Genomic DNA, 115343 nt, shown 5'->3' with positions numbered 1-115343 from the left:
GCGCCGACGGCCTGCCGGCGCTGACCGGCACCGACCAGGTGGTGCTGAAGCCGACCACCTGACGATGTCCGGCGGGGTCGGGACGGTCCTTCCCGACCCCGCCCGTCCCGGCTCGAAGGGAGCAGCATGGCGGCGCGAGCTGCTCGACCCGGGGACCACGCGTGGGTTCGCGGTTGCCGATCATCAAGTGGCGCACGTCTCCGTGCGCGGCCCGCCGATATTAAGCGGGTCCGCGAGGTGTGCGCCGAGTTGCCTGGCGTCGACGGGGTCCTGGACACCGGTGGCAAGGCGCGCCACGGCCTCGACTACGAACGGGCCGGGAACCTGGTCCTTGTGGCCGAGCGCGGCGCGTGGTTCACGTACCTGCTCTGCTCCGACCGGCTGCCGACTGCGACTCGTTCGCGACGACTGAGGCCAGAGCCCTGATGCTGCAGCTCGCCGGAGTCGGCGAGCGCGGTAAGAGACCCAGCACCTGAGCAACACAGAAAGGCCCCTCGTGTCGACTTCCATACCCGCACGCGCGCGCAGCCTCATCGCCGGCCTCATAGCCTGCGCCCTCTTCCTCGGTCAGCTGGTGCTCGGCCAGGCCGGTTATGCCGACACGGTCTTGGACGAGCCTCCCGGTGAGGACAAGTTCGAGCAGATCACACTGGCCCTGGGGCCGGATCAGGTCGGTGAGGCGCTCGCGCTCGCGGTACTGCCCGACGGCCGCGTTCTGCACACATCCCGTGACGGGCGGGTCTTCCTCAGCGAAGAGGGCGTCGGCACGGCGGGCGCTGCGCGGATCCCGGTCTACAAGCACGACGAGGAGGGACTGCAGGGGATCGCGGTGCCACCCGACTTCGCGCAGTCGCGGTGGGTCTACCTCATGTACGCGCCCCAGCTGGACACCCCGGCGGACGATCCCACGACGCCTGGCGTGAACGAGGGTGATGCCCCCGCCGAGGGCAGTGCGGAGGACTTCGAGCGGTACAAGGGCGAAACGTACGTGTCGCGCTTCCGGCTCGAGGGAGACACCCTGGATCGGGGGAGCGAACAGGTCGTCTTGAAGATCCCCGCCGATCGTGGCCTGTGCTGCCACGTCGGTGGAGACCTGAACTTCGACCGTGCAGGGAACCTGCTGATCTCCACCGGAGACGACACTAACCCCTTCTCCTCTGACGGCTACACGCCGATCGACGAGCGGCCGAACCGCAACCCCTCGTACGACGCGCAGCGGACGTCGTCGAACACCAATGACCTGCGCGGCAAGATCCTGCGGATCCGACCGACGGCAGACGGCGGTTACACGATCCCGGAAGGGAACCTGTTCGGGCCGAACGGGAAATACCCCAACGCCGACTCCGCGAAGGTGCGGCCGGAGATCTATGCCATGGGTTTCCGCAATCCGTTCCGCTTCAGCATCGACGCCAAGACCGGCTGGCTCTACGTCGGTGAGTACGGCCCCGACGCCGCCAGCGAGTCGGACACCCGCGGACCGGGCGGCCTGGTCGAGGTCAACCAGATCCGGGAGCCCGGCAACTACGGCTGGCCGTATTGCAGTGGGCCCAACCTGAACTTCAACGACTACGACTTCGCCACCGGGCAGTCCGGCCCCAAGTTCAACTGCGACGCGCCGGTGAACGAGTCGCCCAACAACACCGGCCTGCGCGAGCTGCCGCCTGCGAAGCATCCCTGGATCTGGTACGACGGCGGCACCGTGCACTACGACGGTAAGTCCACCGACGAGTTCGGCAACGGTGGCGAGGCGCCGATGGGTGGACCGGTCTACCGCTTCGACTCGGAGCTGGTGTCGGACACCAAGTTCCCCTCCTACTTCGACGGCCACTTCTTCATGGGTGACTGGAGTCGCGGGTGGATGAAGGAGATCGAGATCGGAGCCGAGGGCCAACCGACCCGGATCCACCCGTTCTTCGACTCCGGGACGATGGCGGCGCCGATGGACTTCGAGTTCGGCCCCGACGGGTCGCTGTACGTCGTGGACTACGGCAGCGCCAGCTACGGCGGCATGTACGCCGGCGGGAGCCCGGACGCAGCCATCTACAAGATCAATTACGTGGATGGTTCACGTGCGCCGATCGCCCGCGTGTCGGCCGACCGCACCAGCGGTACCGCACCCCTCACGGTCTCCTTCTCCAGCGCCGGCAGCCGGGACCCCGAGGGCGATCCGCTGACCTACGCCTGGGACTTCGACGGCGACGGGAGCACCGACGCCACCGAGGCCAACCCCGCGCACACATACAACAGCAACGGCACCTTCACCGCGCGGCTGACCGTCACCGACAGCGCGGGCAAGACCGGGACGGCGACGGAGACGATCATCGTGGGCAACGACCGTCCCACCGTGACGATCAAGCGGCCCGCGGATGGCGGCGTGTACGACTACGGCGACCGGCTCTCGTTCGAGGTCAAGGTCACCGACCCGCAGGACGGGCCGATCGACTGCAACAGGGTCCGTGTCGAGACCGCGCTCGGCCACAACGAGCACGCACATGGGGACCAGAGCTTCACGGGCTGCTCGGGCACCGTGACGATCCCCGCGGCGTGGGAGCCGGACACCCAGTCGAGCTTCTATGTGGTCTCGGCCAGTTACACCGATGACGGCGGCGCCGACGGGACTCCCTCGCTCACCGGCAGTGACGCGGCCGTGCTGCAGCCGCGGATCAAGCAGGCCGAGCACTTCTCCCACCAGAGCGGCGTGAAGGTGGTGGAGGCTTCCGATCCGAAGGGCGGTGGTATCCGGGCCATCGGCGAGCTGGAGGACGGCGACCATGTGTCGTACAAGCCGGTCGACCTGACCGGCATCGACCGCCTCGACCTGCGGATCGCCGCCGGCTCACTCGGCGGCAAGGCCGAGGTCCGCGCCGACGCACCGGATGGTCCGCTGCTGGGATCGGCCCAGGTGCCGGGCAACCTCGGTGCGCAGAGCTGGACCACGGTCGAGATCCCGGTGCGTGACCCGGGCGGCCCGCACGAGGTCTTCCTGGTGTTCCGCAATCCGCTGGTGCCGCCGACGCCCGTCGACGCCGACAGCATGATGGTGGTGAACTACATCGAGTTCGTGGGCACGGGGCTGAACTCGCCACCGACGGCACAGGCGTCCGCGACCCCGACCAGCGGTGCCGCGCCGCTCACGGTCGAGTTCACCGGCCGCGGCAGTGACCCCGAAGACGACGCACTGTCGTACCACTGGGACTTCGGGGTGCCGGGCGAGGGCGCTGACACAGCCACGGCGCGGTACACCTACACCGAGCCGGGAAGCTACACGGCGGTCCTGACCGTCACCGACGCGAAGGGGAACGCCGAACGCGACATAGTGAAGATCTCCGTGACCGAAGGGCCGGACACGACGCCACCAGTGATCAGCGACGTCACACCGGCCGGCGGATCCGAGACGTCGGACAGGCAACCGGCGATCGGAGCGACAGTGCAGGACGACCGCTCCGACCTCACCACCGCGCACCTGACGATGTACCTCGACGGGCAAGCCGTGGAGTTCACCTACGACAAGGACACCCACCGGATCACCCACATGCCCGCCAAGAAGCTGGCCACCGGCACCCACCAGGTGCGCGTGATCGCCGAAGACCCGTCCCGCAACACCTCCACCCGGACGTGGAGTTTCACCGTGGTCCGTTGAACGCAGGAGGCTCCGACGGAGTATGCAGCGTGCTCCGCCGGACCCCGGTCCCAGATCAATGAGCACATGCGGACATCGAAGCCTCGGCGCGAACCCAAGTGAGGAAACTATGTGCACCGGTTACGGTAACGAAAGGCCCGCGGACATGCGGGAGCTGGTCAGCCGCCGCGGATTTCTGAAGGCGGGCGCCGCCGCGGCGGTGCTAGGCACCGCCGGTGCAGTCGGCACTCCGACCGCATTCGCGGCCTCGGACTCCGCGCCGCAGCAACAGCGGCCCCAGCGAGACAAGCACCGGGTTCCGCACGAGGCCGTCAGTATCCAGCTGTACACCATGCGCGACCTCATGGACGCCGACCTCGAGGCGACGTTCGCCGGGCTGGCGGCCATCGGCTACCGCAAGGTCGAACAAGCAGGCTTCCACGGCCGCACGGCGCGGGAGTTCAAGGCCGCGCTGGATGCCTACGGACTGCACGCCACCTCCGGCCACCAGTCGCCGTATCCCTACGACGAATCGCGCTGGCGGAAGATGATCGAGGACGCCTACATCCTCGGACAGCGGTACATGGTGGAACCGCTCCCCGCATTCATCGCGACAGGACTGTTCAGCCCGCTGGTCCCGCCGTCGCTCGCCTGGGGTCAGTATGCCCAGGACCTGAACAAGGCGGCTGAACAGGCCAGGATCTTCGGCATCGAGGTCGGCTACCACAACCACAACCCAGAGTTCCTGCCGCTGCCCGACGACCCCAGCCGAACCGGCTACGACATCCTGCTCGCCGAGACGGACCCCGGCCTGGTGCACTTCGAGTTGGACATCTACTGGGCATGGCGGGCCGGTCAGGACCCCGTCGAGCTGCTGGAGGCCCATCCGACACGGTTCCGCCAGTTCCACGTCAAGGACATGGACGAGAACGGCAACATCACCGCCCCCGGCACCGGCGTGATCGACTTCGCTCGCGTCTTCCAGGCCGCGGCGGACCTCGGCATCACCGAATACATCATCGAGCAGGACAACGCCGGGCAGAGCGCCATGGAAACCGCGCGACTCGGCTTCGACCTTCTGTCCACCATCCGTTGGTGATTGCTCGCTGAGAAAGGAGACGCTGATGCCACGCCCCGTCACGTTGTTCACCGGCCAGTGGGCCGAGGAGGCACGGCCGCGGTCAGCGGCGGTCTGGCTGGTTCTCGCCGCCATTGTCGGCCTCCTACTCGCGGGAGTTCCGGGCAGTGCGGAAGCCTCAGAAGCGAGCGGTGAATCCGGCCGGCGATGGGTTGCTTCGTGGGCGACGGCCCAGCACACAACAAAAGGGTCGCTGGAGAACCAGACGGTCAGGACAATCGTCCATCTGACGCAGGGTGGTGACTTGGTTCGGGTGCGGATCGGCAACACCCTCGGCACGGAGCCGATGGAGATCGGTGCCGTGATGGTAGGGCTGCGTGATTCGGGCGCCCGGCTGGTCAAGGGGACCGTGCGCGCCGCCACCTTCGACGGTTCTCGCAGCGTTGTTGTTCCGCCAGGAGAGTACGTCGTGAGCGACCCCGTGCGTTTTGCAACGACTCAGCAGCAGGATCTCGTGGTCAGCATGCATGTGCCCGGCAACGTGGTTCCGAGCGCGCATGACGCCGCCTTCGACACCAACTACCTCACCGCGGCCGGAGCAGGGGACCATACTGGTGACCTCGACGACGGTGCCTTCACCACCACCACGACGTCGCACCTGATGCTCATGGCGGTCGACGTCTCGACTACGAGTGCCCGCGGAACCGTCGTGGTGACGGGTGGCTCCGTGACAGATGGCGCCGGCAGCCGGACCACCGGGTACATGGGCACCGGTCCCGCGGCGCCCCCGAACTCGCGCTGGAGCGATGTGCTCGCCCGGCGCATCGTTGCCGAGCTCCCTGGCAATGCGCAGTTCGCGGTGGCCAACGCGGGCATCGGGGGCAACACCGCCTCGAGGGAATGTGCGATCGCCAGCGGACCCTACTCGAACGTCGAGGATCGGTTCGCTCGTGACGTTCTCGGCCTGAGCGGGGTGAGCCACGTGTTCGTCTATGCGGGCACCAACGACCTGGGTTTCGGATGTGGGGCGGACCAGATCATCGCCGCCTTCACAAGGCTCGTAGAGCGAGCGCATGCACGCGGTGTCAAGGTGGTGTTTGCGACGATCACACCTCGTTTGACCTACACGGCGCTTCAGAACGAAGAACGGTTCGAGGTCAATTCTTGGATCCTCCGTGGTGGGAACTGCGGTGGTGTGTGCGACGGTGTGATGAACTTTGACGCCGTCGTCTCCTGGTCGGCCAACCCGAACGCCATCGATCCGCGGTATGACGCCGGAGACATGATCCATCCCAACGCAGACGGCTACCGGCGAATGGGGCAGGTCATCGATCTGGGCTTCCTGGCTGGCGAGTCATCCCCGGGCCGGTGAGCAGCCGGGCAGTTCCCACCTCTCTTCTCCAGGTCTGTCACTTCCTGCTCGCTTAGGCCGAGCCATTCCCGGTAGACGAGATGGTGTCGGGTACCCCGCCGTGATGGCGGCCCCGTCGTTGGCCGCAAGCGGCTGGTTTCGCAGCTTCCTTGCTGCGGAACCAGCCGTTCGCTGTGCGGTCGCCAATAGTCAGCTACCAGTTGACGAGACAGACCTCATCGCGCGGGACGGGCGATCTGCCCAGCTCCTGTGGGTGCTGACAACTCTCTTCACCCCTACACGACTTGCGCGTGTCCGGACCATCCCACGCTGCCCGGGCCTCATCTTCGTCCGACCTCCGCCCGGCTGAGCAGGTCGCGAGCCTGGGACACCGCCTGCTGGGGATCGCGCAGGCCGGTGTAGACGCAGACGGTGTACTGCACGTCCTCCAGTCGCCGCCGGGCGTTCGATTCCCTGCTGAGCAGCGGTGTGAGCGTATCGAACTCGTCGAGCAGGTCACGAAGTACGGAATAGTTGATCAGCGGCATCTCGGTTTCCTTTCCCGCACCGCACGGGAGCGTGATCCCGTTTTCCTGTCGTTCGGCTTGCGCTGCTCTAGTGGTCGAGGCTCAGGTGGCCGAACCCCCGACGAGTGGGGGCTCAGCTCTCCGCGAGCAGGTGCAACAGCTCCGTTTCCTGGTCGTAGTGAAGGTGCTCGGTGTCGGGCGGCACCGCTGCATGGGTCCGCTTCAGGAACGACTCGTGGGTCCGCTTCAGGAACGACTCCACAGCGTGCGCCGGGGCCTCAAGCAGGGCCTGTCCGTCGGGGGCGCTGAGGGCGATACACAGCACTCCCCGTCCGCGATCCCGTGCCGGCCAGACGCGGATGTCGCCGGTGCCGGCGGGGCCGTGTAGGCCCTCGGCCAGCAGAGGTCTCGGGCGAAAACTCACTCGACCGGCTGTTCGGGGCCGGTGTGGAAGGTGGCGTGCACGGCGTAGGGGCCGGCCGTGTCGTACCGGAGGCCCGTGGTCACCGGGCAAGACAGGTCACTCATGTACACGAGCCGCAACTGCAGCTCACAGTGAACCGTGGTGTTCATGGCGCCCAAAGCCTTTCGCTCAGCCCGCATTCACCGGGCGACAGTCCGTTCAGCTCGGACGAAAGGGGAAGCGGCTCGAACCGAACCGCAGAGCTGCTGTGCAGTGTGACGGCTATCGGTGTCCCAGCGCCGACGACAAGGCGGCCTCGGGCGCAGGGCATTCACGGTTCGTACATCGCTAAAAGGTGCCTTCGCAGGGCGATGGGCCTGTCGCATGCGTGGAACAAAGCCGACTCCCTCCCCGGACAGCGAGGCCGGTACGGAATCCGTGAGAGTCCCGACCGGGCCGTTGAACACCCCGACGCACACCGCAAGGCGGCGCAGGGGCAGGGATAGCTGAGCAGCTCGTAGGCCAGGCGGCGGTGCGTGGGCCGGGTCTCGATCCAGCACCGTCGCGGCGTGACGGCGCTCACACTAGTTCAGGTGACGGCGGTGGAGAAGACCTTGTAACGCTATCTCCTCACGTATTGCAGTTGATCTCACACACTGTGCCACGGCCCGGGGTCGGAGGCCCCGCACTCGGGCTCTGCGGCGCCAAGGTTCACCAGGCCCTACGTCCCGCTTCGCGCCGCGCTAAGGCCCGGGTCGCACCGGACGCAGTGGTATGGAGGACGGGTCCGCCGACAGCGAGACAGCGGTGGCGAGGCGTACGCCGAGCGAGCGGGTCAGGCGCTCTGCGCGGCCGACCAGCTCCAGCACCAACGGCGCGATCCGCTCCAGCCCGTCGGGACGAAGCGCCGCCGACGCGTTTCCGTCTTCAAGTGCGTCTGACGAGCCAGTGTCGGAGCGGAAGGAGTATCAATGGCAGCTAACCAGCTATGACTGCGCCCTCGGGCGCGGAATGGCTGCAAGAGTCTTCATACCAAGACCATGCACTTGACTGGGGGTCAAGGGGTCGCAGGTTCAAATCCTGTCGTCCCGACTGTGATGTCGGATGTTTTTGCAGGTGAGGGGCTCTCTTTGGAGGGCCCCTAACGTTTGTTTGGGAGCGGATTGGGAGCCCTCTTCTGCTCCCCGTGCTCCCATCGCTTCCAGTCGCCGTCGGCGATGTCAATTCATGTTGACCGCCTATCGCCCGATCCGGTCGAGTTGGCCGTGCTCTCAGAGCGACGGGCCTGCTGCTCCCAACGGCCGCGGCGCGCTTTACAGCCGCACCTGCAGTTCGCGCCCGGGACTTCGAAGGCGCCTGCCATCAGGTGCAGTCTGCCGTCGTCGACGCGCTGACCGGCGGCGTGGCGGTCAGCGCTGCTGCCGTCGTCGCCACAGCAGCAGGCCCCCGTAGGCGACGACGAACGCCGCGAGGGCGCCGGTGACGCCCCACGCGACGTGGTGCCCCGAGGCGGTGGAGGACGCGTACGCGGCATCGAGATCCACGGTCACCGCGGCCGTGTGGTCGGACGTGTCGGGGTCCTCGGGCGGTTCGTCGCCCTTACGCTCCTTGAGCCGGACGGCACCGTCACCGGCGTCCTTGCCGAACCTCAGCGTGAACGGGAGGGTCTCCTCGGAGCCCGGTTCGTGCACGCGCAACGGGCAGGTGTAGACGTTGTCCTGGTGCCGGCACGACGGCTCGAAAACGTCCTCGTCGATCTCCTCCATGGGCTCCTTCAGCACCTCGGCTCCGCGCGGCACCGTGAAGACCAGGTCGTACGCTCCGCCCTGTCCCGGGTCGCCGGGCCCGTCCGTGCGGGCGCCGACCCGCACCTCCTGCTTTTCGCCCGGGGCCGCCCGCACGTGGGCACCGATCGCCGCGTAGTCGGCGGGGTTGTCCGTGCGCACCTCGGTCCACGCCTCCCGCTCGTCGCTCCACTGCCCGCTGCCGCCCGAGCGCACCTGCGTTCGCAGCGGCGGGCCGTCGCCGGGCTTACCGCCGTCGGGCACGCGCACGTCCTCGTACGGGCCGAGGTCCAGCGGCCAGGCGGATTGGCGCAGCGAGCCGTGGTCCAGTGTCCTGGGGGTGCGTATCCGCAGACCGGGGCTGAACACCACCGTCTGTCCGGGGCGCAACCGCAGGTCCGGGAAGGTGCAGTAGGCGTTTCGCGGTGCGTCGTCGCCTTCGGTGTAGCGGCAGTTGGCGAAGCGTTGCGTCAATGTCAGCTCGCTGCCGGCCTCGACCATCAGGGCCACGCCGTCGGCCGTCGTCTCGCCCGTGTTGCGGACGGCGAGGTCCAGGCCGGTCTCGGCGCTGGGCCGTACGCCGGCGATGGTCTTGGGGCGCCGGACCTCCAGGATGGGCCCGCCGACCACCACCGTGGTCGTCGCGGTGGAAACGTGGCCGTCCGGGGCCCGGTAGCGCAGGTGCAGCTCGCCCCGGTCGCCGGCCTTGCTGCCGGGCGCGGCGTAGGGAAGCGCGCCCGCCCAGTCCGCCCAACTGTTGTAGCTCGCGCCGACTTCGCACACCACGGTCACCCCGCCGGTGCTGCTGCAGCCGTTGCCGAACTGCTTCAGCCGCAGCGTCTCCTTCGAGCCGCTGACATCCATCGTGAGGCGTCCCGTTTTCGCGCCCACTCCCTCGCTGCCGCCGCGTCTGTACTGGATGTGGATGCGCTTGTCCCGCTCGGGGCGCTTGCGGCCGCCGGGCGGCTTCACGTGATACGTCCTCGGCGCCACGAGCCCGGAATCGGGGGTGGGTTCCGCGGAGGCCGTCACACTGCCGGGCAGCGGCGCGGCGAGCACGGCGAGCACCAGGGCGACGGTACAGCGGACGACGGCGCGACGCCGGCCGCTCAGGAGAACGGGGCGATCCGTGGGCTGTTCAGGCATGCGTGCCAGTCGAACACAGGCCTCCCGAGCGGCCAAGGGTCTGCAGTCACGACTCGGGAACAGCCGCGCCCGACACGACGAGTTCGGACAGCAGGCCGGGACGCCGGTGGGTGGCTCAGGTCTGCACGCTGCAGCCTGCCGTGAAGGCTCTCCTCGGGCCTCACCTCACCGCAGTCGCCACGGTCTACCGCAAGGGCTTCGAAGACGGCAGTCACTCCTCCGGCGCCGCCGACTCTCCGCAGCCGGTGACGTCGGCAATGCGGGAATCACGGCCGCAGCAAGAGGTGCAGGAGCGTAACGACGCCGACGCCCACCAAGAGAGCCGTGCCGAACGCGTGGTGGAGAAAGGCTACCGGGATTCATTCGCGGTGTTCCGGCCTTCGGGCCGGGGGTGAGGCGAGTCTTGTGGGGGCGACGCGGAGCGTCGCCGTATCGTTCCAGTGGGCTGGATGCGGCTGATCCGTCCCCGGATTGTCAGTGTGCGGTGTTAGCGTCCGGATCACGCGGCTTCGGTACGCCTTCAGGTTGTACCCGAACGCCGTCCAGCAGACCACGTTGGCACGGGCGTTCGGATGCGCCCGTGTCGTGTTCAACGGGCATGGTCGACCTCGTCGTCACCTCACCGCCCTACGGCGCGAGCGCACACGGCCAGGTCCGCTCCTCCCGCGAGACAGGCGAACGCGGCGTGGTCAAGAAGGACTACCACTACAGCCACGACCCCGCCAACCTCGCCCACGTCGGCCTGGAACAGCTCCTTCAGGCCTTCACCGAGATCCTCATCCAGTGCCGCCACATGCTCCGCCCCGGCGGCCACGCCGTGATCACCACACGCCCCTGGCGCGAGCGTGGGGAACTCATCGACCTTCCCCTCTTGCGCCCGCCGCCGGAGCGGCGGACCGACCCAGCGGCTCCGCCCCCGCTTCCAGCTCGTCGACGCCCTTGCGGACGGTGGTCTCGCTGACCTCGGCCGTCTGCGCGACGGCCCGGATCCCGCCGTGTCCCAGGATCCGGGCCTCGGCCCCCATCAGCAGACGACGCTGGCGCTCGTCCAGGTGCGGGAAGAATACCGCGAATTCCACGGCGAGTTGATCACGAGTCTCCTGTGATACGCCCATACCACATCAACGAGCCAGATCCACGGAAGCAACACCTTGATCCTCTGCGAGCCCTTAGACGTTTCACCGCTGGGCGCAAAGCGCCGTAGGGTCCGGCGGCCGCGCTCGATGCGGTCACCACGAGGTCGTAGATACGGCGGTCACGTGGGGCTGCTGTCTCCGATCACGGTGTCCGGCGCAGCTCCGCCGGTGGTCTCGACCGCAGCGGCGGCCCGGGACAGTTCGTTGCCCGAGAGGGCGATGTCCCTGGAGCGGGCGCCGCTGACCCGGAGATACACCTCGGTGCCGTTCGGGGCACGGGAGCCGCTGACGAAGGCAACTCGGGTGTCCCGCAGATCCAGCAGGGGGGTGTCCGGGCCGGGGGCCGTACCGTCCAGCGCGTCCACCGAGAGCTCCTCCACATCGTCCGCGACCAGCAGCGGGCGCGGATCGGGCACCGTGGAGCGGATCTCGGTGCCGGAGATCCGGACCCCGCGGGCATGGCGGACGTAGAGGCCGTAAGCGGGCAGGCGGCCGAACATCCGGGCCTCCGGATACTCCGCGACCTCTTCGGGGATCTCCCGTTCCACCCACTCGCGCCGACCGCCCTCGTCGGTTTCGATGCGGATGCCGGAGAGGGTGACATCCTCGACGTGCTGCTCCGGAAGCCCAGTGATCGAGGACGTGAGGATCGCTCCGGTGGCCTCGATCCCGGAGATGCGCACCCTGCGCAGCCGGCCTGGCACCGGGGTCGGCTGCCCCCACCCCCGGTTGCCGAGCCGCACGAAGATGGGGGTACGGGTGTTGCGCATCCGGATGTCGGAGATGCTGACGCCGTCGACCCAGCCGCCGTCGACCATCTCGATGGCGATGCCCGAGATGACGCGCTCGTTGAGCGGCACATCGCGGTTGTAGATCACCGAGTTGGTGAACGTGATGTCCTCGAAGCCGCCCTGGGTGGCGGTGCCCAGCTTGAAGGCGTTGCAGCAGCAGGACAGCACGCAGTTGGTGACGACGACGTTCCGGGTGACCCGGAGGTCTCCGTAGGGGTTCTCGCTCTTCAGGCAGATGGCGTCGTCGCCGGTGTCGATGTCGCAGTCGGCGATGAACACGTTCTGGCAGGCGGTCGGGTCGATGCCGTCGGTATTGATGCCGTCGACCGGGTTGCGGATCACGATTCCGCGGATCATGACCGTTTCGCAGGCGATCGGGCGCAGCGTCCAGCCCGGGGAGTTGCGCAGGGTGACACCCTCGATGCGCACATTGCGGCACTCGGCGAGCTCGACCATGGGAGAGGGGCGGTCGTTGTTGCCGACCGGCTTCCAGTTGTGGGTGACGACATCGGCCCAGAGCCGGTCCGGCGGAGTGGGCGGGCGCCCGGAAGGCTCCCAGAAGGCCGGCCCCTGCCCGTCGATGGTGCCCGCACCGGTGATGGCGATATCGGTGGCGCCCCGGGCGAAGACCAGATGCCGCTGGCCCGCGTCGCAGTCGGCGGGCGGCCCCTCGTGCGGTGGATAGTCCGCGAGGTCCGTGGAGCCGAGGAGGGTTGCCCCGGCCTCCAGGTGCAGGGTGACCCGGCTCCTGAGCTCGATACCACCGGACAGATAGGTGCCGGGCGGGAGATGAGCGACGCCGCCGCCCGCCGCGTGCGCGGCGTCGATCGCCGCCTGAATCGCATCGGTGTCCTTCGTACGGCCGTCGGCCACCGCCCCGAAGCGGTCCACGGCGAACACTGGTGGCCCTCCGATCCGCAGGGATTCTGGCGCCGCGCTCTGTGCCGTTCCGGCCGTGTGGGCAGTTCCAGGGGTTGCGGTCACCGTGCCACCGCCCGCGCCACCACGGCCCCGAACGGCTCCAGCCGGATCTGCTCGGTGAGGTCCCGGCCGTCCAGCGCATCGGTCAGCCGGACGGCGGCGTCGCCCGGCTCCGCGTGCGTGGTGACCGTGTCGCCGGAGACATTGACCAGCCATACGTACCTCTGCCCCGAGGCGTGCACCAGGCCGTCCACATGGACCCGCGGATCGTCCACGGTGACCAGGGGGCGCACACCCGCCCGCAACGCCAGGGCGCGGTAGAGGCGGTGCACTTGGTCATCGCGGTGCGCGTCCGGCGTCACGGACCCGAAGAACTCCACCGGGTACGTGGCCAGATACACCGCGCCCTTCCCGTGGTCGCGCCGCACCAGCGCCGGGCGGCCCCGGCCGTCGCAGGCGAGCACCACGCAGTCGGCCGAGTCCGCGTCCAGTGGCAGCATGGCCTGTGCGTCAGGCGGCCCGGAGACCGGGAAGCTCAGTTCGTCGCCGGCCTTGAGATCACCCAGCGGCTCGGTGAACTCCCAGGTGACGACCGGGTCGACGGGTTCGTTCAGACCGTACCGAAGAGTATGCGAGGCGCCGATCAGCCGCTCGATGGGAGGCCACCAGGCTCCACGGTGGGAACCGCTCGCACCGGCGAACCAGGACAGATAGACATGGCTCCCCTCGCGCGCCCAGTCCAGCAGCAGATCGAAGGTCGGTGCGGTCAGCAGCTTGTTGGACGGGACGAGCACCAGCGCGGTGCGGTGCGGTGCGTCCAGCTCGCGGGTGAGGCCCGGAGCGAGATCGGCGGCCTTCGCCGCGAGATAGGCATGGTGGCTCACTGCCGCGATCGCGGTCCGCTCCGCGACCGCCACCCGAGGGTGCTCCTCCAGATGGGACGGGATCAGGATCGAGGTGTCGGTGTCGGCCCGCGTGCAGTTCTCGAAGTCGATCTCGTCCAGGATGCGCCGGAAGGCGCCGATCTCGGTCAGGGCAGGCTTCGGCGTACCGTCGGAGCGGGTGATCCCGAACCCCAGCTCAAAGGGGCGGTGCCGATACGGATCGACCGACTCCAGGGCGAAGTCGGTGTTGTTCCAGGCGAGCCAGCCGGTGGCCCCGGCCAGCAGCGTGTGGTGCAGCACCTGTCGGTAGAAATGGGCGGCGTTCCGCTCCGAGCACAGCGCGGCGGAGACCCCGAACTCCTCCATCACCACCGGCTTGCCGAAGTGGCTCATCTCGCACGCCCAGGCCGCCGCGGTGTGCACCCGCACCTGGTCATCGCCCATGGGATAGGCGTGCGGGCCGACGAAGTCGACCAGGTCCTGCTGGCGCCGCAGCCGGAAACCGTTGTCCTTGCCAGTGGTCTCCATGGTCCAGGCGCCGTCGCCCAGCGACACCGGAAGCCGGGAGCCGCCTGCACGTACGGCATGGGTACAGATCAGGCCCCAGGCCCGGACCTCGTCGGGGGTAGCCGGTCCGGCGAAGATCGGAAACTCGTTGCTGATCAGCCAGCCGGCGACCGCCGGCTCCGCGCCGATCCGGTGGACGATCTCCCGGATGAAGAACGCCTGTTGGCCCAGCATGAAGCCGTCCGTGTAGAGATTGCGGCCCTCCCGCCACGGCACATCCCAGTCCTCGCCCGACATGTGCCCGACCAGGAATGTGGGAATGGTGGGCAGGCCTACCTCCGCGCTGGTGCGCAGAAAGCGCCGGTACCGCTCGACGAAACCCTCGTCGATCCGATCGGGCTCCGGGTGGAAGTCCGGCCAGAACAGAAACGACCGGGTGACGTTTGCTCCGTGCTCCCGCAGGGTCTGCAGTTCCTCTCGGACGACCGCATCGTCGTAGTCCCGCCACATGAACAGACTGCCGTGTCGTGACCAGTAGTTCGCTCCGAGCCAGGGGCCGGAATCGAGCTGGGGAGCCGGCCGGGACAGAGCCGTGCTTCTGTCGGCTCCCGAGGTGGGGAGGGAACTGGGGTCGGTCATCTGCTCTCCGTTTCGTTCACTGGATATCCGGCCGGGTCCCCGCGGCGGGGAATCCGCCACGGGACCCGGCCGGATCGACGAGGGCGGGGTCAGGCCGGCGGGGCCTGGAGATGGACCGCTTCGATGCCGCGGTTCACCTGCCGCATGATGTCGGTCATGTCGTGGTACGGCTGGTCCTGCTGATTGGTCAGCCCGACGTTGAACGTCTCGGTGGCGCCCGGTTTGCGGGTCACCGCCTGGTCGTAGTAGACGAACCAGGCGAAGCCGACGAAGGCCCGGCTCTTGGCCTGCGCCTCGACGAAGGCCCGGTACTTCTCCCCTCGATCGGCCTGACTGGTCGCCGTCACCGAGGGGTTGTGGGACGTCAGCCCGCGGTCCGGGTACATGAAGGCGAATTCGAGATTGAGGATCGGCTTGCCGTAGCCCTCGTATTGCTGCAGGTACTGGACGCTGGTCGAGTACCAGTCGAAGGAGATCGCGTCGAGGTAGTCGCGCCCGCCGACATTCCACTCCGGGCTGGTGCGCCAGGTGGGCACCAGCGAGGTACCGAGGAACAGGTGGTGCGGATCCTGCTTCTGTATCGCATTCCGCACCGCCCTGAAGTACGTCTTCGAGGCCAGCGTGATGAACGCCTTGATGTCCTTGTCGGGCACCCGGGCGATGCTGATCCGCGTGTCCGCCAGCGCGGGGAATGAATCGGCGTCGGTGCCGAGCAGTTCATTGACCCGGTCCAGGTCGTCGTCGTAGGCCTCGGCCAGATAGCGCACGAAGGCGTTCTTGGCCGGAAGGGCGGAGTCCCGCTGGACCACCCCGGCCACCACGTCGCGGTTCCAGCCGCGCTCGTTCTCGAAGAAGTACCCGATGAGCCACGGGTCGGTGCGGTAGGGGCGCAGATCGAAGGTGCGGTCCAGCTTGGCCGAGAAGTCGGGGTCGAACGGGTCGATGCCCCACAGCACCCGGATCACATCGGTGGGTGTCGGCGCCTGGGCGATATAGGGCATGACGACTTCGGTGTCGCGGTGCCACTTGCCCTGGGCGTTGAAACCCCAGTCGATCATGCGCTTGCGGGAGATGTCCCGCCACTTGGGCAGGTAGTCATCCCCGTACTTCCGCATGAGGTTGGCCTTGAGGAAGCTCACGATGTAGCCCTTGTCGCCCTCCGAGTAGCAGGACGCGAACCGCTCCGGGTCCGGCAGTTCCGCGAAGAGGTCGCGGGGCGTGCCGTCCGGGTTCTTGTGCCAGGTGCCGTAGCCCCACTCGTCGGCGGAGAAGGCGTCCACGGCCTTGAGGAAGAACAGATGGCCGTCCGGGGTGACGAACCACCAGCGGCCGTCGACCTGCTGCAGCCGGAAGTAGCCGGTGGCGTCGTACTTTCCGAGCTTCCTCAGGCCGCCGTACTTGTCGTATGTGACCAGGTCCGGAGCGATATCGGCCAGTCGGGTTGCCTCCTCGGCGTACTCCCGCCTCAGCTGCTCGTCGGAGGTGACCTTGTCGGACCAGTCCTGGTGGAGGTACTGCCCGTAGCGGTCCACCATCCAGCTGTCGCTCCCCGCCTGTACCTGTGCCTGGGCGACCCCGCTGAGCCGGGGGAGGGCGAGCGCTCCGGCGAGGGCGGCGGCGGGGACACCACCGATCAGGCTGCGTCTGGAAATCATCGGTCGAACTCCTTTGTCCGGGCTGCGCTCAGGGGAGGGCCGGGGCTCTGGTGGATCAGCTCCAGGCGCCGGTGGGTGTCCCGCATGACGTCGGTCATCGCGGAGTAGGGCTGGTCCTGCTGGTTGACCAGGCCGAAGTTGTAGTTCTCGCCGTCGCTCGCGCGTCCGGTGACGGCCTGGTCGTAGTAGATGAACCAGCCGGAGCCCACGAAGACGGGGCTGCGGGCCTGCTCCTCGGCGAACGCCTTGTGCATGTTGCCGCGTTCGGCGATGCTCTCGGCGCGGGTCGCGGCATTGATGGCACGCAGGCCCCGGTCATGGGTGCTGAAGGAGTACTCCAGGTTCAGCACCGGTTTGTCGTACGGCTCGTAGTCCTTCAGGTAGCTCGCGCTGTTGCTGTAGACGTCAAGGGAGATCGCGTCCAGGTAGTCGCGGCCGCCCACGTTCCACTCCAGGCTGGAGTGCCAGGTGGGCACCAGAGCCGAGCCGAGGAACAGATGGTTGGTGTCCTGCTTGCGGATGGCTGCCTGGATGGCCGAGTAGTACGCCTTCGAGGCCTCGGTGACGAATGCGGTGCGGTCACTCACGGGCACCTTGGAGAATATGATCTTGGTGTTCTCCAGGTCCTGCCATGTGGCGGCGCTGGTCCCCAGGATCGTGTTGACCTGGTTCAGGTCTCCGTCGTAGGCATCATTCAGGTAAGCGACGAAGGCCCGCTTGGCCGGTTGGGTGCTGGTGCGCTGCAGCATGTCGGTCATGACGGCGTCGTCCCAGCCGCGTTCGTTGTCGAAGAAGTAGCCGATCAGCCACGGGCTGCCCGCGTTTGCGGCGATGTTGAGGGCCTGGATGTGCCGGTCGAGTTTCGCACCGAACTGCGGGTCGAACGGGTCGATGCCGTACTGGATGCGCATCACATCGGACGGCGCCGTGATCTGGCCGATCCAGGGCATGGTGAGCCCGCCGTCACGGCTCCACTTGGACTGCGCGTTGAAGCCCCAGTCGATCAGTCGCTTCTTGGTGATGTCGCGCCACGGGGTCTCCCAGTCGGCGGTGCCGTATTTGCGCATGAGGTTCGCCTTGACGAAGCTCACCATGTTGCCGCTGTAGGCGGGGCCGTAGGTGCCGGAGTCGGGTAGTCCGTCGAACACGTCGCGGAGGCTGCCGTCGGCGTTCTTGTAGAGCGTGCCGTAGCCCCAGTCGTCCGCGGATGTGGCGTCGACTCCCTTGAGGAAGAACTTGTGTCCCTCGGGGGTGATGAACCACCACTTGCCGTCGACCTTCGCCAGCCGGAAGTAGCCGGTGCCGGTGTGCTTGCCGAGTGCCTTGAACCCTCCGTACTGGTCGTATGTCGTCAGGTCCTGCTTGACATTGGCCAGTTTCGTGGCCTCGTTCGCGGCGTCCTGCTGCAACTGCGCGTCGGAGGTCACCTTGCCGGCCCAGTCCTTGTAGAGGTACTGGCCGTAGCTGTCGACCATCCGCGTGTAGCGGGACAGCTCCTCCTGCATCTGACTCACCGTCAGTGGCGGCGCGGGATTCTGGCCGATGGAGCTGGAGCCGATGGCGAAGTCGACCTCGGAGAGCGGAACGTGCAGATACTGGTTGGTGCGGGTCATCTTGACGCGGACGAACCGGGCCTGCTTGTCCCCTATCGGGATGTCGAGCCGGTAGTCCAGCTCGCTGCGGTCCCGGGTGGCGCTGCCGGCGATGCGGTACGTCTCACTGGCTTCCGGCCGGTAGGTGACTTCGATCTCGTCGAAGGTCCAGAATTCGTTCTCCGCCTTGCTCTGGATCATGATGTTGCCGATCGGATGGTCACGTAGCAGGTCGAAGACGAGGGTCACGGACTTGGGCGCGGTTGCGTTGCCCCGCCATCCGACCACGTCGGTGTGGTCACCGTTGAACAACTTGCTGTTCTGGAAGGGGACCAGGCCGCCGGCGGAGTCCGGGGTGCCGTCCGTGGGGGTGACGCCGGCGTAGTAGTTGCCGGTCTCGATCGAGTCGGCGCGGGTCAGCTCCTGCTGCATCTGGCTCTCGGTCAGCGCCGGCGCCGGGGTGGGATCCACGGTGCCGGTGCCGATCGTGAAGTTGATCTCGGAGAGCGGGATGTGCAGGTACTGGTTGGTGCGCGTCAACTTGATGCGGACGAACCGGGCCTGCTTGTCGCCCATCGGCACGTCAAGCCGGTAGTCCAGCAGCCCGCGGGCCCGCGTGGCGCTTTTGGCGGTGTTGTAGGTGGGGCTGGCTTCTGGCCGGTACTGAACTTTGATCTCGTCGAAGGTCCAGAATTCGTTCTGCGACTTGCTCACGATCGAGATGTTGCTCAGGGGGCCGTCGCGAAGCATGTCGAAGACGAGTGTCACGGTCTTGGGCGCAGTTGCGGAGCCTCGCCATCCGACGGTGTCTGTCTGGTTGCCGTTGAACAGGAGGCTGTCCTGGAAGCGGACCAGGGCCCCATGGGAGTCCGGATTGCCGTCCGTGGGCTTCGTGCTGGCGTAGTAGTTTCCGCTCGTGACGGATGCGCTGTGGGCGTGCGGGGCGTTGATCAGTTGGGTGGGAAGAAGCACTAGGAGCACCGCCAGGGCCATGTGTAACAGCCGGTGTCTCCATGCCGTCATGGGATCACCCCTTCAGACCGGTGAAATTTATCCCGCGGACGATATGGCGCTGGAACACCAGGAAGAGCAGCAGCGGCGGGATGATCGTGATGAGCATTCCGGCGATGACCTGGTTCTGTTCCGCGCTGTCAGCCAGCCGCGGCAGTGCGACCGACAGCGGCTGTGCATCGGTGTCGGAGATGACGATCATGGGCCAGAGGAATTCCTTCCATGCGCTCATGACCGCCAGCAGGGACACCACTGCGACGATCGGGCCGGACATCGGCAAGACGATCTGCCAGAACAGCCGCCATGGCCCCGCCCCGTCGACCTGCGCCGCCTCATGGAGCTCACGGGGCAGACCGTCGAAGAACTGCTTCATGATCAGCACGTTGAAGGCGTGCGCTCCGGCCGGCAGCCACACCGACCAGGGGGTGTTGGCGATCGATCCGCCGGTGAGCGGCAGATCGAGGACCACCAGATAGAGCGCCACCAGTGAGGTGGTGCCGGGAATGAACAGCGTGGCGAGCACGGCGTAGTAGACGATGCGGCCTGAGCGGGGACGCAGCACCGACAGGGCGTACGCCCCCAGTGTCGCCACCAGCAGCTGGCAGAACCAGGAACCGCCGACCAGCACGACCGTGTTGAACAGGAAGCGGCCGAGCCTGAGTTCCTCCCATGCGGAGGCGAGATTGGACCACTGGATTACGGACGGCCACAGCCGCAGTGGGTCCTGGAGCAGTTCCTGGGTGGGTGACAGCGCACCCTTGGCGGTCCACAGGATCGGCCCGAGGCCGGCGATCGCGATCGCGGTCAGGATGACGGGGTGGGAGATCCCGAGGAACCAGCGGACGGATGTGCGGCGCCGGTCGGCCGGCGAGATCACGCCACGGGAACGGTCGTCGTCGCTCATGATGTGCTCCACTTGCGGGTCACGCGCAGATAGACGGCGGACAGTACGGACAGCACCAGGGCCAGCAGCACGCTCAGCGCGGCAGCGGTCCCGTAGTCACCGTTGAGGAACGCATACCGGTAGATCAGCAGCAGGATGGTGACGGTCGAGTCCTCGGGTCCGCCGTCCGTGAGGATGAAGGGCTCGGTGAAGATCTGGAAGGTGCCGATGATCTGGAGCAGCAGCATGATCAGGATGACGCCGCGCATCTGAGGCAGCGTCACATGCCAGATCCGCCGCCAGATGGAGGCGCCGTCCAGCTCAGCGGCCTCGTACAGATCCGCCGGCACGCTCGACAGCGCTGCCAGATAGATCAGTGTGGTGCTGCCCGCATGGGCCCAGGTTGCTGCCAGCACCAGACTGGGCATCGCGGTTGCGGTCGACTGCAGCCAGGGGTACGGGCCCAGGCCGACATAGCCGAGGACCTGGTTGAAGAGCCCGAAGTCCGGGTCGTAGAACCAGCGCCAGAGCATCAGTGCGACCACCGGGGGGACGACCACGGGCAGATAGATCAGCACTCGGAACACCCCGCCGAACCTCCGCAGCTCCGACACCAGCAGCGCCAGCAGGATGGGCACCGGGAACCCGAAGAGCATCGCCAGAACGACGAACCAGGCGGTGTTGCGCAGGGTCGCCCACAGCAGCGGGTCGTTGAACAGGTAGCGGAAGTTCTCAAGACCGACCCATTCCGGATCGCTGACCAGGTTGGTCTCCTGCGTGCTGAGGATGACGCTCTGGCCGATCGGCCACCATGCGAAGTAGCCGAACATCACCAGCAGCGGAAGCAGGAACAGCAGCGATGCGAGCCCCGAGCCGCGGCGTGCCCGCCGGGTCCGGCGGGCACGCCGCGGGTGGCGGCGGGCCTGCCGGGGTTCCGGATCCTTTGTCGGCGAGGGCGCGGTGGTGGTGTCACCGGACGGGTGGGCGGTGATCATCGCTGAGCTCGCTCCAGCGCGGGGACGACCTTCTTCTCCGCCTTGTCCAGTTCGGCCTGGGGGTCGGCACTCTTTCGGGTGAGGACGGCAGCCACGGCGCTGTCCAGGGCGGCGTAAAGGTCCTGGGCGGCCACCGAAGGCTCGGTCACGAACTCCTGCTCCTGCACGCCCTGGAGGTAGGGCTCGAAGTTCCGGAGGGGGACGGTGGCGTGCTTGTTGGTGGCCTCCCGGACGGCCCCGTCGACGGCGGGCTGGTAGAACGGAACGTACGGTGTGCCCACCGGCACGCCGTCAACGGCCTTTGTCTTCGCCCGCGCCTCGGCTTCCTTGGGGTCGTACTTGTACCTGAGGTAGTAGTAGTCGATCCACTTCACCGCGGCCTTGCGCTCCGCGTCGCTCGCCTTCGGATTGATCACGGCCATCTTTCCGCCCAGCAGTGTCGCGGAATGGGTCGCGCTGGGCAGTGCTGTGACACCGAATATCTTCGGGTCGCCGTTGTACTTGGTGATGTGCTCGTCGAACACACTCGGCGTCGCCATCGTCATGCCGATACGGCCGGCCGAGAACGACTTGTAGATTTCGGCGGCGTCGCGCAGATGCTGGGTGCCGATCGAATTGTCCTTCCAGCGCACATCCTTGAGCCATTGCAGGGCCTCGCGCATCGGTGCGTCGTTGAAGGCCGCGACCTGTTTTCCTCCCTCCTCCTTCTCGGCGCGGCCGCCGTAGGTGTACGTCATTGCGGTCAGCGTCCAGCCGCCGGTGTTGTTCGTCGCGGGGTGCGCGTAGCCCGGCAGTCCGGTCTTCTCCGAGATCTTCTTGGCGGCCTCGCGGACCTCGGCCCAGGTCTTCGGCGGGTTGTCCGGATCGAGCCCCGCTTTGTCGAACAGCTCCCGGTTGTAGATCAGGGAGAGGGCGAACTCACTGGTCGGCAGGCCGTACATGCGACCGTCCGCGTCCGTGCCCGGTGCCAGGGCACGCCTGTCGAACTGGTCGGCGTTGGGCAGCGCCTTCACGTCATCGGTGATGTCCGCGATCTGGCCGCGCTTGATGAGCCCCTGGGGTTCGGTGAGCGGCACGATGAACGCCGTCTCGAGCTGGCCGCCGGCCAGCCGGGCGGTGAAGGTCTTGGGGTCCCACACTGCTTCGCTCGGCTTGATGTCGATGTCCGGGTTGGCGCGTTCGAAAGCGGCCACCCGGTCGGTGAACTCCTTGCGCGATGCCTCCTGGGTGGTCGGCGGCATGTCCGTCACGGTGATCGTGACCTTGCCGCCGGCGGCATCACCGGAATCCGAGCTGGAGCAAGCCCCTGCCGTGGCCACGAGTATTCCCGCGGTACAGCAGGCGGCAACTCTCGACAATGGTGTCCTCATCTTGTTGGCTCCTTGTCCTCGGCGCGGGGATTTTCGGCAGGCAGTGCCTGCGGCGCACATGCGCAAAACGGCTGTGACGAAGGCGTAAATGGGGGGGCAGTGGCCTCTTGAACGAGACTCATCTGCCCGTCGGCTCCGGGGGGCGGCTGACAGGGCGTTACCAGTGATGTGGCTCCAACATGCCCCGGAGGTAAACCGGTTGAATTTGGAGAGTAATGAGTGGGTCACTGGGGGTCAATACGTTGGAGCCGTGGTTCTCGAAGCCGCTGATGACAGAGTTCTACGGCAGCATATGTGCGCTTTTGGGTGATTCGCCGTCGTCTTGACGGGGCTCGGCGGCGATTGCGTTGGGAAACCGGTATACCTACTCGGTTCCGTTCACCTGGTTTGGAGCTAACCTGGGCGTGTGACTGAAGAGCAACGGAGCTCACATCGCCGGCCGACGATCTCCGATGTGGCCATCCGTGCCGGGGTGTCCAAAGGCGCCGTGTCCCGGACGTTCAACGGAGGGAAGGGCATCAGCCCCGGCACCATGGCGAGGATCCGGGCCGCTGCCGCCGAGCTCAACTGGACGCCGAGCACCGCCGCCCGCGCCGTCAGCGGCGGCCCCGCGCACGCCGTGGGGCTGGTGCTGCGCCGGCCCGCGGAACTCCTCGAACTAGACCCGTTCTTCCCGGCGTTCCTGGCCGGAGTGGAGAGCGCGCTCACCTCGGTGGGGTACGCGGCGGTACTGCGGTTCGTCGGCGACTCCCACACCGAGCGCGAGGGTTACGAGCAGCTGGTCGGAGAGCGCCGGGTCGACGGATTCCTGCTGACCGACCTGCGCCACCGCGACCCCCGCTTCGAGTTGCTCAGCCGGCTGGGTGCCCGGGCCGTGGTGGCCGGATCACCGGGCCGCACCTGTCCGTTCCCCTGGGTCAGCACCGGCAGCGCCGGCCAGGTCCGCGAGCTGATCCGCCATCTCATCGCCCAAGGCCACCGCACCATCGCCCATGTCGCGGGCACTCCGAGCCTGCGCCACGCCCGGCGGCGCCGCCAGCTCTGGCAGGACACCGTGGTCGAAGCGGGACTTGAGCCCGGCCCCGTGGTAACGGGCGACTTCACCACCGACGGTGGCGCACGGGCGACTCGCGAACTTCTCGACCAGTCCCCACGCCCCACGGCGATCTTCTACGCCAACGACCTCATGGCCATCGCCGGATTGTCCGTACTCGCCGAGCACGGAGTGAAGGTCCCCGACGATATGGCCGTGGCCGGGTTCGACGACATCAGTCTGGCCAGTTACGTCACCCCGGCCCTGACCACAGTCCGCTGCGACTATCGCCGGATGGGGCAGATCGCCACCCACACGCTGCTGGCGCAGCTGCGGAACGAGGATGTGGCGCCCCAGTTCACCATCGGTGGCGAGCTGCGGCTGCGCCGCTCCACCGGCGCCTGACGGCGCCCCTGACGCCGGGACGCACCTGTGCCGCGTCGTATGCCCGGTAGCGGTGCCGTCGGCCGCAGCCCTCGCTGTCACCGGTCCCGCTCCCGGCGGTAGCAGGGAGTGGGCGGGCCGGGAACCTCCACCTCGACCCTGAACACCGCGCCCTCGTACGGCTGGGCCGGGTCGCGCCCGACCGACGCGGAGGTGATATGGAGGACCCGGCCGTCCCTGCCGCCGAGACAGACACTGGTGGGCTGAGGGGCGGGCAGGCCGATGACCCGGTCCAGCGCACCGTCCGGCCGATAGCGGTGCACGGCACCGGCACCCCAGATGGCGATCCAGACGCCCCCTTCACAGTCCACGGTCATGCCATCCGGCTTGCCCTCCCCGGCAGCCAGCGTGACGAACGCCTCCGGGCGGCCGAGGGCACCCGAGGAGGCGTCCACGGGGTAGCGGTGGACGGTGGAGCGGGCGCTGTCCGCCAGGTACATCAAACTGCCGTCGCCGTTGAAAGCCGGGCCGTTGGGGACCGTGATGCCGTCCAGGACGCGGGTGACGCCGCCGCCGGGGTCGACCCGGTAGAGGCAACCGGCACCCGGAGTGACGTCGTACGCCATGCTGCCCGCCCAGAAGCGCCCGGACGGGTCGGCGACACCATCGTTCATCCGGCTCTCCGCCGGGTTGTCGTCTTCGGGCCGGGCGAGCCAGTCAATGCCCCCATCGGGGGACAGCAGACAGATTCCGGTGCCCGCGGCAGCAATCCAGCTGCCCGGGGCGTCGGCGACTGGGGCTACGGCGCCGAGATGGAAGGGCAGTTCGGCGATCGTACGCAGAGCGGCGGGTGACTCCCCGAGCGCATCGGCCGCGGCGCCGGCTCGGTCACCGGCGGGCGCTTCGAGGAGGCGTCCGGTGAGGATGTCGACGAGGACGAGACGGCCGTCGACCCAGCGGGCGCCCTCACCGAGCACAAGCCGGTCCGACCATGGCGAGACGGGGCGGGCATCGCCGGTCATCGCGGCCGCTCCGCGAGGCTCTTGAAATGGTCGCGGGCGCGCTCGCGCAGCCGGGCCGGATCGTCTCCGTCGGCAGGGCCGCCGGCCAGGGGCGAGCCGACACCCACAGCGGTTGCTCCGTAGGCCGGACCATGGCAGGCCGCCTCTGCGTCAACCCAGGCCTGTACCTGGTGGCGGCTGCCTGCCGTGGCCGCCAGGATGCGTAGGCGATCACTGTCGTAGAGCAGAACGTTCTGTTGCACGCAGTCGGCTGAGGGGCGATCACGCGGATCAGTAGCCTGCTCGACCGGTGTACCGAAGTCGTCGGGATCGCAACCGGCCTCGGTCGACCAGGTCCGGGATCGTGCAGCGGTGAGGGACACGATGGTCCTTTCCAGTAGGGACAGTTTCTGTCAGGTTCGTGAATTCAAGATCATCAATCGATCAGCAGACACTCTTCAGGGATCCCCTGTGGTCCCTCCCGCCGCCGCTCCATGGGCGTCGGCTTGATGGCCGGCGTGCGGTTGAGCTGCGGCCCGTCGAGTCGGATCTCTGGGCGATGTATCATCCACTATCTGGATGGACCTTCTAGATCGGGATTCGTATGGGAGCGCGCACGAACGTGAGCACCACCATGAACACGGCGGGCGCGGGCACGCAGAGTGTCGAGCGGGCGCTCTCCTTGCTGTCGTATTTCACCGATGAGCAGCCCGAGCGCCGGATCGCCGAGCTCGTCGAGCTCACCGGCCTCGGCCAGTCCACCATCTCCCGTCTGGTCGGTGCCCTCGAATCGCTGGGCTACCTCGCACGCGACGAGCGCAGCGGGCTGCACCGGCTCGGCCCGCGCGTCGTCACACTCGCGGGTATCGCGCTCAACCAGTCCCCGGTGCACCGGGCCGCCCGGCAGATCGCCCAGAACCTGGCCCATGAGACGGGTCTCGGCGCGAACGTCGCCGAACGGCATGGCAGCAGGATGTTCTACCTCTGCCACTTCGAGGGCCCACAGGCCCCCCGCTCCTTCACTCTCACCGGACGGTACGCCCCGCTGCACGCGACGGCGATGGGCAAGGCGCTGATCGCCGGTCTCTCGGAGGAGGAGATCCGCGGCGTGATGAGCCTGGACTTCCCGGCCTACACACCCCAGACCATCACCACCATCGGCGCGCTGCTGACCGAGCTCGACGAAGTGCGCTCGCGCGGCTATGCCACCGAGGTCGAGGAGCTGGCCTTCGGCCGGGCCTGCCTGGCCGTGCCGGTACGGGACCGCTCCGGTGAGATCGTCGCCGCGCTGTCGGTGTCCGGCTCGCTGTCCGCGCTCGACCTCGGTGGCAGGCAGACGGAGCTGGCCCGTCAGGTGATCGAGTACGCGGACCAGGTGTCGACAGGGCTCGGCTACCTCGCGCATGCCGTCTGAGCGGCCCGCGGAACCGCCAGCGACGTGGCCGTGTGAGCGGTGCAGTCGGCGATGAGCGCGCGGCCCCCGGTCGCGGCGAGGGACCGGTCTCAGTCCTCTATCAGCGCGGTGACCTCCTCGCCGGCGGCCCGCATCGCCTGCTTCGCCGATGACTGGCCGATCAGCACGGACTGCACTTGTTTCGCGATGGCCTCATCGATCTGCGCAGCCTTGGCGTAGCGCCAGAACGGGTTGCCCGTCGCCGTCTTCGTGATGCGCTCCGTCCAGTCGGTGATGAAGGTGTCCGCGGTGACCTTTGGATCGGTGAGCCCGGCCGTGGTGGCCGGCGGCAGCCCGAGATCCTCGAAGTACTCCACAACGGTGGCCTTGTCGGCGGTGGCGTGCAGGGCGAAGTCCGCGGCGGTGTCCGAGCCCTCTCCCCGCGCGACGACGAGCAGATGCCCCCACAGCAGGGCCTGCGGGGTGTCTCCGGAGTGGAGCACCGGCCGCACCACCGGCTGCATCGCGTCAGGCAGCCCGGCATCCTTGGCCTGGGCGGCGATGACCGCCTTCGCAACCAGCGCGTCGTCGTAGAAGCCGGCCTTGCCCTGGGCGAAGAGGGCACGGGCGTCGAAACGGTCGACGTCGGCGGCGATCAGCTTCGCGTCGTAGAGCTTCTTGTACCAGGTGACGGCATCGACCGAGGCGTCGTCACCGATGGCGACCTTGCCACCGGAGACGCCCTCGCCCCCTTCGAGGAGCGGGCAGCCGAAGGTCTGCATCCACGGCAGGATGTCCTTGAGCTGGGCGACCTTGGTTGCCGCCGCGTACGGTATGACTCCGCCACCGAGGTCCTTGACAGCACGCAGTGCATCCTCGAACTCCTGGGTGGTGACCGGGTCCTTCGTGATGCCGGCCTGATCCAGGAGCCGACCGTTGGCGATCAGTCCGATGGAGCCGGTGGTCCACGGCAGGCCGTACTGTGTGCCGTCGTACTGGCCGCTGGTCAGGGCCACTTCGGTGTAGCCGCCCGTCTTCGCCTGGGCTTCGAGGTCCACCAGCCTGCCCATCGCGGCAAGGGTGCCGAGCCAGGCGATGTCCAGTTGGATGACGCCGGTGGTCTCGCCACCGCGCAGCTTCAGAATGAGCTGGCTCAGATATTCGTTGTAGGGGTAGGAAGGTGTCCTGATCTTCGACTTCTCCTGCTTCTCCCAGGCCTCCACGATCTTCTGCACGACGGTCTTCGAGGGCTCCTCGTTGAGCGACCAGGAGGTGAACGTGAAGTCCTTGGCCGCGGCGTCGCCACCGGTCGTGCCGCTGCCGCTGGAGGGTGCGCAGGCAGTCAGTCCGCCGGCGACGGCGGTGGCACCGAGGGCACCCAGGGCGCCGATGCCCAGCATTCTGAGGGCGTCGCGCCGGGTACGGGTTGGTCCGATGCTGTTCATTGCGGATCTCCTACGGAGTGGATCAGCGGGAAAGCGGATCAGCGGGAGACGGGTCAGCGGGAGACGGGTCAGCTCTTGACCGCGCCGGCGGTGAGACCGCCGACCAGATAGCGCTGGAGGAACATGAAGGCGACGACGACCGGCAGGGAGACCACCAGGGAGGCTGCCATCAACTGCGGCCAAGCCGTCTGGAACTCGCCTATGTAGGTGTTCACCAGACCGGGCGGCAGTGTCTGCTTCTCCTTGTCGGCGAGGGTCAGGGCGAAGATGAAGTCGTTCCAGCCGCGGACGAAGGCGAAGAGAGCAGCGGCGACCATGCCGGGTGCGGCGAGCGGTGCGACGATCGTGTGCAGGGTGCGCCAGCGCGAGGCCCCGTCGATCGCCGCGGCTTCGAGCAGGGCGTCCGGGATGGTGTCGAAGATGCCCTTCAGCATCCATACGCACAGCGGCATGGTGAACGTGGTGAAGGACAGCACCAGCGCGGTGTAGGTGTTCAGCAGCCCGAAGCTGCTGAACACGGTGTAGAGGGTGATCAGCAGAACTGCCTGCGGGAACATCTGCGATGCCAGAACGAGGTTCATCAGCGAACGACGCCCTCGATAGCGGAACTTGGAGAACGAATATGCCATGTAGGTGGCGACAACGACGCTCAGCACCGCGGTGATCAAGGCGACGAGCAGGGAGTTGACCAGATAGCGGAAGAGCTGGTTGTTCTGGGCGAGGGCGGAGAAGTGCGCGAGGGTGAGCTCGGTGGGGAGCAGCCGCGGCGGGAACCGGAAGACGTCCTCGGCCGGGGTGAAGGCGGTGATGAGGAGCCAGTAAACGGGCGCCATGCCGAAGAAGCCGAGCACAGCGATCGCGGTCCAGGCGGCGACACGGGAGCGCAGAACGTCGGGCCTCATTCGGCTCCGGCCCCGGCTGCCGCGTCGGCGGCGGAGCCGGACGCGGAGCGCGGTGCGGGGTCGCCGAGCGTCGTCCTCAGCCGTGGCAGGGCTGGTGGGGAGCTGCACGGTGGTCATCGCACGCTCTTTCGCTCGGAGATCCTCAGATAGACGGCGACCAGGAGGAGCAGAAGCAGCATCCACAGTCCGCCCAGAGCGGTGGCCCGGCCCAGGTCGAAGCCCTTGAACGCGGTCTGGTAGACGGCGACGGCGAAGGTCTCGGTGGTCCCGGCGGGGCCACCGCCGGTCAGCACGAAGATCGTGTCGAAGTGCTGGAAGTTCCAGATGAACTCCAGCAGCACGGCGATGGCGGCAACTCCGCGCACCTGCGGCCAGGTGACGGCGAAGAAGCGGCCCACCATGCCCGCGCCGTCGATGGCGGCAGCCTCCTGCAGTTCCTTGGGCACCGTCTGCAGGCCGGCGAGCAGCATCACCATCATCCAGGGGAAGCTCGCCCAGGTCTTGGTGATGATCACGGCGAGCATGGCGGTGGCCGGTTCGCCGAGCCAGGTCACGCTCTCATCGATGAAGCCGGTGTTGATCAGGATGCCGTTCAGGACACCGTAGTTCGCATTGAAGATCCACATCCAAAGGAAGGAGACCACGACTCCGGGAATCACCCAGGGGAAGAGGAAGAGGCCGCGCAGAAAACTGCTGCCCTTGAGGCCCGAGTTGAGCGCGAGGGCCAGCGCGAAGCCGATGAGGAACGGCAGGACGGTCGCACCGACGGTGAAGACAAGGGTCTGCTGGAGGATCGTCCAGAAGTCGTCAGCCAGCACCTCCCTGAAGTTGTCCAGGCCGACGAAGGTACGGCCGGGGACCACCAGCGACTGCTTGAAGAAGCCGGTGACCAATGCCGCGATCAGCGGGTAGACGATGATCGCGGCAAAGAGGGCCACTCCGGGCCCGGTCAGCAGCAGGGCGAACGCGCCGTCGGACAGCCCGGACTGTCGCCGTCCGTATGGTCCGTACTGTCTGTGCTGTTCGTGCTTTTCTTGTCTTTTGTTCTGTCCGCTGCGAATGCCCGATCGGGGCGTAGTCGTACTCATGGCCGGGTCCTCTCCAGCGCGGTCGGTGCCGACTCGCCGTTCACGGGGTCGACATGGCCGCCGGGGCCAACGAAGGTGCCCCCGGCCGGGCCGGTATAGCCGAGGCCGACACTGATCGAGTCGGCGGCCTCGATCACGGCACGCGACAGCTCCTCCTCACGGCGGTCGAGGGCGACGGCCGACAGTGGACCCGAGATGGAGATCGCGGCGACGATCTCGCCTGAACGGTCCCGGATCGGGGCCGCCACGCACGAGCGGCCGTGCGCCAGTTCCTCGATCTCCATGGCGTAGCCGCGCTGCCGCACGGTGGCGAGTTCGGCGTCGAGGCGCTCGTGCGAGGTGATGGTGTGCGGGGTGTAGCCGTGCAGCGACTCACCGGGGAGCAGCGCGCGGCGCTCGGCGCCATCGAGGCTGAGCAGCAGGCACTTGCCGAGGCCTGTGGCGTGGAGCGGCTTGCGCTGCCCGGTGAGGACGGTGGACCGCGGAGCGAGCCGGCCTTCGAAGTTGAGCAGATAGAAGAGCGCGGCGCCCCGGCGCACGGCGACATTGGCCCCGAGCCCCAGCCGGGCCGAGAGTTCCTGGGCGAGCTGTCTGGTCTCCCGGTGCACAGGGTGGTTGTTGACGGCGACCCCGCCCAGCGTGATGGGTGCCATGCCGAGGCGGTAGAGACCGCTGACCCTGTCCCGCTCGACGAAGTCGAGCGATTCAAGGGTGGTGAGCAGCCGCGACGTGGTGGAGGTGCCAAGTCCGGTCAGGCGCACGACATCGGACACCCGTAACTCGGGGTGGCCGGTGACGAACGTCTGCAGTACCGACAGCGCCCGTTCCACGCTCTGGTTGTTGCCCTGATCGGAAGCCATACCCACGTCCTTGAATATCGCTTGCAATATGCGGGATCGTTGCCCACGTCGCTCCTCACGTCAAGACTTCCTGCGGTGGGTGTGCAGCTGAACATGCAAGAAGGGTTGACGTGACTGCAACATATGGCAACTCTTCCTGCAATGTAGATGTCGATTGCAGAGGATCGCTGCTGCCCGATGCGTCTCGATTCATCGAGATTTCCTGAAAGGAAGTTCTCTCATGCGCAGACCGCTGCGCCCCTTCCTGGCCGTCGCGCTCACCGGGCTCCTCGTGGTGCTCTCCGCACCGGCGGGCGCCACGGCCGACGGGCGCTCTGCCCCGGATGCCCCAGTCCCCGACTCCGACGGGCCCGGGCGCCAGGTGCCCGCCGGACAGCGCATCACCGACCTCGGCGGGATATGGGAGTTCACCACCGACCCCGATGCCGCGACGTGGGATAAATTGCCCGTACCGGGTAATTGGGATATGCGTGACAAGTACGCCAATCATCAAGGGGATGCCTGGTACCGGCGGAGCTTCGACACCCCCCGTCTCGGCGATGACAAGATCGCCCGCCTGCACTTCGAAGCCGTCAGCTACACCGCGACGGTCTGGCTCAACGGCACCCGGCTCGGCACCCACATCGGTGGATACACGCCCTTCGAGTACAACGTCACCGAGCTGCTGAAGACCGACGGCGGTCCCAACACCCTCATCATCAAGGCCAACAACGACGAGGCCATCGGCGCCACTTGGCCCTGGGGCGGCATCTCGCGCCCCGTCACCCTCACCGTCGACCCGGCAGTGCGCATCGAGAGACAGCACGTCACCGCCGAGCCCGAACTGGAGGGCGGCACCGCTGAGGTGGCCACCAAGGTCACCCTCTCCAATGCCTCCGACCGCGAACGGACCGTGCGCCTCAGCGGCACGCTCACCGATAGAGCGGGCCGTCCCCTGCACTCCGGAGCACTGCGCCCCGAGGCACCTGCCGGCCCGGACGTGACCGTGCCGGCCGGCTCCACGAAGACGGTCCGGCTGACGACCACTCTGCCCAAGGGCTCGCACGAACTGTGGTCCACCGACCGCCCGACCCTCTACCGTTCCACCCTCACCCTGACCGACGGCGAGGAGCTCACCTATGCTCTCTCGGACCGCTTCGGCGTCCGCAAGATCGAGGTGTTGCCCGACGGCCTGACACTCAACGGCGAACGCATCCGCACCGCGGGCTTCAACCGCGTCCCCGGCGACCGCGTGTACGGCGCCACCGAGCCGCTGTCCGTCATCCGCGCCGAGATCGACCGTATGAAGCAGGCAGGGGCGGACATGACCCGTATCCACCATGTCCCGCAGTCGCCCGATCTCCTTGACTACCTCGACGAGGTCGGGATGCTCAACATCGCCGAGATCTCCGTCTGGGGGAAGGGCGCCTCCCTCGATCCCGAGCGCTGGAAGCCCGAGTTGCGCGAGATGGTGCACCGGGACGCCAACCACGCTTCTATTTTTGCGTGGTCCGTGGCGAACGAGATCAAGGGCACTGAGGAGGTGGGCCGGAACTTCGTCAGGACGTTGATCGACTACACCCGCGCCGAGCTCGACGACTCGCGCCCCCTGACGTATGTCAGCAACACCTTCAGCGAGATCGACGGTCCGGAGGACGAAGCGCTCCAGTACACCGACTTCATCTCCGTCAACATGTACCGGGACTACACCCAGAGGCTGCAGCGACTGCGCACGTACTACCCGGACAAGCCGGTCTTCGTCAGCGAGTTCAGCAGCGACGGCTACGCCTTCACTCCCGACCGGGAGAGCGTCGAGTACGCCTCGCGGTACGACGGCCAGATCCCCGCGGAACTGTCCGGTCTGCCGTGGGTGATCGGTGCCTCCCGGTGGACCTTCGACGACTACCGCAGCCGCTTTCAGGGGACCTCCGTCAACCAGCTGCGCGGGTGGGGTGTGCAGACCGAATGGGGTGGTCTGAAGCGCAGCTACGACCAGATGCGCGCCGCGTTCGCCCCGGTCCGGGGACTGTCCCTGGCTCCGGCGGACGGCGGCACCCGGATCACGGTCACCCCACGGAGCGCGGGTGAGCTGCCCAGCCGCGTTCTGCGTGGCTACCGGCTGGACTGGCGCGCGGTGAACGCCGACGGCGACACGGTCGCCGAGCGGCGCATCCCGCTGCCCGACGTCACCCCGGGGGACACGCCCGTCAGCCGGGACGTCGGATGGCAGACGAACGGGTGGCAGGAGAAGGAGGCCATTACCGAGTACGTCGGGCTGGTCGATCCGCAGGGGTACGAAGTCGCCGTCGCCGACCGCCGTCTGGCCGCCCCGGCCGCACCCCGCGTCAGCCAGACCGTTGCGGCCGACGGCGCCGTACGGGTGGTCTTCGACCATGTCGCGGGAGCCGACTCGTATCGTGTCGAGGCGACGCAGGAAGGCACAGACACGGGGACCCTCTCCCGCACCGTCTACAAGGATGACCACGGCGACATCACGGGACTGGTGAACGCGACCAGGTACAAGGTGCGCGTCGTCGCGGTCTCCGCGGCGGGCGAGACCGCCTCCGAGTGGACGGCCGGGCTCATTCCCGGGGCGGATGCCGGGCCGCTGCCGCCCGACGCACAGGTGCTCGTGCCGGTGGCGGACGGCGCGGTCTTCCAGTGGCGTGGCGGAGGGGCGGACCATGCATACGCCATCGAGGTCGCCGACGCCCGCAGCGGTGAGCTGATCCGCTCCTGGACCACCTCCATCCGCGGTTTCAGCCGTATCGAGGACCTGGGCTCCGGCCGCCAGGTGCGAGTCCGCATCCGCGGCCTGCGCGCCGACAACACGGCGAGTGCCTGGTCGGAGTGGGTGGAAGCAAGGACCAAGTAAGGAGGGGCTTGACCGGGACCGTGCCGTGGACTTGCCCCGCGGGCAAGTCCACGGTCCTGTGCCTGACCGGTCGGACACGTGCGACAGGCGCGGTCAGGCATAGGCGCGCAGCGCCACGATCCGCGCCTCCGGTGCGCCGTTCGTCGCCTCCGCCACCACCCGCAGCGCGCCGGTACGGACTGGGGCGAACCGGTGTGTCCGGTGGCGGTGGCGGTTGCCGGTCTCCTGGGCGACGACCGTCCAGTTGCCGCCGTCCGTCAGCGCCTCGACGCGGTAGTCGCTGACCAGCTCCGGCATGACCTCGAACTCCGTACGGTGCCGGTGCAGATTGTTGAGGTACTCGTCCACGTCGTCGTCGAGGACGAGGTGCACCGTGCCGATCTCCACCGGGGTGTCCCAGTCGAGCCGCAGCCATGCCTCACCCGGCTCGCCCGCGTGCCACATCTGCGGTCCGCCGAAGGGCCGCTGGTAGCCGCCGACTGCCTTGTCCGGGGCGTAGGCCCGGGTCGGCCCGGCGCGGAAGCAGAAGCTGCGGCGGCGCAGGCCCCGGGCGACCCAGTCGGCGACCGGCTGGCCGTCCTCCTCCGGGATGTCGTGGTCGACTCCCGGCTCTCCCGCGAGCTTGCGGGCCAGGCAGAGCACACCGGTGCGCCGCTGGTCGACGAGGTGTAGATACGCGTGCGGATCGGCGCGTACGACCACGACGGCGTTGCGCGGCTCGTCCGGCTGCCAGGTCAGATCGGCGGACACCCACTGATCCTTGCCCTCCGGAACGGGCACCGTGCGGGAGACCAGACGGTGGGCGGGTACGGCGTTCTCGCCGCGCAGGGTGTCCCAGAGCTCGATGTTCAGCTCGGTGCCGGCGTGTGCGTCGACCAGTAGTTCCACGCAGTCCAGCCGCGGATCGACGGGCAGTATGAGGCCGAGGTCGCGGTCCAGCGGCCACGGCGTGGTGGGAGTGCCGGGCCCCGGCTCCACGGTGAGCCTGGTGAGTGTGCTGGAGGCGGTGACACGTGCCGCACGGGCCAGGTCGTCGGGGTCGGTGTTCCGCACGCCCATGAGCGAGGCGTCCTGCCGGAGCAGGGTCTGCTGAAGGAGCGGGAGCCGGCGGTCCGCCAGTTCGCGCGGGGTCACGCCCTGTGCGGCACACAGGGCCGCGCCGGTGCCCGCGGCCTCGCCGATGGTGGCGCAGGTGGCCATGACCCGGGTGGAACCGAAGGCGATGTGCGTGGCTGAAATATTGCGGCCGGCGAAGAGTAGATTTCTGACATTGCGTGAATAGAGGCTGCGGAAGGGGATGTGGTAGACCCCGTCGGAGTAGCGCTGGCGGGCACCGGGCTTCTCGGCGTACATGCCCTCGACCGGATGCAGATCCACCGACCAGCCGCCGAACGCGATCCGGTCATCGAAGGGCTTCTGGGTCATCACTTCGGTCTGGGTGAGCACATGGTCGCCGAGGAAGCGCCGGTACTCACGCTTGCCGGGGACGGCTCCGACCCACTCCAGGGTGAGGGTGTCGGCGTCGAATCTGCCGCTGTTCTTGATGTGGTCCCAGATGCCGTGGATGACGGACCACAGTTCGTCGCGGATGTGCTCGTTGTCGTGCACCGTGTCGAGTTCGCCGCCCCATTCCACCCACCAGTAGTCGCAGCCGTTGTCGCCGGTGCGGATCAGTCGGTGCTCGGGGATGGGGGTGTCCAGGATGTTCTTGGCGAAGGACGGAGGTACGTACTTCACCGGGTGTCCGGCGTCCTTCGTATAGAACAGGATGGTGCTGCCGAGCAGTTGCCCGTCGGGCTCTGGCGGCGCCCACTCCTCACCGTGCTCCGCTCGGGATTCGCGTCCGATGCGGTAGTCGGCTCCCGCGAGATGGCCGATCAGGCCGTCGCCGGTACAGTCGACGAAGACCGGCGAGAAGAACGTGATCAGCTTCTCGGAGCCCATGGTCCAGCCGGTGACGGACTCGATTCGCTTCCCGTGCTCCGCGGCGACGTCACGGACGTCCGTGTTGAGGAAGAGCCGCAGATTCGGTTCGGCGCGCACCGCATCGAGCACAACCTGGTCCCAGTAGTAGGGATTGCCATCCGGGTTGCGGTACTGATTCTCCAGATACAGCTCACCCATGATGCCCGTCTCGCGGGCCCAGCGGTGCACGCCATGGGCGGTCGCCCCGCACACCCACACCCGCACTTCGCTGCTCGAATTTCCTCCCACGACAGGGCGGTTGTGCACCAGAGCGACGGTACGGCCGAGCCGGGCGGCAGCGATCGCCGCGCACACTCCGGCCAGGCCACCGCCTATGACGCTGACATCGCTGTGGACGGTCTCCTCACGCATGAGGCGGTGGGTCCTCTCTGTCCAGAAAGCGCGCCCGCAGATCCGGGCGCAGCCAGGCGGCTGGGGAGGAGATGCTGAGTCCGCCGTCGACGGGCAGCACGGCTCCGGTGATGAACGAGGCGGCTGGGGAGGCGAGGAAGTGCACCGCTGCCGCGACCTCCTCAGGGGTTCCGGTACGGCCCAGCGGATATCCCTCGGTGACGTTCCGGTACTTTTCGCCGCCGATCATCCCGGGAGCGACGGCGTTGACCCGGATTCCGCGCGGCCCGTAGTCGAGGGCGAGCTGCCGGACCAGACCTTCCACGCCCGCCTTGGCAGCTGCGTACGCGGCGAGACCCGGAGCGGCCAGAAAGGCGTTCACCGAGGAGACGGCGACGATTGCCGAGCCCCTGCCGAGGTACGGCAGTGCGGCGCGCACAGGGTAGAAGGCGCTGTCGAGCGTGGCGGACTGGGCGAGCCGCCACTGTTCGTCGGTGGTGTTCGCGGCCCGCGCGATGGGCATGGCGGCGGCCGCGAGCACGAGCACGTCCAGCCGCTGGAACGCGTCGAGCGCTCCGGCTACGGCGCCCCTGGCCCCGTCCGGCTCGGCGCAGTCCGCGACGAAATATGCCTGGTACGCCTTTGACGGCTCGTGTGCAACGAGGCCGCACCCGGCGACCTGGTATCCATCCGCGGTGAATGCCTGTGCGATGGCCTCACTGATCGGCGAACCACCGCCCACGATGAGCACGCCAGGTGCCCGCGAAGCCGCACCTGGCAGTCCGGCGGCCACGGCAGCGGGCCCGGAATCCGCGTCGTCGCTGGTGCCTGCACCGCGTCCGCGGTCTGCGTCCCGTTCGGTACCTGCACCGTGTCCGGGACTCGCACCGGTTGCCGGCATGGACGGCCTGTTGGGCGGGAGCGGGGTCACCGGGGGCTCCTGACGGCCGGGGCGGGGAGCCGAAGCCGCCGCAGTACTCCGTCCAGATCGCTCCGTACGGAGGGGGGAAGGTCCTGTGCCGGCAGCCGCACCGTGGCGGAGGCGATGATGCCGCGCCGCATGAGAACCTCCTTGTGCACGGCCCAGGCGAGGCCGGGCTGCATGCCGAAACGGATCAGCGGCAGCAGTCGCTCGAACCGCTCGTGCGCCTCCTCCGCCCGCCCGTTCCTCCAGGCGTCCAACAGTCCGCCCAGCAGGTCGGTGAACTCGCAGGCGGGCATGGTGCCGACCGCTCCGGCTGCCAGCTCCTCCAGGACGAACAGCGCATTCTGCCCGCCCAGCACATCGAAACCGGACGGCGCGGCGGCGACTACTGCCGCGGTCTTGGCTGCAGTCGGCGGTGACTCGACCTTCACCATGTCGACGCCCGGCAGCGCGGCGAGCTGCGCGATGAGCGGTACGGGCATCGCAACGCCCGTGGTGGCCGCCGCGTCCTGGACCATGATCGAGCTCCCTGTGCGCTCACCGAGAGCACCGTAGAAGTCGACGAGCTGCTGCGGCGACGGTTTGGCCAGGTAGGGCGGCAACACCATCAGCGCGTCCGCTCCGCCGAGGACGGCCTGTTCCGCCTGTTCGAGAGCGGTGGTCAGACTGGTCGGGCTGACGCCCGCGACGACTGGCACGGCCCCCGCGACCACGTCGGTGACATCAGCGAGGATGTGCCGCCGTTCCGCGGCGGTCAGGGCGAAGCCCTCGCTGGCCATACCGAAGACGGCCACCCCCTCCGCGCCGCTGTTCAGCTGGAATTCGGTGAGGCCGCGCAGCGACACCCGGTCCAGCGTGCCGTCCCCGTAGAACGGGGTGGCCAGGATCGGGACCAGCCCTTGCACGGGGCACCGGGATCTCGCGGGGTGGTCCCCGGGATGGTTCAGCACGCTGTGACCTCCTGCGCGTTGCGGATGACGAAGTCCTCATCGACATCGATGCCCAGGCCGGGACCCGCGGGGAGCCGCAGTCCGCCGCCTGGGATGCCGGGATCGCCGGTCAGCGGGGCGCGCAGAATGCGGTTCGCCACGGTCCAGGTCGTGGGTTGGTACTCGAAGTACGGCATATCGGCAACCACTGCTGCGTAGTGCAGTCCGGCGGCCATGGCGACGCCGAGCCCCACCGAGTGGTGTGGGGCAACCGGCACATGGTGGACGGCCGCGATCTGGGCGATGGCCAGCGCTTCGGTGAGGCCGGTACGGCCGACGTCGGGCTGCGCGAGGGACAGCGCGCGCCGATCGAGCCAGTGCCGGAACTCATAGGCATTGCGCAGGGTCTCGCCGATGGCTATGGGCAGGTCGAGGCGGCGCTGGAGGTGCCGGTGGCCTTCGACGTCCTCCGGGGCGAGCGGGGCTTCGAGGAACTCGGTCCGGCCACGGCGCTGCAACTCGCCACCGAGCCGGGCGGCTTCCTGAACCCCGTACGCCCAGTGGGCGTCGACCGCCACCCGCAGCCGTTCGTCGGCGGTAAGGACGGCGTCGACGGTAGCCAGGTCCGCCTCGACGCCGCGCCCGAGGTGCAGCTTGATCAGCCGTATGCCCGCGTCGGCCCACTTGGCGGCGAGCTCGGCGCGCTCCGCGTCGCTGGAGCGGGGCAGGCCGGAGACGTAGGCGGACACCGTGGTGCGGAAGGCGCCGCCGAGGAGTTCGGCGACCGGCAGCCCGGCGCGACGGCCGGCGAGGTCCCACAGGGCGATGTCGACGGCGGCGAGGGCATCGGCCTGGTGCCCGGCGAGGTGGCCGCGCTCGCGCATCAGATCGCGCAGCCGATGCCAAGTGGGGCGCACAGTCCCGACACGCAGGCCGATCAGAGCGGGGCGCAGCAGGGTGGCGACGATCTGGCAGGGCACCTCCGGGCCGACCGGGGCCAGGGCCTCACCCCAGCCGCAGCTTCCGTCCTCGGCAGTGACCTTCACCAGCATCGTCTCGAACCGGGCGGAGTAGAGACTGCGCCAGGGCTCCCGTACGACATAGCCCCGGTCCTCGGTGAGCGTGGACCCGTCGTCCAGCCCGCCCAGATACGCCTCGTCATGCCGGATCTTCAGCGCATAGGTCCGCACATCGGCAATGCGCATATGGCTCACCATCCACAACGGGTAGCGGCGTAGCTTTCTGGGCAGCATTCCATATAGTGCAAGCCCCATGCAATACGTGCGCTCCATGTTCAGATGTGCGCCGTGCTGGGCGTCCACTCCCTCTGGTTCGCGGAAATGCGAGACGAGGGGGGCGGAGTACGGAGGGGCACCGATCGCGGTCGACGGCGAGGGGCCGGGGGAGAGTCCTGGTCAAGCCGGGCGAGCGGACGGTATTGATCACGGAAGCGCTCGCTGCCTCAGCCGAACGGCTCACGCTGGGGCAACTGCAGGACCTCACCGGCTACCTCCGATCCAACCTGCACGCCCTTCATCATGCGGCGGCCGACGGGTCACCGTGGTCCCACGGATAGGCGGCCTCACCGCCCCAACGGCGCGAGGCCGCCCCGCAACCCCGCCGGCGCGGGACCGCCTTCCGGCTCGGCGACCGTGTCCAGCAGATCTGCAACAACCCCCACCGCGGCGAGACGGGCGTCTTCAACGGCAGCAGCGGCACCATCACCGCCGTCGACCTCGAAGTCCATCAGCTCACCGTCACCTTCCACGACGGCGAAGCGGCAACCTACCCCTTCACCGACCTCGATGAGCTGGTCCACGCCTACGCGCTGACCGTCCACCGCTCCCAGGGCAGCGAATACCCCTACGTCATGGTTCCCATGATCAGCGCTGCCGGAACGATGCTGCTTCAGCGCAACTTGCTCTACACCGCCGTCACCGCGCCCGCAAAGGTGTCATGCTCATCGGCCAAAGCGAAGCCGTTGAACGGGCCGTCGCCAACAACCGCACCCGGCGCCGCAACGCCGCGCTGAACCATCGCGTCACCCACACCCGCGGCCGTGCGGAAGTTGCGGCCGACCCCGGGGCCAAGCCCGTGGTAGTGGCGGAAGTTGTAGATGAGCGGGGGTCCAGACATCGGGGTCGATGTGGTGGGTGCCCGGTACGACGATGCGCTCATCGGCGTGTACGCGTACCACCTCGCACTCGACGCTGATGAACCGGCCTCCGCCGCCCGGCGTCGTCCCCACTGCCTTGGCCTCCAACTGGAGGGCACACTCCGAGACCCGCGGAGGCCGTACGACCTCGGAGTTCCGTTGAGTGAGCCCAGCAGCCGAGAACTTGTCGCGCTCGTGCCGGTACACCGCCCGCTTGCTCTCCGGGACCGGATCGGCTCCCGTCGTCGGAGCGAGGCGTTCCACGTGCTCCCACAGGTCGGGCGAGGCTACGTTGATCACCAGGTCCGGCCGCGCGGAGAGGTTCCGGGCGGTGTGACTCTCGCGGAGCAGGCCCAGGACTACGTGTTGTCCCAGCGCCCACGCCGAAGAGATCGGGGCGAGATTGCAGGTGCCGTCCTCGTTCTCCGTACTCAGCAGGACCACCGGTGTCCCGAAGTAGAGAATGCTCGGCCGGACCACCTTGTGCGTATCAGTCATCACGGCGGCCCTCAGAGATCCAGTACCAGCCGTGGGCACGCCGCGCGGGAGACGCAGACCATCATCGTGTCGTGAGCGGCCTGCTCCTCGGGGGTGAGCACGGAGTCGCGGTGGTCCACGACGCCCTCCAGGACGTCCGTCTCACAGGTGCCGCAGGTGCCCTCCCGGCAGGAGGTGGGGACCTTGATGCCGGCTTCCTCGATGGCTTCGAGCACGGACGCGTCGGGCGGTACGTTCACCGTGATGCCCGACTTCGCCAGCTCGACCTCGAACGTTTCGGTCACGAGCGGGGCTGTCTGCTCTTTGGCGGCGAACCGCTCGATGTGCAGAGTGCCGTCGGGCCAGGCGGCGCAGCGTACCTCGACGGCCTTGAGGAGGCCCTCCGGACCGCAGCAGTAGACGAGGGTGTCCGGCTGCGGGGTACCGAGGAGTGCGTCGAGGTCGAGGATGCCGTGCTGGTCCTGCGGGAGGAGGCGTATCCGTTCCGGGTACTCCTTGATGAGCTCCTCACGGAAGGCCATCGACTCCTCTGTGCGTCCGCCGTAGACCAACGCCCAGTCAGAACCCTGCCGTTCGGCCTCCTCCAGCATGGGGAGGATCGGCGTGATGCCGATGCCGCCGGCGATGAACAGGTGACGCTCGGCTCGGCGGAGGGGGAAGTTGTTGCGCGGTCCGCGGACGCGCACGGCCGTTCCTTCGTGCAGGGTGCCGTGCACATGGCGGGAGCCTCCGCGGCCGTCCGGTGCGTCGAGGACGGCCACCCTCCAGGCGTGCGGGTCCTGGGGGGCGGAGCACAGGGAGTACTGGCGTACGAGACCGGTTGCGAGGATCAGGTCGATGTGGGCGCCGGGTGTCCAGGGGGAAAGCGGGGTGCCGTCGGGTCGTTGCAGTTCGAGGGAGACGACCGCGTGGGCCTCGTCAGTGCGACGAGCCACCACGAGATCGAGTTCCACCTCGGTGTTCGCTGTGGTCATCAGGGGGTCAGGGTCCTCTCGCGGCCGCGCCGGCCTCCGGTGCCGGCGCGGTGGCACAAAGCCGTGGTGGAGCGGCGGTCAGGAGGCGGAGGCGTGCGGGTTGTGGGCGCGCACCGCTGCCGCGACCGCCGAATCGTCGCCTTGGCCACGGGCCTCCAGGCCTGCGATGACGCCCTCGACGTTCTCCTGCGGCTGGTTCTGGCTGAGCTTGAACTTGGCCTCGATGCGGCTGATGACCACCTCGACGCCGACGACGGCCCGCAGCTGCCGCTCGATGAACTTCGCCGGGGCCTGGTCGACGGACCAGGGCTCGGCGTAGCTGGTTTCGTGTCGGTCGGTCAGGCGGCGGATCTGTGCTTCGATCCACGCCGGGTCGTCGTGCACGACCAGCTGCCCGTACACGTGCGCGATCATGTAGTTCCAGGTCGGCACCACTCGGTGGTGCTCCTCCTTGGTCGCATACCACGACGGCGTCACGTACGCCTCGGCGCCGCGGACGATCACCATGGCCTCGCCCTGCACCGATCGGCGCCACTGATCGTTGCCGCGCGCCATGTGGCCGATGAGGGCCCCGTGTTCGCCGGTGTCCGGGTCGAACTCGAAGGGCAGCAGGGTGGCCTGAAGGCCCTGCGGGGTCATGGTGATCAGGTCGGACGCGCCGTGGTTGCTCAGCAGCTCACGGACCGCGGCCTCGCCGGGCATGAAGGGTTCGGGGACGTACATGGGCAGCCCTTTTCTCTCACATGGTGATAAATGGGGTGTCTGTGGGTGTCGCGTTGCAGGAATTCGACGGATGTCGGTCCGTGCGACGCCCTACAGGGGGTTGTCGCGCAGCCAGGTCAGGACCTGCTGGGCATGTGCGTTCGGCGGGAAGATCGGATAGAAGGCGTGCTCGATCACGCCGTCCCGGACGATGAGGGTGAGCCGCTTGAACAGCCGCATCCCGTCGACCTCGAACGTGGGCAGGCCGAGGGTGTCGGCCAGGACGAGGGTCGGGTCGGAGAGCATGTCGAAGGGCAGCCCGAGCCGTTCCACGATCTCGTTCTGGTAGTCGGTGTCCTGGCTGGACAGTCCGTACACGCGGCCGGCGCCGGCTTCGAGGAGGTCCTGGAAGTGGTCGCGGAAGCCGCAGGTCTCGGGGGTGCAGCCGCGGGCTCCGGGGATGGAGTTCCAGCCGTCGGGCAGATCGGTGCCGGGGCGGCCGGTGAGGGGGTAGATGTAGATCACGGTGCGGCGGGGGCCGAGTGCGTCCAGTCGGATCTCCTTGCCCGCCGTGTTGAGCAGTGGGATCTGCGGAGCCTTGGTGCCGGGGAGGTGGTCCGCGGCGCCGTCGGCCTCGGGAGCGGGCAGGTCGGCGGGAAGCGTCAGATAGTCCTCGCTGTCTGTCGCGGTCTGCTCAGGTGCTTTGCTGCTGCTGCCCCGGTGGGCGGCGGCGTTCAGGTTGGTGACCAGCGTTGCGCGGCGGGCGGTCAGTGCCTCGATGCGCTCGCTTAGCTCGTCGATGGCTTCCCGGTAGGTCGCCAGCGAGGCGGGGCAGTCGTCGGCGTGCGGGCGTCCGGCGGCCAGGCAGTCGAGGAAGGGCCGGGTGCGCTCGACGGGGATCCCCAGCTGGTGGAGGGTCCTGATCTCCCGCACGAGGCGTACGTCGTCCTCGTTGTAGTTCCGGTAGCCGTTGGCGAGGCGCTCGGGTGTGATCAACCCCAGCGATTCGTAGTACCGCACTGCCTTGGTCGTCACGTCGGCCTGACGCGCAAGCTCACTGATTTGCATGCCGTTCACCTCGCTTAACGCTAAACCTTGCCCTCAGGGGTAAGGTCAAGCGCTGGTTCGGCCGGCCGTCTCGCGCCGGCCATCTCGCGCCGGCCCTCACGCGCCGGCCCTCACGCGCCGGGCGTCACGGGGCGGGTTCACCGTGAGCAGCGCCGTGATCGCGCCGACCACGGCGAACGCGCCGAGGACCTGGAAGGTCAGTGCGTAGCCGGAGGCCGGGGAGGCCGCTGTGTCGACGATCCAGCCGGCCAGGTACGGCCGCACGATGCCGCCGGAGCTCATCACCGCCAGGAACACGCCGAGCGTCCCGGCCAGGCTGTTCCTTCGGACAGATCTCCGAGACGGCCGCATTCAGCAGGGGGAAGAATGCCGAATGCGTTCGGGGCGGATGGGCTGCGGAGTGCGAGGTCAGCCGGCCCCGGGTCAGTACCCAGCCGAACAGCGCTTCCAGCGCGTCCGGCTGTGCCCCGTCGTCTCCGGCGCGCCGCATGTTCCAGTGCGCCGCGGTGGCCCACGCGTCGATCCAGGCCCCGGCTCCCCATGCACCGTCCCGCCACGGTAGTCCGTCCAGCCGCGCGACGAGTTGACGCGCCGTCATCTGCTGTACGGCGCGTACGGATGAGGGAAGGGAGGTCCGACAGATCGAGGGCGTAGCCGACGGGCAGGATGTGGTACAGCGCGGCGCCGTCGCCGATGAAGCCGTCGTCGTCGGGCGTCGGCGTGGCTCGCCGACCTCGGGCGCCAGTCCGGTATCCGGGTCCTGAGTGGCACACAGCCGCTCGCCGTGTTCGTCGGCGGTCAACTGCTCGGATATTGAGCCCAGCAGAAGGTCGGGTATCTCCACGGCGTCGCAGTGCGCCCGTATCGTCGGGGTCGCCCTGGGGCGGTCGACGTACCGGGCGCTGTGGCGGCGGCCTTCGGCGGCGGGGGCGCCTCCCCAGCCGCTCGCGGTCCACAGCTGGCCGCCGCCGCAACCGACCGCAGGCTAGAGGCGGGACGCTCCCGAACGGCTTGGCGAGGCTAGTAGGTGGCCCGCCCGCGGCCACGACCCGCCTCGGGCCGTCGTCGGCGCGGGGACGCCTGGCTACTACGCGGCCCGCACCTCGTGGGAAGCGATCGCCGTACGCCACCGGCACTCTGCACCGCCCTTCTCCCGCGCAATGCTGCCGCTCGGCAGCAGGAACCCTTTGACGACGGCGTCAGAGCGCGGCAGCGATACTGGGCGGACGTTCGAACGATCGGGGGCTGAAGTGGCAGGGTCGACGGAACTGTACGGTCTGGCCGTCGGCCTGATGATCGCGGTGGTGACCGCGCCTGTAGGGGTCTCGGGTGCGGTGTTCCTGCTGCCCGTGCAGCTGAGCGTGTTCGGCGTGCCCAGTCCGGCGGTCACCCCCACCAACCTGTTGTTCAACGTGGTGGCCGGGCCTGGCGCCCTGCTGCGCTACCGCCGTGCGGGCCTGCTGAACAGCCCGCTGACCCGCCGTTTGGTGATCGGCACTCTGCCCGGCGTGGTCATCGGCGCAGTGGTGCGTGTCTTCGCCGTCCCCGGAGCCACCGTCTTCCGCCTTCTGGTCGCCGGATTGCTGATGCCGCTGGGCCTGTGGCTGATCGCCCGTACCTTCCGGCCTGCCCGGCCGTCCGCCCCGGCGGCGGAACCCTCCCGCCGGATCGTCACCGGCCTGGCCTTGGCCGTCGGGGCCGTCGGCGGGCTCTACGGAATCGGCGGCGGCTCCATCCTCGGCCCTGTCCTGGTCGGCCGAGGCATGCCGGTGAGCCAGGTCGCCCCCGCCGCCCTCGCCTCCACCTTCGTCACTTCCGTGGCCGGTGCCGCGGCCTTCGCACTACTGTCCCTGACCGGCTCCGGTGACGTCGCCCCCGACTGGTACCTCGGGCTGGCCTGCGGCTTGGGCGGGCTGATCGGCGGTTACCTTGGGGCGCACCTGCAGCCCCGTCTGCCCGAGACCGCCCTGCGCGTACTGCTCGGCGCCCTGGCCGCCGCCTTCGGGACCCTCTACGCCGTTCAGTCACTGCGATGACGCAACGGGTCCCGGCTCCGGAATACAGAAGGGAGCCGAAGTGTGGCGTTCGCCGCCGCCCTCGGGCCCACGCCGCCCGTGCACACGTTGTACCCGACGCGGTTGACGTCAGAGGCGCCGCTCAGTCGGGGCCGGCGGCACTCGCGCCTACCCGGTACTCTGCCCGCCGTCCGCGCCCGTGTCCCCTTCCGCTTCGTCGCTTTCCTCTACTGGCTCGCCGGCGGCCTCCTACCGCCGCGACCCAGAGACCAGCGGCGCCGGGTGACCGTCGCCGCCGCGCAGCCCGCTGTCCACGAGCCCCTCGATACCGATGCCTGCCAGCGCCCCCGCGCAGGCGTGAGCGCCGAGGTCCGGACGTCAGCCGTTTCCGGAGGCGCGCCGTGCGAGGTTCTCCCGCAGACGGGTGAGCCGGTCGATCTCGCCGTCCAGGGTCGCGAGTCGGCGGTCGACGACCTCGGAGAAGGCGCCTGGGCGGCCGGAGGAGTCGCACCGCGCCTGGGGGTTCTGGGCGAGCAGGTGGAGGCGGTGGGCGCGGCTGCGCAGGTCCTCGACGGTGAGGCCCAGAGCCAGCAGTTCGCGGATGACGCGTACCAAGGCGACCTCGCCCGGCCCGTACTCCCGCTGACCGGAGGAGGTGCGGGCGGGCGGGGGGAGCAGCCCGCGCTGCTCGTAGAACCGCAGTGCCCTCGGGGTGGTACCGGCTGCCGCCGCCGCTTCGCCGATCCTCATCCGCCCTCCCGGCTCCGTACGGCGGCATCGCGCCGTAGCCGCTCCTGCCCCCGTGGACGGCGACCTGCCGTGCGCCGCTCCTACAACTCCACTATGGCAGCACCGAAGTGCCGTCCGCCGATGAGATCCGGCAACGCCTGCGAGGCACGATCGATGCCGGCGATCGGCGTGTAGGGGAAGCGGATCCGGCCGGAGCGCAGCCACGCGCCGAAGCGCTCGGTCCACTCCTGCTCCACGTCGGGATGGTCACCGCCGCTGTAGCCTCGCAACGAGATGCCCTTGACGACCAGCCGGTAGGAGTCGATCTCCACGGGTGCGCTGCCGCCGGCCCGCCCGGCCGACAGTTGCCCTGCGAGCGCCCCGATGAGGGCGAAGCGGGCGCCCTGCCGGGCCGCACCGAGGGCGGCGGCCAGTTGCTCGCCTCCGACCGTGTCCAGCAGCACGTCGATGCCTTCGGGCGCCGCATCGTCGAGCTGGGGAGCGATCGGGCCGGCCCCTCGCAGCACGACCGCGTCGTACCCCAGCTCCGACACGAGCCGCTCGGCCTTCTGCGGCGAGCCGGTGCTGCCGATCACCCTCGCGGCACCCAGGAGCCGGGCGATCTGCCCGGCCAGGGAGCCGACCGCTCCCGCCGCTCCGGTCACGAAGACGACGTCCCCCGGGCGGACTTCGGCAAGCCGGGTCATTGCGCCGTAGGCGGCCGATCCCTGGGCCAGGTAGGCGACCGGGTCGGGTAGCGAGCCGTCCAGCAGGGCGCAGTCCGCGATGGCCACCTCTGCGTACTCGCGCCAGCCGAGCATGTGCAGGACGGCGTCACCTGGGCGCAACGGACTGCCGTCCGGCGCGGTGACGACCTCTCCGACGGCAGGACCGAACAGCGTGTCGCCGGTTCGCAGTGGCGGCAGGGGCACGTCGTCCGTCTCTGTTCCCATCAAGGTGCGCAGTCCGGGGAACACCAGGAAGTACCGGTTCCGGACGAGCAGCCGGCCCGGTCCGGGCTCGGGCAGCGGCGTCTCGACGACGGCGAAGTGTTCCGGCGAGGGCAGCCCCTCGGGGAGGGCGGCGATCCGGACTTCACGCGCGGTACGGGGGAGAGCAGCGGGCATCTTCGGGCTCCTGGCAGGTCGAGGCGGTGGCACACATGCCGTGCAGGTGCGGCGAAGCTAACTCTTGACCCGCACGTCAGGGGCAAGTCGGCCCAGGTGCGGCCGCTCTCGGCTCCCCGTGCGAACGCCCAGGCCGCCACAGTGAAGGCGCGCATGACGTGGACCCGCGCCGCCGGTCTCGGATCACGAGGGACTGGTCGTCCCGCGTGCTCCCGTGCGCCGGCCCCGCTCCCGGACGTACTCGCTGACGGTACGCGCCCTGGGCCCGCTGGTGCTGCTGGCCCTGTGGTGGGCTGCCTCCGCCACCGGCGTGCTCACCTCCGACGTCCTCGAGTCGCCCGCCGGCGTCGTCCGGGCCGCAGGCGAACTGTGGGGCAACGGCCAGCTTGTCGGAATGCGGGATCCCACCGGCCAGGCTCCGGACGTGACCTGCCGGCGCAGCCGGGCGACCACGTGGTCGAACAGTTCGGTCGGGCGCGGGACTCGACACAGAGTCATCCCATGATTATACGATCCGTGGGTGTCTTCTGATGATGAAGCGGTAGAGCCGGGCCGCACAGGGCCGCAGCAGGACGCGCTCCGGTCTGTCGTCTGGATACGTCGCCTCGCGCCCCTCGCCCTGATGCTCGCCGCGGTGAACCTGCGGCCTGCGGTCACCAGCGTCGGCCCGGTGCTCGAAGAGGCCCGTGCCGGCCTGGGCATGAGCGCCACCGCCGCCGGGCTGCTCACCTCCATGCCGGCGGTGTGCTTCGCGCTGGTCGGCTTCACCGCCCCCCGTCTTGCCCGCCGCTTCGGGCCCGACACCGTCCTCGTGACCGGCATGGCGGCGATCGCGGCGGGCCTGGCCCTGCGCCCCCTCTCGACGAACAGCGCCCTGTTCGTCGCACTGAGCACTCTCCCGCTCGCCGGAATCGCGGTGGCCAACGTCCTGCTGCCCGTCGTGGTCAAGGAGCGCTTCCCGCATCGGGTCGGCGCGATGACCGGCTTCTACTCCGTGGCCCTCAACGTCGGTGCCTCGACCGCCGCAGCCGTCACCGTTCCGCTGGCCCGGGCGTTCGGCGGCGACTGGCGGGTCGGCCTGGGCGCCTGGTCGCTGCTCGCCGCGGTCGCCGTACCGCCCTGGCTCTTCCTGGCCCGTGACGGCAATGGCCGTGACCCCGCCGGCACGGCCAACCGGTTGTCGGCAGCGGAACCTTCCGTACGGGGCTCGGCCACCCACCCGCACCTCACCCGCAGCCCGACCGCCTGGGCGCTCGCCGTCTACTTCGGCCTGCAGGCCACCGCCGCATACGTCATCATCGGCTGGCTGCCGCAGATCTTCCGCGATGCCGGACTGTCCGCCGAGACCGCCGGCCTGCTGTTCGCCGTCACTTCGGTGCTCGGCATCCCCCTGTCCTTCGCGCTGGCCGCCGTTGCCGGGGGGCTACGCAAACAGAGCGGGGTGGCTGTCACGATCGGGCTGTTCGGCCTTGCCGGATACGCCGGACTGTGGGCCGCCCCGGCCGCGGCACCGTGGCTGTGGGCCTGCCTGCTCGGCGTCGCCAACTGCTCGTTCCCACTGGCGCTCACCATGATCGGAATGCGCGGGCGTGACAGCGCGACCGTGATCCGGCTGTCAGCCTTCGCGCAGAGCACCGGATACCTGCTGTCGATCCCCGGACCCATCCTGGTCGGCGCTCTCTACGAGCACAGCGGCGGCTGGAAGGTACCGCTGGTCTTCATGGCCCTGCTCATGCTGCCGCAACTCGCAGCCGGCCTCGTCGCGGGCCGCGACCGTCAGGTCGGCTGACAATTCTCCGCCTCTGCCTGCTGCCTCTGTCTTCTGCCTCTGTCCATGATGCGGTCAACGGTTTGACCGGTAACAGTGGTTCCGCTACTTTGCGGCCCATGCAGCGATCCGCACACCTGACGACTCGAGGTCATGTCGACCTGAAGCGTGTGTGCTCCGCGGCGTGTCACCGGGCCTGAACATACCTGCCCGCGCGGGCCTGCCATCGGGACAGCTCCCACTCGGCTCTTCGCGGGGTGCCCTTTCCGTCGGGAGAAGCGACATTCTCCGACCGCCCACCGTGCGTTCTGCAGGTTCTGTCCTGAGGCTTCGTAGAGGAGCACGCACCGCATCGCCCGCTGCCACCGAGCCTGGAAGACATCTGTGATGAGTCTCTCTGTGTCTGCGCCTGCACGACGTGGCCGCACCTCGGTACGTCGCTCGGACATCCCTGCCGCCGGACCGGTCCGCCGTCTCTCCGGCGCGGGATCCGTTCTGAGCGCCATCCTCGACCACGGCCCGGTCGCCCGCTCGACCGTCGCCCGGCTCACCGGCCTCTCACCCGCGTCCGTGACCGGACACACCGGCCGGCTCATGGCCCGTGGTCTCGTCCGCGAGAGTGAGGAGTCCACAGGGCCGAAGGGACTGGGGCGGCCCCACATACCGTTGGAGATCGACACCGGCCGCCATGTGGTGGCCGGCGCACACATCGCCGTCGCTCACTCGACCGTCTCCCTCATGGACCTGCGTGGCCGGATCCTGGCCGAGGACCGGCAGCCGCACCGGGGCACCGACGCGCAGCGGATACTCGATGACCTGGCAACTCGCCTTCCCCGGCTGGTGACGGCCCATGCGGCCGGCCGGGCCGTGTTGGCCTTGGGCGTGGCCACCGGACACCGGGTGGACCCGGAGGCCGGCGTGGTCATCGAGCATCCGCAGCTCGGCTGGCGCGATGTGCCGGTACGCGACGTCCTCGCTGCGGCGACCGGGCTGCAGGTCCAAGTGGACAGCCACGCACGGGCGTTGGCGCGCGCCGAGCAAATGCTGGGCGAGGCCACCACCCGGGCCAGCACGGTGCTCCTGTTCGTCGGCGCGGTCGTGGACGCGGCGTTCGCCACCGCGGGGGCCATGCACCTCGGGCCCCGCTCCGGGGCGGGGAGCGTGGCTCATCTGCCGCTCGGGTCGGCCGGGTCCGGCGGTGCCGAGCCGTGCTCGTGCGGGCGGAGGGGGTGCCTGCAGTCCGAGGTGTCGGAGCGCGCCATGGTGCGGCAAGCCGCCGAACAGGGCCTGTTGGTCGGGTCGTTCACCGAGCTGCTGGAGCGGGCGCTGGTCGGTGAGGCACGGGCGGTGGCGCTCTTCCGCCGTCGGGCGCGGCTGGTCGGCCAGGCAGCGGCACTGCTCCTGGACATGTTCGACCCCGAGGTCCTGGTGGTCGTCGAGCCCGGTGCGGGCCGGCTGCCGCAGTGCCTCGCCGATCTGCGGACGGAAGTGGCAGAGCGCTCCTGGGTCTGCGACGACCCGGAACGAGCCGTGGTGCCGAGCAGTTTCACGGGATCGGTGCTGGCCACCGCCGGTGGCGCGGTGGCGTTGGGAGCGCTGTACGCCGACCCACTGGGCCCGTGGCCCGCGCTACCCGCCGTCTCCTGAGCGGTATTTCAGTTCCCGACTTAATTCAGAAAGTTGCTTTGTTGACCGGCTCCCGGCCGGAACGGGAAGATGGATTCATGACCGGTCGACAGTGGATTCCCCAGCGCCTGCCCTCAGTGGCATGCCGCTGCCGGGCGACCGTGCCGGTCGGCGTCTTCGCCCGGCCTTTCTGTTGTCGCTGCTGTCCGGGCCACCGATAAACCAGCGACCGATTCACGCGAGTGCGCCGCACCTGAGTGCGTATCTCTGTACGCCTGCACGCCTCGTCTCTTCGGCCTGCCCGTTCTGAGTTTCTCGTTCGCGCGCCGAGTCCGCCTTTTCGATGCTCCATCCCAGGAGAGAAGATGACTGTCACCGTGTCTTCGTATTCCGAGACATCCTCCGATGCAGATGCCGTCGCGGGTATCGCGCCGAAGCGTTTCAAACAGGCGTTCCGAAGGTATCCCGCCGGCGTCGTGGTCGTCACCGCGGACGCCGGCCTCGGGCCGGTCGGCTTCACCGCCACCTCGCTCACCTCCCTGTCGCTCGATCCGCCGCTGGTGTCCTTCGCCATCGGGACCACCACCTCCTCCTGGCCGCACATCGAGCGGGCCGCCACCGCGGTGGTCAACTTCCTCGGTGCCGACCAACAGGCACTGGCCACCACATTCGCCACCAGCGGCATCGACCGTTTCGCGGCGCCGACCGACTGGCGGCGACTGCCTCAGGGCGAACCGGTCCTCAACGACGTGGCCGGCTGGCTGCGGCTGGACATCGAGCAACTCGTCCCGGCGGGCGACCACCGGATCGTCATCGCCCGGGTCGTCGACTCCTGGCTCGACGAGGGGCGCAGCCCGCTCCTCTTTCTCGACGGCGCCTACCACTCCATCTGACCACTCGCCACATCCACCATAAGTCAGGAGAATTCACCATGTCATTTCATGAAGCCCGGAAAGCCGTCGATCGCAGGACATTCATCGCCCTCGCCGGCGGGACGATACTCAGCCTCGCAGCATGCGCTCCGCAGACCAGAACGGCCACCACCGCGGCAGAACCCTCCGGAACACTGCCGACCGGGTCACCTCCGCCCGGTACCAAGCTATCGATCGCAGTCCGCTCCACACGTCTCCAGCTGGGACCCGCAGGACTGGAGAAGGACCTGACATTCACGGTCTCGGAGTGGCCGAATCTGAGCGCGGGCCCCGACATCATTCAGGGCTTCCGCGCGCATTCCATCGACCTGGCCACCAATGCCGGAATACCCCCGATCCAGGCCCACGCCATCGGTGTCGACGCCAAAATCGTCGCGGTGCAGGTGCGGCCCAACCCCTCATACGTCTTCGCCACCGCCCCGGGCTCCGACATCAAGAAGATCGAGGACTTCCGCGGCAAGAAGATCGGCTTCTCCCAGGGCCAGGCGCAGGGTGTCGTCGTACTTCGGGCCCTGAAGGAGGCAGGCCTCAGCAACAGCGATGTCGAACTGGTCGCCCTGCCCAGCACGCAGTTCCTGACCGCTCTTCAGTCCAAGCAGGTCGATGTGGCCCCGCTCGGCGAGCCGACGCTCACGAAGTACCTCGGCCAGTACGAGAAGGACGGCGCCCGCGGTGTGAAGACGGATGTCGTGGACCTGCTGACCGTGTTGTGGGCGCCCACCGAGGTGCTGAACGACGAGGCGAAGGCCGCGGCCGTCCGCGACTTCATCCCGCTGTGGTCCCGCGGACTGGTGTGGGCGTGGGAGAACACCGACGAATGGATCGGCACGTACTACGTGAAGGACCAGGGCGTCACCAAGGAGGACGGCAAGCGCATCGTCGCCTCCCTCCACAAGCCGCAGTTCCCGGTGAGCTGGGACAAGGCGATCAAGTGGGAGCAGGAGACCGCCGATCTGCTGGCCGACGGCGGCTTCGTGCCCAAGCAGGACGCCTCCGAGCTGTTCGACCGTCGCTTCGAGGGGCTGGCGGCGAAGGCCGTGTCGGCCAAGTACCGGGAGACGTCATGACGGAAGTGTTGTCGAACGCACGCCCGGAGAAACTGGTAGCAGCCACTGCCGAGGCCACGAGGAAACCCGCAGGAGACGCGGCCTCCCAAGCCCCCCAAGGACCCCGCAGGCGGCTCGGCCCCGGCCGGTCCCTGCCCTTCGGCCGCCTGATCGGCCCGGCACTCCTGATCGCCGTATGGTGGGCCGCCTCGGCCTTCGGCTATCTCGACCCCCGCATCCTGTCCGGTCCCGGCAGCGTGCTGTCCACCACGGCGGACCTGGTCTCCAGCGGTCGGCTCCAGGACAACGTGCTCATCTCGCTGCAGCGCGCCGGACTCGGTCTGTTCTTCGGTGTGGCGGCCGGGGTGATCCTGGCCGTGGCGGCGGGGCTGAGCCGCTCCGGGGAGTACCTCTTCGACGGCACACTCCAGGTCAAGAGGGCCATTCCGTCCCTGGCCATGCTCCCGCTGCTCATCCTCTGGCTGGGCATCGGCGAGCAGATGAAGGTCACCGTGATCGCCCTCGGCGTCGCGGTGAGCATGTACATCAACACCTATGCGTCGCTGACCAGTATCGACAGCAGGTATGTGGAGCTCGCCGAGGGACTCGAGCTGAGCCGATGGCAGTTCATCCGCAAGGTCGTCGTCCCGGGCTCGCTGCCGGGCTTCTTCGTCGGCCTGCGCCTCGGCGTCACTTCGTCCTGGCTCGGCCTGATCGTGGTCGAGCAGATCAACGCCACCAAGGGCATCGGCTACATGATGTTCCAGGCCCAGCAGTACGCCCAGTCCGACGTCATCATCGTGGGGCTGGTGGCCTACGGGATCTTCGGCTTCGCCTCGGACGCGGCGGTACGCGCAATCGAGAGGAGGGTGCTGTCATGGCGACGCACTCTGGCGGGGTGACCGAGGTAACCGAGGTCCGGCCCGAGACCGCGGCCGCAGCCGACCCCGCGAGCGAGGAACACGGCAGCGACAGACCCGCCCTGCGGACGACGCGGTTGGTACGCAAGTTCGGCGACCGGATCGTCCTGAAGGAACTCGATCTGGCCCTTGCGCCGGGGGAGTTCACGGCACTCCTGGGCCGCAGCGGCTCGGGGAAATCCACGCTGCTGCGCGCTGTCGCCCGCCTCGACCACATGGTGGAAGGCTCTGGCGAACTGATCGTCCCCGAGCGGGTCTCGCTCTCCTTCCAGGACTCCCGGCTGCTGCCCTGGCTCCGGGTACTGGACAACGTCGTCCTCGGTCTACGCGGCCCCGGCGCCCGGGAACGCGGGCTGACCGCCCTGGCCGAGGTCGGCCTTGAGGGCCGCGAGCGCTCCTGGCCCCATGAACTGTCCGGCGGCGAGCAGCAGCGCGCCGCACTCGCCCGCGCCCTGGTCCGCGATCCCCAACTACTCCTGGCCGACGAGCCGTTCGGCGCCCTGGACGCTCTCACACGGATCAAGATGCACGGGCTGCTGCGCGAGCTGTACGAGCGGCACCGCCCCGCCGTGCTCCTCGTCACCCACGACGTCGACGAGGCCGTGGAACTCGCCGACCGGGTGCTCGTACTGGACGAGGGCCGCATCTCCGTGGATCTCGCCATCGACCTGCCCACGCCGCGTTCCCCGCGCGACCCGCGCTTCCAGGAACACCGCGACACGCTGCTCGCCGCCCTCGGTGTGGCGCAGCACCAGCCCACCGCTTCTTGAGGAGACGACAGCCCATGTCACGCAAGGCCGAAGACCGCACTGAAGCACACACGGAAGCCGAGACGCACACGGGACGCAACGCCGGCCGCAAGCCGCTCCACCTGAACGCGTTCCTCATGTCCACCGGACACCACGAGGCCTCCTGGCGGCTCCCCGAGAGCCCGGCAGAGGCGAACGCGGACATCGAGCACTACAAGAACCTGGCCCGGATCGCCGAACGCGGCAAGCTGGACTCGGTGTTCCTCGCCGACAGCCCCGTCCAGATGGGCGACCCTGGCCGACGGCCGTCGGCCAAACTCGAGCCGACCATCCTGCTGACCGCGCTCGCCGGGGCCACCCAGCACATCGGCCTCATCGCCACCGCCTCCACCAGCTACAACGAGCCGTACAACCTGGCCCGCCGGTTCGCCTCGCTGGACCACGTCTCCGGCGGCCGGGCAGGCTGGAACATCGTCACCACCGCAGGAGCCGACGCAGCCCGCAACTTCGGCCTCGACGACACGCCGCTGCACAAGGACCGCTACCGTCGGGCCTCGGAGTTCGTCGAGGTCTCCACCAAGCTGTGGGACAGCTGGGCGGACGACGCAGTGATCGCCGACAAGGAGCGCGGCGTCCACGCCCTGGCCGAGCGGGTCCGCCGCATCGACCACGTCGGCGAGTTCTTCCGGGTCGACGGACCGCTGAACGTGCAACGTCCGCCGCAGGGCTACCCGTTGCTCGTCCAGGCAGGTTCCAGTGAGGACGGCAAGGACTTCGCCGCCCGGTACGCGGAAGCGGTGTTCACCGCGCAGCAGACCCTGGAGGAGGGCATCGCCTTCTACAAGGACGTCAAGCAGCGCGCGCAGCTGCTCGGCCGGGACCCGGACGGCATCAAGATCCTGCCCGGCATCGTCCCCGTCATCGGCGACACCGAGGCGGAGGCGCTGGAGCTGGATGCCGAGCTCGACCGGCTGATCGTCCCCGAGTACGCCAAGCGGCAGCTCGCCAAGACGTTGAAGATCTCACCCGACGCGCTGGACCTCGATGCGGAGCTCCCCGAGAACCTGCCCACCGAGGACGAGATCGAGGGCGCCAAGAGCCGCTACACGCTCATCGTGGAGCTCGCTCGGCGTGAGCGACTGACAGTGCGTCAGCTTATCGGGCGGCTCGGCGGTGGCCGCGGTCACCGTACCTTCGCCGGTACGGCGGAGCAGGTCGCCGACACGATCGAGCACTGGTACGACAGCGGCGCGGCCGACGGCTTCAACATCATGCCCGCCGTGCTCCCCTCGGGCCTGGAGCTCTTCGTGGACCGGGTGGTGCCGATCCTCCAGGAACGGGGCCTGTTCCGCACCCAGTACACGGGCTCCACGCTGCGCGAGCACTACGGGCTCCCGCGCCCCGCCAACCGGCTGTTCGACACCGTCAACACCGGCGAGGGCCACACCGGCATCGCCCTGGCGGCGACCCGGTGACGGACTGTCCACCCCAGGAAGCCCGTACGTCGCTGGAAACCAGAGCGCCCCAGCAGCCGTCGGCCCGGTGGGCCCGGCGGCTGCTGGGGTACTGCCTGCGCCACCGCGCCGACCTCCTGCTCGCCTTCGGTGCCGCCGTCGTGGGCGCCGTCGCCACCGCCGTACTGCCTCTCGTCCTGCGCCATGTCGTGGACGGCGTTGCGGCGGGCACCACCGCTTCTCTCGTCCCCTGGACCATTCTGCTCGCCGGACTCGGCGCGGTCCGCTTCGCATGCGGTTTCACCCGCCGCTACCACTCAGGTCGGCTCTCCCTCGGTGTGCAATACGACCTCCGCAACGACGGATTCGCGGCGCTTCTGCGGCTCGGCGGTGCACAACAGGACGACCTGCGCACCGGACAGGTGGTGAGCCGGTCCATCTCCGACATCACCCTGATCCAGACCCTGCTGCAGTTCCTGCCCAACCTCACTGGCAACGTGTTGATGTTCCTGTTCTCGCTGGTCTGCATGGCGTTGCTGTCGCCGCTGCTGACCGTGGTGGCCCTGATCATCGGACCGCTGCTCTGGCTGATCGCCCTGCACAGCCGCCGCATCCTCTTCCCCGCCAACTGGCATGCCCAGCAGGAGGCCGCCGAGGTCGCCTCCACCGTAGAGGCGGTCGACTCGGCCGACCCGTACCGAACCCGACGGCACGTCGTAGAAGCGGGGAGCGACCGAGGCCCTGGCCCGGCGGCGTACGACCGTCGTCGTCGCCCACCGGCTGACCACCGCCGCCCGCGCCGACCGGGTGGTGGTCCTCGATGCGGGAACCGTCGTGGAGACCGGCACCCATGCCGAACTCCTCGCCGCGCGGGGCCCGTACCACCGTCTGTGGCAGGCCTTCGAACAGGGCGGCCGACCGGCCACGGTCGATCGACTGAAGATCAACGAACTCGTCAAGGAGAGTGCACGATGACGGAGTACCGCAACCTCGGACGCACTGGCGTCAAGGTCAGCCCGCTGTGCCTGGGCACCATGATGTTCGGCGCCCGGGGCAACACGGACCATGCCGACAGCGTCCGGATCATCCACCACGCCCTGGACTCGGGCATCAACTTCGTCGACACCGCGGACGTGTACTCCGCGGGTGAGTCCGAGACCATCGTCGGCAAGGCCCTGTCCGGCGGACGGCGCGACAACGTCGTCCTCGCCACCAAGTTCCACGGAAGCCTCGGGAGCGACCCCAACGAGCAGGGCAACAGCCGCCGTTGGATCATCCGCGAGGTGGAGAACAGCCTGCGGCGGCTGAGCACCGACTGGATCGACCTCTACCAGGTGCACCGCCCCGAGCCGGACACCGACTTCGACGAGACTCTCGGCGCGCTCACCCACCTGGTGCAGCAGGGAAAGATCCGCTACATCGGCACCTCCACCTTCGAACCCTCCGCCATCGTCGAGGGCCAGTGGATCGCGGAGCGCCGCGGCCGGGAACGCGTCGTGGCCGAGCAGCCCCCGTACTCCCTCCTGACGCGCGGCATCGAACGCGAGGTCCTGCCCGTGGCGCAGCGGTACGGTCTCGGCGTGCTGTCCTGGAGCCCGCTCGCGGGCGGCTGGCTCTCCGGCCGTTACCGGAAGGGCGCCGAACAGCCCGCCTCCAGCCGTGCCGAACGCCAGGCGGCCCGCTTCGACATCGCCGCACCGGAGAACGCCGCCAAGCTGGAGGCCGCCGATGCCCTCGCCCGGCTGGCCGAGGAGGCCGGCGTCACCCTCGTACAACTGGCCTTGGCCTTCGTCCTGGAACACCCCGCGATCACCTCGGCGATCATCGGCCCGCGTACCTTCGAACAGCTGGAGAGCCAGCTGGGCGCGGACAAGATCCGGCTGAGCCGGGACGTACTCGACCGGATCGACGAGATCGTCCCACCCGGCACCAACCTCTCGTCCCGCGACGCGGGTTACACCCCGCCCTCGCTCACCGACTCCGCCCTGCGCCGCCGTCCGTAGAACTGTCTCAGCGCCGTCCGCCGGCCTTCCGGGGCTGGCGGACTCAGAACCTCGCCACGCTCTAGGGCGGCATCCAGGGACTCCGACTGGTTCGAAGAGGCTGGCCCGGGTGGTGGCAGTGGCGGCAGGGGCTCCGCACCGCCCTCGCCGGGACGGAGGTAGGGCATCTGCAGCCGCACAGCGGTCAGCGCTGGTACTGCTGTGCCCGCTCCAGCAGGGTGTCGTGCAGATCCCGTGCCGCGCGGGGGTGGGAGGCGGAACGGCGGCGCTGGACGACCATGAGCACCTCCGTGCCGGTGCCCGTCTCGCCGTCGGCGAGCGGGCGCCAGGTGATGGCGCCGCTGCGCTCCAGCGGATCGCCGATGACGCTGAAGTCGGGCAGTACGGTGGCGCCCAGCCCTTCCGCGACCATCAGTTTGCCCATCTCGGCGCCGTCGGTGGAGTACGAGAAGGCCGGGCTTCGCCCGCGCAGCAGCCGGTGCACGTAGCGGTGCATCACATAGCCGGCTCGCATCACGACGAGGGGCTCGGAGAGCAGGGCGTCGACGGTCACGGCGGAGTGGGCGGCCAGTGGACTGTCCGGGCGTATGCATACCACCGGTTGGCCGCGTAGCAGGCCGGTGGACTCGACGTCGGGCGGGAGATCGTCCCCGGTGAGGTAGTTCACGAGACCGAGGTCGAGACCGCCCTCGGACAGCATCCGGTGGATCTCGGTCTGTTGGGCGGTGACCACCTCGACCTGGGTCTGCGGGTGTGCGGTGCGGAAGTCGCGGACCGTGGGGACGAGGAGGGGGACGGTCGCGGCGTGCACGGTGCCGAGTCTGACCATGCGGCTGACCTGGTGCTGGTGGTCGGCGGCCTGGCGCAGCCGGTCCACGGCCTCCAGGACAGCGGCGACATGCGGCAGCAGCTCGCGGCCGGCGTCGCTGGCCCGGGCCCCGGAGCGGCGGCGGTCCAGCACTTCGACGCCGAGCTCGCGTTCCAGATTGCGGACGGTCTCGCTGAGCGCGGGCTGCGAGAGGTGCAGCTCCTCGGCGGCACGTCGCAGGGAACCGAGGCGTGCGACGGCCTGGAGATACTCGAGCTGTTCGATCCGCATGAAAGGGAAACCCTATCAACCCATCGCGGATCCGTGACGGGAGCCCGCTCGACCAGTCGGCATACCACCTGGTTGAATCATGCTCATGATCAAGCGCAATGACCTCACGCGGCGACGCCACGTCGACCTCGTGCGTGTGTCCAGCGCTCTGTGTGCGTGCTGTTGTTGCGCCGCGCGCTGACCCGGCTCACCTTCGCGCTTTTCCCTCGCCAACGGCTGACGTGCTTGATGTGTCCTGACGCTTCCTGACGCTCCGTCATTCCTGGCGAGCTCCTCGCCTTCCTCCCTGGCTGGGAGGCGTATCCGCCTGCCCGGCCCTCTTCCGGAGCATCCCCGTGTCTTCTATCGAGACCAACGCGCCGCCACCGGCGCCGACCTCGGCCTCGCCCTCGGCGCCGCCGTCCTCGCTCGCGTCCAATGCCCTCTCGGCGCTTGAGGCGTTCGGACAGTCGCTGGCCGCCACCGGGCCGACCATCGCCATCGCGGGCACGGTGCCCGTGATCTTCCTGAGCGCCGGGACCGGCACACTCTACGCGCTCCTCGCCGGCACGGTGATCGTGCTGCTGGTGGCCGACGCCCTGGCCGTGGACGCGCTGGAGCGCGACCGGGCAGGGCAGGACCCGGTCGCCGAGCTGCGGCTGCTGCGTGAGGCCGGGCTGCCCGCCTTGTTGATTCCCCGCCGGTTCGGCGGCGCCGGGCAGGGCTGGAGGACAGCGCTCGCCGTGGTACGCGAGATCGCCCGCGCCGACGGATCCATCGCCCAGCTGCTCGGCTACCACTACGTCAACCTCGACAACCTCTGGCTCGCGGCCGGCCTGGAAGCCCAGGAGCGGTACGGTCGCCCGTCCGCCGATGCCCAGTGGCTGTGGGGCGACGCGGTCAACCCCATCGACCCCGACCTCAAGCTCACACCGAACCCGGACGGCGACGGCTACCGCCTGGACGGCACCAAGACCTTCGCCACCGGTGCCAGTACGGGAGACGTGGTCCTCACCTCCGGCGAGGTGACCGGCACCGGAGAGCAACTGCTGCTGGTCGTCCCGCACGACGCGCCCGGGCTGACCTTCGGGCAGGACTGGGACAACCTCGGCCAGCGCCTCTCCGCCAGCGGCGGCGTCACCTTCGACGGCGTGGAGATCCTGCCCGAGCAGGTGATCGCCTCACTCGGCAAGGAGGACACCACCCCCCGCAGCTCCCTCATCACGCCCGTCATCCAGGCCGTCTTCGGCCACCTCTACCTGGGCATCGCGGAGGGCGCCCTGGCCGCCGCCCGCGCGTACACCCGCGGTACCTCACGCCCGTGGGTGCTCAGCGGCCTGGCCTCGGCCACCGAGGACCCGTACCGCCTGGCCGACTACGGCGACCTCGCCGCGCGCCTCACCGCCACCGCGGCGCTGGCCGACCGCGTGGCCGGGCATGTCCAGTCCGCCGCCGACCGCGGGCCCGAGCTGACCTGGGAGGAGCGTGGCGAGCTGGCCGTCGAGGTCGCGGCGCTGAAGGTGGTCTCCACCGATGTCGCCCTCGACACCACCGCCAAGGTCTTCGAGCTCACCGGCGCCCGGGCGACCGCCAACCGCCATGGCTTCGACCGCTTCTGGCGCAACGTCAGGACCCACACGCTGCACGACCCGGTCTCGTACAAGCGCCGCGAGGTGGGCGACCACTACCTCAACGGCACCCTGCCCGAATTCACCCTCTACACCTGACCGGAGCCTCCCAGCTGTGGCCACCACCGCACCCTCCACCGCCACGGTCATCCGAACCGATGACGAAGCGCTTGCCACCGCCCGCGCCCTGGCCGCCGAGTTCGCCGCCGGAGCCGAGCGCCGCGACGCCGAACGCATCCTCCCCACCGCTGAACTCGACCGGCTCTCCGCCAGCGGCCTGCTGGGCATCACTGTCCCCGCCGAGTACGGCGGTGCCGATGTCTCGATCGCGACCCTGGCCGAGGTCTTCCGCCTGCTCGCCGCGGCCGACCCGAGCCTGGCTCAGATCCCGCAGAGCCACTTCGCGTACGTCAACGTGCTGCGCGCCCAGGGCACGCCGGAGCAGCAGCGCTTCTTCTTCGCGGAGATCCTGGCAGGCAAGCGTTTCGGCAACGCCCAGTCCGAGGCCGGCACCAAGCACGTACAGGACTACCGGACGCGACTGACAGCCGACCCCGACGGCGGCTACGTCCTCACCGGCACCAAGCACTACAGCACCGGTGCACTCTTCGCGCACTGGGTGCCCGTGCTGGCCCGCGCCGAGGACGAACTGCTGCAGGTCGCCTACGTCCCCCGGGACGCCCCCGGGCTCACCGTGGTCGACGACTGGGACGGGATGGGCCAGCGCACCACCGCCAGCGGCACCGTCAACCTGGACGGTGTCCGGGTGCCTGCCGAGCACGTCGTTCCGCACCATCTCACTTTCACCGGCCCGCAGTTGCACGGTGCGGTGGCGCAGCTGCTGCATGCCGCGATCGACGTCGGTATCGCCGGGGGCGCGCTCGCGGAGGCCGCGGAGTTCGTCCGCACCCGCACCCGCCCCTGGTTCGAGGCAGGGGTCGAGCGCGCCACAGAAGACCCGCTGCTCGTCCAGCGCTTCGGCGAGCTGGCGGTGCGGCTGCGTGCGGCCGAGGCGCTCCTTGAACGCGCCGCACGGGAGGTGGACGCGGCCCGCGCCGACCTCACCGATGCCTCAGCGGCATCCGCCTCGATCGCAGTGGCCACCGTGAAGGCCTTCGCCGACCCGGTGGCGGTGGAGCTCTCCGCCGCGCTCTTCGAGGTCTCCGGCACCCGCTCCAGCCTGGCGTCCCTGAACCTGGACCGGCACTGGCGCAACGCCCGCACCCACACGCTGCACGACCCCTCCCGCTGGAAGGTCCAGCACATCGGCCGCTACGTCCTGAACGGCACCCCGCCGCCCCGCCACGGCCTGCTCTGACCCGCTCGCCCCACCGCAACCGCAACACCCAACCGAGGATCCCGTCATGTCACTCACCTTCCACTGGTTCCTGCCCACCAACGGCGACAGCCGCGACATCGTCGGCGGCGGCCACGGCGTGCGCACCGGCGCGGCCGGCGGCGACCGCCCGCCCACGACCGCCTACCTGGGCCAGATCGCGCGCAGCGCCGAGCAGTTGGGGTTCGTAGGCGCGCTCACGCCCACCGGGGCCTGGTGCGAGGACGCCTGGCTGAGCACCGCGATGCTGGTAGAGGTCACCGAGCGGCTGAAGTTCCTGGTGGCCTTCCGGCCGGGCCAGATCTCACCGACCACCTCGGCCCAGATGGCCGCCACCTACCAGCGCCAGTCCAACGGCCGTCTGCTGCTCAACGTGGTCACCGGCGGTGAGTCGCACGAGCAGCGCGCCTACGGCGACTTCCTGGACAAGGACGCCCGCTACGCCCGCGCCGACGAGTTCCTCGGCATCGTCCGCGCGCTGTGGCGGGGCGAGACGGTGGATCACGCGGGCACGCACCTGCGCGTCGAGGGCGCGCAGCTGCACCGGCTGCCCGAGACGGCCCCGCCGATCTACTTCGGTGGATCGTCGGCCGCGGCCGGTCCCGTCGCCGCCCGCCACTCGGACGTCTACCTCACCTGGGGTGAGCCGCCGGCGCAGGTCGCGGAGAAGATCGCCTGGATCCGGAAGCTCGCCGCCGAAGAGGGCCGCGAGATCCGGTTCGGCATCCGCCTGCACGTCATCACCCGGGACACGGCCGCCCAGGCCTGGGCCGAGGCCGAACGCCTGCTGTCCCCCGTGGACCCGGGCACCATCGCCCAAGTACAGGCCGGGCTGGCCCGCAGCGAGTCCGTGGGTCAGCGCCGGATGCTCGCTCTGCACGGCGGATCCACCGGCGATCTGGAGATCTACCCCAACCTGTGGGCCGGTGTCGGCCTGGTGCGCGGCGGCGCGGGCACGGCCCTGGTCGGCAGCCACACCGAGGTCGCCGAGCGGATCGCCGAGTACCACGCGCTGGGCATCGAGGAGTTCGTGCTTTCCGGCTACCCGCACCTGGAGGAGGCCTACTGGTTCGGCGAGGGCGTCCTCCCGCTGCTCGCCGCGCGCGGCCTGTGGCAGCACCCTGCCGGGACGCGGAGGACAGAGCCCGGTACCGTCCCCTTCGCGGGCCGCTGAACAGAGCCGGCGACTCTGCGGGTGCCGGTAAGTCATCCGGCCTGGTCATGCGGCATGTTGCCCGTGGAGGGTCCGCAGAGTGTCGGTCCGAGGATGCCGTCACAGGGCGTTCTGCGCTGACGCCGTATCAACTCACCAAGGTAGGCGGCCATCGCTCGCCGTCGCGGTCCTTGTCGGGGATGCCGAGCAACTCACAGATGACCAGCACCGGCACCGGGCCGGCGAAGGTCTCGATCAGGTCGGCGCCGGGACCGGCTTGTCCGAAATTCTATGCTCGACTCTGACCCCGCGGGTCTAACGTGAACGATGCCACAGTCCGCAGGGACGGGTCCGGGCGTCGCCATTCCGCGACGGCCGAGCGACACCTCCGGGAGATGTTCCCGGACAGGTTTGCCGGTTATTCACCGACGGCGGTGAAACTTATTCGGTAACACCGGTGACACTTATTTCGGACATCGGGGACGTCTGTTCGGAAGCATCGGTCACGCTTATTCGGCGACATCGGTGACACTTGTCCTGCACATCGGTCTCCGTCCGTGCGCCCGTCGGGGAATCTGCTACATCGGCGCATTCCCGGCCGCCACGAGTCCCGCGACCGGTGCCACGTACCGGCGGCTGATGAGCCAGCGGCCGTCCTCCTGCTCGAAGTCGTCCTCGACCAGGCCCACCACGGTCCAGTCCGCCGGCCGGTGCCGGCCGGCGACCGTGCGGGTGGCGCTCCAGTGCCACACCGTCGCATAAGCCTGCAGGTGAGGCCTGCCGTCGGTCCACTCGATGAGCGTCTGGCCGAGGACGTGCGCGACCGTACGCTCACGCTTCCCGGGTCGGCCGGCCGACATGAACGCGGTGAACTCGTCGCGCCCGTGGAAGCGCTGGGTGGGCCCCGGCATCACGTCGTAGGCGATCAGCGCGTCCTTCGTGAAGCACTCGACGAGCTGCTCGTACTGGTTGGTGTCCACCAGCCGGAAGAACTTGTAGAAGGTCCGGTAAATCTCCCGCTCCGCTGCGATGGTGGCCAGGAGATCGTCGTTCGAGGAGGCCATGTCGTTCCTTTCCGGGCCGCTGGGGGATTTCTTTTCATGATGCCACGGAGTTTCCCGCTCCTCGAGACCACGCCATTGACTGCCCTTGCTGTAACTCGCCACGGTACGACGGTCATTGAGTTTCACCAATGCCGGTCCACGGGACGAAAGCGGTCATGCGTGCATCGCTTTTCCCCGTCCGTGTCGCCACGTTCGCCCTTGCCCGCTTCATCTTCCGCCTACGCTCCGGGGCGACCTTCAGCGACGGCACGTCCGTCGACGCTGAGGCGGTCAAGAAGAACTTCGACGCCATACCGAAGCTCGGCGGCCTCGCGATCCTGGCGCAGGGATACCTCACCGACTATCGCGGTACGGAGGCCGTCGACCGACTGACCGCCAAGGTCATCTTCGACCGGCCCGACGCCGAGTTCTTGCAGGCCACTTCGACCGCTGCGCTCGGCCTGGTCTCGCCCGCCGACACGGCCAGCACCCCGGAGCGACGGTGCGCGGACGGTGTGCACGGCTCCGGGCCCTTCACCGTGTCCGGGTACCGGCAGAACCAGTCCCTCACGCTGCCACGTACGTATCGGGGGCGCTGCTCCCGGCCCACCCCGTGACGTGCGGCGCCACGGGGCGCACCGGCATGTGTTCCGGCTCGGTGAATGGTTGCCGTAACTGGCTTCCGACGACGCGGTGTCCGTTGTCGGCACGGACCTGGTGGTCGACGGCCGCGGCTCGCTGCAGCCCTCAGTCGATCCCTGACCGTTCCACCCCTGCCACGATCCACCGCTGGAAGCAGAGGAACACGACCAGCAACGGCAGGATCGACACGGCCGCCGCGACGAACAGCTCGTGCAACTTGATGACCTGGGACGTGGTGAAGGACGACAGCGCCACCTGCACCGTCCAGGCGTTCCGGTCCTGTCCGATCACCAGCGGCCACAGGAAGGAGTTCCACGCGCCGATGAACACGATCGTCCCTACGGCGGCGAACACGGGCCGTGCGTTCGGCACGACGATCAGCCAGTACGTCCGCCAGTAACCCAGCCCGTCGACCTGCGCCGCGTCCTCCAACTCCCTGGGGAATCCGAGGAAGTACTGACGGAAGACGAAGCAGGCGAAGGCCGAGAACAGCGTCGGGATGATCAACCCCCGGAGGGTCGAGATCCAGCCCAGCGACGACACGAGCACGAAGCTCGGGACGAAGGTGACGGCGGCCGGAACCATCAGGGTGCCGAGGATCGCGTAGAAGACCTTGTTCGCGTGCCGGTAGGGGATGCGGGCGAGGCCGTACCCGGCGAGCGAGGCGAGCAGCAGCGTACCGAGCGTCGTTGCGACCGCGATCAGCGCGGAGTTGAGCAGCGAGCGGGCGAAGGGGACGGAGGTGTCGGCGAAGAGTTCCCGTACGTTCCCCCACCTCACATCCGAGGGGAAGAAGGTCCACTGCGGCGAGGTGATGTCCTGCTCGCTCGACAGCCCGTTGCGCACGAGGAGATAGAAGGGGATGAGGAAGAGCAGAGCCAGCGCGATCAGCAGGACGAGCCGCAGGGCCCGCCCGACCCGTACCACCGCGTCTTCCATGGTCACTCCTCCCTCCTGCCCAGACCGAACCAGCGTGCCTGACCCACCGTCACCACCACGATGATCAGCGCGAGAACCACCGCGCCCGCGCTGCCGAGCCCGAGGTTCTGCCCCTGGCCGAGGGCGATGTAGTAGAGGTAGACGAGCGGCGGACGGGCGTACGGCGGGTACCCGCGGGCGTCCGAGAGGAGGTTGTAGAACTCGTCGAAGGCCTGGAAGGCGTTGATGACGAGGAGCAGGACGACCGCGATCGACGTGGCGCGCAGTTGCGGCAGCGTGATGTGCCGCAGCACCTGCCAGCCGGGCCGGGCGCCGTCGACCGCGGCGGCCTCGTACAGCCCGGGATCGATCCGCTGCAGCCCGGCCAGGAACAGGATCATGTAGAAGCCCGCCTGGAGCCACAGCCGTACCGTCACGATCACCAGCCAGTACCAGGGCGGGTCGGTGGTCGACAGCCAGGCGATCGGGTCGCCGCCGAACCAGCCGAGCACGGTGTTGGCGAGCCCGAACCGCACCCCGTTGAAGATGGACATCTTCCAGATGAGGGCCGCGACGACGTAACTGCACGCGGCCGGAAGGAAGAACACCGACCGGAAGAACGCCTGCGCCCGGCGCACCCGGTTGACCATCAGGGCGAGGGCGAGCGAGAGGACGTACGTCGCGGGCACGATGAACGCCGTGAAGACCAGGAAGGTGCGCAGACTGTCGGTGAAGGCGTCGTCCGACAGCACTGCCTGGTAGTTGTCGAGGCCGACGAACTCGGTGGGCGTGACGGTGTTGTGGGCGTCGAAGAAGCTGAGGCCGACGCTCCACAGCAGCGGGACGTACGTGAACAGACCGAGCCCGAGGGCGAACGGCCCGACGAAGATCCAGAACCAGAGAGTGTGGTTCCGCACTCTGCGTTCGGCCGTCACGACTTCTTCTTCACCCGGTCCAGTTCGGCCGATACCTTCCGGACGACCGTCCTCAGCTCGCTCTCCGGGTTGGCTCCGCTCTTGATGATCCGGCTCAGCGCGTCCTGGTAGGCGGTCTGGCTGGCGGGGGTCCACAGCAGCGGCTGGGCGTAGCCGTGGTCGGTGGTGAAACGGACGGCCTCGGCGGCCGCGCCCGTCTTCAGCTTGTCGGCCTTCTTGGCGAGAGAGATACGGGCGGGGATGTGGAAGCCGTAGGAGAGCGCGAAGTCCTCCTGGTAATCGGCGCGTTCGACCCACAACCACTTCACGAAGTCGCTGGCCGCCTCCTTGTGCTTGCTGCGGGCGCTGACGGCGGCCCCGAACGCGCCGACGGGGACGGCGGGACTGCCCGATCCGTCCTTGGGGAACGGCAGCACCCCGAAGTCGTCGCCGAGTTCCTTCTGTACCTGGGGCAGCGCCCACAGACCGGACCACTGCATGGCGGTCAGGCCCTGGAGGAAGGCGGACGGGTCCGACCAGTCGGTGGGGGCGCCGAGGAGCAGGGACTTGTCGGCGTACAGCTGGTAGATCTTGGCGAGGGCGAGGGCGGCGGCCGGGTCGTCGAATCCGACCTTGCCGTCCTCGGTGACGAGCTGAAGTCCGGCCGCGTACAGCGGAGTTCCGCCGAGGACACCGGCGCCGCCGTCGTTGCCGAGGAAGAGCCCCTTGACCTTCTTCGTGGTCAGCTTCCTGGCGGCGTCGACCAGCGCGTCGAGGGTGGTCGGCGGCTCCACGCCCGCGTCCTTCAGCAGGCTCTTGCGGTAGTAGAGCAGCTGCATGTCGATGACCTGCGGGATGCCCCAGATCTTCCCGTCATACGTCTTCGGGGTGAGCACGGCCGGGTTGAAGTCGTCCTTGACGCCCTCGAGCAGGTCGGTGAGGTCGACGACCTGGCCGCCCTGGATCTGATCGAGGGTGGGGCCGCCCTCGAAGACGTCGGGGCCGGATTCGGTGAGCAGCGCGGCGGCGGTCTGCTGGTCGTAGTTGCCGGGCCGCCACTGCACGGTGACCTCGGCCTTCTTGTAGGCGGCTGCGTACCGCTTCACCGCCTGCTCGGTGCCCGCCTCGCCGTATTGGTGGTACCACTGCGACAGCTTCGGCCCCGCACCGCTGCCATCGCCGCGCCCGGTGTTGGACCCGCAGGCGGTGAGCAGTCCGACGCCCGCCCCCGCGGCAAGCAGCGCCCTGCGGCTGATGGTCATGGTGCACGCCCCCAGACGGTCGTCGATGCACGGCCAGGTGATCCATCATGCGCCGCGATTACGACAGGAGTGTTGCAGCAGTCTGTACGTGTCAAGGCGTGCGTGCCCTTGCGCCGGTGAAGCGTCAAAGCCTGCTTGCCGTCCACCCAGGTGGCCGTGGCGCGGCATTCGCCGCCGCCCTGGCGCCCACGCCGTCCGTGTCTCCCCCTGCCCTTCCACCGCTGTTCCCCGTCGCACGAGAGTGCTGCCGCCATGCCCGTTCCCGCCGAAAGCACCCTCACCGTCCGCCCCCTAGACGCAATACCGGGCCTCTGTAGGTGATCTTGTGTGGGGTACTGACGGAGGGGCCGTGGGCTGCTTCGCTGAGGGTGTGCGAGGTGGCCTCGGGGTCTGGGGTGTGGGTGCGGTGTCGTTACGGCCGGGGAATTTTCAACGGATTCCCGTGATAGTGCCGTGCCCGTCACGTCACCGGTTCGCGCAGCTTGGGCAGCAGGTGGTCACCGATGCGACTGATCTCCTGCTTGTAGGGGGTGTCGGACAGGACGAAGTGGGTGATGCCGAGCTTGCGGTAGTTGTGCAGGGCCGTGGCGACGTCGTCGGCGGAGCCGACGAGCCAGGTGGTTCCCGCTCCGCCGCCGCCGTACTTGCCCGGGGTGGTGTAGAGGCAGGTGTCGAGCACCTCGCCGCGCTCGGCGAGATCGAAGAGGCGCTGCTGCCCGACTGCCGTCCTGCGGTTTCCCGTCCAGGTGGTCTCGCCGGCGCTTGCGGCCATCTTCGCGACCTTTGCCTCGGCGTCGCGCCATGCTTCCTCGGTGGTGTCGCGCACCAGTGTCGTGATCCGCAGCCCGAACTCGAGTGGTTTGTGCCGACGGCCCACCTGCTCGCTCAACGTCTTGAGCCGGTCGATGCGTTCGGCGAGCCCGTCGAGTGGCTCACCCCAGAAGAGCTGAACGTCGGCCTCGGCCGCCGACACCCGTTGCGCGGCCTCGGATGCACCGCCGAAGTAGAGCGTCGGATGCGGCCGCTCATCGGTGCCGTACGGGCGTGGCGCGACAGTGGATCCGGTGACCTGGAAATGCTCGCCCTTGAACGTGACGTCCTCTTCGGTCCAGAGGCGCCGCACGAGATGCAGGAACTCCTGTGTGCGGGCGTACCGTTGCGCCGGGTCGATGCGTGTGTCGCCGTACGCGGCCAGGTTGTCCAGTCCGCTGACGATGTTGACGAGGACGCGTCCACGAGTGAGTTGGTCGAGCGTCGCCGCCGCGCTGGCGAAATGAGCCGGCTGCCAATAGCCGGGACGAATCGCGATCAAAGGCTTGAACGTCGTGGTCCGAGCCGCCAGAGCCGTGGCGACGGTGAAGGTGTCCGGACGCCCCCATCCGGTGCCGATCAGGGCGCCGCCCCAGCCGTGATCTTCTGCCGTACGGGCGAGTTCCGTTGAATATTCGATGGACCCCCAGCCAGATGTTGTGTCGTCGCCACGGTGTCCCGGTTCGACGGTGTTGGGGATGTACCAGAGGAATTCCAGACTCATCATGCTTCCGATCGCTGCTGGCCGCCGCCGGCGCGAAGCCGGTCGGGGTTGGATATGGAGAGTGAGGCGTCGGTGTGCGGACGGAGAACGCAGGCAGGCGTGCCGTCGTGTCCGGGCGGCGGGCCGGTTTCCGTACGACCCACGTGTCAGAGGGTGAACAGATCGACCTTGCCGAGGCCTGCCGCTGCGGCGTTGGCGAGTTGGGCTGACTGCACCTCGGCGGTTTGGCCTTGGACCAGGACGAACAGAGCCGAGCGTGCATGGAGCTGTGCGGTGTTGTCGTGTTGTCGGCCAGAGCGCCCCTCTCGGCCTGCGGCGATTCATCGAATGCGGTTGCAGCGTCAATCCTGCAGCCCGCTCTGCGCCCCCTAGTCGCCCAGACGCGATAGTCGCCCTGACGCAATCCAACGCGACGGTCGCGTGCTGCCGCGTTCGCCTCGACGTGCAAGGACACTCAGGCCGTGCGCCCGGCCTTGATGGGCTGCCTGGCTGCGGCGTCCTCCTCGGCGGGCAGCCAGCCCAGCTCGGGCGCGATCAGGTGGCGTACATCGTGCAGGATCTGCTCGTACTCCTCCCGATGGAACTCGTACGGCAGTTCCAGGCGCAGCTCCGACACCGACGCGACCACGGGGTCCGCGGTCAACTGCTCCAGGATCTGCTCGGCGGTCCCGACCACGTCCGGGGCGAACAGTATCTGCTTCGGGCCAAAGGTCCGCGGCGCCAGGGTGCGCTCGTGCCGGCCGGCCGCGTAGTCCCGGTAGCGGGCCCGGGTGGCCGCGTCGGCGCTGTCGAGCGGCACGATCACCCGCCCCAGCGCCACCCGTGCCGCCGACCGGGCGTCGCCCAGGGTGCGCCGGTACTCGGAGAGCAGGTTCAGCTGGGCCGTGGTGAAGTCGTCGGTGCCCTCGCTGCTGACGATGTTTCCGGACAGCAGGTTCAGGCCGGTCTCGGCGGCCCAGCGGACCGAGCGCAGGCTGCCTCCGCCGTACCAGATCCGGTCCACCAGGCCGGGGTTGTGCGGTTGCAGCCGCGGCCGCTGGGTGTTGCCGGGCGAGTGGATCACCGTGTCCGGGGCGCCGAGATAGTGGCCGCGCAGGTTGTCGACGAGGCGGGCGATCCTGCCGTAGGACAGGTCGAAGCTGCGCCAGTCCCCGTCGTACACCAGATCGCCGAGCAGCTCGGCGTGCGGCATGCCGGTGCTGAAGCCGACCTGCAGCCGTCCGCGGGACAGTACGTCGGCCAGCGACAGGTCCTCGGCCAGCCTGAACGGGCTCTCGTACCCGATCGGGATGACCGCGGTCCCCAGCTCGACCCGCTCGGTGCGCTGGCCGGCCGCGGCGAGGAACACCGCGGCCGAGCCGACGCCGTGCTCGAGGTGGCGTTGCCGGATCCAGGCGCCGTCGAAGCCGAGCCGTTCGCCGTACTCGAACAGCTGCAGCGTCTCCTCCAGGCCCGTGTACGGGTCGTCGTCGGCGAAGTTGCCCGGGGTGAGAAAGGCCAGCGAGGTGATCTCGGGAGTGCTCATGCGGGGGTCGTCCTCACGTCGTGGTCGGCTCGGCGGCGGGGGAGGCGTGGCGTCCGCCCGGGATCGCCGCGAGCAGCTCGCGGGTGTACTCGTGGCCGGGGTGGGTGAACAACTCCTCGACGGTCCCCGCCTCCACGATGCGGCCGGACCGCATGACGGCGACCTGGTGCGCGATCTGCCGTACGACGGCGAGGTCGTGCGAGATGAACAGGTACGCCACTCCGGTGTCGGCCTGGAGCTCGGCGAGCAGATCGAGGACCTGAGCCTGGACGGACACGTCGAGCGCGGACACCGGCTCGTCGCACACGACCAGGTCCGGCGACAGCGCGAGGGCGCGCGCGATCGCCACGCGCTGCCGCTGCCCGCCGGACAGTTCGGCCGGGCGACGGTCCAGGGTCGAGGCGGGCAGTGCCACCCGGTCGAGCAGTTCGCGGGCCCTGTCGAGCCGGGAACGCCGGTCGCCGACCTTGAAGGCGCGCAGCGGCTCGGTGATCACCTCGCCGATGGAGAACCTCGGGTCCAGCGAGGCGTACGGGTTCTGGTAGACGAGCTGGGCCCGTCGGCGCAGCTGCCTGGCCCCTGCCCCGCGAGCGGTCGTGACATCGGCGCCGTCGAACAGGACGCGCCCGGCGGTCGGGTCGGTCAGGCGCAGCACCAGGCGGGCGGTGGTGGACTTCCCAGAGCCGGATTCGCCGACCAAGGCCAGGGTCTGGCCGCGGTGGAGAGTGAAGCTGACGTCGTCGACCGCGCGCAGCGTCCGGGACTCGCCCGCCGCGCGGGGCAGCCGGAACTCCTTGACCGCGTTGCGGACTTCGACCAGAGGCGCTGTCGCCGTGTCGGCCGTCGACGTGGAGACCGTGGCCGCGGGGCGTGCCGTGGTCAGGCTGGGAGCGCTCGCCAACAACTGCCGGGTGTAGGCGTGTTGCGGGTCTTCGAGGATGGCGCGGGTCGGGCCGGTCTCGACGACCTGCCCCTGCGACATGACGACGACGCGCTGTGCCCGGTCGGCGGCGACCCCGAGATCGTGGGTCACGAGCAGGACCGTGGTGCCGTACTCCTCGGTGAGGTGCTGGAGTTGGTCGAGGATGACCCGTTGCACGGTGACGTCGAGCGCGCTGGTCGGCTCGTCGGCGATGATCAGTTTCGGCTTCGCGGCGATGGCCACGGCGATCAGCGCCCGTTGCCGCATGCCGCCGGAGAGCTCGTGCGGGTACTGCCGTGCGCAGGTGGCCGGATCGGGCAGCCCGGCCTGGCCCAGGACGGCGATCGCCTCCGACGGCGCGGTGCGGCGGGTCGCCAGCCCGTGGATGCGCAGGACCTCGGCGACCTGCTCGCCGACGCGCTTGACCGGGTTGAGCGACACCGACGGGTCCTGGGGCACGAGGCCTATCTGCGCGCCGCGCACGGTGCGCAGTTCCGCTTCCGACAGCGTGGTGAGGTCGTGCCGGCCGAAGCGGATCGTGCCGGCGTCGATCCTGCCGTTCGCCGCCAGGAGCCGGATGATCGCATGCGCGGTCGTGCTCTTGCCGGACCCGGACTCGCCTACCACCGCGGTCACTTCACCGGGCCGTACGTCGAGGTCCACGCCCCGCACCGCCGGCACCGGGCCGCCACGAGTGTCGTACGACACCGACAGGCCGCGTATCTCCAAGAGTGCTGTGGTCACGTCCTCACCCGTTCGTGATTCGTTGGTCACGGGGCCGGTCATCGCTGCCGGGACCATTCGCCGTCCAGCGCCCGCGCGATGCGGTTGGTGGCCAGCACCGTCGCGGCGATCACCAGGCCGGGCAGAGCGGTGAGCCACCAGGCGTTGCCCAGGTAGTTGCGGCCGTCGGAGATCAGCGTGCCCCACTCCGGCGCCGGCGGAGGCGCGCCGTAGCCGAGGAAGCTCAGCGCCGACACGGCAAGGATCGCGGTGCCGAGTTCGAGGGTGGCCAGCACGACGACCGGGCCCGCGGCGTTGGGCAGCACGTGCCGGCCCAGCACCGAGTACCAGCGGGCCCCGCACGAGCGGGACGCCTCGACGAAGACCGCCTGCCGCACCCGCAGCACCTCCGAGCGTGCCACCCGGGCGAAGCCGGCGACGCTGGCGATCCCAACCGCGACCGCCACCTTCACCGTTCCGTAGCCCAGCGCGGTGACCAGGGCGAGGGACAGGAACAGCGCGGGTATGGACAGCAGTACGTCGACGAAGCGCATCAGGACGTCGTCGACCCAGCGGCCCACGAACCCTGCCACCAGACCGAGCAGGCCGCCGACCACGAACGCGACCGCCACCGCGATCAGCGTCGCCTTGAGGGACAGCTGCGCCCCGTGGACGACGCGGGAGAACAGGTCACGTCCCAGCTCGTCGGTGCCGAACCAGTGCTCGCTGCTCGGGCTACGGAAGTTCTGCGACGACACCCCCTTCAGCGGATCCCGCGAGGTGAAAAGACCCGGCCAGAACGAGGCCAGCACCACCAGAACGACGACGAGGACCGAGGCCAGCAGGCCGGGGCGGCGCAGCAGGAACCGCAGGACCCGCCGCGCTTCGACGCGGCGCCCCGGACCCGGACTCGTGCCGGTTCCCGGATCGACCGGTCGTGCCGGGCCGACCGCGGCCTCGGAGGTGTCGACGACAAGGCTCTGGCTCATGCGAAACTCGCCTTCCTGCTCGAGGCCACCACGATCCGCGGGTCCAGCAGCGGATAGACGAGATCGACGATCAGGTTCGACAACACGAAGATCAGCGCCCCGAACACCACCACCCCCTGGACCAACGGGATGTCCTGGGCGGTGACCGCGGCGGCCGTCACCCGGCCCAGGCCGTCGCGGGAGAACACCGTCTCGACGACCACCGCACCGGCGATGAGCTGCCCGACCAGCAGACCGACGACCGTCAGGGCCGGCAGGGACGCGTTGCGCAGCGCGTGCCGCAGATGGATCCGCCACCGGCCGGCGCCCTTGGCCCGGGCGGTCTCCACGTAGGCCTGGTCCAGCGCCGTGAGCAGGCTCTTGGCCAGCACCTGCGCGACCAGCGCGCCGGTCGGGACGGCCAGCGTCACCGCGGGCAACACCAGTCCCCGCAGCCCGTCGTTGCCGAAGGCCGGGAACCAGCGCAGCCGGAAGGAGAACGCCTCGACGAGGACCAGCCCGACCCAGAACGTCGGAACCGACACCCCGAGCGGCGGCAACGACAGCAGCAGCTGCCGCAGCCACCGCTGCCGGGTGTAGGTCGCCAGCACCGCCAGACCGCCGCCGATGACCACCGCGAGCAGCAGCGCGGCTCCGGTCAGCTGCAGGGTCTGCGGCAGCGCGTCGGTCAGGGTCGCGGTCACCGCGCGGCCGGTGGAGACCGAGTCACCGAAGTCACCGCGCACCGCCCGGCCGAGGTAGTCGGCGTACTGCACCAGCACCGGTTTGTCGAAGCCGTACTGGTGCCGGAGCGCGGCGAGTTGCGCCGGATCGATCTCGGCCGAGTCCGCTCCGGCGCCGGCCATCGCCGACACCGGATCACCGGGCAGGAAGTCCAGCACGAGGAACGACACCGTGTAGGCCGCCCACAGTACCCCGACCGCCTGCGCGAGACGCTTGATCACATAGCGGGACATGCCCTACCCGATCCAGGTGTCGTGCAGCTGGATCCGGCTGGAGGCGTCGAAGTCGAGGTTGTGCACCTTCTTCGACACGCCCAGTTGGGTCTGCAACTCCACCACCGGCACGGTGTGGGCGTTCTGCACGATCAACTTCTGTGCCTCGCCCACCAGTTGCTTCCGCTTGGCCGCATCGGTGGTCGCCGCCTGCTGGGCCAGCACCGAGTCCAGCTCGCTCGCCGGCACGCGGTACCAGTTGGCAAGCTTGGTGGAGTACGAGCTCCGCAGAATGTCCGGGTCGGCGCGGGTCACGTTCCCCCACAGCCCGTCGAAGTCACCGGACTGGTTCACCTGGGCGATCTGGGTGATCTGCAGTTCCTTGAGCACCAGGTCGATGCCGACGGACTTGAGCTGCTGCTGGATCAGTTCCAGCGCCGGCTGGTTCGTGGCCGCGTTCGTGAACCACTTGACGGTCAGGCTCAGTTTGGTGCCGTTCTTGGACCGGATGCCGTCCCCTCCCGCCTTCCAACCGGCCGAGTCCAGCAGGGACTTCGCCTTCGCGGCGTCGTAGGACAGGTCTGAGCTGAGGTTCTCGTAATCCGGCGTGGTGTGCGCCAGGACACTGGTCGCCGGCTGGGTGCCGGTCGGGAACACCGTGTCGGCGATCTGCTGCCGGTCGATGGCGTACCGGATCGCCTGCCGTACCTTCGTGTCCTTCAGGATCGGCCGGGAGTTGTTCAGCCCCAGGCCGAACACCACGCCGGGGTTCGCCCGCCGCTGCAGGGTCACCTGGCCGCCCTTGAGCGTCGCCTCGTTGGCCTTGCCGACGCTGCTGATCGCGTCCACCTGGCCGGACTGCAGACTGCCGGCCCGCACACCCGCCTCGGGCACCACCTTGAACACCAGCTTGTCCAGGTACGCCTCGCCCTTCTTGCTCCACAGCGAGGAACCCCAGTCGTATCCGCTGCGCTTGGCCAGCGTGATCGAGCGGTTCTGCACGTACTGCTTCAGTACGAAGGGACCGGATCCGGCCACGCCTTGGCTGCACTTCTGCTGCGGGGTCTTCTTCACGCTCGCCGACGACTCGATCCCCAGCGAATGCGTCGAAGTGGCCTGGAGGAACTGCGCGTTGGGCTCCTTGAACTTCACCCGGACCGTGAGCTTGTCGACCGCGGTCGTGCTCGCCACACCGCTCAGATACCCCTGGGCGAGGATCCCCAGGGCGCCGAGCTTCGGTACCGCGTCGAAGTTCTCCTTGACCACCTGGGCGGTCAGCGGTGATCCGTCGCTGAAGGTGACACCTGATCTCAGATGGAAGGTGAACGTCGTCGCGTCCGAGCTGACGTCCCAGCTCTTGGCCAGCCACGGCACGATCTTGCCGGTCTCCGGGTCCTGGTCGGTCAGGGAGTCCACGACCTGGCGCACCGAGTAGATGGTGTCGTTGCTGCCGACCTGCTGCGGATCCACGCAGCCGGAGTCGGAACCCACCGCGAAGGTCAAGGTGCCACCGGACGTGGCCTGGCCAGTGCCGTTGGCGGATTCGCCGCTGCTCGACCCGCAGGCGGTCAGCAGGAGGCTGGTGGTCAGGAGGGCGGCCAGAGCCGCCCACCGGCTGGATCGGGAATCCGGATGAGCTGTCACGGAGGGTTCTCCTACTCGTGCTCGTGTCACCACGCACCGGGCCGTGCGAACCGTGGCTGTGCGCGGACGTGGCGCCCCGCCAGGCACAACACCGTGACGGGTCACGCTGTTCAGAGGGACTTCAGGAGTGACTTCAGAGGGCCTTCATAGGGCCGTCAGAGGGGGAGAGGGGCGGCGGCGCGACATGGCCGGGCACACCTGCCAAGAGGTGTGGAGGGGGAGCTGCGGCCGACGACGGACGTCAGCCGACCGGATGGACCGGAATCAGCCGCCGAATCAGCCGTGACACAGGCAGCCGGCGAAGCGCTGCAGATCGATGTGGCGTCGACGCGAAAAGCAGGAGAACAGCGTCGCAGCCGCGAGGGAGGCACTCAGGTCGCCGCTGTGCCGCACGCCGGTCCTCCACATCTCGAGCCCCGGTCACGGGGCCACGCGCTTGCAGAATCGTCGGTGACCCTGCCGGGCTTTCACCTGGAGCACCCCACCGCGCAGGAGGGTTGCCGGTCAGCCAGCCAGGGCTTGACGCTGACGCTCAATGCCGATCGCGAGCTTACGGAGCGGTGTTGCTGTCCGTCAATGGCGGAAATCCCTTCTTGAGAACGGTGACGTCTGCGAATTCCAGCAGGGCCGCGCAGTCGTTCAGGCGGCCCCGGTCGAGGCAGAGCGGCAGTGGGCCCAGCCGAGGGGGCCCCAGCGATGGCGACCCGGATGCCGACATCCGATGGCGGCCCGGATGCCGACATCACCGCCGCCCTGGGCCGGGGATTCACCGCGTGGAGGTGAACACCGCCGAGCCCAGCGGCAGCGGACGTCGCCGGTCAGCTCGCCTGGCGGCGGTCGGGTGCGGAGCGGTGGGTGAGGGGTTCGCGCAGACCGAGGTGGGAGCGGAGCGTCGTACCGGTGTACTCGGTGCGGTAGACGCCACGCTCCTGCAGTTCCGGGACGAGTAGGTCGACGATGTCGTCGAGGCCGTCCGGGATGAGGTACGGCGTGACGTTGAAGCCGTCGATCGCGCCGTGCCGCACGAAGTGGGCGAACTTGTCGGCGAGGCCGGACGGGGTGCCGACGTGGCCGCGCTGGGGGCCGAGCGCGATGACGGTCTCGCGCAGAGACCAGCCGTGCGCCTCCGCCTTGGCACGCCACTCGGCGACCACCGTGCGCGGGTCGGCGATGCGCCGGGCACCGAAGGAGCCGTCGTTCTCGGTGACGACCGGGTCCTCCTTGGGCAGCGGCCCGTCGGCGTCGCGGTCGGACAGGTCGATGCCCCACAGCAGTCCGGCGATCCCCAACGCCGTTGCAGGCGTGACCTGTTGCAGCCGGATCCAGCGCTTCTTCTCCAGCGCCTCCTCCTCGGTGGCGCCGATGATGATCTCCGTACCGGGCAGGATCCGCAGATCGTCGTCCGGCCGCCCGACCGCCCGCAGCCGGCGCCGGATGTCCTCGGCGAAGGCCAGCGCGTCGTCGAAGTCGTTGCCGTGCGCGGAGAAGATGACGTCGGCGTTGCGGGCGGCGAAGTCGCGTCCCTCACCGGAGTCCCCGGCCTGGAAGATGACGGGGTGGCCTTGGGAGCTGCGCGGCAGGGTCGGGGCGAGGTCGACATCGAACTGCAGGCCCTTGTGGCGCACTTGGCGCACGGCACCGGGCGCCGACCAGGCGGGCGCGCCCGCGGAGCCGGCGACGGCTCCGTCCTCCCACCCGTCCCACAGGGCGCGGGCCACGGTGAGGAACTCCTCGGCGCGCCGGTAGCGGTCGGCGTGGTCGAGGTAGCCGCCGCGGCGGAAGTTCGCGCCGGTCCAGGCGTTGTCGGTGGTCACCACGTTCCAGCCGGCACGGCCTTCGGAGAGCAGATCGAGTCCGGACAGACGACGTGCGAGGTCGGCGGGCTCGTTGAAGGTGGAGTTGGAGGTGCTGACGAGGCCGATCCGGCGGGTCACGGCGGCCAGCGCGGCGAGCTGGGTGATCGCGTCCGGCCGCCCGGCCACGTCGAGATCGTGGATACGGCCGTCGACCTCGCGCAGCCGGAGCCCCTCGCCGAGGAAGAACGCGTCGAACAGGCCCCGTTCGGCTGTCTGGGCGACCCGGCGGAAGGAGGCCGGGTCGATCTGGGAGCCGCTCTCCGGTGCGGACCAGATGGTCCAGTGGTTGACACCTTGGAAGAACACCCCGAAATGGAACTGGGCGTCGGGCCGGGGGACGTCGAAGGGATCGGTGCGGGTCATCGGGCATCCTCCTGGGCGGCCGCGGCTGCGGCTGCGGCGGCGAAGCGGTTGGCGGGGCGCTCAAGACCCAGAGTCGAGCGCAGGGACGTACCGGGCAGGGGGCGGGCGACGAGCCGCCGCTCGCTGAGGGCGGGCAGGACGAGGCTGGAGAGGACGGGCAGATCCTCGTCCAGCACCAGCGGATGCAGGCGTACGCCGTTCACAGAACTGCTCAACTCGCCAAGCAGCGCGACCAGTTGGTATGCGGAGCCGATGTGTCGCAGGCGCCCCCGATCGGTCCACGTGGCGTGCCGCTGCAGGTCGGCGACGCGCTCGGCACCACTGGCCTCCGGCGTGTCCAGCGCGACCTCGACCTCGGCGAAGACGCGGGGCGTGCCCGCGGCAGCGGCGGCCGTCGTGACCGCCGCGAGGTCGCGGCCCGCGACGAGAGCGACGTCGAGCTGCGCGGCGGGAACGAGGTCCGGCCGGCCCAGGACAACGAGCTGCCCCTGCGGCGGGCGCGGCACGATCGCCGGGCCCTTCACGGCATACGTCTCCCCGGTGAAGTCGATGTAGTGGAGCCGCTCGCGGTCGAGGTAGCGGCTGGTGGCCACCGACCGGATGACCGCGTCGTCCTCCCAGGAGTCCCACAGGGCACGCACCACCTCCACGCCGTCGCGGGACTCCCGGGCCCGCGCGTCGGCGTCGGCGACCACGGACCGTCCCCAGGCGCGGGCCGCCTCGGGATGGTCCTCCTCCGTCACCACCCACCCTGCGCGGCCGAGGGAGATGTGGTCCAGGGACGCCAACTGGCTGGAGACGTGGAACGGTTCGGCGTACGTGACCGGTACGACAGGGGCGATCCCGATCGTGCTTGTGGACGCGGCGATGAAGGCCGCCCGCTCCACCGCGCCGATCCGGCCCACCGGATCCGGCGAGACTCCGGGCGGCAGCACGCCGTCGTCCAGGGTGACGAGGGTGAACCCGGCGTTCTCGGCCACGGCGGCGACGCCGGCCACGCGGCGCGGGGTGAGGAGCTGGTCGGGGGAGTGGGCGGCGCGGCGCCAGGCCGCGGGATGGGCGCCGTCGCCGTCGATCTCGACGGCGAGGTGGAGAGCGGGACCGGACATGGATGTTCCTTCCGAGAACACGAGACACGAGAACCCGCGGCCACAGGGCCGCGACAAGACGGCCGACGGAGCGGGGTGACAGGGCTCAGACGCGTGCGGAAGGACAGACCGCGGAGGAGGTGCGGCAGTAGTCGACATGCCGCCGGGTGATCAGGCGCGCGTCGGTGCCGGCACTCTGCGGTGCCGCGCCAGATACACGCATCGAGGGCCTCCACCCGTCCGGAACATGCGGGTTCAACGTACGTCGTCCGCCCCGGCGAGTGTCAAGGCCGATTCGATGCAACCCGCGCCTGTCACGGCAGGTCTACGCCGGAGTGGCTCGCGTCCCGTGATGTCCGTGCCTCGGCTGCCGTATCCCTGGAAGGTCAGCCGGGCACGGCCTGCTGCTGTGCTGGACCGAGCAGCTGGGCACGCAGTGCGGCGGCGCCGGACTCCGCGAGCCAGTCCGCCAGGGTGCGCAGTCCGGGGTGTACGACACGCAGCGCCTCGATGTCGGCGTGCCAGCGTTGGCCGGCCAGCCACCGCTGCCGGACCTCCGCGATCTCCGGGTTGAGCGCGGCGGCCTCGTCGTGGGTGAGTTGCGCGTAGCGCACCTCGACGCCGGTCGCGTCGCTGATCGCGGCGACCGCCTCGGCTGGTGTCGGATCATCGCCGGCCAGCTTCCAGGGTGCGTCCGGCGAACCGGTCCGGCTGGTCGAAGGCCAGGGCGGCGAACTCGGCGATGTCCTCCAGGGCGATGACCTGGACGGGCTCGTAGGGCGGGAAGATGTGCCGGTGGACGCCGTCCGCGATCCCGTCGACACCGATGCCGGACAGCGTGAGGAAGTTCGTCATGAACCGGACGGGGCGCAGCACGGTCACGAGCGGAATCCGTTCGCGCAGGTAGTGCTCGATGCGCCGCTTTCCCGAGAAACCGGGGCCCTCAGCGGAGGTCGAGGCGACCCCGGCGAGGCGTTCGCCGGGCAGGGCCTCGACGTCTCGCTCGGGGAGATCGCGCGCCGGGCGGGAGTCGGCGCCGGCACCGTGTACCGGCACTTTCCGAGCAAGCAGGTCCTCCTCGAGGCGGTGCTCGTCCAGCACATGGACGACCTGGCCGCCGCCGGCCGGAGGCGGATGGCCCGATCCGCGCCCACCGAGGCGTTCTTCGCATTCCTGCTCGACGTCATCGAGAAGTCCCGCGGGCGTCAGCACGTCTGCGACGTGGTGACCGCCGACGAGAGCTGGCCGCGCCAGATGCTCGCGGCGGCCGCGCAGCGGTTCCGTCAGGTCCTGACCGCGTTGCTCCACGGGGCGCAGCGGGCCGGCGGTGTCCGCGCCGGCATCGGTCCCGACGACGTCACCTCGCTCACCGTCGGATGCGCCGCGATGCTCGCCGTCCACCGCGACCGAGCCGCCGGCATCCGGCTCGTGCACCTGACCCTGGACGCCCTGCGGCCCTCCGCCTCGGTCACGGAACTCCACACCTTTCGTGACGCGGGCGGTACCACCCCCGCGGCGCGCTGCGAGGAGTGCGGCACCTCGCTCCCGTGCCGGCCCACCGGCCGCCCGGCGCGCTACTGCGGCGCAACCTGCCGACAGCGGGCCCGCCGCCGACGCCTCGCGGGCTGAGCAGGCATACCGGGCGCGTCGCCGAGGCTGCGCCTGACGGCATCGTCGGTGCCGAGCCGACTCTCGCTGAGAGAGTCAGAGCCGCCTGCCTGGCTCCGGCCACCGGGGAGGGCCTATGGAACGAGTTCGCCCACCAGTGCGGCGACCTGCTCCACTTCGATGAGGAAGCCGTCGTGGCCGTATGGGGACTCGATGAGCCGGAGGTCGCCCGCCGTGGCGATGCTCGCCGCCAACTCCGCCTGCTGGGACGGCGGATAGAGACGGTCGGAGTCCACCCCGGCCACGAGGGTCCTGGCGGTCACCCGGCTCAGGGCAGCGCGCACGCCGCCGCGGCCGCGGCCGATGTCGTGGCTGTTCATGGCCTCGGACAGCACGACGTAGCTGCCCGCGTCGAAGCGGCGCACCAGCTTGGCCGCATGATGGTCGAGGTAGGACTCGACCTGGTACCGGCCGCCGTACCACGGGTCCTCCGAGCCCTGCGGCGAGCGGCCGAAACGGATCTGGAGTTCCGGCTCGCTGCGGTAGGTGACGTGGGCGAGCCGTCGGGCCAGGCCGAGCCCGGCGTGCGGACCCCGACCGGTGTCGTGGTAGTGGCCGCCGCGCCAGTTCGGGTCGGAGCGGATGGCGTGCAGCTGGATGTCGGCCCAGGCGATCTGCTCGGCGCTGGCCGCGGCCGCCGTGGCGAGCAACAGGAGCGCGTCCGTCCTCTCCGGATGCGACACGGCCCATTCCAATGCCCGCATTCCGCCCATCGAGCCGCCGACCACCAGGGCCCAGCGGTCGATGCCCAGCGCGTCGGCCAAGTCGGCTTCGGCCGCGACCTGGTCTCGCTGTGTCAGAAACGGGAAGTCGCCGCCCCAGCGTCGTCCGTCGAGGCGCGGGGACGACGGCCCGGTGCTTCCCTGGCAACCACCGAGCACGTTCGGAGCGACGACGAACCAGCGGTCCGTGTCGAGCGCGCGCCCGGGTCCGATAAGTCCGTCCCACCAGCCGGGAGTGGGGTGGCCGGGCTCGGCGGGACCGACCACATGGCTGTCGCCGGTGAGGGCGTGCAGCACCAGCACCGCGTTGGAGTGATCCGGCGCGAGCCGTCCCCAGGCCTCGAACGCGAGCCGCACACCGGGCAGTTCACCGCCCGCCTCCAAGGGGAGCGGCCTCTCGCGTACATACCACTGGCGACGCCCGGGCGGATCCCCCTCCCGCCAGGCCCCGGAGGCCGGAGGGAGGGGAATCTCCGAGGGCGTCAGTACGGTGTTCAGGACGCGCCCTTCGCCGCGCGGAACCCGGCCTCCAGGTCCGCCTTGAGGTCGGCGAGGTTCTCGATGCCGACCGAGAGGCGCACCAGACCGGGGGAGGTGCCGGTGGCCGCCAGCTGCTCCTCGTCGAGCTGGCTGTGGGTGGTGGACGCCGGGTGGATGATGAGGCTGCGTACGTCACCGATGTTGGCGAGATGACTGAACAGCTCGACGGCGTCCACGAACCGCTTGCCCGCCTCGACGCCGTCCCGCAGCTCGAAGGCGACAACGGCACCCGCGCCGCGCGGCAGATACTTCCGCCCCGCCTCGTACCAGCGGCTGGACTCCAGCCCCGGATAGTGGACGGCGGCGACCTCGTCGCGCTGCTCCAGCCATTCCGCCAGGGCCTGTGCGTTCGCGGAGTGCCGTTCGATGCGCAGGCTGAGCGTCTCCACGCCCTGCAGGAGCAGGAAGGCGGAGTGCGGCGAGAGGGCGGGCCCTAGGTCGCGCAGCAACTGCACCCGCAGCTTTACGGCGAAGGCGCCCGGGCCGAGCGCCGGCCAGTACTGCAGACCGTGGTAGCTGGGGTCGGGCTCGGTGAAGTCGGGGAACCGCTCGGCATGGGCCCCGAAGTCGAAGGTGCCGCCGTCGACGACCACACCCGCGATGGCCGTGCCGTGCCCGCCCAGGAACTTGGTCGCCGAGTGCACGACGATGTCCGCGCCGTGCTCGATCGGCCGCAGCAGATAGGGGGTCGGCACGGTGTTGTCCACGATCAGCGGGACGCCTGCCTCATGCGCGACGTCCGCGACCGCCCGTATGTCGAGCACGTTCCCGCGCGGATTGCCCAGCGTCTCCGCGAACAGCGCCTTGGTGTTCGGGCGGATCGCCGCTCGCCAGGCCTCGACGTCGTCCGGATCGTCGACGAAGGACACCTCGATGCCCAGCTTCGGCAGCGTGTGCCGGAACAGGTTGTACGTACCGCCGTACAGCGACGTACTGGAGACGATGTGGTCGCCGGAGCTCGCCAGAGTGAGGATCGCCAGGGTCTCCGCCGCCTGCCCGGAGGACAGTGCCACGGCCGCGACCCCGCCCTCCAGGGCGGCGATGCGCTGCTCGAAGACGTCCTGGGTGGGGTTGTGGATGCGGGTGTAGATGTTGCCGGGCTCGGCGAGCGAGAACAGGTCGGCGGCGTGCTGCGTGTCCCGGAACACGAACGACGTCGTCTGGTAGATCGGCGTCGCCCGGGCGCCGGTCGTCGGATCGGGCGCGGCACCGGCGTGGATCTGCTTGGTCTCGAAGGACCAGGCCGAGGTGTCGGGTCCGGCGGGTTCGTCTTCGGGGGTGTGGCCTGCGGTGACGGAGTCGATGGGCTGGCTCATGGTTCTCCCTTGTACGGGGACGGCGGTGCTCGGGTGTGAAAAAGGGGAAGGCGAAGGAACCGCAGGCTGAGAGCCCGTGCCCGGACGAGGGCAGCGGTCAGCGCGGTGCAGTGGGAATCAGCGCAGTGCGGTCGGAAAGCAGCTGGTCAGATGCCGGGGCGCGACGTCAGCCCACGGCGGAACAACCCGTGGTGGTGACACGCACGTAGTCCACGTGGCGGCGAGTCACGAGCACGGTCATGCAGCCAGGTAACCACATAGGCGATTCACGCACCAGCACCATGTGGTCGTCTCACCGGCTGGGACGCGTGGTGGACGCACCTTCCCGTGTGTGCTTTGATCCGGCCATGGAGACCACTGGCCCGGCACACACGGTGCTGCTCGACCCGTTCTGGGTGAGCCGCCGCGCCGACCAGTTCGACCAGGTCTGTTGCTGACCGCCGTTCGACGGCCCGCGACCTCGACCTCTCTTTCCTCTCCTACCCCGCTCCCGGCGCACCCCTCAGTCGGCAACTGACCTTTCCGTACGGCCGTTGCCGCGTGATGTGTCGGCTGCTGCCGCGAAGGAACCTCATGGCCCAGCCCACAGCCCTGCCCGTCATCGACATCTCCCGTTTCCGCGCCCCGGACACGGACCGCGACACCTTTCTCGCCGAACTCCGGGCCGCCGCCCACGAAGTGGGCTTCTTCTACGTCACCGGCCACGGCGTCCCCACATCACTGCAAGAAGAGGTGCTGAGCGCGGCCCGCACCTTCTTCGCGCTGCCGGAGGATCGGCGGCTGGAGATCGAGAACCTCAACTCACCGCAGTTCCGCGGCTATACGCGCACCGGAACCGAATACACGGCGGGCAGCGCCGACTGGCGTGAGCAGATCGACATCGGCCCGGAACGCGAGGCGCTCGAGACCGGCCCGGACGATCCCGACTACCTCCGGCTCGTCGGGCCCAACCAATGGCCCTCCGTGCTACCGGAGTTGCGCGACATAGTCCTGCGCTGGCAGGCGGAGGCGCGGCGCGTGAGCCGTGAGGTGCTGCGGGCCCTCGCGGCCGCGCTCGGGCAGGACGAGGGCTACTTCGACCAGTGGTTCGACGACGAGGCGGCCGTGCACGTGAAGATCGTGCACTACCCGCCGCGCGCAGCCGAGGACGCCGACCAGGGAGTGGGTGCACACAAGGACTACGGCTATCTCGCCCTGTTGCAGCAGGACGAGGTCGGCGGGCTGCAGGTGCAGCGCGAGGACGGCGAGTGGATCGACGCCGTGCCCGTGCCCGGCGCCTTCGTGTTCAACATCGGCGAGATGCTGGAGATCGCCACCCAGGGCTATCTCAAAGCCACTCAGCACCGGGTCGTCAGCCCGCAGCCGGGTGTCCACCGCTACTCCATCCCCTTCTTCCTCGGTCCGCGCCTCGACGCGGTCGTCAAGCCGCTCCATCTCCCGCTGGAACTGGCGGCGCGCAGCCGTGGTGTCACCGACGACCCGCACAACCCGCTCCTGGCGGCCTTCGGGGAGAACGCCGTGGTCGGCTGGCTCCGTTCGCATCCGCGGGTCGCCGAGCGCTGGTGGTCCGACGTCCTGGCCAAGAGGGAGAACGCCTGATGACCGGCCAACCACAGGGCAGCGGCTGGGAGTTCGAAACGCGGCAGGTGCACGCCGGTGCCGTACCGGACCCCGCCACCGGCGCGAGGGCCGTGCCGATCCACCAGACCACCAGTTACATCTTCCGGGACCCCGCCCACGCCGCCGCGGCCTTCGAACTGGCCGACCTCACCACCCACGCCTACACCAGGCTGTCGAACCCCACCACTGCCGTGGCCGAGGAGCGCATCGCGGCACTGGAGGGCGGTTCGGCCGCCGTGGCGGTGGCCAGCGGGCAGGCCGCGACCGCCCTCGCGCTGCTGAATCTGGCCAGGACCGGCGACCACATCGTGGCCGCGTCCTCCCTCTACGGAGGCACCCGCACCCTCTTGGAGCACACCTTCGCCGACTTCGGCATCTCGGTCACGTTCGTCGACGACCCGGACGACCTGCGGGCCTGGCACGCCGCCGTGCGGCCCGGCACCAAGGCGCTGTTCGGGGAGAGCATCGGCAACCCGCGCGGAAATGTTCTCGACGTCGAGGGCGTGGCCAGAGTCGCGCACGACGCCGGAGTGCCGCTGGTGATCGACAACACGGTGCTCACGCCGTATCTGCTGCGGCCCATCGAGCACGGCGCCGACATCGTCGTGCACTCCACCACCAAGTTCCTGTCCGGCCACGGCACCGGCATCGGCGGAGTCGTCGTCGACAGCGGTCACTTCGACTTCGGTGCCGACCCCGACCGGTGGCCCGGACTGACCCGACCGGATCCGACGTACAACGGGCTGTCCTTCTGGGACTCCTTCTCCGACCTCGGCCTCGCCTACGCGCTGCGCCTGCGCACCCGCCTGGTCCGGGATCTGGGACCGGCCATCTCACCGTTCAACAGCTTCCTGCTCCTCCAGGGCCTTGAGACGCTGAGTCTCCGCATCGAACGGCACGTCGCGAACGCCCAGTTGCTCGCCGAGTGCCTTGAACAACAGCCGCAGGTGTCGCGGGTGCACTATGCCGGACTGCCCTCCAGCCCCTGGCACGCGGAAGCCAAGCGTTATCTGCCGCGCGGCGCGGGAGCGGTCCTCGCCTTCGAACTCGCGGACGGCCTGGAGGCGGGGCGACGCTTCGTCGAAGGAGTCCGGCTGTTCAGCCATCTCGCGAACATCGGCGACGTACGCAGTCTCGTCATCCACCCCGCCTCCACCACCCACGCCCAGCTGGGCGCCCGTCAGCAGGCCGCGGCCGGTGTCACGCCCGGCCTCGTGCGGCTGTCGGTCGGCCTGGAAGGCGTCGACGATCTCATCGCCGACCTCGAAGCAGGGCTGCGAGCCGCAGCCGTATGAGCCCCGTCCCACACACCCAAGGAGCACGTTCCGCCATGCGCCGCAGCACCGCTCTCCGGCTCGCCGCCACCGCAGTACTCGCCGGCCTGGCCGCGACCGCCTGCGGTACCGGGTCGGCCGACGACCCCGCGAACGCCGGACAGACCAACCAGGCTGCCGAGCCCGTCGACGTCGACACCGGCGCCACCGTCGACGTACGCCTCGTTCTGGAACCGACCAGCCTCGACATCGCCACCACGGCGGGCGCGGCACTCGACCAGATCCTGCTCGACAACATCTACCAGGGCCTGCTGACCCGCGACGAGAACAACAAGGTCAAGCCGAGCCTTGCCACCTCGTACGACGAGTCGTCCGACGGGCTCACCTACACCTTCCGCCTCGCCGAGAACGCCACCTTCCACGACGGCGCCAAGGTCACTGCGGCCGACGCCGTCTGGTCGCTCAAGCAGGTCACCGCGAAGGGCTCGAAGAACCCCGACGCGGCGGCGCTCGCGTCGGTGAAGAGCGTGTCGGCCACCGACGACCACACCGTCGTCGTCAAGCTCAAGCACCGTGACACCGGCCTCACCTGGGGCCTGACCGGCCGAGCGGGGATCGTCTTCAAGAAGGGCACCGACTTCTCCACGCTCGTCGGCAAGGAGAACGGCACCGGGCCCTTCAAGCTGTCAGGCTGGAAGCGCGGCTCGTCCATCACCTTCGTCCGCAACGACGCCTACTGGGGCGAGAAGGCCAAGGTCGCCAAGGTCGTCTTCCAGTACATCAAGGACGACAACGCCGCCAACAACGCACAGCAGACAGGCCAGACCGACATCGAGACGGCCGTGGACGCGACCCTGCTCCAGCCGTTCTCCGACAGGCGCAAGTACACGGTGCTGCGCGGCGACACCACCGACAAGTTCACCCTCGCGCTCAACAATGCCGCGGGCCCCACCAAGGACCTACGGGTACGCCGCGCCATCCGCCAGGCCATCGACAAGCCCGGCCTCATCAAGACCCTCGGCGGCGCCGCCGTGCAGGTCGGCGGCCCCGTCCCGGCCACCGACCCCGGCTACGAGGGACTCACCTCGATCGACGCGTACGACCCGGAGAACGCCAAGGAGCTGCTCAGGCAGGCAGGTTACGGCGACGGGCTGAAGCTCACCGTCAAGATCCCCAACATCTACCCGGCCGAGATCGGCGACTACCTCGCTTCACAGCTCAAGCAGGTGGGCATCGAACTCACCGTCCGGCAGGTCGAGTTCCAGACCTGGCTCGATGCCGTCTACACCAAGCACGACTACCAGCTCAGTCTCGTCGACCACGCCGAGGCCCGCGACCTGAGCAACTTCGCCAACCCCGACTACTACTTCGGCTACGACAACGCGAACGTCCAGAAGTGGTACGCCGCCGCCCAGACCGCCTCCGGTGACTCCGAGCGGGACGCGCTCCTGAAGAAGGCGGCCCGGCAGGTCTCCGAGGACGCCGCCGCCGACTGGCTGTTCGTCAACCAGACCCTCACCGTCGTCCGCAGCGGAGTCACCGGCGTCCCGCGCAACTTCACCAGCAACCGCTACGACCTCGCGAACCTCGCCGTGGCGAAGAAGTGAGCACTGTATGACGCTGTATGTGCTGCGCCGGGCGGGGCTCCTGGTGGTGTCCCTGTTCGCCGCCAGCGTGCTGATCTTCCTGGTGCTGCGGCTCCTGCCCGGCGACGTCGCCCAGACGATCGGCGGCATCAAGGCCACGCCGACCCAGGTCGCGGCCGTCCGCCACGACCTGGGCCTGGACCGCCCGCTCACCGCGCAGTACGGAAGCTGGATCGGCGGAGTGGTGACCGGAGACTTCGGGCGGTCGGTCCTCGATGGCACGTCGGTGTCCGGACAGCTCGCTGAGAAGTTCGCCGTGACCGGTCCGCTGGCCGTGGGCGCCGTCCTTCTCGCGCTCGGCTTCGCCGTGCCGCTGGGCGTGCTGGCCGCCGTCCGCCGCGACTCGCGGCTCGGCGGCGCGGTCAACGCCCTCGGACAGCTCGGCATCGCGCTGCCGACCCTGTGGGTCGGACTGCTGCTCGTCGTGGTCTTCGCGGTCCAGGTCCGCTGGCTTCCCGCGCAGGGATTTCCCGTCGACGGCTGGGACGAGCCCGGCCGGGCGCTACGCAGTCTTGTGCTGCCCTGGCTGACCCTGGCCCTCTCCGAGGGCGCCGTGTTGTTGAGGTTCGTGCGGTCCGCCGTGCTGGACGTACTGCACCAGGACTGGCTGCGGACCGCCCGGGCCAAGGGCCACACCCGCACCAGTGCGCTGCTGCGGCACGGACTGCGCAATGCGGCGGTGCCGGTGGTGTCGGTGCTCGGCCTGCAGATCGCCGCGCTGGTGGCGGGTGCGGTCGTCGTGGAGCAGGTGTTCGTGCTGCCCGGCGTCGGCCAGATGCTGATCACGGACGTGGGAAACCGGGATCTGGACAAGGTGCAGGGCGAGATCCTGCTGCTCACGGGAGCGGTTCTCGTCATCGGGTTCGTCGTGGACCTCGTGCACCGGTTGATCGATCCGAAGTTGCGGAGCGCGGTATGAGTGTCCCCAGCTCGCGTGTCCTGCGAGCACTGCTCAAGAGCCGCAGCGGCTTCGCCGGCTCCGTCCTCGTCGGCGTCCTCGTGCTGTCCGCCCTGGTCTCCCTCGTCTGGACGCCGTACGACCCCACGCTAGCGCGCCCGCAGGACAGCTGGCTCCTGCCGCTCTCCGGCGGCCACGTGCTCGGCACGGACCGCCTGGGCCGGGACGAGCTCAGCCAGCTGCTCACCGGAGCCCGCAGCACCTTGCGGACCGCCCTGCTCGCGGCGGCCATCGCGGCCGTCGTCGGGCTCGCCCTGGCGCTCGCGGCGGTCCTCGTGCCGCGCTGGATCGGTGCCGCCGTCGTCCAGTTCACGGACGTGCTGATCGCGTTCCCCGTCCTGCTGATCGCGATGATCCTCACCGCGGTGTACGGCGGCTCAACCTGGACCGCGGTCACCGCGATCGGCGTCGGAGCGGGCGTCAATGTCGCCCGGGTCGCCCGTGCGGAGGCCGGGCGTGTGCTGGGGACCGACTACGTCCTCGCCGCCCACGCCGCGGGGTCGGGAACCTGGCGCACCGTACGCAGACACGTGTTGCCGAACATCGCGCCGACGCTCATCGTGCAGCTTTCGCTCGTGCTGTCCGTGGCGGTGCTCGCCGAGGCCGCCCTGTCCTATCTCGGGTTCGGCACCCCGCCGCCCGCGGTCTCCTGGGGCCGCATGCTGCACGAGCAGCAGTCGTACATCACCGCGCGCCCACTCCTCGTCATCTGGCCGGGCCTCGCCGTCGTCTGCTCCGTCCTCGGCTTCAACCTCCTCGGAGACGGTCTGCGCGAGGCCGCGGACGCGCGCCTGCGGGTGCGGGAGTTGCAGGAGGTGCCAGGAGCGTGAGCCTGCTGAAGATCACCGACCTGAGTGTGCGGATCGGCGGTACGGCCGTGGTCGAGGGGGTCAGCCTGGATCTGGCTCCCGGTGAACGGCTCGCGCTGATCGGGGAGTCCGGTTCGGGGAAGTCGCTCACCGCCCTCGCCGTCATGGGGCTCCTGCCGGACAGCGCCGAGGTCACCGGCAGCATCCGGCTCGGAGGCGAGGAACTGCTCGGCCTCGGCGACCGGGAGCTGTCCCGGCTGCGCGGCGAACGCATGGCCATGGTCTTCCAGGAGCCCATGAGCGCGCTCAACCCGCTGATGCGCATCGGAAAGCAACTCGCCGAGCCCTTGCGTCTGCACCGCGGGCTGAACCGGCGCCGGGCCGCGGCCGCCGCCGTCGAACTCGCCGCACAGGTGGGACTGCCCGATCCGGAGCTCGTCGTCCGTTCCTGGCCGCACCAACTGTCCGGCGGCCAACGGCAGCGCGTCGGCCTGGCCATGGCGCTCGCCACCCGCCCGGCGCTGCTCATCGCCGACGAACCCACCACCGCCCTCGACGTCACCGTCCAGGCCGACATGCTCAAGCTGCTGGACGACCTCGTCCAACAGCACGGCACCGCACTGCTGTTCATCAGCCACGATCTCGCCGTGGTCGCCGAGCTCTGCCCGCGAGCGGCGGTCCTCAAAGACGGACGGCTCGTCGAGGAAGGCGCCACCGACACCCTCGTACGCAGTCCCCGGCACTCGTACACACAGCGACTTGTGGACGCCGCCCGAGCCACGGGCTGGGACACTCCGGAGGTCGCCCGATGACAGAAGACGTCACGCCGCTCCTCAGGGCGACAGGACTCAGCCGGAGCTTCCGGCTGCCGCGCACTTCGCTGTTCGCACCGGCCGCCCTCCGCCACGCCGTACGGGATGTCTCCCTGGAACTCAGGGAAGGCAACAGCCTCGGGATCGTAGGGGAGTCCGGCTCCGGGAAGTCCACGCTCGCCCGGCTCCTGCTCGCACTGGACCGGCCCGACTCCGGAACGGTGCATTACCGAGGCCGGGAGATACGGCCGGGTGCGCCCCGCCGGCTGACGTGGTTCCGGCGCGAGGTCCAGGTGGTGCTGCAGGACCCGATGGGTTCCCTCGATCCGCGCACCACCGTCCGCGACATCGTCGCCGAGCCGCTGGAGTGCCTGCGGCTGCCCGGCGGCCACGACGACCGGGTGGACGAACTGCTGCGCGCCGTCGGCCTGGACCCGTCCGTGCGCGGCCGGTATCCGCACGAGTTCTCCGGCGGGCAGCGGCAGCGCATCGCCATCGCACGGGCGCTCGCCCCCGGCCCGAAGGTCCTCGTCGGCGACGAACCGCTCAGCGCCCTCGACGTGTCGGTGCGCGCCCAGATCCTCGCGCTCCTGAACGACCTCGCCGAGGCGTACGGCCTGACGCTGCTGCTCGTCTCGCACGACATCGGTGTCGTACGGCACCTGTGTACCGACGTGCTGGTGATGAAGGACGGCCGGGCCGTCGAACAGGGCCCGGCCGCATCCGTCCTGGCCGACCCCCGACACCCGTACACACGCCGCTTGCTGGCCGCCGTACCCCGGCTGCCCGCATGACCGGGAGGCTCACATGAACACACGGACCACATGGACCACACAGACCGCACGCCCTCGCCGACTCACCCTGGGAGCCCTTGTGCACGGCTCTGGTGGCCACATCGCCGGCTGGCGGCACCCGGACGCGCGCCCCGACGGACAGCTCGACTTCCCCTTCCACGCCGACCTCGCCCGTGCCCTCGAACGCGGCCGGTTCGACGCGCTGTTCGTCGCCGACGTCGTCGCCATCTGGGGGCACCAGCTCGACTCCCTGTCCCGCACAGGCCGTGCCGAGCACTTCGAACCGCTGACGCTGCTGGCCGCGCTGTCCCTGGTGACCGAACACATCGGGCTGGCGGCGACGGCGACGACCACCTACAACCATCCTTTCCACACTGCCCGCAAGTTCGCCTCCCTCGACCACATCTCCGGCGGTCGCGCGGGCTGGAACGTCGTCACGTCCGTCGTACCACTGGAGGCGGCGAACTTCGGCCGCGACAACCACCTCGAACACGAACTGCGCTACCGTCGCGCCGACGAGTTCGTGCAGGTCGTGAAGGCACTCTGGGACAGCTTCGACGACGACGCCGTCGTACGGGACAAGGAGGCCGGCCGCTACTACGACCCGGCCGGGCTGCGCACACCGCACCATCGCGGCGAGCACTTCACCGTACGAGGGCCCCTGAACATCTCTCGCCCGCCCCAGGGCCACCCGGTGGTCTTCCAGGCCGGATCCTCCGAGACGGGGAAGGAATTCGCCGCCCGGCACGGGGAGGTCCTGTTCACGACGCAGCACGAACTGGGCGCCGCGCAGGCCTTCTACGCCGATGTCAAAGCACGCGCCGCCGCCCACGGCCGGGACCCCGCCCATGTCCTGGTCTGGCCGGGCCTCAGCCCGCTCGTCGCGGCCACCGAGGGGGAGGCGAGGCAGCGGCTCGGCGAGCTGCAGGACCTCATCCACGATGACGTCGCACGGCGCCTGGTCCAGGACAACATCGGCGATATCGACCTGACCGACTACCCGGTGGACGGTCCGTTGCCGGACATCCCCGACACCAACCGCAGCAAGTCGCGCCGCGATCTGCTCCTGAAGCTGGCCCACGACGAGAAGTTGACGATACGCCAGCTCGCGCACCGTTTCGCCGCGGGGCCCGCCGTCTCCGGTACGCCCGAGCAGATCGCCGACCACATCGAGACCTGGTTCCACGCGCGTGCGGCGGACGGCTTCAACGTCTCCTTCCCCTATCTGCCCGGCAGTGCCGAGGACTTCGTGGACCACGTCGTGCCGCTGCTCCAGCGGCGTGGCCTGTTCCCCACCGAGTACGAGGGCACCACCCTGCGCGAGAACCTCGGGCTGCCGCGCCCCGCCGCCCCCGCACGACAGCTCCAGGAGGCCGGACGATGAGCCGCCGCAGCGACCGAAGCCGTACCGACCAAAGCCGTACCGACCAACTCCACCTCAACGCCTTCCTCAAGCCGCCGGGGGAGTACCTGGCCGCCTGGCGGCACCCGGACACCGCCCCGGACGCGGGCATCAACATCCAGGAGGTCCTCTCGTACGCCCGGATCGCGGAAGACGCCGCCTTCGACGCGGTGTTCCTCGCCGACCTCGTCGGTGTGCCGTTCGCGAACGAGGACGTCCTCAGCAGGGTCAGCGTGGTCAACGACTCCTTCGAACCGACGACCCTGCTGGCCGCACTCGCCGCCGGAACCTCCCGGATCGGCCTGATCGCCACCGCGTCGACCAGCTACAACGAGCCGTACCATGTGGCGCGTACCTTCGCCTCGATCGACCACATCTCCGGTGGACGGGCCGGCTGGAACGTGGTGACCTCCCTCAACGACGGAGAGGCCCAGAACTTCGGCCTCGACGCCCACCTCGACCACGCCACCCGTTACGACCGCGCCGAAGAGTTCTACGACGTGGTGACAGGGCTGTGGGACTCCTTCGAGGACGACGCGTTCCGCCACGACCAGGCGAGCGGCGTCTACTTCGACCCCGCCAAGCTGCACGCGCTGAACCACGAGGGCAAACATCTGAAGGTCGCCGGACCCCTCAACATCGCCCGGCCCCCGCAGGGACACCCCGTCATCGTGCAGGCCGGCGCCTCCGAGGCGGGCAAGAACCTCGCCTCCCGCATCGCCGACGTGATCTTCTCAGGCATCAGGGACCTGACCCGGGCACAGGAGTTCTACGCCGAGATCAAGGAACGCGCCGCGGCCCACGGCCGCGACCCGGACCACCTCAAGGTGCTTCCGGGTCTGTCCGTCGTCACCGCCCCCACCGAGTCCGAGGCCCGCGACAAACTGGCCCGGCTCACCGAACTCCTGCCCCCGCAGGTCGCCCTGGCCGACCTCTCGTACTGGCTCGGCGGCTTCGACCTCAGCTCCTACCCCCTGGACGGGCCCCTGCCTGAACTCCCGGTCTCCAATCAGTCGCACACCGCGCAGCAGCAGATCTACGAAGACGCCCGCCGCGACAACCTCACCATCCGCGACCTCGTCCGGCGCGTCGCCGACGACGACCGCACCATCACCGGCACCCCGCAGCAGATCGCCGACCACATCGAGGAGTGGTTCCACGGCCGCGCCGCGGACGGCTTCAACGTGATCTTCCCGTATCTGCCGGGCACCCTGGCCGACTTCGCCGAGCTGGTGGTGCCCGAACTGCGCCGCCGCGGCCTGTTCGGCACGCACTACACGGGCACCACGCTGCGAGAACACCTGGGCCTTCCGCGGCCGGCCGGGCGCGTGTGAATGCTCCCGGGAGAAGATCGTGCCGCGCGGCGTGTGCTGTTGGTGTGTATGGCCGCGGGCGCCACGACCCTGCTGGACCAGGCGGTCCTGAACATCGCCGTTCCGAGCATGCGTCAATCGCTCGAGGCGTCTGCGGCAGATGTCCAGTGGATCGTGGCCGGGTACTCACTGGCCTTCGGCCTGGCCCTCGTTCCCGGTGGCAGTCTCGGTGATGTGCACGGACGCAAACATCTCTTCATCGCCGGGGTGTCCGTCTTCCTCCTGGCCGGGCTGGTGGCGGCGACCGGCGGAGGGCCGGGGACCCTGATCGGCGCGCGCCTGGTGCAGGGTGCCGCGGCGGGGCTCGTCAACTCCCAGGTGATCGGCACCATTCAGGACGTCTTCCACGGTCCGGACCGCGGCCGTGCATTGGGCCTCTACGCGGTCACAGCCGGCGTGGCCACGGCACTCGGCCCGCCACTCGGCGGTGCGCTCGTCGCCGGACTCGGCCCTCAGACGGGCTGGCGGTGCTGCCTCCTGCTGAGCGCACCGTGCGCGGTGATCACCCTGGCCCTTGCCGCCCGCTGGCTGCCACCGCCCCGGCGCACCGCCCAGAACTCCCGGCTGGACGTCCTCGGCCTCAGCCTGGCCTGCGGATGCACGCTGACGCTGATGGTGCCCTTCATAGCCACCCCGAACAGTGGGGAAGAGGCACTCCTGTGGGGAGCCATGCTGTGCGCACTGGCAGCCGTCTTCACCGTGCACCAACGCCTGCGTGTTCGAAGGGGCCGGCAGCCGCTGGTACATCCGGCGCTGACGTCTTCGAAGCAGTATGTGCTGGGCACGGCTGTCGCCATGGCCCAGTTCGGCTCCTCACTGGCCGCGTCCCTCCTGCTCACCGTCTTTCTGCAGGACGGACTCGGGCTGTCCGCCCTGCTCACGGCGGCAGTCGCGCTCCCCTCGGCGGTCGCGATGGGCATCTCCTCGGCACTCGCCTGGCGTCTTGTACGGCGGATCGGACCCCGCACAGTGACCGTCGGCCTCGTGCTGGGAATCGGGGCCACCCTGGCCGGGGCGGCGGTCGCGCTCTCCGTGCCGATGGCGGGGCTGCCGATGGCGCTCGCCGGAACGCAGTTGGTGGCCGGCGCCGCCGGAGGGCTCAGCGTCTCGCCCAATCAGACCCAGGTGCTTCAGCATGCTCCGGCAGAGGCTGCCGGAGTGGGCGGCGGCATCCTGCAGATGGCCCAGCGCATCGCGGCGGCCGTCTGCGTGAGCGCCGTCTCAGCGGTCTACTTGCACGCGGCTTCCGGGTCGCCGGGCGGCAGTGATCCTCGGGCCGCGTACGCGCTGGCTTCGTGCGTCTCTGCCGGCCTGCTCGCCGTGGCTCTGGTGCTGTCACTGCTGCGCCGGGGCGCCACACCACGCCGTCCGTCGGCACCCGTGTCGGCGAAGCGCGCCTGTGCTGTCTCCGCCCCCGAGGAGGCGACGTGACCCTGACGCCCGTCACCGTCTGCTGAGGGGCCGCAATCCTTTCGGTATCCGCTTCACCGAGTTGCCTGGCGCGCCGTGGGCCGGCGGCGAAGCGCGACGGCGACGACGGCGTGTGGGTGTCGGTCATGTCGGCCGGTAGGAAGGCCGGACCCCGATCCCCGGGTCCGGACTTCGGTGTGTCCGCGCGCGAGACTTGCGCGTTCATGATCACTGTATTGCGGTCTTGTGGCAGGGGTGGCCAGAGCGTCGACAGTGAGGGGAAGGTGGGGACACAGTGAACTCCGTAGTTGTGCAAGCGCTTTCTAGGGCCTTCGGAGGTCACCGTGTCCGGCGTCGACCGACGCACCGTCATCAAGGGCGCCGCAGCCGCGGCCGCCGCCGCCCAGTTCTCCTGGGCCCTGTCCCGCACCGCCGCCGCGGCGGACGGCGACGACACCGAGCTCCACTGGCTGGAGGGCTCGGCCCCCGGCGTCCACGCAGGCGCCACCTGGGGGGTGCCGTGGAAGCGCGGCACGTACCGGCCGGACCAGAGTTTCCGGCTGACGACCGCCGCCGGTGACGATGTGCCCCTCCAGACCTGGGTCACCGGCCAGTGGCCCGACGGGTCGGTCAAGTGGACCGCACACGCGATCGCGCCGGGCGCGCCGAAGGCCTCTGCGTACCGGCTCACCGCGGGCACGCCTGCCGCCCCGGAGCAGCGGGTCACCGTCACCAGCAACGCCGGCCGCGTCGAGGTGTCGACCGGTGTCATCACCGCCGTCTTCGGCGCCAAGGGCTCCGACACGGTCATCCGCAGCATCCGGCGCGGGAGCTCCGAGACCGCCCGGGACGGTCGACTCGTGCTCCTGCGGCAGAAGTCCGTGCGCGAGGGGAGCGCGGCCGAGACGTTCACCGGCCGGATCGAGAAGATCGCCGTGGAGCAGGACGGCCCGGTACGGGCGGTGATCCGGGTCGAGGGCCGCCACCGCCACGGCAGCCGCGACCTGCTGCCCTTCGTGCTCCGTTTCGCCTTCTTCGCCGGCGCAGAATCTTTCCGCCTGACCCACACCTTCGTCTGGGACGGCAAGCAGGAGCCCGGCTCCGACGACGGCGACTTCCTGCGCGGGCTCGGCGTCCGCTTCACCGTGCCGCTGAGCGACCAGCCGTACGACCGGCACATCCGGTTCGCCGACTCGGACGGAGGCCTGTTCAGCGAGGCCGTCCAGGGCATCACCGGACTGCGCCGCGACCCAGGGCAGGCGGTCCGGAACGCCCAGATCGCCGGCGAGAAGCTCCCCGACACCTCGACCTGGGACACCCGGGTCTCCAGCCGCCTCGCCTACATCCCGCAGTGGGGCGACTTCACTCTCACCCAGCCGACCGCGGACGGCTACCTCGTGCGCAAGCGCACCAAGGCGGGCCACGGCTGGATCCAGGCCGCGGCCGGGCGGCGCGCCGGGGGCTTCGGATACGTCGGCGGCGCGAGCGGCGGACTCTCCTTCGGCCTCAGGGACTTCTGGCAGCGTCACCCCACCCAGCTGGACGTGCGGGGTGCCGCGGGAGACGCCGCCGAGACGACCGTATGGCTCTACTCACCCGAGGCGCCCCCGCTCGACCTCCGCTTCTACCACGACGGCCTGGGCCAGGACACGTACGACAAGCAACTCGAGGGCTTGGAGATCACGTACGAGGACTACGAGCCGGGCTTCGGTACCCCGTACGGCATCGCCCGCACCAGCGAACTGACCTTCTGGGCGGCGGAGAAGACCCCCAGCGCGGCCGTCCTCGCCGCACAGGCCGCCGCCACCGCGACCCCGCCGCTGCTGACCGCCGCGCCTGAACGACTGCACTTGGCAGGCGTGTTCGGCGACTGGGCGCCCGTCGACCGCTCGAGCAAGGCGCGCGCCACCATCGAGGACCACCTCGACGACCTCTTCGCCTACTACGTCGACCAGCGCGAGCAGCACCGCTGGTACGGCTTCCTGGACTACGGCGACGTCCAGCACACCTACGACAACGACCGGCACGTCTGGCGCTACGACGTCGGCGGCTACGCCTGGGACAACTCCGAGCTCGGTACCGACTTGTGGATCTGGTACCACTTCCTGCGCACCGGCTCCGCCGAGGTGTTCCGGTTCGCCGAGGCTCTGACCCGGCACACCGGCGAGGTCGACGTCTACCACCTCGGAAAATGGGCGGGCCTCGGCACCCGGCACGGCGTGCAGCACTACGCGGACAGCGCCAAGCAGGTCCGTATCTCCACGGCCGCCAACCGCCGCTTCTACTACTTCCTCACCGGCGACGAACGCACCGGCGACCTGCTGCGCGAACTCGGCGACGTGGAGCTGACGTTCCTGGAGGTCGACCCGCAGCGCAAGGTCCGCACGGACGGCTACACGCCCGGCGACCGGCACTCCCTTTCGGTCGGCTTCGGCACCGACTGGGGCGGGCTGTCGGCGGCCTGGCTCACCGAGTGGGAGAGGAACGGGCCGGGCGCCGAGAAGGCGAAGACCAAGCTCGTCAACTCCCTGCGGACGATCGCCGCCCAGCCCAACGGATTCTTCACCGGTACAGGACTCCTGGACGCCGACACGGGCAAGTTCGCGATCACGACGGACACGGCCGTCAACGTTTCCCATCTGAGCGCCGTCTTCGGACTCGTCGAGACCAACAGCGAGATCGTGTCGCTGCTGGGCGACGAGGAACCCGAGTTCCGCACCGCCTGGCTGAACTACGCGCAGTACTACAACGCCACCGCCGCCCAGCAGAAGCAACTGACCGGCTCCACCTGGAAGTCGGCGCTGCCCGCCGCGCACTCGCGTATCACGGCGTACGCGGCGTTCCACAAGGACGACGCGACGCTGGCCACGCGCGCGTGGAACGAGTTCTTCACCGGCAGCGACACCTACTTCCCCTCCAACGACTGGTCCCCGGTCACGATCAAGACCCCGGCGGTCCTGCGTACCACCGAGGAGATTCCCTGGATCTCCACCAACTCCTCGGCACAGTGGGCGCTGGCGGCGATCCAGAACCTGGCGCTCGTCGGGGATCGGATTCCGTCATGAGACGCGTCCTGGGGAGTGCGGCGGTGGCCGTGGGGATGCTCGTGGGTGCGGTGCAGCCTGTTGCGGCGTCCGACGGTTCGAACGTCGTACGCCCGGATGACCGGCGCCTCGCCTACGAAGGTCACTGGGGCCGCACCACCGAGGCGGCCACGACGGTCAATTCCGGCTCCCGGCTGCGTTTCCGCTTCACAGGCTCGAGTGTCCATGTCCTGTTCGACGTCTCGTCGATCACCGTGCCCGCGCAGATCTACGTGTCGGTCGACGGAGGCCCGAAGCAGCTGCACGCCGTCGACCAGGGTGATCTGGAGATCACAGCCGACGGCCGCGGTCCCCACACGGTCGAGATCTCGGTCAAGGACGTCTTCTCACGGGTCAACCGCTGGACGCCACCGCTGGAGACCGGGGTCGTGCTGACCGGGATCCGGGGGCACGTCCTGGACCAACGAGTCCGGCACGCACGGCAGGTGGCGTTCTACGGCGACTCCATCACCCAGGGGGTCATGACCCTGTGTGACGTGAACACCTCCGACTGCGCCGACGGCACAGCCGCCTACCCCACCCCTGCACGCCTCCCTCACCCAGGTCGGGTTCGGGCGCCAGGGCGTGATCCAGACCGGCAACGGGGGAGTGCCGGCAGCGTCGGACGCGTACGGCTGGAACTACGCCGACTCCAGGGCGGACTCGGACCGCCGGGCCGACGTGATCGTGGTGAACCAGGGCACCAATGACGCCGCGTTCGGCTCGGACGAGTTCCGCACCGCCTACCGCGCCTACCTTGACAAGCTGCGGACCGCAGCACCGCACGCGCGCATCCTCGCACTGCGCCCCTTCAACGGCGCACACGCCGAAGACATCGCCGCCGTTGTGGCCCAACTGGCCGACGCCCGGACCGAGTTCGTCGACACGACCGACTGGCTCTCTCCGGCGGACGGGGACTTCAACGGGACCGTCCACCCGAGTTCCCAGGGTCACCGCAAGGTGGCCGACCGCCTCATCGACCTTCTCGCAAAGGAGCACCAGTGAACCGCCGAAGAACCGTCGCTGTCACCGCGGCGGCCCTGCTGGCCGGGCTGATCTCTGCCCCTGCCGGTCACGCCACCACCGACGACGACGCGCCGCGGCGTGTCGTGGAGAACCTCGATCGCGGCTTGGTCGCCGTACCGTCCGGCTCGGGCGAGGGCACCTTCCTCAGCTGGCGTCTGCTCGGCACCGAGTACGCCCGGTACGGCAACGCCATCGCTTTCAACGTGTACAAGAACGGTCGACGGCTGAACCGTGCGCCGGTCGTCAAGTCGACGACGTACCAGGACAACACGCCCGGCAAGGGTACGTACACCGTGCGGGCGATCGTCAACGGGCATGAACAGAGGCCGAGTTCGGCCGCGCTGGACTTCGCCCAAGGGTACGCCGAGATCCCCCTCGCCACCGCCGACGGCTACACCGTGCAGCACGCCTGGCCCGGCGACCTCGACGGCGACGGACGGTACGAGATCGTCGTCAGCCGCCTCTCCCAGACCCGCGACAAGCCCGACCTGCTGGAGGCGTACACGCTGACCGGCGAACGGCTGTGGCGCGTCGACCAGGGCCCCGGCTCGTACACGCAGGTCGGCGGGAACGGCGCCAACGAACCGGCGCCCGCTGCGATCAGCGGTTCCACGGCGATCGGCGGCTATCGCAACGACGACAACGTCACGGTGTTCGACCTCGACGGCGACGGCAGGGCCGAGGTGCTCGTGCACACGGCGGACGGCACCACCTTCGCGGACGGTTCCAAGGTCACCGCCGCCTCGCCCGCCAACCAGTTCGTCTCCGTGATCGACGGCGCGACCGGCACCGAGCGCACCCGGCAGCCCGTGCCCGACGACTTCGTCGCCGACGGCCCCTCCGGCGGCCACTTCGGCATCGCCTACCTCGACGGCGAACACCCCAGCCTGGTCACGAAGTTGGTCACCCGGGTCGGCGCGCGGCGCGGCGCCTTCCGGATCCTCTTCCAGACCTGGGACTTCAACGGCACGGACCTGACCCCGCGGTGGAAGTACGTCGTCCCGTCCACCAGCGGCGCGACCAGCTTCCACCAGATCCGCACCGTCGACGTCGACCTCGACGGCAAGGACGAGATCGCCGACGGCAACTACGTCGTCAACAGCGACGGCACCCTGCGCTACGTCGTCGACGGTGCCGGGCACGGCGACCGTTTCCACATCGCCGACCTCGACCCCGGCCGCCCCGGCCTGGAGGGCTTCGCCATCCAGCAGGCCGAGCTGGGCGTCATCCCGAACTTCCCCTGGTACTACTACGACGCCGATACCGGCGAGCGTCTCGTGACCGGTCAGCACCCGGCGGACTGGGTGAACGACACGGACATCGACGTCGGCCGCGGCAGCACCGGCGACATCGACCCGAACCACCCCGGCTACGAGTACTGGACCTCCACCGCCGACGTCACCGCCCCCGGTGCGGGCGTCTACAACGTCCAGGACGGCAAGGTCTCCACGACCACGCCCAGCGTCAACTTCCGTATCTGGTGGGACGGCGACAAGGCGTCGGAGAACCTCGACTACACCCACGTCGAGAAGTGGGACCCGGCCAGCCAGACCAGCGCAAGGATCTTCGAGCCGTCCGGAGTCCTCTCCGGCGCCCGCAACGCCACCCCGTTCTACGGCGACATCCTCGGCGACTGGCGCGAGGAGATCCTCGCCGAGACCGCCGACCACACCGCGCTGCGCCTCTACACCACCACCGAGCCGACGAACACGCGCCTCTACACCCTCGCTCAGAACCCCGGGTACCGCCTCGGCTGGACCGTGCGCGGCTATCTGCAGTCCACGTACACCGACTACTACCTCGGCACCGAGACCCGTCGCGTGCCGAAGCCCTCGATCACCCTCCCGGAAGGAGCCGTCTCCCGTGACGACCACGCGTAGAGCCTTCGGAGCCCTGGCCGCCGGCGCCGCCCTGGCCGCCCTCGCCCCCGCGACCACCGCGAGCGCCTCGCCCCGCCACCGCCGGCTGATCGCCCACGACGACTTCCGGCACGGCCTCGGCCGGTGGGCCGTCGAACTGGAGAAGGGCGGCACCGTCACCGCCTCCCGCGGCATCCTCGAGGTCGACGTGCCCGCCGGGGCGACGATCTGGTTCAGGGAGCGGCTCGAAGGACCGTACATCCTGGAGTACACCGCCACGCCCGTGTCGGAGGGCGGCGTCAACGACCGTGTCTCCGACCTGAACAACTTCTGGAACGCGGTCGACGTCCGGTCCCCCGAGGACATCTTCGCCACTCAGCGGGGCGGCGCGCTCGCGGAGTACGACTACCTCAAGACGTATTACGTCGGGTACGGCGCCAACACGAACACCACGACCCGACTGCGCCGCTACGTCGGTGAGGCCGGGGTCCGGCCGCTGATCCACGACTACACCGAGCCGCTGCTGGTGGCCAACGAGCCGAACCACGTCCGCATCGTCTCCGACGGCTCGACCGTCCAGTGGTGGAACAACGGACGGCTCGTCTTCGACTACACCGACCCGGAGCCCTACACGAGCGGGCACTTTGCGTTCCGGACCACCTGGAGCCACTTCCGGATCAGCGACTTCCGGGTGTGGCGGTCGTAGCGTCGACATCCCTGATGAGTGGGCGGCGCGCCTGTTCGCGCTGACGTTGCACTACCAGCAAGCCCGCGGCCTCCACGGCACGTTCGTGACGGCGGCGCTGCTGCTGGACCAGTTGGACGTTGGTTCCGCAGTCCCGGTGCACCGACGATCGCGTCGCTGCACCGGAGGCTCCTCGTGGAAGCGGCTCTGCCGCCGAACGTCGCTGTGATCGACTCGCCGCCGGAAGAACCGCTGAGTCTGGGAGCCGGCCGAGCGGTTCGAGTACCGCAGGATCGAGGGAGCCCGGACGGGAACGCCGGTTGGCCGTCCGCCATGCGGTCCGGCCCCTGGGGTCAGCCGAAGCGCTCGATGCGGATCCGCTCCTCGGGCTGGCCCAGCTCGGCGAGCAGCCGGGAGGCGTGCTCCGCGAAACCGTTGGAGCCGCAGACGTACGCCTCCCAGCCCGCAGCCGGCGGCTGCTCGAGGTACGGCTCGAGGTGGGCGGCCGAGAGGCGGCCGGGGCGCACTCCGGGCGGAGCGGTACGCGTGAAGACAGGGGTGGTCTCGTCCCCGTACTCGTCCCCGTAGATCAGGTCTTCGGGTGCGCGCGCCGAGACCAGCAGGCGTATCGGGACGGTCAGTCGGCGCAGGCGGTGGTGGCGGACCATCGACATCAGCGGTACGACGCCGGAGCCGGGGCCGAGCAGCAGCGCGGGCCGGTCGCCGGGCCAGGCGAAGAACCCGCTGAGCGGGCCGCGCACCTCGACGGTGTCGCCGGGCCGGGCGACTTGGTGGAACCATCCGGACACCTCGCCACCCTCGACATGGTCGAGGGTGAGCTCGACGTGGCCGGTGTCGTCGGGCGGTGAGGCGATGGAGTAGTGGCGCTGGGCGACGTAGCCGTCGGCGGCCGTCAGGCGCAGCATCAGGTGCTGGCCGGGCAGATGACCCGCCCAGCCTGGCACGGCGAACCGGAACGTCGAGGCGCGCGGCGTCTCACGGCGGATCGCTATGAGGCGGGCCGGCTGCCAGGTCGCCGCAGCACGGTTGCTCACGGCGATCCGCCCCGGCACAGCAAACCGGGTCGGGGGCGTGAAGGTCTCAGTCACCGGCGTACCGCTCCTCGTTCCAGGGGTTCCCACGCGCGTGGTAGCCGTTCTGCTCCCAGAAGCCCGGCTCGTCATGGTCGAGGATGCGCAGGCCCGCGATCCACTTGGCGCTCTTCCAGAAGTACAGATGGGGCACGAGCAGCCGTGCCGGTCCGCCGTGTTCGGGGGCCAGCGGCTCCCCGTCGAACTCCCAGGCGATCCAGGCGCGGTCGCCCGTCAGGTCGGACAGCGGAAGGTTCGTCGTGTACCCGGTGTGTGCGTACGCGACGGCGTGTGTGGCGGTGGGGTGGGGGCGGACAAGGTCCAGGAACCTGTCCAGGGACACCCCGCCGAACCGCACCCCGAACTTCGACCAGCTGGTGACGCAGTGGATGTCGCCTTCGTACACGGACGGCGGAAGCTGGTGCGCCTCGTTCCAGGACCAGGTGCGCTCCTCGGCCACCAGGCCGTCGATGCGGAATGTCCATTCGGCGGGCGTGAGGTGGGGGGTGACTTCGGCGGACAGTACGGGCCAGGAGTCCCCGGCGTCGTACTGGCCGGGTGGCAGCCGCGGATCGCGGTCCTGCGCGCGGGAGCGTCCGGTGAAGCCTCGGGTGACGGTCATGGCAGAGTCTCCACGTCTGACAGGGCCTCCAGATTCGACAGAGCCTCGAGGTCGGCCAGGGCGGCGGTCTCGTCAAGGGTGGTGAGCGCGCGGTCGCGCATCAGTACCTGTCCGTCGACGACCGTGTCGCGTACGTCGGAGGACTGCGCGGAGTAGGCGAGCATCGACCACGCGTCGTGGCGGGGCGTGAGATGGGGCCGGTCGAGGCCCAGCACGATCAGGTCCGCGCGCTTGCCCGGCTCCAGGGAGCCCAGATGCGCGTCAAGGCCGAGCGCGCGGGCGCCCTCGATGGTCGCCATGCGCATGGCCTGCTGAGCGCCGACCGCCGTGGGGTCGCCCCCCGCCTTGTGCACCAGCGCGGCCTGCCGCACCGCTCCCAGCAGGTCAAGGGTGTTGGAGCTGACCGCGCCGTCCGTACCGAGTCCGACGGTCACGCCCGCGCCTAGCAGCCGGGGCACGGGGGCGATCCCGCAGCCGAGCTTGAGGTTCGACACCGGGCAGTGGGCGACCGACGTGCCGGTGCGGGCCAGCGCGGCGATCTCGGGTCCGGTCAGGTCCACGGCGTGGGCGAGCAGCAGGTCGGGGCCGAGCAGGCCGAGTGAGTCCAGCAGCTCCACGGGCCGCTTGCCGTGCGCGGCCTCGACCGTGGCGACCTCGGTGGCGTTCTCCGCGGCGTGGATGTGCAGCAGCGCGCCGAAGTCCCGGGCCAGCGCGGCGATGTCCGTGAGCTGGTCGGGGGAGAGGGTGTACGTCGAGTGCGCGAAGAGGACGGGCCGGGTGCCGGGCCGTGCCGGGCGTGCTGCCAGGTCGCGGCGGGCCCACTCGAGCCGGTCCTCGTACGCGATGCCGTCGGCCGGGTCCGGTACGTCCATGAAGGTGGGGCCGGTGTGCAGCCGCCAGCCCGACTCCCGGGAGGCTCGCTCGGCCGCCTCGTGATACCAGTACATGTCCAGCGCCGAGGTCACGCCCGCTCGTACGCTCTCGGCAACGGCCACGCGCACGGCGGCTTCGACGTTCTCCGGCGACAGCAGTTCGGCCTCCCAGCGGATCACCCGTTCGAGGAAGCCCTGCAGCGTCACGTCGTCGGCGCGGCCGCGCAGCAGCGTCATCGCCAGGTGCGTGTGGGTGTTGACGAGGCCGGGCATGACCAGGCAGCCGGTCGCGTCGAGGGTGCCGTCGGCCGCGTACCGGGCGCGCAGTACCTCCGCGGGGCCGACGGCCAGGATCTCGCCGTCGCGGACGGCGACGGCCCCGTCGCGTACCAGGGTGCCGGCGTCGTCGACCGTGAGGATGTCGCCGCCGTGGACCAGGAGGTCGGCAGGGACGGTCATGCCGCGTCCTCTTCCTCCGCCAGCAGTCGCAGCGCCTCCAACGAGACGACGGCGCCGCGCTCCACGCCCTGTGTCACGACCTCGCGGTGGGGGTTGTATCCGCCGGTGGCCTCTTCGTCGACCAGTTCATCCGCGTTCGCGCCGTCCACGACGAGCATGCCGCCCGCGACGAGCCCGCGCAGCGAGGCGGTCACGAGCAGCGCCGACAGCTCCATCTCGATCGCGGCGAGCCCGGCCCCGTCGTACGCGTTGAGGGGGATCAGGCCCGGCTGGAAGGCGGCCCTGGTCCACACGATGCCCCGGTGGTGCGGGGCGCCCGCCTCGCGTGCCGCGCGCTGGAGCGCGAAGACCACCTCGGGCGCGGACACGGCCGGGTACTCGGGCGGCAGCAGCTGCTGGGTCACGCCGTCGTCGCGTACGGCCGCCTCCGCGATCACGAGGTCCCCGTCGGCGATTCCGGGCTTCATCGCGCCCGCGGTCCCGAACCGCAGGAACGTGCGGACCCCCGCGTCCGCCAGCTCCTGGAAGAGCAGGATCGCGCCCGGCGCACCCACCCCGTGCGAGGCGACGGCGACCGGCAGGCCCTTCCAACTGCCGCTGAACACCCGGTACTCGCGGTGGTACGAGACCTCCTCGGCTCCGTCGAGCAGTGCGGCGACGGCCGCTGCACGCGCCGGGTCGCCGACGACCAGGGCGCGCGGGGGCAGGCCGGTGCGGGGTATGCGGGTGACGGGCAGCAGATCGTGCGTCATGAGGCGGCTCCGGAAGAACGGGTGGTACGGGTGGTGCGGCCACGGCGCCGGGCCGTGGTGAGGAAGAGGGCGGCGAGCGTGACGATGTACGGGGCGGCGTCGGTCGCCTGCTGCGGCAGGCCGAGGCCCTGGAGGCGGAAGCCCGCGGCCTCCGCGAGACCGAACAGAAGCGCGGCGAGCAGCACGCCGAGCGGCAGGGCGCGGCCGAGCATGACGGCCACGACCGCGATCCAGCCGCGCCCCGCCGTCATGTTCTCGGAGAACAACGTGACGTTGCCGAGGGCGAGCTGGGCCCCGGCGAGCCCGCACAGAACACCGGACACGAGCACCGCCGCGTACTTGTAGCGGACCGGGCTCACGCCGAGCGTCGCCGCGGCGTCCGGGGCCTCGCCGACACCCCGCAGGCGCAGACCCCAGACGTGCCGGGAGAGCAGCACGGTGGCGACCGCCACGGCGGCCCACGCGAGATACGTCAGCGGCGAGAAGCCTCCGACGAGCGGGAGTCCGGCGAGGTCCGGGTCGTCGAAGGTGCCTTGCACCCCGAAGACCGTACGGAGAAGGAAGCTGGTCAGGCCCACGGCGAGGAGGTTCACGGCCACACCCAGGACCACCGCGTCACCGCGCAGCGTCACCGCGCCCACTGCGAGGATCAGCGAGTACGCGGCGGCGGCCAGCGCGGCCGCGAGCACGCCGAGCCACGGGCTGCCGGTGAACCAGCTGGTGGACACGGCGGTGAAGCAGCCCACCAGCATCATGCCCTCGAGGCCGATGTTGAAGACGCCCGCGCGCTCGCACAGCGCACCGCCGAGCGCGGCCAGCAGGATCGGGGTGAGCGCGCGCAGCGCCGACATGAGGAGATCGGAGTCGAGGAACATCAGGCGAACTCCCCCTGGGCTACGGGCTCTCGGTCGGTGCTCTTCCGCCTGCGCGGGAAGCGCAGCCGGGCCGCCAGGAACACGATGACGATGGCCTGCAGCACCTGGGTCAGCTCCCGGGGCACCTCGGTGGTGCGCTCCATGGAGAGCCCGCCGACCTGCAGCACGGCGAAGAAGAACGACGCGAGGACCGTGCCAAGCGGGGCGGCGGCCGCGAGCAGTGCGGCAGTCAGGCCTGTCCAGGTGTAGCCGGGTGCGGTGAGCGCGCCGTCGAGGAACCGGTACGGGAAGCTCAGCACGCCGATCGCGCCGACGAGCCCGGCCAGCGCGCCGGATGTCGCCATCAGGCGCAGCGTCAGTCCCTTGCGCTCCACGCCCGCGTAGGCGGTGAAGCGGGAGTTGAGGCCGGTCATGCGGATCTCGTAGCCGATGGCCGTACGGGAGTCGGTGAACCAGTACGCGGCCGCGGCGAGCACTACCAGGAGCAGCCCGACTGTCACGGTCGACGAGCCGAAGGCGGGCAGCGCCACGCCCTCGGGAAGCCGGCGCGTCTGCGGAAGGCTGGAGCCCGGCTCCTTGAGCGGATAGCGGACCAGGTAGGAGGCGAGGCTGGCCGCCGGATAGCTGAGCAGCAGGCTGCTCACCAGGAGCGGAACCCCGAAGTGGTTCTCGCACAGTGCGGCGAGTGCGGCGTACGCGGCGCCCGCGGCCATCCCGGCGAGCAGCGCGAGCACCACGGTGAGGGGCGCGGGCAGCGGCGAGTACAGCCCGGTGACGGCGGCGGCGATCCCGCCCAGCACCAACTGGCCGTCTCCGCCGAGGTTGATGAGCCCGGCGCGCAGGGGTACGGCCAGCGCGAGCGCCATGCCCAGCACACTGGTGCCGGTGCTCAGCGTCGATCCGATCCCCTCGGCCCCGAGGGATCCGGCGATGACGGCGCCGTACGCGGCGAGCGGATCGGCACCCGTGCCGATGAGGAACAGCGCGCCGATGACGACTCCGGAGAGGACGGAGAAGGTGACGGGGGAGCGGAGGGCCTTCGATAGAGCGGCCAGGTCCGGTATGCGGGCCATGTCAGTCTCCGTCTCCGTCCTGCGTGGCGGCTTGGGGCTGCTGCGCCGTGCCACCGGCCATCGCCAGGCCGAGGGTGCGTTCGTCCGCCTCGTCCTTCGCGTACGTGACGCCGACCCGGCCCTCGTACATCACCAGGACCCGGTCAGCGAGCCCGTGGATCTCGCTGAGCTCCGCGGAGACCAGCAGGACGGCGTGGCCCGCGTCGCGGTAGGCGATGAGCTCGTCGTGGATGTTTTGGATCGCGCCGATGTCGACGCCCCGGGTGGGCTGCTCGACCAGCAGCAGCGGGGCGTCGTGGGCGAGTTCGCGTCCGATCAGCAGCTTCTGCAGGTTGCCGCCGGACAGCGCCGATGCGGGCACCTCGGGCGTGGACGCCTTGATGCCGAAGCGTTCGACGAGGCGCCGCGCATGGGCCCGTGCGGCGGTGGGCGGCAGCAGGCCGCGCCGCGAGGACAGCGCCGTACGGTGATGACCCATGGCCAGGTTGTCCGCGACGGACGCGGCGGGCGCGGTGCCCACCGCGTGCCGGTCCTCGGGGACGTACGAGAGGCCCGCGGTGCGGCGGTCGGCCGCCGAGGCGTGCGTGATGTCCTGCCCGGAGAGGGTGACGCGGCCGGAGGTGACGGGCCGCAGCCCGGCCAGTGCTTCGATCAGCTCGCTCTGGCCGTTGCCCGCGACGCCCGCGATGCCGACGATCTCGCCGGCGCGGACGGTCAGGTCGACGTCGCGTACGGCGTCGCCCGCGCTGAGCCCGGAGACGTCGAGGACGACATCCCCGGGCGTGCCGGGCGGGTGCACGCGGTCCAGTTCCACGGCGCGGCCGGTCATCGCGGCCGCGATCTCGTCGGCGGTGGTCTCGGCGGTCCGCAGGCGGGCGGCGACCCGGCCGTCGCGCAGCACCGTCACGTTGTCGCTGACCTCGAGCACCTCGCGCAGCTTGTGCGTGACGAGAATCACCGTACGGCCCTGTGCGGCAAGCGACTTGAGCACCGCGAACAGGGCGTCGGCCTCGGCGGGCGTGAGCACGGCGGTCGGCTCGTCGAGGATGAGCGTACGGGCGCCGCGGTGCAGCAGCTTGAGGATCTCCACACGCTGCCGGAGCCCGACCGGCAGGTCGCCGACCCCCGCGTCCGGGGCGACGATGAGGCCATGCTCCTCGGCGAGCTCGCGCACGCGCCTGCGCGCGGCGGCCCGGTCCACAAGACCGAAGCGACGCGGCTCGGCCGCGTAGACGACGTTCTCGGCGACGGTCAGCGACTCGAACAGCTTGAAGCCCTGGTGGACCATGCCGAGCCCGGCGGCCATCGCGTCCCCCGGGTCGCTGAAGGACACCTCGCGCCCGTCGATGCGTATGGAACCGGCGTCGGGCCGCTCCATGCCGTACAGCACGGACATCAGCGTGGACTTGCCCGCGCCGTTCTCGCCCATCAGGGCGTGGATCTCACCGTGGCGGACGGTCAGGTCGACGGCGTCGTTGGCGAGGGTGCCGGGGAAGCGCTTGGTGATGCCGCGGAGTTCGACGGCCGCGGGGGCGTGGGCGGGGGCGTCCCCCGGTTCGACGGCCGATGGGCCCTCGGAGGTGGAGAGGCCTTCGGCCGGGACCTCGGCGGTCCCGGCCGACCGGTCACTTGGCTGCCGGGTCATCGACCGTCAGCTTTCCCGACACGATCTGGTCGCGCAGCTTCTCGACCTTCTCCAGCACGTCCTTGTGCTCGGCGATGACGCACTGGGAGTCCTCCACACCGTCCTCGAGCCCGGTGAGGCTGATGCCGCCCTCCTTCAGGCCGTACGAGACGGTCGTGCCCGTCTTGCCGTCGAGGACCTGCTCGATGCCCTTCTCCACGGCGACGTCCGTCCGCTTGATGACGTTGTCGACGACCGTGCCGGGCGCCGAGGGGCACTGGTTGACGTCGACGCCGTACGCGTACGCGCCCTTGGCCTTCGCGGCCTCGAAGACGCCGTAGTTGCCGGCCGCGGCCGCGGCCATGAGGTGGTCGTAGCCCTTGGAGAGCAGGGAGTTCGCCTGCTCCTTGGCGCGCGCAGAGTCGTCGAACGGGGACTGGCCGCCGACGAAGCGCGTCGAGGTCGACGTCTTCGGGGCCACCTGCTTGGCACCGGCCGCGAACGGGTCGCTGAAGCGCCGGAACTGGGGCGTGTCGAGCACGTCGACCGCGCCGACCTTGCCGCTCTTGCTGAGCAGCCCGGCCTCGGCACCCGCGAGATAGACGCCCTCGTGCTCACGGAACACCGCGCAGCTGACGTTCTTGAACGTCTTCGTGGTGCATGCGTCGACCATCAGGAACGGCTGCTTGGGGTTCTTCTCGGCCTGCTGCGCGACGATGTCGGCGAACTCGAAGCCGACCAGGACGATGACGTCCGGCTTCGCGTCGACGGCGGCCTGCACGTTCTGCTGCTGCGAGGCGGTGTCGGAGCTCTGATAGACCTTCTGCGACCCGTCGTGCGCCTTCGCCGCGGACTTCAGGCCCGTGACCGCGAGCTTGAGGAACTCGTTCTGCCCGACCGGGTCGGGGGTGACCAGTGTGAAGGACTTCCCGCCGCTCGTGCCGGCGTCGTCGGCGCTGTCCTTCGCGGCGGCGTTGCAGCCGGTGGCGAGCAGGACGGTACCGGCCGCGACCGCGGCGAGCTGGAGGGAACGGGTTCTGCGAGTCATCGTCGATGGCCTTCCGGGGACGTCGGGCAGCGCACGCGTGCGGCAGCGCCGAGAGGCTGAAGGAGAGGGGGAGGTCAGGAAGAACGGCGGCGCCGAACGGACGTTCAGCAGCGACAGCCGTCGCTGGCGCACCGGCCGTGGTCGAGGAAGCGGCGCATCGTCAGCAGCACACGTCCTCCTTCGCATCGGCACTCGGGCTGTGGGTGCAGGAGAGTAACACCGGAATCCGGACACCTGCGCGACCGTCTCGAACTGTGGCTGCTCCAGGTCATGTACGGTGGCGCGCATCTCGGACCATCAGGAGTGCCCCGCTATGCCCCAGGAACTTCGCGCCGTCGACTGGACGGAAAACGGTCTCGCGCTCATCGACCAGACCGCCCTTCCGCACCGCACCGAGATCCTTCAAGTCCGCGACGTGGACGCTCTGGTGGACGCCATCAAGCGGCTCGTGGTGCGCGGCGCACCAGCGATCGGTGCGGCGGGGGCGTACGGCGTGGCGCTGGCCCTGCAGCAGGGCGAGCGCGAGGGCTGGGACCGCGAGCAGCTGCTCGCGGCGGTCTCCCGGATACGCGAGGCCAGGCCCACCGCCGTCAACCTCGCCGTCTGCGTCGATCGCGTCCGGCAGCGGCTCGACGAAGGACTCGGCGCGGTGCTCGAGGAAGCCGCGGCCGTCCAGCGCGAGGACGTCGAGGCCAACCGTGCCATGGGGGCGTACGGCGCCGACTGGCTGCTGAAGCGGACAGCCGACCGAGCCGGGGACCGCCCGCTGCGCATCCTGACGCACTGCAACACGGGCGCGCTGGCCACCGCAGGCTGGGGCACGGCGCTCGGCGTCATCCGCGAACTGCACCAGCGCGGGCGGATCGAGGCGGTGTACGCCGACGAGACCCGGCCGCTGCTGCAGGGCGCCCGGCTCACCGCCTGGGAGCTGGCGCAGGAGGGCATCCCCCACTACGTCCAGGCGGACGGCGCCGCCGCGGGCACGATCCTGCGCGGCGAGGTGGACGCGGCGATCGTCGGAGCGGACCGGATCGCCGCCAACGGGGACACGGCGAACAAGGTCGGCACCGTGGGTGTCGCCCTGGCCTGCGCCGACGCCGGGATCCCGTTCGTGGTTGCTGCGCCCACCACGACCGTCGACCTGTCGACGGCGCGCGGCGCGGACATCCACATCGAACTGCGCGGCGAGGACGAGATACTTCAGTGGGCGGGCGTCCGCACCGCTCCCGCCGCCTCTCGCGGCCACAACCCGGCCTTCGACGTCACGCCTGGCCGTCTGGTGACGGCCCTCGTCACGGAGCGCGGCGTCCTTCAGGTGGCGGCGGGCGAACTCCCAGGGGACCACCTGGCCTGACGCACGGTCTGACGCACGCCGAAGGGCGCAGCCGCTCCTCAGGAGCGACGGCGCCCTTCGCTGTGCCGGTCAGCGCCCCGCCAGCTCCAGCTCCAGCAGCCACTCGACAACTTCCGTGTGGTGTCGTGCCTGACGCGGGTCCGCGCCCCAGACGTACAGGCCGTGGCCCGCCACGACGACCGCGGGCATACGGGGGTCGCGCGCCGCCTCCAGGCGGTCGCCCAGCTCCTTCATGTCCTGGCTGTTGGCGATGACCGGGAGGGTGACCTCCACGTCGTGCGCCGGCTGGCCGACGCCCTTGAGCATCTCCAGGTCCTTGAAGACGATGCCGCCCGGCTCCCGGCGGCCCATCGCCACCGACGCCACCGTGTGCACGTGCACGACCGCCCCGGCGCCCGTCAGCGCCGCCACGCGCGCGTGCAGCTCGGCCTCGGCCGAGGGCTTGCCGCCGTGGACCGCCGCGCCTGCGCCGTCCACCAGCACCACGTCACGGGCCGTCAGTTCACCCTTGTCGTGGCCGCTCGCGGTGACCGCGAGCCGCAGCGGATCGCGGGAGAGAACCGCGGACAGGTTGCCCGAGGTGCCACGCATCCAGCCGAAGGAGGCGAACCTGGCCGCCTCCGCGGCCAGTACGGCCCCGGCCTCCTCCAGGTCGAGTGCGGAGATCTCGGCGGTCACGTGGTGCTCCTTGCGATGGTGATGTCGTCGAAGACGCCGGCCTGAAGGTGGCTGCCGACGCCCTGCTCGTAGTACGGCTCCCCGGGGCGCCGTACACCCACGGTCAGCCAGCCCGCCTCCCGGGCCGCGTCCAGCTCGCCGGGCCGGTCGGAGAGGAACAGGAGACGGCCGGGGTCCGCGGCGCCGAGCGCGTCCGCGATCGCCCGGTACGACTCCGGTGACTGCTTGGGCCCGGCGTTCTCCGTGTCGTACAACCCGTCGACCAGCGGCAGCAGGTCGCCCTCGGGGCTGCTGCGGAACCAGGCGCGCTGCGCGGCCACCGAACCGGACGAGTACACGTGCAGCCGGACGCCCGCCGCGTGCCAGCGCCGCAGCGCCGGAACCACGTCCGGGAAGAAGTGCGAGGTGAGGTCGCCGCGGGCGAAGCCCTCCGCCCACACGATGCCCTGGAGGGTCTTGAGCGGGGTCGCCTTGCGGTCCTCGTCGAGCCAGGCGTTCAGCGCCTTCTCGATGCGTACGGCGTCGGCGTCCGGCTCGCCGAGCAGCTCACGCACCTGGGCGACGGCGCGCGCCACCTCTGGCTCTTCGCTCCGCTCGGCGAGCAGTGCCGCGAACCGGGCGCGCGAGTACGGGTAGAGCACGTCGACGACGAACCCCGTGGCGCTCGTGGTGCCCTCGATGTCGAGCACCACGGAGTCCACGTCGAACAGGTGGGTCACGCCGCTGCCCGGTCCTTCTCGTATCCGGCGGCGATGGTGTCGAAGTCGGGGAAGCGCTCCGAGATCCTGTCGCCGGTGAAGTTGCCGATCCAGCCATCCTCCTCGTGGAAGAAGCGGATCGCGGTGAAGGAGGGCCTGGTGCCCATGTCGAACCAGTGCGTGGTACCGCGAGGCACGCCCAGCAGGTCGCCCTTCTCGCAGTACACGGCGTGCACTTCGCCGTTTACGTGCAGATAGAAGATGCCGGAGCCGGAGACGAAGAAGCGGACCTCGTCATCGTCGTCGTGCGTGTGCTCCTGCAGGAACTTCTCCCGCGCGGCCTTCGCCTTCACCGGGTACTCGGGGTCGTCGCTCGGGTGCAGCCCCAGCACGTCGACCGTGGTGAAGCCCTCCTCGGCGTTGAGCTTGTCGATCTCAGCGCCGTACGCGGCGAAGACGGTGTCGCTGTCGGCATCCGCGGGGACGTCCTCGCGGATCGGCCACTGCTCGAAGCGCACCCCCAGCGGCGCCAGGGCGGCGGCGATCTCGGCGGGGTCCGAGGTGCGGCGCACCACGGTCTCGGGGCCGGATTCCGGCCAAGTCGTCAGCAGCGTCATGAGAACTCCAAGAGCTGGAAGGGAAGTCCGGATGCGGGTCGGGCACCGGGACCGGGACTGGTTTGCCGGGGAGAGGCCCCAGCGACGGGAGCGGCGGACTGCGCGGGGACGTGGGGCTTGGATCACCCGCGACACGCCGCGCAGGGACAGCGTCGCATCGCTGTCGCGCCTGGTGTCGTCATGGGGGGCCTCACTGTCCCGGGTCGGATGCCGGTTCCTGGGATGGTAACTCCAGGCCGCCGACTGGCGGGGTGTGACGAAGTCGTTGTCTCACTTGTTGGTATTTGGCGACTTGTGTTTTGACGCCTGGCTGAAATCGCTCACATGATCTGCATATGACGATGCTGCTGCTCGTGCGGCGGCTGTATGTGGATTTGCTCCGGTCGACCACAACCAGCTGTCGCTGAGCTTCCCCGGAGCCCTCAACCGCCCTCGGCGTTGTGTGAGTTCGTTCGCTGTGCCGATGCGCGGCCAGTGAGACGACAGGCGCACCCGGCGTGGCGCGTCCTTCCCTCTTGTCCGGTGTTTCCGGCCCGGCGTCCCCTTCCCTGCTCAACCGTCATGGAGCCACTCATGTCCCGCACCGGATTTCCCCTTGCCGCGCTTTCCCTCGCCTCCGCCTCCGTCCTCCTCGTAGCGGGCTGCTCGCAGTCGTCGAACGCCTCCAAGGACTCCGGCGATTCGGCCGCATCCGCATCCGCCGCCACCGCCGAGAAGCCCGCGCCGTTCAGCAAGGGCACCGTCAAGGTCGCCCTGGTACGGCAGAGCGGCGCCGGCGACTACTTCGAGCAGTGGGGCAACGGCGCCAAGGCGCAGGCCAAGGCCCTCGGTATCGACCTGACGGTCTACGACGCCCAGGCGGACAACGCCAAGCAGGCCACCGACCTGTCCGCGGCCATCAACTCCGGGGCGCAGGCCATCATCGTCGACCACGGATTCCCCGCCACGATCCAGCCCGAGATCGACAAGGCCGTGAAGAAGGGCATCAAGGTCGTCGTCTACGACGTCGAGACCACCAACGACAAGGTCGTCAGCACCAAGCAGGACGACGCCAGCATGGCCTCCGCCGTCCTCGACGTGATGGCGAAGGAGCTCGGCAAGGACCAGAAGGTCGGATACGTCAACGTGGCGGGCTACGCCGCCCTCGACAAGCGCGACAGCGTCTGGAAGAAGACCACCGACACCAACGGCTGGAAGCAGGCGTTCAAGGTCGGCAAGGTCACCGACTCCACCGCCACCGACAACGTCCCGCTGGTCAGCGCCGCGCTCACCCAGCACTCCGACGTGACCGGCATCTTCGCCCCGTACGACGAACTGGCCAAGGGCACGGTCCTCGCGGTCCAGAACAAGAAGCTGGCGGACAAGGTCAAGGTCTTCGGCGCGGACGTCTCCAACGCCGACATCCAGGCCATGACCGAGAAGGGCAGCCCCTGGGTCGCCACCGCGGGCACCGACCCGTCGGCGGTCGGCGCGGCCGTCGTGCGGACCACGGCGCTGGAACTGGCCGGGCAGCTGAACACGACCTCGGTCGAGTTCCCGGCGGTCGCCATCACCCAGGACTTCCTGCGCAAGAACAAGATCGAGAACATGGACCAGCTGCGCGAGGCGCTCCCGGCCCTGAACCTTGCCAAGGCCAGCGCTGCCGACTGGATCCCGAATGTCGCCCACTGAGCCGCATGCCGACGCATCGGCCGAGACGGCTGTCGGCGCACCGGAGGACATGACGGTCGGAACACCGCCGGAGCGGCCCGCGGGCGCACCGGGGGACACGGCCGTCGGCGCATCGCCGGAGCGGCCCGCGGGCGCACCGGAAGACACAGCCGTCGGCACATCACCAGAGCC

At 69.5% G+C, this 115343-nt stretch carries 98 protein-coding genes, 1 tRNA gene, 5 pseudogenes and 1 riboswitch (1 of these 105 only partly in view); of the genes and pseudogenes, 46 read left to right on the top strand and 58 right to left on the bottom strand.

What is annotated here, in order from left to right; all coding sequences use genetic code 11:
• The 5 genes from H1D24_RS07450 to H1D24_RS07430 form a co-directional block, all read left to right on the top strand.
• Positions 1-62 carry the 3' end of a PQQ-dependent sugar dehydrogenase gene (locus tag H1D24_RS07450; protein WP_181656582.1) on the top strand. 2062 nt of this gene lie to the left of the window's left edge, so the window shows 62 of its 2124 coding nt (coding positions 2063-2124); its start codon lies beyond the left edge, outside the window; its stop codon occupies positions 60-62.
• Positions 63-249: 187 nt separating this feature from the next.
• Positions 250-426, top strand: coding sequence for a hypothetical protein (locus H1D24_RS43525; protein ID WP_181656581.1), 177 nt, complete (start codon positions 250-252; stop codon positions 424-426).
• A gap of 70 nt (positions 427-496) precedes the next feature.
• Positions 497-3640, top strand: a complete 3144-nt coding sequence (locus H1D24_RS07440; protein ID WP_181656580.1) for a PKD domain-containing protein — start codon at positions 497-499, stop codon at positions 3638-3640.
• Between the two features lie 145 nt (positions 3641-3785).
• Positions 3786-4718, top strand: a complete 933-nt coding sequence (locus H1D24_RS07435; RefSeq protein ID WP_220136481.1) for a TIM barrel protein — start codon at positions 3786-3788, stop codon at positions 4716-4718.
• A 25-nt stretch (positions 4719-4743) separates the two neighbouring features.
• Positions 4744-6069, top strand: coding sequence for a GDSL-type esterase/lipase family protein (locus H1D24_RS07430; protein ID WP_181656578.1), 1326 nt, complete (start codon positions 4744-4746; stop codon positions 6067-6069).
• 320 nt (positions 6070-6389) lie between these two features.
• On the opposite strand, the gene H1D24_RS07425 is transcribed toward H1D24_RS07430, so the two are convergent.
• Positions 6390-6596: a DUF5133 domain-containing protein gene (locus H1D24_RS07425; RefSeq protein ID WP_181656577.1), complete on the bottom strand. Its 207-nt coding sequence runs from the start codon at positions 6594-6596 to the stop codon at positions 6390-6392.
• Positions 6597-6708: 112 nt separating this feature from the next.
• A pseudogene (locus tag H1D24_RS07420) lies at positions 6709-7148 on the bottom strand (SsgA family sporulation/cell division regulator).
• An 831-nt stretch (positions 7149-7979) separates the two neighbouring features.
• On the opposite strand from H1D24_RS07420, the gene H1D24_RS07415 reads away from it, so the two are divergent.
• A tRNA-Pro gene (locus tag H1D24_RS07415) sits at positions 7980-8070 on the top strand.
• Positions 8071-8387: 317 nt separating this feature from the next.
• Here the strand turns inward: H1D24_RS07415 and H1D24_RS07410 are convergent.
• The gene (locus tag H1D24_RS07410) at positions 8388-9908 is read right to left on the bottom strand and encodes a hypothetical protein (RefSeq protein WP_181656576.1); all 1521 of its coding nucleotides are present in this window, start codon (positions 9906-9908) and stop codon (positions 8388-8390) included.
• Positions 9909-10018: 110 nt separating this feature from the next.
• On the opposite strand from H1D24_RS07410, the gene H1D24_RS07405 reads away from it, so the two are divergent.
• Together H1D24_RS07405 and H1D24_RS43990 are read left to right on the top strand one after the other, a co-directional pair.
• Complete coding sequence (locus H1D24_RS07405) at positions 10019-10303, top strand: hypothetical protein (protein WP_181656575.1); 285 nt, start codon at positions 10019-10021, stop codon at positions 10301-10303.
• Between the two features lie 82 nt (positions 10304-10385).
• A pseudogene (locus tag H1D24_RS43990) lies at positions 10386-10463 on the top strand (hypothetical protein); the annotation flags it as partial.
• 312 nt (positions 10464-10775) lie between these two features.
• On the opposite strand, the pseudogene H1D24_RS42185 reads toward H1D24_RS43990, so the two are convergent.
• The 8 genes and pseudogenes from H1D24_RS42185 to H1D24_RS07355 all read right to left on the bottom strand — a co-directional run.
• Positions 10776-11023: pseudogene (locus H1D24_RS42185) on the bottom strand (ISAzo13 family transposase); the annotation flags it as partial.
• A gap of 140 nt (positions 11024-11163) precedes the next feature.
• Complete coding sequence (locus H1D24_RS07385; RefSeq protein WP_181656574.1) at positions 11164-12735, bottom strand: glycoside hydrolase family 28 protein; 1572 nt, start codon at positions 12733-12735, stop codon at positions 11164-11166.
• Between the two features lie 80 nt (positions 12736-12815).
• A complete protein-coding gene (locus H1D24_RS07380; protein WP_181656573.1) occupies positions 12816-14786 on the bottom strand; it encodes a glycoside hydrolase 5 family protein in 1971 nt (656 codons plus the stop codon).
• 89 nt (positions 14787-14875) lie between these two features.
• Positions 14876-16441 (bottom strand): hypothetical protein, encoded by a 1566-nt coding sequence (locus H1D24_RS07375; protein ID WP_181656572.1) that lies wholly within the window; start codon positions 16439-16441, stop codon positions 14876-14878.
• Positions 16438-19056, bottom strand: coding sequence for a hypothetical protein (locus H1D24_RS07370; RefSeq protein WP_181656571.1), 2619 nt, complete (start codon positions 19054-19056; stop codon positions 16438-16440). The genes H1D24_RS07375 and H1D24_RS07370 overlap by 4 nt, the downstream gene beginning before the upstream one ends.
• 4 nt (positions 19057-19060) lie before the next feature.
• Complete coding sequence (locus H1D24_RS07365; protein WP_181656570.1) at positions 19061-19948, bottom strand: carbohydrate ABC transporter permease; 888 nt, start codon at positions 19946-19948, stop codon at positions 19061-19063.
• Positions 19945-20922, bottom strand: a complete 978-nt coding sequence (locus tag H1D24_RS07360; protein ID WP_181656569.1) for a carbohydrate ABC transporter permease — start codon at positions 20920-20922, stop codon at positions 19945-19947. The genes H1D24_RS07365 and H1D24_RS07360 overlap by 4 nt, the downstream gene beginning before the upstream one ends.
• Entirely contained in the window at positions 20919-22241 is a 1323-nt protein-coding gene (locus tag H1D24_RS07355) for an ABC transporter substrate-binding protein (RefSeq protein WP_220136480.1), read from the bottom strand. Before H1D24_RS07355 ends, H1D24_RS07360 begins: the two co-directional genes overlap by 4 nt.
• A gap of 505 nt (positions 22242-22746) precedes the next feature.
• On the opposite strand from H1D24_RS07355, the gene H1D24_RS07350 reads away from it, so the two are divergent.
• Positions 22747-23730, top strand: a complete 984-nt coding sequence (locus H1D24_RS07350) for a LacI family DNA-binding transcriptional regulator (RefSeq protein WP_309484237.1) — start codon at positions 22747-22749, stop codon at positions 23728-23730.
• Between the two features lie 77 nt (positions 23731-23807).
• Here H1D24_RS07350 and H1D24_RS07345 read toward each other — a convergent pair whose 3' ends face one another.
• Positions 23808-24731: an SMP-30/gluconolactonase/LRE family protein gene (locus tag H1D24_RS07345; protein WP_181656566.1), complete on the bottom strand. Its 924-nt coding sequence runs from the start codon at positions 24729-24731 to the stop codon at positions 23808-23810.
• A complete protein-coding gene (locus H1D24_RS42180; RefSeq protein ID WP_258563902.1) occupies positions 24728-25093 on the bottom strand; it encodes a hypothetical protein in 366 nt (121 codons plus the stop codon). Before H1D24_RS42180 ends, H1D24_RS07345 begins: the two co-directional genes overlap by 4 nt.
• Before the next feature lie 239 nt (positions 25094-25332).
• On the opposite strand from H1D24_RS42180, the gene H1D24_RS07335 reads away from it, so the two are divergent.
• Positions 25333-26124, top strand: coding sequence for an IclR family transcriptional regulator (locus H1D24_RS07335; RefSeq protein ID WP_181656565.1), 792 nt, complete (start codon positions 25333-25335; stop codon positions 26122-26124).
• An 89-nt stretch (positions 26125-26213) separates the two neighbouring features.
• On the opposite strand, the gene H1D24_RS07330 is transcribed toward H1D24_RS07335, so the two are convergent.
• The 4 genes from H1D24_RS07330 to H1D24_RS07315 form a co-directional block, all read right to left on the bottom strand.
• Positions 26214-27548, bottom strand: coding sequence for a sugar ABC transporter substrate-binding protein (locus H1D24_RS07330; protein WP_181656564.1), 1335 nt, complete (start codon positions 27546-27548; stop codon positions 26214-26216).
• Between the two features lie 68 nt (positions 27549-27616).
• A complete protein-coding gene (locus H1D24_RS07325; RefSeq protein ID WP_258563901.1) occupies positions 27617-28450 on the bottom strand; it encodes a carbohydrate ABC transporter permease in 834 nt (277 codons plus the stop codon).
• Positions 28451-28563: 113 nt separating this feature from the next.
• Positions 28564-29538, bottom strand: a complete 975-nt coding sequence (locus H1D24_RS07320; protein WP_181656562.1) for a carbohydrate ABC transporter permease — start codon at positions 29536-29538, stop codon at positions 28564-28566.
• Entirely contained in the window at positions 29535-30398 is an 864-nt protein-coding gene (locus H1D24_RS07315; protein ID WP_181656561.1) for an IclR family transcriptional regulator, read from the bottom strand. The genes H1D24_RS07320 and H1D24_RS07315 overlap by 4 nt, the downstream gene beginning before the upstream one ends.
• 220 nt (positions 30399-30618) lie before the next feature.
• On the opposite strand from H1D24_RS07315, the gene H1D24_RS07310 reads away from it, so the two are divergent.
• Positions 30619-33252, top strand: coding sequence for a glycoside hydrolase family 2 protein (locus H1D24_RS07310; RefSeq protein WP_181656560.1), 2634 nt, complete (start codon positions 30619-30621; stop codon positions 33250-33252).
• Between the two features lie 93 nt (positions 33253-33345).
• Here the strand turns inward: H1D24_RS07310 and H1D24_RS07305 are convergent, their stop codons facing one another.
• The 5 genes from H1D24_RS07305 to H1D24_RS42175 form a co-directional block, all read right to left on the bottom strand.
• On the bottom strand, positions 33346-35589 hold the full coding sequence (locus H1D24_RS07305) for an FAD-dependent oxidoreductase (RefSeq protein WP_181656559.1): 2244 nt from the start codon (positions 35587-35589) through the stop codon (positions 33346-33348).
• On the bottom strand, positions 35582-36319 hold the full coding sequence (locus tag H1D24_RS07300) for an SDR family NAD(P)-dependent oxidoreductase (RefSeq protein WP_309484236.1): 738 nt from the start codon (positions 36317-36319) through the stop codon (positions 35582-35584). The genes H1D24_RS07305 and H1D24_RS07300 overlap by 8 nt, the downstream gene beginning before the upstream one ends.
• A gap of 176 nt (positions 36320-36495) precedes the next feature.
• On the bottom strand, positions 36496-37443 hold the full coding sequence (locus tag H1D24_RS07295) for a dihydrodipicolinate synthase family protein (RefSeq protein WP_309484235.1): 948 nt from the start codon (positions 37441-37443) through the stop codon (positions 36496-36498).
• Positions 37437-38675 (bottom strand): mandelate racemase/muconate lactonizing enzyme family protein, encoded by a 1239-nt coding sequence (locus tag H1D24_RS07290; protein WP_258563900.1) that lies wholly within the window; start codon positions 38673-38675, stop codon positions 37437-37439. The genes H1D24_RS07295 and H1D24_RS07290 overlap by 7 nt, the downstream gene beginning before the upstream one ends.
• Before the next feature lie 329 nt (positions 38676-39004).
• Positions 39005-39241, bottom strand: coding sequence for a hypothetical protein (locus tag H1D24_RS42175; protein WP_258563899.1), 237 nt, complete (start codon positions 39239-39241; stop codon positions 39005-39007).
• A 51-nt stretch (positions 39242-39292) separates the two neighbouring features.
• Between H1D24_RS42175 and H1D24_RS43985 the strand changes: the two genes are divergently transcribed.
• Positions 39293-39454, top strand: coding sequence for a hypothetical protein (locus tag H1D24_RS43985; RefSeq protein ID WP_374064179.1), 162 nt, complete (start codon positions 39293-39295; stop codon positions 39452-39454).
• 26 nt (positions 39455-39480) lie between these two features.
• Here the strand turns inward: H1D24_RS43985 and H1D24_RS07280 are convergent.
• The 5 genes and pseudogenes from H1D24_RS07280 to H1D24_RS07260 form a co-directional block, all read right to left on the bottom strand.
• Positions 39481-40075 (bottom strand): annotated as a pseudogene (locus H1D24_RS07280) (flavin reductase family protein); the annotation flags it as partial.
• An 11-nt stretch (positions 40076-40086) separates the two neighbouring features.
• Entirely contained in the window at positions 40087-41049 is a 963-nt protein-coding gene (locus tag H1D24_RS07275) for a PDR/VanB family oxidoreductase (protein ID WP_181656558.1), read from the bottom strand.
• Positions 41050-41127: 78 nt separating this feature from the next.
• Entirely contained in the window at positions 41128-41772 is a 645-nt protein-coding gene (locus tag H1D24_RS07270; RefSeq protein ID WP_181656557.1) for an FMN-binding negative transcriptional regulator, read from the bottom strand.
• Positions 41773-41862: 90 nt separating this feature from the next.
• Entirely contained in the window at positions 41863-42819 is a 957-nt protein-coding gene (locus H1D24_RS07265; RefSeq protein ID WP_181656556.1) for a MerR family transcriptional regulator, read from the bottom strand.
• Positions 42820-42915: 96 nt separating this feature from the next.
• Positions 42916-43116: a hypothetical protein gene (locus tag H1D24_RS07260; RefSeq protein ID WP_181656555.1), complete on the bottom strand. Its 201-nt coding sequence runs from the start codon at positions 43114-43116 to the stop codon at positions 42916-42918.
• Positions 43117-44069: 953 nt separating this feature from the next.
• Between H1D24_RS07260 and H1D24_RS07255 the strand changes: the two genes are divergently transcribed.
• Positions 44070-44855 (top strand): sulfite exporter TauE/SafE family protein, encoded by a 786-nt coding sequence (locus H1D24_RS07255; protein ID WP_181656554.1) that lies wholly within the window; start codon positions 44070-44072, stop codon positions 44853-44855.
• A 357-nt stretch (positions 44856-45212) separates the two neighbouring features.
• Here H1D24_RS07255 and H1D24_RS07250 read toward each other — a convergent pair whose 3' ends face one another.
• Together H1D24_RS07250 and H1D24_RS07245 are read right to left on the bottom strand one after the other, a co-directional pair.
• Positions 45213-45584 carry a MerR family transcriptional regulator gene (locus H1D24_RS07250; protein ID WP_181656553.1) on the bottom strand — a complete coding sequence of 124 codons (372 nt, stop codon included), beginning with the start codon at positions 45582-45584 and terminating at the stop codon, positions 45213-45215.
• An 80-nt stretch (positions 45585-45664) separates the two neighbouring features.
• Positions 45665-46690: an MDR family NADP-dependent oxidoreductase gene (locus H1D24_RS07245; RefSeq protein ID WP_181656552.1), complete on the bottom strand. Its 1026-nt coding sequence runs from the start codon at positions 46688-46690 to the stop codon at positions 45665-45667.
• Positions 46691-46904: 214 nt separating this feature from the next.
• On the opposite strand from H1D24_RS07245, the gene H1D24_RS43980 reads away from it, so the two are divergent.
• The 10 genes and pseudogenes from H1D24_RS43980 to H1D24_RS42160 all read left to right on the top strand — a co-directional run bounded on the left by H1D24_RS43980 (position 46905) and on the right by H1D24_RS42160 (position 57188).
• A complete protein-coding gene (locus H1D24_RS43980; protein WP_374064178.1) occupies positions 46905-47195 on the top strand; it encodes a hypothetical protein in 291 nt (96 codons plus the stop codon).
• A 117-nt stretch (positions 47196-47312) separates the two neighbouring features.
• Positions 47313-48479 carry a CynX/NimT family MFS transporter gene (locus H1D24_RS07235; RefSeq protein WP_181656751.1) on the top strand — a complete coding sequence of 389 codons (1167 nt, stop codon included), beginning with the start codon at positions 47313-47315 and terminating at the stop codon, positions 48477-48479.
• A gap of 366 nt (positions 48480-48845) precedes the next feature.
• Positions 48846-50105: an ROK family transcriptional regulator gene (locus tag H1D24_RS07230; RefSeq protein WP_181656551.1), complete on the top strand. Its 1260-nt coding sequence runs from the start codon at positions 48846-48848 to the stop codon at positions 50103-50105.
• Between the two features lie 344 nt (positions 50106-50449).
• Complete coding sequence (locus H1D24_RS07225) at positions 50450-50977, top strand: flavin reductase family protein (RefSeq protein WP_181656550.1); 528 nt, start codon at positions 50450-50452, stop codon at positions 50975-50977.
• A gap of 38 nt (positions 50978-51015) precedes the next feature.
• Complete coding sequence (locus tag H1D24_RS07220) at positions 51016-52083, top strand: ABC transporter substrate-binding protein (protein ID WP_181656549.1); 1068 nt, start codon at positions 51016-51018, stop codon at positions 52081-52083.
• A complete protein-coding gene (locus tag H1D24_RS07215; protein ID WP_181656548.1) occupies positions 52080-52964 on the top strand; it encodes an ABC transporter permease in 885 nt (294 codons plus the stop codon). Before H1D24_RS07220 ends, H1D24_RS07215 begins: the two co-directional genes overlap by 4 nt.
• Positions 52940-53752, top strand: coding sequence for an ABC transporter ATP-binding protein (locus H1D24_RS07210; RefSeq protein ID WP_181656547.1), 813 nt, complete (start codon positions 52940-52942; stop codon positions 53750-53752). The genes H1D24_RS07215 and H1D24_RS07210 overlap by 25 nt, the downstream gene beginning before the upstream one ends.
• Positions 53753-53868: 116 nt before the next feature.
• On the top strand, positions 53869-55206 hold the full coding sequence (locus tag H1D24_RS07205) for an LLM class flavin-dependent oxidoreductase (protein ID WP_181656749.1): 1338 nt from the start codon (positions 53869-53871) through the stop codon (positions 55204-55206).
• A pseudogene (locus H1D24_RS42170) lies at positions 55203-55796 on the top strand (ABC transporter transmembrane domain-containing protein); the annotation flags it as partial. The gene H1D24_RS07205 and the pseudogene H1D24_RS42170, both read left to right, overlap by 4 nt.
• A 360-nt stretch (positions 55797-56156) precedes the next feature.
• Entirely contained in the window at positions 56157-57188 is a 1032-nt protein-coding gene (locus H1D24_RS42160) for an aldo/keto reductase (RefSeq protein WP_258563925.1), read from the top strand.
• Positions 57189-57372: 184 nt separating this feature from the next.
• Here H1D24_RS42160 and H1D24_RS07195 read toward each other — a convergent pair whose 3' ends face one another.
• Positions 57373-58287 (bottom strand): LysR family transcriptional regulator, encoded by a 915-nt coding sequence (locus H1D24_RS07195; protein ID WP_181656546.1) that lies wholly within the window; start codon positions 58285-58287, stop codon positions 57373-57375.
• A 79-nt stretch (positions 58288-58366) separates the two neighbouring features.
• Here H1D24_RS07195 and H1D24_RS43975 point away from each other — a divergent pair, with 79 nt between their 5' ends.
• From H1D24_RS43975 to H1D24_RS07185, 4 genes are all read left to right on the top strand, one after another.
• Positions 58367-58468: a putative leader peptide gene (locus H1D24_RS43975; RefSeq protein ID WP_374064177.1), complete on the top strand. Its 102-nt coding sequence runs from the start codon at positions 58367-58369 to the stop codon at positions 58466-58468.
• 154 nt (positions 58469-58622) lie between these two features.
• Positions 58623-59993 (top strand): acyl-CoA dehydrogenase family protein, encoded by a 1371-nt coding sequence (locus H1D24_RS42155; RefSeq protein WP_309484234.1) that lies wholly within the window; start codon positions 58623-58625, stop codon positions 59991-59993.
• Between the two features lie 16 nt (positions 59994-60009).
• A complete protein-coding gene (locus H1D24_RS07190; protein WP_309484233.1) occupies positions 60010-61212 on the top strand; it encodes an SfnB family sulfur acquisition oxidoreductase in 1203 nt (400 codons plus the stop codon).
• A 46-nt stretch (positions 61213-61258) separates the two neighbouring features.
• Positions 61259-62404 carry an LLM class flavin-dependent oxidoreductase gene (locus H1D24_RS07185; RefSeq protein WP_181656544.1) on the top strand — a complete coding sequence of 382 codons (1146 nt, stop codon included), beginning with the start codon at positions 61259-61261 and terminating at the stop codon, positions 62402-62404.
• Positions 62405-62961: 557 nt separating this feature from the next.
• Here the strand turns inward: H1D24_RS07185 and H1D24_RS07180 are convergent.
• A complete protein-coding gene (locus tag H1D24_RS07180; protein WP_181656543.1) occupies positions 62962-63447 on the bottom strand; it encodes a nuclear transport factor 2 family protein in 486 nt (161 codons plus the stop codon).
• A 155-nt stretch (positions 63448-63602) separates the two neighbouring features.
• Between H1D24_RS07180 and H1D24_RS07175 the strand changes: the two genes are divergently transcribed.
• Positions 63603-64043, top strand: coding sequence for an ABC transporter substrate-binding protein (locus H1D24_RS07175; protein ID WP_258563897.1), 441 nt, complete (start codon positions 63603-63605; stop codon positions 64041-64043).
• A gap of 130 nt (positions 64044-64173) precedes the next feature.
• Here H1D24_RS07175 and H1D24_RS07170 read toward each other — a convergent pair whose 3' ends face one another.
• The 14 genes from H1D24_RS07170 to H1D24_RS43515 all read right to left on the bottom strand — a co-directional run bounded on the left by H1D24_RS07170 (position 64174) and on the right by H1D24_RS43515 (position 79797).
• Entirely contained in the window at positions 64174-65007 is an 834-nt protein-coding gene (locus H1D24_RS07170) for a carbohydrate ABC transporter permease (protein WP_181656542.1), read from the bottom strand.
• Between the two features lie 2 nt (positions 65008-65009).
• Positions 65010-65921 carry a carbohydrate ABC transporter permease gene (locus H1D24_RS07165; protein ID WP_181656541.1) on the bottom strand — a complete coding sequence of 304 codons (912 nt, stop codon included), beginning with the start codon at positions 65919-65921 and terminating at the stop codon, positions 65010-65012.
• Positions 65918-67162, bottom strand: a complete 1245-nt coding sequence (locus H1D24_RS07160; RefSeq protein ID WP_181656540.1) for an ABC transporter substrate-binding protein — start codon at positions 67160-67162, stop codon at positions 65918-65920. The genes H1D24_RS07165 and H1D24_RS07160 overlap by 4 nt, the downstream gene beginning before the upstream one ends.
• Positions 67163-67622: 460 nt before the next feature.
• Positions 67623-68699 carry an LLM class flavin-dependent oxidoreductase gene (locus H1D24_RS07155; RefSeq protein ID WP_258563896.1) on the bottom strand — a complete coding sequence of 359 codons (1077 nt, stop codon included), beginning with the start codon at positions 68697-68699 and terminating at the stop codon, positions 67623-67625.
• A gap of 451 nt (positions 68700-69150) precedes the next feature.
• Positions 69151-70221, bottom strand: a complete 1071-nt coding sequence (locus tag H1D24_RS07150) for an LLM class flavin-dependent oxidoreductase (RefSeq protein WP_181656539.1) — start codon at positions 70219-70221, stop codon at positions 69151-69153.
• Between the two features lie 13 nt (positions 70222-70234).
• Positions 70235-71944, bottom strand: a complete 1710-nt coding sequence (locus H1D24_RS07145) for a dipeptide ABC transporter ATP-binding protein (protein ID WP_181656538.1) — start codon at positions 71942-71944, stop codon at positions 70235-70237.
• Positions 71926-72855 (bottom strand): ABC transporter permease, encoded by a 930-nt coding sequence (locus H1D24_RS07140; protein ID WP_181656537.1) that lies wholly within the window; start codon positions 72853-72855, stop codon positions 71926-71928. The genes H1D24_RS07145 and H1D24_RS07140 overlap by 19 nt, the downstream gene beginning before the upstream one ends.
• Positions 72852-73811, bottom strand: a complete 960-nt coding sequence (locus tag H1D24_RS07135; protein WP_181656536.1) for an ABC transporter permease — start codon at positions 73809-73811, stop codon at positions 72852-72854. The genes H1D24_RS07140 and H1D24_RS07135 overlap by 4 nt, the downstream gene beginning before the upstream one ends.
• Before the next feature lie 3 nt (positions 73812-73814).
• A complete protein-coding gene (locus H1D24_RS07130) occupies positions 73815-75434 on the bottom strand; it encodes an ABC transporter substrate-binding protein (RefSeq protein ID WP_181656535.1) in 1620 nt (539 codons plus the stop codon).
• A gap of 276 nt (positions 75435-75710) precedes the next feature.
• Positions 75711-75842, bottom strand: coding sequence for a putative leader peptide (locus H1D24_RS43520; RefSeq protein WP_309484231.1), 132 nt, complete (start codon positions 75840-75842; stop codon positions 75711-75713).
• Between the two features lie 19 nt (positions 75843-75861).
• Positions 75862-75974, bottom strand: a riboswitch (SAM riboswitch).
• 278 nt (positions 75975-76252) lie between these two features.
• The gene (locus H1D24_RS07125; RefSeq protein ID WP_181656534.1) at positions 76253-77653 is read right to left on the bottom strand and encodes an NtaA/DmoA family FMN-dependent monooxygenase; all 1401 of its coding nucleotides are present in this window, start codon (positions 77651-77653) and stop codon (positions 76253-76255) included.
• Complete coding sequence (locus H1D24_RS07120) at positions 77650-78762, bottom strand: LLM class flavin-dependent oxidoreductase (protein ID WP_181656533.1); 1113 nt, start codon at positions 78760-78762, stop codon at positions 77650-77652. Before H1D24_RS07120 ends, H1D24_RS07125 begins: the two co-directional genes overlap by 4 nt.
• Before the next feature lie 365 nt (positions 78763-79127).
• The gene (locus H1D24_RS41700; RefSeq protein WP_220136478.1) at positions 79128-79355 is read right to left on the bottom strand and encodes a hypothetical protein; all 228 of its coding nucleotides are present in this window, start codon (positions 79353-79355) and stop codon (positions 79128-79130) included.
• A gap of 52 nt (positions 79356-79407) precedes the next feature.
• Complete coding sequence (locus H1D24_RS43515) at positions 79408-79797, bottom strand: Rossmann-fold NAD(P)-binding domain-containing protein (RefSeq protein ID WP_309484252.1); 390 nt, start codon at positions 79795-79797, stop codon at positions 79408-79410.
• On the opposite strand from H1D24_RS43515, the gene H1D24_RS07110 reads away from it, so the two are divergent.
• Positions 79753-80370 (top strand): TetR/AcrR family transcriptional regulator, encoded by a 618-nt coding sequence (locus H1D24_RS07110; RefSeq protein WP_309484249.1) that lies wholly within the window; start codon positions 79753-79755, stop codon positions 80368-80370. The genes H1D24_RS43515 and H1D24_RS07110 overlap by 45 nt on opposite strands.
• A gap of 113 nt (positions 80371-80483) precedes the next feature.
• On the opposite strand, the gene metX is transcribed toward H1D24_RS07110, so the two are convergent.
• Complete coding sequence (gene metX / locus H1D24_RS07105; RefSeq protein WP_181656747.1) at positions 80484-81629, bottom strand: homoserine O-acetyltransferase MetX; 1146 nt, start codon at positions 81627-81629, stop codon at positions 80484-80486.
• Positions 81626-82987, bottom strand: a complete 1362-nt coding sequence (locus H1D24_RS07100; protein WP_181656531.1) for a bifunctional o-acetylhomoserine/o-acetylserine sulfhydrylase — start codon at positions 82985-82987, stop codon at positions 81626-81628. Before H1D24_RS07100 ends, metX begins: the two co-directional genes overlap by 4 nt.
• A 573-nt stretch (positions 82988-83560) precedes the next feature.
• On the opposite strand from H1D24_RS07100, the gene H1D24_RS07095 reads away from it, so the two are divergent.
• From H1D24_RS07095 to H1D24_RS07025, 15 genes are all read left to right on the top strand, one after another.
• Positions 83561-84586, top strand: a complete 1026-nt coding sequence (locus H1D24_RS07095; RefSeq protein ID WP_181656530.1) for an isopenicillin N synthase family dioxygenase — start codon at positions 83561-83563, stop codon at positions 84584-84586.
• Complete coding sequence (locus tag H1D24_RS07090) at positions 84586-85902, top strand: O-acetylhomoserine aminocarboxypropyltransferase/cysteine synthase family protein (protein WP_181656529.1); 1317 nt, start codon at positions 84586-84588, stop codon at positions 85900-85902. The genes H1D24_RS07095 and H1D24_RS07090 overlap by 1 nt, the downstream gene beginning before the upstream one ends.
• A gap of 35 nt (positions 85903-85937) precedes the next feature.
• A complete protein-coding gene (locus H1D24_RS07085; protein WP_181656528.1) occupies positions 85938-87488 on the top strand; it encodes an ABC transporter substrate-binding protein in 1551 nt (516 codons plus the stop codon).
• Positions 87489-87495: 7 nt separating this feature from the next.
• The gene (locus H1D24_RS07080) at positions 87496-88446 is read left to right on the top strand and encodes an ABC transporter permease (protein WP_181656527.1); all 951 of its coding nucleotides are present in this window, start codon (positions 87496-87498) and stop codon (positions 88444-88446) included.
• Positions 88443-89315 carry an ABC transporter permease gene (locus H1D24_RS07075; protein WP_181656526.1) on the top strand — a complete coding sequence of 291 codons (873 nt, stop codon included), beginning with the start codon at positions 88443-88445 and terminating at the stop codon, positions 89313-89315. The genes H1D24_RS07080 and H1D24_RS07075 overlap by 4 nt, the downstream gene beginning before the upstream one ends.
• On the top strand, positions 89312-90106 hold the full coding sequence (locus H1D24_RS07070; protein ID WP_181656525.1) for an ATP-binding cassette domain-containing protein: 795 nt from the start codon (positions 89312-89314) through the stop codon (positions 90104-90106). The genes H1D24_RS07075 and H1D24_RS07070 overlap by 4 nt, the downstream gene beginning before the upstream one ends.
• Positions 90103-90900 (top strand): ABC transporter ATP-binding protein, encoded by a 798-nt coding sequence (locus tag H1D24_RS07065; RefSeq protein ID WP_181656524.1) that lies wholly within the window; start codon positions 90103-90105, stop codon positions 90898-90900. The genes H1D24_RS07070 and H1D24_RS07065 overlap by 4 nt, the downstream gene beginning before the upstream one ends.
• Positions 90901-90913: 13 nt before the next feature.
• A complete protein-coding gene (locus H1D24_RS07060) occupies positions 90914-92284 on the top strand; it encodes an LLM class flavin-dependent oxidoreductase (RefSeq protein ID WP_181656523.1) in 1371 nt (456 codons plus the stop codon).
• A complete protein-coding gene (locus H1D24_RS07055) occupies positions 92281-93636 on the top strand; it encodes an LLM class flavin-dependent oxidoreductase (protein ID WP_181656522.1) in 1356 nt (451 codons plus the stop codon). The genes H1D24_RS07060 and H1D24_RS07055 overlap by 4 nt, the downstream gene beginning before the upstream one ends.
• 48 nt (positions 93637-93684) lie before the next feature.
• Positions 93685-95106, top strand: coding sequence for an MFS transporter (locus H1D24_RS07050; RefSeq protein ID WP_258563895.1), 1422 nt, complete (start codon positions 93685-93687; stop codon positions 95104-95106).
• 323 nt (positions 95107-95429) lie between these two features.
• A complete protein-coding gene (locus H1D24_RS07045; protein WP_181656520.1) occupies positions 95430-98150 on the top strand; it encodes an exo-rhamnogalacturonan lyase family protein in 2721 nt (906 codons plus the stop codon).
• Entirely contained in the window at positions 98147-98878 is a 732-nt protein-coding gene (locus H1D24_RS43510) for a hypothetical protein (protein ID WP_181656519.1), read from the top strand. Before H1D24_RS07045 ends, H1D24_RS43510 begins: the two co-directional genes overlap by 4 nt.
• The gene (locus H1D24_RS07035; RefSeq protein WP_181656518.1) at positions 98778-99173 is read left to right on the top strand and encodes a GDSL-type esterase/lipase family protein; all 396 of its coding nucleotides are present in this window, start codon (positions 98778-98780) and stop codon (positions 99171-99173) included. Before H1D24_RS43510 ends, H1D24_RS07035 begins: the two co-directional genes overlap by 101 nt.
• The gene (locus H1D24_RS07030) at positions 99170-101074 is read left to right on the top strand and encodes a rhamnogalacturonan lyase family protein (protein WP_181656517.1); all 1905 of its coding nucleotides are present in this window, start codon (positions 99170-99172) and stop codon (positions 101072-101074) included. Before H1D24_RS07035 ends, H1D24_RS07030 begins: the two co-directional genes overlap by 4 nt.
• Positions 101058-101759, top strand: a complete 702-nt coding sequence (locus H1D24_RS07025) for a DUF6250 domain-containing protein (RefSeq protein WP_181656516.1) — start codon at positions 101058-101060, stop codon at positions 101757-101759. The genes H1D24_RS07030 and H1D24_RS07025 overlap by 17 nt, the downstream gene beginning before the upstream one ends.
• Before the next feature lie 332 nt (positions 101760-102091).
• Here the strand turns inward: H1D24_RS07025 and H1D24_RS07020 are convergent, their stop codons facing one another.
• Genes H1D24_RS07020 through H1D24_RS06985 form a run of 8 tightly spaced genes read right to left on the bottom strand, consistent with a single transcriptional unit; the run spans position 102092 to position 110154 of the window.
• The gene (locus H1D24_RS07020; RefSeq protein WP_181656515.1) at positions 102092-102847 is read right to left on the bottom strand and encodes a ferredoxin reductase; all 756 of its coding nucleotides are present in this window, start codon (positions 102845-102847) and stop codon (positions 102092-102094) included.
• Positions 102840-103451 (bottom strand): sulfite oxidase-like oxidoreductase, encoded by a 612-nt coding sequence (locus H1D24_RS07015; protein WP_181656514.1) that lies wholly within the window; start codon positions 103449-103451, stop codon positions 102840-102842. The genes H1D24_RS07020 and H1D24_RS07015 overlap by 8 nt, the downstream gene beginning before the upstream one ends.
• Positions 103448-104782, bottom strand: a complete 1335-nt coding sequence (locus H1D24_RS07010) for an amidohydrolase (RefSeq protein WP_181656513.1) — start codon at positions 104780-104782, stop codon at positions 103448-103450. Before H1D24_RS07010 ends, H1D24_RS07015 begins: the two co-directional genes overlap by 4 nt.
• Positions 104779-105534 carry a nucleoside phosphorylase gene (locus H1D24_RS07005; RefSeq protein ID WP_181656512.1) on the bottom strand — a complete coding sequence of 252 codons (756 nt, stop codon included), beginning with the start codon at positions 105532-105534 and terminating at the stop codon, positions 104779-104781. The genes H1D24_RS07010 and H1D24_RS07005 overlap by 4 nt, the downstream gene beginning before the upstream one ends.
• Positions 105531-106409, bottom strand: coding sequence for an ABC transporter permease (locus tag H1D24_RS07000; protein WP_181656511.1), 879 nt, complete (start codon positions 106407-106409; stop codon positions 105531-105533). Before H1D24_RS07000 ends, H1D24_RS07005 begins: the two co-directional genes overlap by 4 nt.
• Positions 106409-107482, bottom strand: a complete 1074-nt coding sequence (locus tag H1D24_RS06995) for an ABC transporter permease (RefSeq protein ID WP_181656510.1) — start codon at positions 107480-107482, stop codon at positions 106409-106411. The genes H1D24_RS07000 and H1D24_RS06995 overlap by 1 nt, the downstream gene beginning before the upstream one ends.
• A 1-nt stretch (position 107483) precedes the next feature.
• On the bottom strand, positions 107484-109127 hold the full coding sequence (locus H1D24_RS06990) for an ABC transporter ATP-binding protein (RefSeq protein ID WP_181656509.1): 1644 nt from the start codon (positions 109125-109127) through the stop codon (positions 107484-107486).
• Entirely contained in the window at positions 109108-110154 is a 1047-nt protein-coding gene (locus H1D24_RS06985; RefSeq protein ID WP_181656508.1) for a BMP family ABC transporter substrate-binding protein, read from the bottom strand. Before H1D24_RS06985 ends, H1D24_RS06990 begins: the two co-directional genes overlap by 20 nt.
• Positions 110155-110467: 313 nt before the next feature.
• On the opposite strand from H1D24_RS06985, the gene mtnA reads away from it, so the two are divergent.
• The gene (mtnA, locus tag H1D24_RS06980) at positions 110468-111508 is read left to right on the top strand and encodes an S-methyl-5-thioribose-1-phosphate isomerase (protein WP_181656507.1); all 1041 of its coding nucleotides are present in this window, start codon (positions 110468-110470) and stop codon (positions 111506-111508) included.
• A 69-nt stretch (positions 111509-111577) separates the two neighbouring features.
• On the opposite strand, the gene mtnB is transcribed toward mtnA, so the two are convergent.
• Genes mtnB through H1D24_RS06965 form a run of 3 tightly spaced genes read right to left on the bottom strand, consistent with a single transcriptional unit; the run spans position 111578 to position 113501 of the window.
• Entirely contained in the window at positions 111578-112186 is a 609-nt protein-coding gene (gene mtnB, locus H1D24_RS06975) for a methylthioribulose 1-phosphate dehydratase (RefSeq protein ID WP_181656506.1), read from the bottom strand.
• Positions 112183-112905 carry an acireductone synthase gene (gene mtnC / locus H1D24_RS06970; protein WP_181656505.1) on the bottom strand — a complete coding sequence of 241 codons (723 nt, stop codon included), beginning with the start codon at positions 112903-112905 and terminating at the stop codon, positions 112183-112185. Before mtnC ends, mtnB begins: the two co-directional genes overlap by 4 nt.
• Complete coding sequence (locus H1D24_RS06965) at positions 112902-113501, bottom strand: 1,2-dihydroxy-3-keto-5-methylthiopentene dioxygenase (RefSeq protein WP_181656504.1); 600 nt, start codon at positions 113499-113501, stop codon at positions 112902-112904. Before H1D24_RS06965 ends, mtnC begins: the two co-directional genes overlap by 4 nt.
• A 573-nt stretch (positions 113502-114074) precedes the next feature.
• Between H1D24_RS06965 and H1D24_RS06960 the strand changes: the two genes are divergently transcribed.
• On the top strand, positions 114075-115172 hold the full coding sequence (locus H1D24_RS06960) for a substrate-binding domain-containing protein (protein WP_181656503.1): 1098 nt from the start codon (positions 114075-114077) through the stop codon (positions 115170-115172).
• The last annotated feature ends 171 nt before the right edge of the window (positions 115173-115343 follow it).

Origin of the sequence: Streptomyces himalayensis subsp. himalayensis, assembly GCF_013778455.1 — a bacterium.
Lineage (GTDB): Bacteria > Actinomycetota > Actinomycetes > Streptomycetales > Streptomycetaceae > Streptomyces > Streptomyces himalayensis.
Note: the sequence above shows the minus strand (reverse complement) of the source record. Positions and strands in the feature narration are given on the sequence as shown.

Coding starts and splice junctions, on each gene's coding strand:
- H1D24_RS07140 (WP_181656537.1), bottom strand. CDS start 72,855: ATGAGCCAGAGCCTTGTCGTCGACACCTCCGAGGCCGCGGTCGGCCCG.
- H1D24_RS06995 (WP_181656510.1), bottom strand. CDS start 107,482: ATGGCCCGCATACCGGACCTGGCCGCTCTATCGAAGGCCCTCCGCTCC.
- H1D24_RS07250 (WP_181656553.1), bottom strand. CDS start 45,584: ATGAGGATCGGCGAAGCGGCGGCGGCAGCCGGTACCACCCCGAGGGCA.
- H1D24_RS07080 (WP_181656527.1), top strand. CDS start 87,496: ATGACGCTGTATGTGCTGCGCCGGGCGGGGCTCCTGGTGGTGTCCCTG.
- H1D24_RS07325 (WP_258563901.1), bottom strand. CDS start 28,450: ATGAGGCCCGACGTTCTGCGCTCCCGTGTCGCCGCCTGGACCGCGATC.
- H1D24_RS07125 (WP_181656534.1), bottom strand. CDS start 77,653: ATGACCCGCACCGATCCCTTCGACGTCCCCCGGCCCGACGCCCAGTTC.
- H1D24_RS07220 (WP_181656549.1), top strand. CDS start 51,016: ATGTCATTTCATGAAGCCCGGAAAGCCGTCGATCGCAGGACATTCATC.
- H1D24_RS43975 (WP_374064177.1), top strand. CDS start 58,367: ATGCTCATGATCAAGCGCAATGACCTCACGCGGCGACGCCACGTCGAC.
- H1D24_RS07095 (WP_181656530.1), top strand. CDS start 83,561: ATGGCCCAGCCCACAGCCCTGCCCGTCATCGACATCTCCCGTTTCCGC.
- H1D24_RS07135 (WP_181656536.1), bottom strand. CDS start 73,811: ATGTCCCGCTATGTGATCAAGCGTCTCGCGCAGGCGGTCGGGGTACTG.
- H1D24_RS07425 (WP_181656577.1), bottom strand. CDS start 6,596: ATGCCGCTGATCAACTATTCCGTACTTCGTGACCTGCTCGACGAGTTC.
- H1D24_RS07010 (WP_181656513.1), bottom strand. CDS start 104,782: ATGACCGTCCCTGCCGACCTCCTGGTCCACGGCGGCGACATCCTCACG.
- H1D24_RS07320 (WP_181656562.1), bottom strand. CDS start 29,538: ATGAGTACGACTACGCCCCGATCGGGCATTCGCAGCGGACAGAACAAA.
- H1D24_RS07230 (WP_181656551.1), top strand. CDS start 48,846: ATGAGTCTCTCTGTGTCTGCGCCTGCACGACGTGGCCGCACCTCGGTA.
- H1D24_RS07185 (WP_181656544.1), top strand. CDS start 61,259: ATGTCACTCACCTTCCACTGGTTCCTGCCCACCAACGGCGACAGCCGC.
- H1D24_RS42160 (WP_258563925.1), top strand. CDS start 56,157: ATGACGGAGTACCGCAACCTCGGACGCACTGGCGTCAAGGTCAGCCCG.
- H1D24_RS07345 (WP_181656566.1), bottom strand. CDS start 24,731: ATGACCGGCGATGCCCGCCCCGTCTCGCCATGGTCGGACCGGCTTGTG.
- H1D24_RS07055 (WP_181656522.1), top strand. CDS start 92,281: ATGAGCCGCCGCAGCGACCGAAGCCGTACCGACCAAAGCCGTACCGAC.
- H1D24_RS07360 (WP_181656569.1), bottom strand. CDS start 20,922: ATGATCACCGCCCACCCGTCCGGTGACACCACCACCGCGCCCTCGCCG.
- H1D24_RS07175 (WP_258563897.1), top strand. CDS start 63,603: ATGCGTGCATCGCTTTTCCCCGTCCGTGTCGCCACGTTCGCCCTTGCC.
- H1D24_RS43510 (WP_181656519.1), top strand. CDS start 98,147: ATGAGACGCGTCCTGGGGAGTGCGGCGGTGGCCGTGGGGATGCTCGTG.
- H1D24_RS07145 (WP_181656538.1), bottom strand. CDS start 71,944: ATGGTCCCGGCAGCGATGACCGGCCCCGTGACCAACGAATCACGAACG.
- H1D24_RS07215 (WP_181656548.1), top strand. CDS start 52,080: ATGACGGAAGTGTTGTCGAACGCACGCCCGGAGAAACTGGTAGCAGCC.
- H1D24_RS07410 (WP_181656576.1), bottom strand. CDS start 9,908: ATGCCTGAACAGCCCACGGATCGCCCCGTTCTCCTGAGCGGCCGGCGT.
- H1D24_RS07245 (WP_181656552.1), bottom strand. CDS start 46,690: ATGCCCGCTGCTCTCCCCCGTACCGCGCGTGAAGTCCGGATCGCCGCC.
- H1D24_RS43520 (WP_309484231.1), bottom strand. CDS start 75,842: ATGTGGAGGACCGGCGTGCGGCACAGCGGCGACCTGAGTGCCTCCCTC.
- H1D24_RS07195 (WP_181656546.1), bottom strand. CDS start 58,287: ATGCGGATCGAACAGCTCGAGTATCTCCAGGCCGTCGCACGCCTCGGT.
- H1D24_RS07065 (WP_181656524.1), top strand. CDS start 90,103: ATGACAGAAGACGTCACGCCGCTCCTCAGGGCGACAGGACTCAGCCGG.
- H1D24_RS07155 (WP_258563896.1), bottom strand. CDS start 68,699: ATGATGAGTCTGGAATTCCTCTGGTACATCCCCAACACCGTCGAACCG.
- H1D24_RS07075 (WP_181656526.1), top strand. CDS start 88,443: ATGAGTGTCCCCAGCTCGCGTGTCCTGCGAGCACTGCTCAAGAGCCGC.
- H1D24_RS07380 (WP_181656573.1), bottom strand. CDS start 14,786: ATGACCGACCCCAGTTCCCTCCCCACCTCGGGAGCCGACAGAAGCACG.
- H1D24_RS07005 (WP_181656512.1), bottom strand. CDS start 105,534: ATGACGCACGATCTGCTGCCCGTCACCCGCATACCCCGCACCGGCCTG.
- H1D24_RS06985 (WP_181656508.1), bottom strand. CDS start 110,154: ATGACTCGCAGAACCCGTTCCCTCCAGCTCGCCGCGGTCGCGGCCGGT.
- mtnA (WP_181656507.1), top strand. CDS start 110,468: ATGCCCCAGGAACTTCGCGCCGTCGACTGGACGGAAAACGGTCTCGCG.
- H1D24_RS07290 (WP_258563900.1), bottom strand. CDS start 38,675: ATGCTGCCCAGAAAGCTACGCCGCTACCCGTTGTGGATGGTGAGCCAT.
- H1D24_RS07090 (WP_181656529.1), top strand. CDS start 84,586: ATGACCGGCCAACCACAGGGCAGCGGCTGGGAGTTCGAAACGCGGCAG.
- H1D24_RS07060 (WP_181656523.1), top strand. CDS start 90,914: ATGAACACACGGACCACATGGACCACACAGACCGCACGCCCTCGCCGA.
- H1D24_RS06965 (WP_181656504.1), bottom strand. CDS start 113,501: ATGACGCTGCTGACGACTTGGCCGGAATCCGGCCCCGAGACCGTGGTG.
- H1D24_RS06960 (WP_181656503.1), top strand. CDS start 114,075: ATGTCCCGCACCGGATTTCCCCTTGCCGCGCTTTCCCTCGCCTCCGCC.
- H1D24_RS07170 (WP_181656542.1), bottom strand. CDS start 65,007: ATGGAAGACGCGGTGGTACGGGTCGGGCGGGCCCTGCGGCTCGTCCTG.
- H1D24_RS07305 (WP_181656559.1), bottom strand. CDS start 35,589: ATGCGTGAGGAGACCGTCCACAGCGATGTCAGCGTCATAGGCGGTGGC.
- H1D24_RS43985 (WP_374064179.1), top strand. CDS start 39,293: ATGGTTCCCATGATCAGCGCTGCCGGAACGATGCTGCTTCAGCGCAAC.
- H1D24_RS07265 (WP_181656556.1), bottom strand. CDS start 42,819: ATGCAAATCAGTGAGCTTGCGCGTCAGGCCGACGTGACGACCAAGGCA.
- H1D24_RS07235 (WP_181656751.1), top strand. CDS start 47,313: ATGCTCGCCGCGGTGAACCTGCGGCCTGCGGTCACCAGCGTCGGCCCG.
- H1D24_RS07430 (WP_181656578.1), top strand. CDS start 4,744: ATGCCACGCCCCGTCACGTTGTTCACCGGCCAGTGGGCCGAGGAGGCA.
- H1D24_RS07100 (WP_181656531.1), bottom strand. CDS start 82,987: ATGAGCCAGCCCATCGACTCCGTCACCGCAGGCCACACCCCCGAAGAC.
- H1D24_RS07120 (WP_181656533.1), bottom strand. CDS start 78,762: ATGTCCGGTCCCGCTCTCCACCTCGCCGTCGAGATCGACGGCGACGGC.
- H1D24_RS07050 (WP_258563895.1), top strand. CDS start 93,685: ATGGCCGCGGGCGCCACGACCCTGCTGGACCAGGCGGTCCTGAACATC.
- H1D24_RS07365 (WP_181656570.1), bottom strand. CDS start 19,948: ATGAGCGACGACGACCGTTCCCGTGGCGTGATCTCGCCGGCCGACCGG.
- H1D24_RS07375 (WP_181656572.1), bottom strand. CDS start 16,441: ATGATTTCCAGACGCAGCCTGATCGGTGGTGTCCCCGCCGCCGCCCTC.
- H1D24_RS07000 (WP_181656511.1), bottom strand. CDS start 106,409: ATGTTCCTCGACTCCGATCTCCTCATGTCGGCGCTGCGCGCGCTCACC.
- H1D24_RS06990 (WP_181656509.1), bottom strand. CDS start 109,127: ATGACCCGGCAGCCAAGTGACCGGTCGGCCGGGACCGCCGAGGTCCCG.
- H1D24_RS07275 (WP_181656558.1), bottom strand. CDS start 41,049: ATGACCACAGCGAACACCGAGGTGGAACTCGATCTCGTGGTGGCTCGT.
- H1D24_RS07315 (WP_181656561.1), bottom strand. CDS start 30,398: ATGGCTTCCGATCAGGGCAACAACCAGAGCGTGGAACGGGCGCTGTCG.
- H1D24_RS07150 (WP_181656539.1), bottom strand. CDS start 70,221: ATGAGCACTCCCGAGATCACCTCGCTGGCCTTTCTCACCCCGGGCAAC.
- H1D24_RS07270 (WP_181656557.1), bottom strand. CDS start 41,772: ATGTACGTCCCCGAACCCTTCATGCCCGGCGAGGCCGCGGTCCGTGAG.
- H1D24_RS07085 (WP_181656528.1), top strand. CDS start 85,938: ATGCGCCGCAGCACCGCTCTCCGGCTCGCCGCCACCGCAGTACTCGCC.
- H1D24_RS07310 (WP_181656560.1), top strand. CDS start 30,619: ATGCGCAGACCGCTGCGCCCCTTCCTGGCCGTCGCGCTCACCGGGCTC.
- H1D24_RS07205 (WP_181656749.1), top strand. CDS start 53,869: ATGTCCACCGGACACCACGAGGCCTCCTGGCGGCTCCCCGAGAGCCCG.
- H1D24_RS07160 (WP_181656540.1), bottom strand. CDS start 67,162: ATGACCATCAGCCGCAGGGCGCTGCTTGCCGCGGGGGCGGGCGTCGGA.
- H1D24_RS07225 (WP_181656550.1), top strand. CDS start 50,450: ATGACTGTCACCGTGTCTTCGTATTCCGAGACATCCTCCGATGCAGAT.
- H1D24_RS07180 (WP_181656543.1), bottom strand. CDS start 63,447: ATGGCCTCCTCGAACGACGATCTCCTGGCCACCATCGCAGCGGAGCGG.
- H1D24_RS07370 (WP_181656571.1), bottom strand. CDS start 19,056: ATGACGGCATGGAGACACCGGCTGTTACACATGGCCCTGGCGGTGCTC.
- H1D24_RS07435 (WP_220136481.1), top strand. CDS start 3,786: ATGCGGGAGCTGGTCAGCCGCCGCGGATTTCTGAAGGCGGGCGCCGCC.
- H1D24_RS07210 (WP_181656547.1), top strand. CDS start 52,940: ATGGCGACGCACTCTGGCGGGGTGACCGAGGTAACCGAGGTCCGGCCC.
- H1D24_RS07015 (WP_181656514.1), bottom strand. CDS start 103,451: ATGACCGTCACCCGAGGCTTCACCGGACGCTCCCGCGCGCAGGACCGC.
- H1D24_RS07330 (WP_181656564.1), bottom strand. CDS start 27,548: ATGAACAGCATCGGACCAACCCGTACCCGGCGCGACGCCCTCAGAATG.